We start from the raw sequence: 115343 nt of genomic DNA, 5'->3' as shown, positions 1-115343 counted from the left end.
TGCAGTCGAACGTCCAGTCCCGCGGGTTGGTGTCGCGTTCCTTGGCCGCGTTTTCCGCCGGAAGACCGAACGCGTCCCACCCCATCGGATGCAGAACCTCGTCGCCCTGCATACGACGGAACCGGGCGTAGGCGTCCGTGATCGTATAGTTACGGACGTGACCCATGTGGAGTTTGCCCGACGGATACGGATACATCCCGAGGACGTACGTCGGATCCTCGACGTCGTCGGACGTTCGATAGGCGTCTGCCTCGTCCCACGACTCCTGCCAGCGCCGTTCGACTTCGGCGTGATCGTAACCGGCGTCGCTCATTAGTATAACGTCACAGTGGCGGTTTCCTATACCTTCGCATTCGTCGCTCGCGCCGCGTCGATTCGTTCAGACCGTTTGACTCGGCGATGCTACTGACGGCTCGAGTCGTCTCATACGGCCTCCTGTCGTCACGTCCCGCCGATCGCCGACCCCGTCCTGGCGATCCGGCGGGACATCGTTACAGCAGTCCGTCTCACTCGAGGTGAAGCGCCGGCCGGAACGGCTGGGCCTGGTTGGCCTTGTCGTCGGGATCGACAGGATCGCCGTCTTCGGCGTAGACCTCGACTGTCGCGTCGAACTCGCGGGCGAGGAAGTCGGCAGCTTCCTCGTAAACCGCTTGCTCGTCGATCTCTTCGAGAGTCGCGAGCGTCTCGCCGTCGCGTTCGCGGACGAACTCGATGAGGTCGCCGACCAGTTGATTGACGGCGTCACCTCTTTCGCGCAGTTGCTCGTCTTGCATCACTTCGCCCATCACCTGTCCCTGGTTCGGGCCTCCGTGCTCGCGGCCGTCGCCGTCGTCTTGCGGCTTCGCCGCGTGACTGTCCGCGGAACTTCGTTCCGCGCTACTCGCGTCTTCGGCGGTGCGTTGCACCGCGCTCTCGACGACCGTCTCGAACACCCGCCGCTTCCAGTCAGCCGCGACGTACAGTCGGATCGTCTCCGGATCGGTGTCGGTTACCTCGACGATGTCGCGAACGTCCTCGAGGACGTCTTCGACAAGCCCCTCCCGTTCGAGGACGGTTTCATCCTCGAACTCGGGGACGGGTTCGGGCCAGGGCACGTCCTCAGCCGGCTCACCGGTGAGTCGTTCGTGGAGTTCGTTCGCCATAAACGGGATAAAGGGCGCGAGCAGGCGCAGCCGCGTCTCGAGTACCGTCCGGAGCGTCCAGCGTGCACCGGGTCGCTCGAGGTCGGCACGGCGTCGATACCACTTGAGGTGTTCCTCGAAGCGGTAGAACGCGGTCTGGCTGGCGGTCCGGGTCTCGAAGCGCTCCATCGCGTCGGTCACCGCCCGGACCGTCTCCTGAAGGTGTGCGAGCAGCCAGCGATCGACACGTTGCAGGTCTCGCTCCCCGTTGGGAGCGTCGATAACCTCGGTGGCGCGGTTCCAGAACCGCTCGAGTTGGTCACGGGTCGAGCCGACCTCCTCGGCGCGCCAGTCGTAGTCCTGCCAGGGCTCGGAGCTGTTGAGCAGGAAAAAGCGGACGGTGTCGGCACCGTATTCGGAGATCGCCTCGTCGGGAAGAACGACGTGGCCCTTCGAGGAACTCATCTTCTCGCCCTCGAGTAAGCCCATTCCCATGATAGTGATCCCCTGGGGCCAATCGGGTTCCGCGAACAGCTCGGCGTGGTGATACAGATAGAACGTGAGGTGATTCGTGATCAGGTCGTTACCAGAGCAGCGGTAGTCGACGGGGTACCAGTAGTCCCACTCCTCGCGCAGTTCCAGCGCGCGCTCGTTGGGATCATCGACGGCATCGGGCCCGGAAAACAGCGTCTCGAAGAACTCGGGAGTGAGCGCCGAGGTGGGGACGTCCTCGAGCCGGTGGGCGATCGTGTAGTAGGCCATGTAGAGCGTCGAGTCCGACAGCGGCTCGATGATGAACTCGTCGTCCCACGGCAGGGGCGTTCCCAGCCCGTAGTTTCGAATGCAGGGCCACTCCTCGAGCCAGTCGATGGTGTGAAGATACTCCTCGCGGGTATTCTCTGGGATCGCGTCGAGGTCCTCGACGACCCGGCGGGTCGTCTCGGTCCAGTCCTCGTCGTTGTATCGCAGGAACCACGTCTCCTGTTCGGCGACGACGACTTTCCCGCCCGCCCGCGAGATCACGGGCTCGGGGAAGTCATACATCGCGTCGAACTCGCCCTGGTCCTGGAAGTGGGCTTTTAGCTCCTCGCGGACGTCCTCGACGACCTCGCCGGCGAACTCGCCGTAGGCCTCGTTCAGGACGCCCTGGTGGAACTCGCGGTTGTACACCTCCTTGGTAACCGCTTCCAGGTCGGGGTCGGCCGAGGACTCGATGCCCGCGGATTCGACAGCGTCTCTGGCCGGAATCTCGCCGTAGTCTTCGATCGAGAGGATCGGGACCGGCTCGATCGCCTCGACCTCGGTCGGATCGATCCCGTACTCGCGCAGGCGCTCGGCGTCGGCTTTGGCCTCCTGCAAGGCGAGGTAGTCGTCGGGACTGTGTGCCGGCACCGACATCACGACGCCGGAGCCGCTGTCCGGATCGACGAAGCCGGCCGGCAGGATCGGTACCTCGTCACCGGTGACCGGGTTCGTAACGCGCTCGCCGACGTACGCCTCGCCGGTCGTCTCGCGTTCGACCGTGATCTCGTGGGCCTGTAACTCGAGTTTCTCGACGGCCTCGGCGGAGACGACCCACCGTTCGCCATCGACGTCGGCCTCGACGTACTCGCCGTCGGGGTCGATGTAGGCGTTCGTGACGCCACGGACCGTCTCCGGCCGAAGCGTCGCCATCGGGAAGACGGTGTTTCCGGACTCGAATTTCACCAGCGTGTACTCCTGGTACTCGACGTCTTCGCCCTCGAGCAGGTCGTGGGTGGTGACTGGATTCTCCTGTTCGGTACAGTATTTGACCGGATGCAGGCCCTTCTCGAGCAGCCCCCGTTCCTTCAGCGTCTCGTACTGCCAGGTGATGAACTTCGAGTAGCGCTCGTCGTTCGTCGTAAACTCCCGTCGCCAGTCGATCGAGAGCCCCAGCTGTTTCATCCCCGACTTGTAGTGGTCCTCGATGAAATGCCGAGCGTAGCCCATCGGCGTCTCGAGTTCCTCGAGCGTGTCCTCGGAAACGTTGTAGGTATCCCGCAGGACCGACAGCTGATCTTCCTCCCCTTTCTTGAGCCGCTCGACTGCGCCGATGATCGGCGTTCCGGTGACGTGCCAGCCGATCGGGAAAAGGACGTTGTCACCCTGCTGGCGGCGATACCGTGCATAGACGTCCGGGACGGTGTACGTTCGAGCGTGCCCGATATGCATCCCGCCGCTCGGGTAAGGGTAGGGAACTGTCACGAACGTCACGTCCTCGTCGTCTCGACCGTCGGGGTCGGCCTCGTACCGTCCCGACTCGGCCCAGCGGCTTCGCCACTCGGACTCGAGTTCCTGGGGCTCGTAGCTCATGCGCCCTCATTGGGCGTCCTGTAGTAAAAGAACCATCACATTATTATCCAAAACAGTCGACGAGGAACGGATCAGCTATCGGTGATTCCCGCGGGTACCGAAGACTGGCTGTGCCGCTCCGTTCAGCCGGCTCTTCACTCGATGTCGATCTGTTTCGACTCGTCGGCGCCGGCCACCTTCGGGAGCCGGACGGTCAACACGCCGTCCTCGTAGCCCGCGGCGACCTCCGCTTCATCGACCGGTTCGGGCAGCCGGATCCGGCGGTTGGCCGACGTTCGAGTCCGTTCACGCCGGAGATACCGACCCTCGGCGTACTCCGTCTCGTCCTCGCGACTGGCCTCGAGGCGCAGCGTCCCCTCCGAGAGCGTCAGGTCGATGTCGTCGGTCTCGTAGCCGGGCAGGTCGGCCGTGACGAGATACTCCTCGCCGGTGTCGACGACGTCGACCGGGACGGAGCCGGGCACCTGGAGGCCGCCACTCGTCATCCCTTCCTCGACCTGTCGGCTGAGACGGTCGAGCATCTCCTCGATGTCGTCGAACGGATTTCGTCGCATACGTCCCGCTACGACGTCGAATGAAATAAATTCTGCCCGCATTCCCAGATCATACGGCAGTCACTATCGCGTCGACCTCGAATTCGCAGCCGACGGCATTGGAGACGACCGTCCGATAGGAGCAAAAGGTCGACGCGGGCCGTCGTCGGTTTACTCCGGGAGCGTCACCAGCCCGTCCTCGAGTGCATCGAGCAGGACGTCGCGGGCGTGGCCGTCCGGATCGACGTTCTCGTAGACCGCCTGCACCTCGCCGTCGGCGAGGACGAACGTCGTCCGCGTGGTTACGCCGCTGTCCCGCAGTTCGACGCCGAAGGCGTCCGCGATCTCGGTATCGGGATCGGCGAGCAGGTCGAACTCGAGGCCTTCCTGGTCGCAGAACTCCCGGTGTGAGTCGACGTCGTCGATCGAGACGCCGTAGACCGCCATGCCGGCGTCGTCGTAGCTCTCGCGTTCGCGCTGGAACTGGTTTGCCTCGACCGTACAACCCGGCGTGTCGTCACGGGGGTAGAAGTAGAGGACGGTCGGTTGTTCGAACTCGAGGACGACTTCCTCGCCGTCCTGGTTCGGTGCGGTCACTGTCGGGGCCTCATCGCCTTCTTCCAGTGGCATGGGCGGACCTACCGCGGGGAGGGGGCAAACCGTTTGTGGAACGTGGCTGGCGCACGGACGATGCGGAAACCGTCGCGACGAGGTACACGAACGTGGTTCGCTGTCGGCGACTCCTGTCGATGTTCGTTCGAAACAGAACATGAGAACAGTGTTACAAGAGAGTACCACTAATACCGGCAGCGTCCAACGGATCGCACAATGGCAACCGAAGCGACGGTTACGGTTCCGTCGGATCAGTTCCCCTTAGGAACCGTATTCGAACAGCTGCCGGACGTGACGGTCACACTGGAGCGGATCATTCCGGCCCAGGACGTGGTCGTGCCCTACGTCTGGGTTCGTGGGGCCGCCGTAGACGACATCGAGGGAGCGTTTTCCGACCACCCCGGGGTCAAAGACGTCAGCCTCGTCGACTCCGTCGAAGACGAGTATCTGTTGCGAATCACGTGGGCGATCGAGTACGCCGGCGTACTGAGCACGCTTTCCGAATCGGAGCTTGCGCTCGTCGAAGCCGTCGGCACGAAAAAACAGTGGACGTTCGACGTTCGGGGCGACGAACGAAGCGACATCGCGGCCTTTCAACGGCGCTGTCGGGAGCTAGAGATTCCGATCACGGTGACGAAACTGCACGCGCTGACGCCACTCGAGACGGAGACCGAGGCAGCGTTGACCGAGGCCCAACAGGAGGCGCTGGTGCTTGCCTACGATCGCGGCTACTTCGAGACCCCACGCGAAGTGACGATGGCCGAGCTCGGCGACGAACTCGGCATCTCCCAGCAGGCCGTCGCATCCCGACTCCGCCGCGGGATCAGGGACGTCCTCGGCCGAACGCTCCCCGAAACCGAAGGGGCGAACCGATAGACTGCATAAAAGGGTTTTGTACAATAAAAAGGTAGAGTAAGGACGACTGCCGTCGAGAGGGTGAGACGATGCCTGGAGGAGAGAGCGAACGAACGGTAGTCGAGTGTCTCGAGTGTGGCTCGGCGTACGCAGCCAGGCGGTGGGGCGACGGGACGATACAGCCGATTGGGCGGAAAAACGGCTGTCAGTGTGGAGCAACAGCGTTTCGAACCATCGGTGGGGCGTCCGAGACCGCGCGCTGATACGACCCCCTGACCGATTTCCCGGCCGACCGGGGACGGGTCGCGGTCGTGCCGAAACTGACGGACAAGGGCCCGTATTCGGACGATCGCTATCCGACGACGTGTTCCGTATCGTACGATCCGAGCCGCCGGACCCAGCCGTTCTCGGCCAGCTCCTCTAGGTCCTCGATCGCCTCCTTCGTGCGAGCCTCGTAGAGCCCTGCCTCGACGTCGATGTGGAAGACGTAGTCACCCAGCCGCTGCCCGCTCGGACGGGACTCGACGCGGGTGAGGTTGATGTCCCGATCGGCGAACGGCTCGAGCAGCTCCAACAGGAGCCCGGGGTAGTTCGCGTTGGGGTAGACGACGAATGTGGTCTTGCCGCCGCCGGTCGAGCGCTCCTCGGCGGGCGCCAGCGCGAAAAAGCGCGTCGCGTTCGAATCCTGATCCTGGATGTCCTCGGCGAGTACCTCGAGGGTCGGTTCGTTCTCTGCGTTGGCTGGATGTCCGATCCCCGCGATCGAGGGATCGTCACGGGCGAACTCGACGCCCTGGGCCGTGCTCGCGACCGCCTCGAGGGTCGCGTCGGGGTACTCGCGCTCGAGATACGAGCGACACTGGGCCAGCGCCTGGGAGTGGCTGGCGATCGTGTCGAACTCCGGCCCCTGGGCGAGCAGGGCGTGACGGATCGGTGTAACGATCTCGCGGACGACGGCGACGTCGTACTCCGCGAGGGCGTCTAAACTCTCCGTCACTGAACCTTCGATACTGTTCTCGATCGGAATGACGCCGCGTTCGTACTCGCCGGCCGCGACGGCGTCGACGATCGCGGTGACCGACTGCCGGAAGTCGATCTCGTCCTCGTCTGCGACCGCCGTCGTCGCCCGGTGTGAGTACGTGCCTTCGGGGCCCAACGTAACTGCAGCCATCGATTGGTGATAGCCGCGACTGGGTCAAAAGGTCTCGGGTCTGATGCGAACACACACCGCAGTGGTGATGGCGCGATCAGGCCGGCACCGTGACGATGTCGTCCTCGTAGGAGCCGACCGCCTCGAGGACGGCCTCGCGGTCGTCTTCGGGGACGTCGAACTCCTCGAGGGTCGCCTCGAGATGGCCGACGATGACGTCGAAGTCGGCTGTGGTGATGCCGAGATCGTCGTGTGCAGCCTCCATATCCTCGCCCGAGTAGTCGACGGGGCCGCCCGCGACGGCGCTGATGAACTGCGTCTGATGGGCGCGTTGTTGCTGCATGTCGACGTCGTCGAAGTAGTGGGCGACCTGGTCGTCGTCGACGACGCGTTCGTAGAACCGATCGACGACGGCACTGATCGCGTCTCGACCACCGAGTCGGTCGTAAAGTGTGTCACTCATCCGGCCATTCCTACGAAAGAGGAATATATAATCCTCGGCCCGAACATGTTTTCCTGGGAGCGCTCGAGGGCGATGGTCCGCAAAACAGCGCTGACGTTCAGTGGCTACGATAGCTACAGCAGTCCGTATGAAACACCGTGTTCGATACTGGCGGGCGAAAACCTGCCAGGATTTTCGTCCGACAGTATAAGCCGTGCAACCAGTCTGCGCCCGACAAGCGTGCGCTTTTCATACCCCAGGCGACGACTCATGCCTATGCGAACACACGGGACGCTACGACTGGCGACACGGGGGTCGACACTCGCCCGGCGACAGGCCGGCCTGGTCAAGGAGGCCCTCGAGGACCGACGGCACGAGGTCGAACTCGTCACCGTCGAGACGACGGGCGACCAGATCCGAGACGAACTGATCCATCGACTGGGGAAGACGGGCGCGTTCGTCCGCGAACTCGACGAGCGCGTCCTCGAGGGCGACCTCGACGGGGCGATCCACTCGATGAAGGACATGCCGACCGAACAGCCCGAGGAGCTAGTGACCGCCGCGGTCCCCGAACGGGGGCCACCGGGTGACCTGCTCATCACGCCGGACGGATCGACGCTCGAGGAGTTGCCGACCGGCGCGACCGTCGGCACCTCGAGTCTCCGTCGTCGCGCACAGCTGCTTTCGGAGCGGCCGGACCTCGAGGTCGCACCGCTTCGCGGGAACGTCGATACCCGCCTCGAGAAGCTGCTCGCGCCGGCGCTGCAGGCACAACACCAGGAGCGGTCGGAGGCCGACAAGGAACGGAAAGCGAATACCGGCGACGAGGACTTCGAGCCCGAGTACGACCGCACCGTCGACGAGTGGTTCGACGACCTCTCGGAGCTCGAGCGGCAGGCGCTGGGCCGCGAGGTCGAGACCGACTACGACGCCATCGTGCTCGCACAGTCGGGTCTCGAGCGCAGCGGTCTCGCACACTACGTCGACTACCAGGAGCTGCCGACGTCGACGTTCGTCCCCGCGCCGGGCCAGGGCGCGCTGGCGGTGACGGCAAAAGACGGTGAGACGGCCCGCGAGATCCAGTCGGCGATCGATCACCCGCGCAGTCGCGTCGAGACGACCGTGGAGCGAACGATCCTCGCCGAACTCGGCGGCGGCTGTATCGCTCCGGTCGGGATCTACGCGATCGTCCAGGGCGAGTACGTCAACGCCACCGTCAGCGTCTTCGACCGCGACGGCGAGGAGTCCGTGGTCGGAAGCCGCGACCTGCCGATCGAGACCCACGCCGAGGCCGCCCGCGAGTTCGCACGGGACCTCGCGGAGCGTGGTGCCGCGGCGCTGATCGAACAGGCTCGCAAGGACGCCGACGCAACAGATGACGTCTCCGAGGAAGATAAACCGGCGGGGAAATGAGTTGACCTACGGAAATGTCAGAAGGTCCCATCGAGGCCGAGCCAGGAACCGTCTATCTCGTCGGTAGCGGTCCCGGCGACCCGGATCTCTTGACGGTCAAGGCAAAGCGGCTGCTCGAGGCGGCCGACGTCGTGCTCCACGACAAGCTTCCCGGGCCGGAGATCATCGAGTCGCTCCCCGAGGGCCGACGCGAGGACGTCGGCAAGCGCGCCGGCGGCGAACGAACGCCACAGGTAGAGATCAACGAGCGGCTGGTCGAACTCGCCCAGGAGAACAAATCGGTCGTCCGGCTCAAAGGCGGCGACTCGTTTATCTTCGGGCGCGGTGGCGAGGAAGCCGAGTATCTCGCGGCCCACGGCGTCCCCTTCGAGGTCGTTCCCGCCGTCACGTCGGCCGTCGCCGCACCCGCAGTCGCCGGCATCCCCGTTACACACCGCGACCACGCCTCGGCCGTCTCGTTTGTCACGGGCCACGAGGATCCGACCAAGGCGGAGTCGGCAGTCGACTGGGAGGCACTCGCCGCCGGCGGTGGCACCATCGTCGTTCTGATGGGCGTCAAGCGACTCCCCGACTACACGGCCGCGCTGTGTGAAGCCGGCATGGATCCCGAGACCCCGGTCGCGCTCGTCGAGCGAGCTACCTGGCCCGGCCAGCAAGTAGCCGTGGGTACGCTCGAGACCATCGTCGACGTATCGAACGAGGTTGGAATCTCACCGCCCGCGGTGACCGTGATCGGTGACGTCGCGAGCACCCGCGAGTCGGTCGCCGACTTCCTACGAAACGACTACGGCAAGCGAGTCGAGACCTACTGACCAAGAATGACCGAAACACCCGACACGCCGACGGTCGCGGTCTTCCGTCCCGACGACGAACGTCTCACCGAGGCTCTCGACCTGCTCGAGGAACTCGGAGCCGATCCCGTCCCGGACCCGATGCTGGCCGTCGAGCCGACCGACTCGACGCCACGGACCGACGCCGACTACGCCGTTCTGACGAGCAAGACCGGCGTGGAACTGGCCACCGAGGCTGGCTGGGAGCCGACCGACGAAACCGTCTGTGCGATCGGCCCTGCGACGGCCGACGTGCTCCGCGACCACGGCTACACGGTCGATATCGTCCCCGAGGAGTTCACCTCGAGTGGTCTCGTCGAGACGCTCGCCGACGAGGTCGACGGCGCACGCGTCGAGGTAGCCCGCAGCGACCACGGCAGTCCGGTGTTACTCGAGGGGCTCTCGGAGGCGGGGGCGTACGTCCACGAGACGATCCTCTACCGGCTGGTTCGACCCGAAGGAAGCGGCGAGTCGGTCGACCGGGCCGCCGCCGGAGAGCTCGACGCCGCCTGCTTTACCTCGTCGTTGACCGTCGAGCACTTCCTCGAGGCCGCCGCCGAGCGAGGCGTTCGTGGGGACACACTCGAGGGTTTGGCCGACGCGACCGTCGGCGTCATCGGCGATCCGACGGCCGACACCGCCGCGTCGCTGGGACTCGACGTCGACGTGGTCCCGTCGGAAGCGACGTTCGACGCGCTGGCACGGGAGACACTCGAGGCCGCTCGAGGCGGGAGCGAACGCTAAGAATCACGAACGCAAAACGCCCCTGCGACGCGTGTGAGAGCCTCACAACGCGCGTTCGCAGGGATAATCTCTACTCGCGCTGGGCCCCTCCTCACGGCTACTGTGGCAGTACGAACGTCACTCGGACGGAAGCTCGATCCACCGGACGCCATCGGTCTCCGCGTCGCCTTTTTCGTGTTCTGGGCGATCGACGCGATCGCGGCGACCCTGTTCTTTCTCGTCCCCTACGCGACCGAGCTCAACCCGGTCACCGTTCTCTTCTATCAGGTGCTCGGACTTCCCGGCGTCGTACTCGCGGCCGTCTGTTATGCCGGAATCATCGTCGTGATCGGACACGTTCTCTCGGATCCGATGGACGTTCGGTTCGCAGCGCTGATGGTGCTCTTGTACGCCGTCTTCGCGCTGAACAACGTCCTCTTACTCGTGTTTCGCGAACCGCTGCTGGGTCTCCTCGGGCTGTGATACGGTCTCCGGTAGTCAATTACCGCCGATCGCCAGGACCGGGTCGGCGATCCGCGGGACATCGTTACAGCAGTCCGTATGACGCGTTGCGGACGGTGACGCCTCGCTCCACGACCGGGGGTTTATACCGGATGCCGACCCACCATCGACCGATGCACCGATGACCGGGCCGGTTCCCGAACTCGCGGATCGAGCGACTGCGTGTGCAAACCGCCTCCTGGAAGCCGATCGTGTCCTGCTGGCGTCGCATATCGACGCCGACGGGCTGACCAGCGCCGCGATCGCCACACAGGCCCTAGAGCGGGCACAGATCCCTTTCGAGACGGTTTTCGAGAAACAGCTCGACGAAGACGCGATCGCCGACATCGCGGCGACCGACTACGACACCGTGTTGTTTACGGACTTCGGGAGCGGCCAACTCGACAGCATCGGTGAACACGAGGACGCGGGCGCGTTCACGCCCGTCATCGCCGACCACCACCAGCCCGCCGACCGCGAGACGAGGTACCACCTCAATCCGCTTCTGTTCGGGATCGACGGCGCCTCGGAGCTCTCGGGGGCGGGCGCAAGCTACGTACTTGCACGGGCGCTCGCCGACGTTTCCGGACAGGATAACGAAGAGGCGATCGCGGCGGACGGTGGTGTCGTCGCCGACGACGCGACGACGCACCGAGCCGACAATCGCGATCTGGCCGCGCTGGCCGTCGTCGGCGCCGTTGGCGACATGCAGGCCTCCGGCGGTGAACTCCACGGCGCCAACGAGGAGATCGTCGCGGAGGGCGTCGAGGCCGGCGTCGTCGAGACCGGGAAAGACCTCGCGCTCTACGGCAAACAGACCCGCCCGCTGCCGAAACTCCTCGAGTACGCCACCGACGTCCACATTCCCGGCATTTCGAACGACCAACAGGGGGCGCTTCGGTTCCTCGACGGGCTCGACCTCGAGTTGAAACGCGACGGGGAGTGGCGACGCTGGTCGGACCTCTCCAGCGAGGAAAAGCAAACTGTCGCCAGCGCGCTCGTCAAGCGAGCCGTCTCGAGTGGCGTCCCGGCGGCGAAGATCGACGGGCTCGTCGGCACCGCCTACGTCCTTCCCGAAGAGCCCGTGGGTACTGAACTCCGGGATGCAAGCGAGTTCTCGACGCTGCTAAACGCGACCGCCCGCTACGAACGGGCCGACGTCGGCCTCGGGGTCTGTCTCGGCGACCGGGAAGGCGCACTCGAGCGCGCGCGGGCGCTCCTCCGGAACCACCGTCGAAACCTCTCGGAGGGGATCGACCTCGTCACCCGGGAAGGGGTCACCCACGAGGACCACGTCCAGTGGTTCGACGCGGGCGATCGGATTCGAGAGACGATCGTCGGCATCGTCGCGGGGATGGCGATGGGCAACGAGGGGATCAGCCGATCGAAACCGATCGTCGCCTTCGCGGAGAAAAACGAGGACGAACTGAAAGTATCGGCGCGTGGAACCCACACGCTCGTTCGGAACGGGCTCGATCTCTCGGCCGTCATGGGCGAGGCCTCGAGGGCGGTCGGCGGCGACGGTGGCGGTCACGACGTCGCCGCCGGCGCGACGGTACCGCGGGAGGAAAAGACGGCGTTCGTCGAACGCGCCGACGAGATCGTCGGCAAACAACTCTCCTGATACCGGCCGTCGTTCTGTCGATCGGCGGGACAGCAGTCCGTATGAGATCGGCTGGAACGTGTTGTCAGGGTCATACTGTCGGACAACATCAGAGAACCACACGACGGACTTCGGTCGGCTCACCTGGAACGGTCCATGGAGGCCGGCACCGTCGGAACCAGTGGGGCCCGCTTCGTCAACATGTACGTCGACTTGCGGACGGCACCTTTCGCGTACTGGATCGTGCTCTTGTGGATCGGCGTTCGTTTCCCGCGGATCTGGGTCCGGCCCTCGAGGATGGCCTCGACGAGGTCGTCGCCGTCGATGTCGGCCTTCGTTGGGTTTGCAGCGTCGGGGGAGACGAGGATCTCCGTGTAGGCCTTCCCGACGTTAGGAAGGTAGTGGGCGTCGCTGGCACCGATCTCCGGATAGCCGCGCCGACGGGCGAAGGTGCGCGCACGGCGGTTTCGGTACCCGGTAAAGACCATCGAGTTGTAGGTCTCGATCGCGTCGGCGTCTTTGATATGGCGTTTCCGGACGCCGTGGCGGCTGCGCTGGAAGGGGTGGGGTACGATCGCGATGCCGCCGAGTTCGCGGACGGTTTCGACGGTCTCCATGAACGGCTGGCCGGGATCGGGTCGCTGTTCGACACCGATCGCCAGTAGGTGGCCGTGTCTGGTCGAAACCTCGACGCCTGGAATCCCGAGCAGTCCGTACTCCGGCGCGAGTTCGGCAGCGCGCAGTGACTCGCCGATCTCGTCGTGGTCGGTAATCACGATTCCATCGAGACCGATATCGGCTGCGTGCTCCAGAATGAGCTCGATCGGTTCGTGTCCGTCGTACGAATCGTCCGAATGAACGTGGAAATCGATAGCGAAGGGAATCAGAGATGTCATATGACCAGCGGGTGGCGTTCGTACTAGCTATGCTCCGATGTGAGCATAAGTGCTCCGTCACGGTTCGAATTCAGAGGCGTCCACGTATCACGCTCCGAGACACCACGATGGCGTCTCACGTCCCACGAGAGAGCAGCCGCGTTCGAACGTACTGCCCGAAAACGAGCAGCGCGGCCACGGCGCTTACGACGCCGTAGATCGGCTCGGTACCCGACAGGATCGCCGCCGCGACGACCAACGCACCCGCGATCACGGCGTAGCCGACACCCGGATCCCCACCGCTTGGCGACTCGAGTGGATCGGTTCTGACGACGAGTTCACCGCGCTCGAGCTGTCCGAAGACGGTGTCGAACCGCGCCGGTGCCCGCGCCAGGACGGGCGCCGACTCGCGGAGATCGTCGCGAACGTCCGTAAACAGCGCCTCGAGTTCGCCCTCGATAAAGCCGTAATCGACGAGAAACGACCGGGTAACGGCGATGAAATCGAACTCCGGATCGAGGCTCCGACAGACGCCCTCGCCGACGGTCCCGACCCGCATGAGCAACATCACGTTGGGCGGAATGCGAAACGGGAAATCCTCGAGCATCGAGAGCAACTCGGTGATAATCGCCCGCCAGGTGATCTCCGGGCGGCCCTCGAGGTTCTCGATCACCATCTCGAGCACCCGCCTGACGGCGACCCTGTCGACTGCGGGGTCGAGTACCTCGAGGGCGATGAGCGTGTTCAACAGGTCGTCGACGTCGCGGCGGACGAGCGATCGGTAGAGGCTCGTGATGTCGTCCTGTTCCTGTTCGGTGAGCCGCTGGCTCATCCCGTAGTCGTAGATGATTAGCTGACCCGCGTCGTTCACGGCGAGATTCCCAGGGTGGGGATCTGCGTGGAAAACACCGTCGACGAGCCCCATCTTCAGGTACGTGCGGGCGATCAGCGTCGCCATCTCGTTGCGGGTGGTCCCGGCCGTCTCGAGTGCACCGTCGTCCGTAATCTTCTCGCCCTCGACGTACTCCATGGCGACGATTTGCTCCGAGCACAGTTCGGGATAGGTCTCGGGGATGACGATCCGTTCGTCGTCCTCGAAGTTATCCCCGATCTCGGCCATGATCGTCGCCTCGCGCTGGAAGTCCAGTTCCTCGAGGATGATCTCCTCGAAGTCGTCGGCGACGTTCTCGAGGGAGTATCGCTGGCGCTCGTTGGCGACCATCGTCAAAAGCGGTACGAGGCCCCTGATCACCCGCAGGTCGCGTTCGATCAGCTCAACGAGGCCCGGCCGTCGAACCTTCAGCGCGATCCGTTCACCCTCGTACTCGGCGGTGTAGACGAACGCGAGCGACCCGCCGGCGACCGGCTCGAGCGTCTCGAGATCGAGGTCGTCGCCGAGTTCCGCCTCGACGACCGACAGCGGATCGCCGCCGACGTCCTCGGGGACTTCGTCCTGGAGCGTCGAGAGCGCCTCGACGTACGTCGGCGGGACGAGGTCGGGACGCGTCGAGAGGACCTGCCCGACCTTGATAAACGCCGGTCCGAGCTCGAGCATCGTTTCGGTGAGACGCTGAGCGCGTTCCTGGTGGGTCTCCGTCGAGACCTGCCGGGGAGGACCGAACAACAGGAACCGACGCTGATCCCGGAGCAATGCGATCGCGACTGGGAGAAACCGGACGAGGACCTGTACGTACCGACGGTAGTACCCCTTCATCGATCGGCGACCATCCGACACTCGGTTGCGAACACGTCCATATTCCGTGTTCGAACAGCCATCACAAATACCTCAGTGGTTCGATGCACCCGCTGTAGGGACCGATTTACGGACTCAGGCTCGATCGAACAAGGTTCTGTATCGCTATATATGATTTATTGGGCGCAACTGTCGCGAGCGGAGACGACACTGGGGAGACGCTCTCCTGTCGTTACGTCCCGCCGATCGCCGCTCTCGTACTGGCGATCGGTGTGTACATGCCAACGACGCCGTCGGAGCTACCTCGGCGCCGGGCTATCGGGAACGGAATCCGAGAATCGGACCCGCTCGAGGGCGGTTCGAACCTCGATCGGATCTGGCAGTTCGTCGGTCGTTTCGTGAATCGAGTGCATACACTCGAGTAAACCCTCGACGGCAGCCTGTCGGGTCGAGACGCGGCCGATCGATTCGGAGACCGTCCGGTCGCCAAGCGAGAACCGGTATCGAAGTTCCCAGTAGCGACAGAGCCCGAGTCCCGGATGTGAGCAATCGGCGCTCGTCCGATCAGCGATGAGTTCGATCGGTGGCTGCCCGTGACGGTACTCGATACAGCCGTCACAGCAGTCGATTGGGCCCCATCCCGGTGGTAACGCTTCGCGTGGGATGGGCGGTTGATCGGGAGGCATGTGGCTGCCTGAGGAGGGTCGTGGGGGTGTTGGTTCCGCTTGCGTACGCATCGTCCGTATATCGGATACCGATACCGAGTCAATCGGTTGTCATCGATAGTAATACGACATTACCGGCGGTGAAAACCAGTACGCGGCCGATCGTCCGACTTTTGTCCCCGCTGGCCCTGGACTCGAGTATGGCCGACTTCGATCCCGAGAAATTCGAAGACAAGTACGCCAACTACTTCCCGGAACTCCAGCAGGCGTACAAGAACGCGTTCAACCGAATGAACGAACAGTACGACTCGGAACTCGTCCACGCGATCGACCAGCAGATCCTAAACGAGAGCGAACCGTTCTACGAAGGCGACGGCGAGTTCCGCGTCGAACTCCCCGACGATCCCTACGACCGACTTACCGGCGTCCTCGTCGACGAGGAGCGATTCGAGACGGTCCTCGAGCGCCACATCGACGAGATCGAGACCGAACTACAGCGGGTGTTTGGCTTCGCCTGATTGGATCCCATACCGTCGGACAGCAGTCAGTGAGCCGTCGGTCGCGAACGCGCGGCCGTCACCGTCGGGACGGCCGCAGTCGCGCGACCGATCGTCGACTCGTGCTGTCCAACAGTATATCGCCCGGCACAACCACAGACGGCAGTCGTGCCAGCTGGAGCTACAGCAGGCGGACGAGCTTCGATACCACAGTGATAGCGGCGACCGATCGTGGAGGACGGAAGGTTTAGGGGGGCTCATACCCAAGGGTGGTCTATGAGCACCGAGACCCAGAACGACGGGGACGACCTCGAGGACCGCGTCGCAAACTTCCTGCGGCGCAACTTCCCGCAGATTCAGATGCACGGCGGCAGCGCTGCGATTCAGGATCTCGACCGTGAGAACGGTGAAGTCACCATCGCACTCGGCGGTGCCTGCAGCGGCTGTGGGATCTCGCCGATGACGATCCAGGCGATCAAAAGCCGGATGGTCAAAGAGATCCCCGAGATCGAGAAAGTCAACGCCCACACCGGAATGGAAGGCGAACCCGACATGGGCGGCGGTGGCGGCGGCATGAGTCCGTCGTTCCCCGGCGAGACCGTCGACGACGACGGCGAAGCGGACGAAGGACCGGAAGCCCCGTTCTAACGTTCGAGCGATCGTTTTCGTTTCATTTTCTCACTCGACTAACAGCGACGGGACCGACGAGCTCGATAACGAGGAGGCGTCTCAGCGAAGTTCCCGTCCGCGTTCCCACGTCCGTACCAACGACGTGAGCAGCCGGTTCGTCGCCACCTCGGACTCGAGGCCGCACTTGCTCGCTCGCTCGACCACGTAGCCGTTGATGGCGTCGATCTCGGTCCGTCGCTCGGCCAGTACATCCTGGTGCATCGAGGACGTGTTCGTGGCCGTATCGCTCGCGACGGCCTCGAGTGCAGCCAGCGCCTCCCGGTCCGTCAGGGAAACATTACAGGAGCGGGCGACCCGCGCCGTCTCGCGGGCTGCCCCCCGGGCAAGATCGTTTCCGTCGGCCTCGAGGACGGCACCGTTTTCGGTCCTGGACAGGGCCGTCACGGGGTTGATTCCGGCGTTGACGGCCAGTTTCTCCCACAGTCGGCGGGGCATGTCGTCGGCGACAGTCGTCTCGAGACCGGCCGCGGCAAAGCGATCGCCGACTCGGTCGGCGTACGCCGAACGGCCGCCCTCGCGAGGGCCAAGGACGATCTCGCCGATACCGGTACACTCGACGCGGCCCGGCTCCTGCAGGACCGCGCCGTAGGAAGCGGTTCCCGCGAGGACCGGGATGTCGAGGCGCGAAGCGAGCGTCTCCTCGTTTCCCATGCCGTTTTGAAGCGAGAGCACGGTCCCGTAGCTCCCCGTCGCGAGCGTTTCAGCGGCCGCGGCCGTATCGAACGACTTCACCGCAACGATCGCGAGGTCGGCCTCGAGACCGTGACCGTCGGTCGTTGCCACCGGTGTACTCGTTACTTCGAGTCGTCCGGTCAGTTCGAGACCGGACTTCCGTACGGCGCTTACGTGTGGATCGCGACCGACGAGGGTGACCTCGTGAGACGGATCACGTGCGAGGACACCACCGACGAGGCTGCCGAGGCTGCCAGCCCCGAAAACGACGATCTGCATGCCACAGCGTTGTGTGAGCGCGAGTAAAACGATTGTCGTCGGCAACGAGGGCAGCACGGACTGACGGGGCAGCACTCAGAATCGGGATATCACACGATATAAATGGATAACCGCGATATAGAATACTGCTGGTCGGCAAACTAGCGGTCCGTTCGTCCTGAAAACACGACATCTTATCATACGGTAATAGAAAACAATATACACACCAGGTTCGGACACCCGGGGGATGATAGGTAGCCGTCCTACCGAGGCGATTGACGGAGCGGCACCGACCGAATCAACGGGATCCGGACCGGTGAAACGAATGCTCGAGCCGTCGATCGACGGGACGACGGTCGGCGAACGGCCAACGCGACCGGAAACAGTGGTTCATACTGCCGAACAGAACTATCGTGCGAATTCACCGAACTGGAACAGCGAATTCCCTTCAGTGAGTTCTGTCCAGCAGTATCAGTCAGTGAGCCTACCCGTCAGCTGCTTGCCCGTTTTTGATTTGTCACCATCCCCCAATACGGGTGTGATCCCCGTATGACGGGAACCGGCGTGACGACCGTTGGTGACTGTCGGATCGGTTACCGACGGGCGGGGTCGAGCGGACCGCCCGTCGTCTTGCTTCACGGTGCCGGCATCGACGATGCAACCGTCTCGTGGCGACACGCGATCGATGTGCTGGCCGAGGACTACCGCGTCTACAGCCTCGACTGGCCCGAGTACGGGCGCAGCACGGGTGACGTCACCCACACCATCGATACCTACGTCGACGTCCTCGACGGCTTCCTCGAGACGCTCCCCTTCGAACGCGTCTCGCTGGCCGGCATCTCGATGGGCGGGGGCGCAGCACTGGGCTACGCCCTCGAGCACCCCGACCGACTCGACCAGCTGGCGCTCGTCGACAGTTACGGACTCGGCGGGAGACTGCCGAACGCGCTTCCATGGAAACTGTGGGCACAGGTCCCCGGAATGACCGAATTCGGGAAGATCGCTGCCGGCGCCACGAACAACACCGTCCGACGAGTTCTCGATTCGCTGGTCGCCGACGCGGACGAGTTACCCGACCAGTTCGTCGAAGACGTCCGCGAGAAGCTTATGGAACCGGGCTCGATCCAGGCGTTCAAACAGTTCCAACAGAACGAACTCTCCTTTAACGGCCGCGTCGCGACGAACTTCGTCGACGACCTCGAGTCGCTGTCGGTCCCGACACTGCTCGTCCACGGCGAGGACGATCCGCTCGTCCCCGTCGAGTGGTCGATCCGGGCCGCAGGTCGGATTCCGGGTTCCGAACTCGAACGGATCGAAAACTGCGGCCACTGGGCGACGCGAGAGCGACCCGAACGGTTCAACGAGATCCTCCTCGAGTGGCTCCCGGACGATCGACGCGTTCCGACGTCACAGTATCCGAAAGCCGAGATCCCAGGGCTGACTCGAGCGAGTTACTGATCGGACGCCGTCAAATATCGCGAATCCGGCCGAGAGAGGTGTGGTCTGCCGGACAGCACGATTCATCGGGTGGTCGCACGACTGCGGCCGTCTCCGGGGTGATTAGCGGAGTAGCTGAACCCCTCGAGAAAGACCGTTACCCACCCAAACGACGAGCGTCCGAGTTGGTTCTGGTACCGTACAGAACGTATGCAGACCACTCACGTCGCACCCACGGAGCAAACGGGCCTACATGAAATCCTCGATCCCACTCTGTTTGTTTTTGTCGTTCTCGAAAATACTCTCGAGTGACTTCTCGAGTACCTCTAACCGCTGTTTCGTGTAGTCCCGACAGTCGTACTCCTCGGCGACCTGGATCGCGGTCTGCATGTACTTGTTGACCGAGCCCTTGTGGACGGTGAGATTGACCCGGCCGCCACACTCCCGACAGTCTCCGGTCAGTGGCATCCGGCGGAACTTCTCGCCGCAGTCGAGACACCGCGTCTCCTGTCGAGAAAAGGCCCGCAGGTTACCGATCAGGTCCGGCAGGAAGTGATACTCGATGACCCGCTCGGCGACGTCGGTCTCGTCGACGGCCTCGAGTTTCCGCGAGAGTTCCAGTTGGGCGTCCATCTTGTCCATCATCGAGCCAAGCGTCTTGTACGCCGAGAGGTCGGGCCCCATCGCGATGTCGGTGGTGTCGTGGGTGTGCTCGAACCCGGTGTACTCGCCGTCGGTGCCGAGCGTATCCTCGCCGATCTGGATGTCGACCTCCTCGGGGTCTGCCTGCTCGAGAGTCGCGAGGTAGAAGTCCCGAGGGTACTGCTGGACGATGTCCATGTTGTGGGCCTCGTCGTCGATCTCGGAGGGGTCGATTCTCGAGGACATGACCAGGGGTGCGTCCATCGAGTTGTGCGCGTAAAGCCAGTTCGCCGTGAAGATCGGATCACCGCCGACTTGCAGGTCATAGAGGTAGCCGTCGTACTCGACCCGCTCAATGTCTGTGATCCGAAGATACGAGAGGTCGCCGTCGACCAGTGGCCGGATCGCTTCGAGTTTCGGCTCGGCTTCGTCCGGCAGGTCGCGCTCCTCGAGTTCGTCGACGATCTCTTCGAGTTTCTCGAGCGAGATGTTGTCGCGGCGCTTCAGATACTTCGGGATTAGCTGCGTGATTCCCTCGATCGCCATCTCACGGATTTCCATCAGTTCGTCGGGAATGGAGACGACGAGACTCTTCGGCAGGTACGGTTCGTCCCCGTCGAGAATTTGCTTGAGCGGATTGCGGGACGCACCGCCGGAGACGGAGACCGTATAGATCGGTTGCCGCGACGGATCTCGCTCACGACGCGAGACGTTCGCGACGAGTCCGAGTCGGTGACAGCAGAACACGATCCCGTCTTTGACGTCTTCGCTCGTCGTGTGGAATCCGATCGACGTGTAATTGTCGTCGCTGGATTCGGAGCCGTCGCCGGCGATGAACCCGCGAAGGAACGCGAGGACGACGTCACGCTCGGATCGGAGGATACAGTCGGGAACGATCTTTTCGCTCGAGTCGTACGAGTCGCAGTCCTCGAAACCGAGTTCGTGCAACACGTCGAAGAAGACGGCCGGGAACGCGACCTCGTAGGCCTTGTTGGACCAGCGAACGCTCGGCTCACAGCCGAGTACGGACTCGGTTGTCTCGACGACGCGATCGACGAGGTCCTCGTCGGCATTGTGAATTGCCGGTCGGGTTCCCGAAAGTGTCCCTTCAGCGACGAACATCCCGATCAGCCACGCGAAGTCCTCGTCGACGTCGATGTGTCGATCGATACAGTCCGAGGACCCTTTCCAGCCGATCGAACAGTCGTCAGGGAGATCAACGTCACCCTGTTCGGTTTCGATTTCGTCGAGTGTTTCTCGACGGACCTTCTTCTTCGAGAGTCGATACGAGAGGCCACCGTCGAAAGCAACGCGCGTATCACCGCCGCGTTCTGCCTCGTTCCAGACTTCGGTTAGCCACTCCTCGTGCTCGTCGTCGAGCAACACGTACGGCTCTTCGACGCACTCGAGCGCGTCGATCGTCGTCTCGACCGGTTCAACGTCGAGGTTTTGCGGTGCAACGACGAGGTCACCTTCCTCGAGGTCAGACCCAGCAACCTCCTCGATCCCGTCGTCGTATCGGAAGAGGCTGTGATCGGTCGTGATCTCGAGTTCGCGACCGAACTGCGTGGAGATTCGCAGTAGCTCTTCGCCGTCGTCGGCCTCGTACCGGATCGCCTTCTCGATCGGCTTCGGTGACGCCTCGTGGTCGTCGTCGAACGCATACGTCGTCCATCCCTCGAGCGCGGCGGTCTTCTTCTGGAACTTGCCGTCGATCTCGATTGGGACCTCGAGTTCGTCCCAGAACTCGTCGAAGGTCACGAACCGAAGGTTCCCGTCGGGATCGAACGCGATCAGCCGGGAATCTTCGGCGACGCTGCCACCGCGCTTGTCGGGGAGGTACGACCGCGAGAAGTTCAAGAGGCCGTCCATGAGCAACATCACGCAATCCTCGTCCCCGTCACATTGCGCCGTATGTAGTCCGTTTGCGACGAGCGTGTTCGTGTCCGAAACCGTGAGACAGTACGTGTATTCGACATCGGATGGGACGATTTCGGCTCGTTCTACTATATCAACCTCCGGACGGCCACCGTCTGTGATACCCGCTGCTCGTGCATTCGAGTTCGCTCCGTTCGTCGAGTCAGCATCCGCTGGGGTCGGAATCCCGTCGCCGGCCTCGAGTTCGCTTGCGGCGACCCGCTCGAGACCGTCGTTCCAGACGACCATCGTGTGGTCAGGTGTGACTGTCAGCGACCGACCGCCACGGGTTTCGACGCGGATCAGATGGTCGGGTGCGGGATGTTTCGAAACGGCCTCGACCGATCGGGTTACGTGGCGTCCGTCGTCGTCGATCGACGGAACGGCGACGGATCCGTCGAGGTCCTGAATCAACGTCCCGAAGTCGTCTTCACGCGGATCCGCCAGTCGTGACTCGACGAACGTCTCGATGGACGCTTCGCGTTCAGTTCCAGACTCGTCTACGTACCGAATCGTGGTTTCCGGGTGAAAGCAGTTCCGCCGCTTTGCCGCGTGAAAGTACGGGTGCGCGTATCCGACAGCCGCGCTCGTAAAACCAATCACTCTTCCGACAGTTGCGGCAGACGTGTGCGGCGCCATCCCGAACACCAGTTCACCGACCAGATCCTGGCGATCCTCGAGTTCGTAAAACGGCTCGAGGCCGTAATATTGCTCGAGGAGGTCGTCGATGAAGGCGGCCGTCTGCATCATGTGCTCGGCCGCACCGTCGGAGAGGACGATGTCCTGCACGTTCAGTTCCACGAGCTGGTCCTCGTGGGTCAGGGGCTCGCCGTGGATGTCAGTCTCGTAGCCAAGCGCCTGTAGTTGGCCGACGTCGACGTCGAGTTCGCTGGCCCGGACCGACGTGACGGGGAGGTCGGTCATGTCGTAGCGGACGGTCCCGTCTTTGAACGCCGAGACGTCGTGTTTGGCCCGCAGAATGCCTTTCTCGATCGGTTCGGGGATCTTGTTCGTCGAGGACAGCCCCTTGACGCCTTTCAGGATGTCGAAGGCGTTTTCGCGTTCGCCGACCGAGTCGAGCGCCGATCGGTACTCCTCGTTGATGTCGATCTCGCGGTGTTCGACACAGCTTCCTTCGACCTCACAGCGGTCACATTCGACGCGACCGGCCTCGTCGGGCTCGAGCGCCTGGTCACAGTCGGGACACCGGTAGTCGGGTTCGGTGCGTGTGTTGCAGTCGGGACAGCGGTTCTTGAACGTCTCCGTGTCACAGCTTGGACACCGCTGGCGGCCGACCTCGAGTTCGACGATACCGGGGGTATCCCGCATCGTCTCGGCGTGTTTGGCCGCGTCGGCGACGTTTCGCTGGGCGCCGCCGGCCTCGCCGATCGGGAACAGCGTGTGGACGGGCGGGCTCAGATCACGCCGCTCCGACTTTTCGGGCCGACCCATCCGGTTGCCGATTCGCGTCGGAGCGCGTTCGCGGACCTCGAAGGGGGCGACCTCGTTGACCGCCTCGATCGCGTTGTCGCCGTCGTCTTCGTGGCCCCAGTTGCGGGCGCGTTCCGAGAGGTCGTCGTCGGTCCAGGTGCGCTCGAGTTCGATCGCCGGCTCCTGGTCCTGGTCTCGTGCTCGATCGTCGGGTTCGAGTGTGGCGCCGTCGGCGACGGCCTGTCGTGGCTCACAGCCGACCGTCCGGGCGAACGGCCGCCAGTCGTCGAGTTCGATCCGGTTCTCGTCGGGCCGCTGTCGGTGTTCGATGACGATCGTCTCGAGGGCTTCGCCGACGGAGTCGGCGTACTCGAGGACGAGTGTGTCGTCAGCGTCGTCGGCGCTGTCGTCGGCGCCTTCGATCCGGCCGTCGGCGACCGCATCGGCCAGCTCACAGAAGGCCTCAACCGACAGGTCGTGCCAGAGGTAGGTGTACTCGGGGTGAAGCGGCGCGTCGTATTCGGTCGCCCACTCGAGGGCCGTCTCGGGATCGGGGAACTCGAGGTCGATCCGGGGATCGTCTTCGAGTGCCTGGACGTCTACACCGGCGGCCTCGAGGTCCTGGATCCACCACTCGTAGGTGTAGGAGGCAGGAGCAAGCGGGTGGTTGTTCTCGACGAACTCGCCGTAGTTGACCAGGTACTCGCCGAGATCGAGGATCTTCTCGACGCCGTTTCTGATCTCTTTGGCCTCCTCGGGGTCGTCGATCCGACGGACGTCGCCGTTTGCCAGTTTGACGGTCGGGCCCTCGATGGAGTCGACGGGGACGACGCCGGCGGCCTTGCCGGGGCGTTCGGTCTTGATCTGGGTTCCCGTCGCGAGGAAGTCGTCGACCAGGTGCATCGCAGCGGGATGGACGCCGGCAGTCGCAAAGCCGTGGTTGCGAGCGCGGCCATACCGGAGTCGAAACCCGCCTCTCGCACAGGGATGGGAAAAGACCGGTCGGCCGGCGATCAGGTCCCGGAGGAACTTCGTCGATTCGTCGACCCGTGGCGGGCCGACCGATTCGTCTTCGTCGTCGGCATCATCGGGGTCAGCTTCGGATTCGGCCTCGTCTTCGTCGGCGTCGGTGTCAGCTTCGGCTTCCGTCTCGTCGCCCGCGTCGTCACCGTCGCCGTAGTTGCCGTCGATGAGATCCTGCAGCCACGGCCAGTCGATCTCGTCTAAGTTTCGGGTGTAGCGCTGGATCTTCGGAGCCTTGAGCGCGATCCCCTCTGCGAGGACGAGACACATCCCACCACGGGCGCTGTTGGTGTCGACGCGCTCTAGGTCACGAAAGCCCGAGACCTCCTCGTCGCCGGTGGCCTCGCCGTCTAACATGATCGGCATGTGCTCGGCGATGAACTTCGTCTCCTTCCCCTTGGGCGTATACTGGAGACCGGTCTCCTTGTCGTAGAGGTCGATCTCCTCGGCGTAGCGTTCGATCTCATCGTCGCGGGCCCTGTACTGATCGAGGCCCACCAGTGCGCGTGTGTAGTCGGCGACGAGCACCGACAGCGCCTGTGCGGTCCCACCGGCAGAGCGGATCGGCCCCGCGTAGTAGACGTTGACGAACTCGGAGCCGTCGTCGTTCTCGAGAATTTCGACCTTGTCGATCCCTTCGATCGGTGCGGCGACGACCCCCTCGGTCAGGAGGGCGACCGCAGTGCGGACCGCGCCCTCGACCTTGCCGGCTTTCGTCTCGTAGTCGCCGACCCGTCCCTCCGCGAAATCCTCCGCGAGTTCCAGTGCGGCCTCTTCGCGGCTCATCTCGCCCTCGAGTTCGCGAACGCGCTCGGCGACGCCGTCGATCCCGAGGATGTTCTCGACGCGGTCGGCCATGTCGCGTGCGGTCGGGATCTCGACTTCGGGTTCGGGGTCACCACCGCGCTCTTTGGCCCGTTCGGCGACGTCGAAGGCCTCGTCTAACTGGGACTCGAGGCGCTGGAAATAGTGTTCGTCTTCCTCGCGCATGTCAGAGCCAGAGGTCGAGTTCGGTGGTGTCGTCGTACTCGCGCTCCAGCCCGTCTTCGAAGACGCGCATGTAGAGTTCGCCCGCCCACACCGTCGCCTCGTTCAAGTGGCCGGCGTAGGTCGTTCCCTCGTCGTCGGAGAGGACTGCGTGAGTGTGTGCAAACCGTTCGTACTCAGTCTCACTGTTCTCGGTATCTGACTCGGAGACGTCGAGCCACGAGACGTTGCCAACGCAACTGGCGACCTCGAGTGGCTCGTCGAACTCGATCGGATAGTACTCACACTCCGTCTGATCGTAAAACCAGAGTTCGGCGTCCTGGACCGCGCCGAGGGCGGTAAACCAGGCCGCGTCCGCCTCGACCTCGCTTGCAAGCGACTCGATCTCGGCCCGCCAGTCGGCGCCGGTCTCGAGGCGGGCGACGTACTCCGATTCGGTCTCGACCGCCCGATAGTTCATACGCACCACCACTGTCGCCACACCAAAAATGCCACCGGTCTCCTGCCGTCTCGGCGATCGGCGCCGTCGCACGATCGAGCGTGCAGTGGTTCCCGTCGCCGAGCTCGATCGTGCGACCGCACTCATTCTTTATTTCATATATTATAAGTGGAAACGAGAGAGTGAACGGAACGACCGTCCAGTTATGGTCACGGTAAGCCACTCTTGGCATATTGTACCGTGATAACACTAATATAGCACGACAGTCATTGTATAGTAGAATGGTACATGATCAGCTCACCGCCACGCGGCGGCAGCTTCTCGCGTCAGGTGCAGCGGTAAGTACAGCGGTGGTGGCCGGCTGTATCGGTGGGGAAGAAGGGACGGGTGAGGGACTCCTGTATACCCAGGAGGTAAATCCCGAAGGGGACTTCGACCCCGTCATCTCCAACGACGCCTACAGCGCACAGGTCATCCACCAGGTGTTCGACGGCCTCTACGAGTACGACTACGACCTCGAGGTACAACCCAAGCTCGCGGCCGGCGAACCGGAGGAGGAACGCGACGGGGAACGGTACATCATCGAACTCGTCGAGGACGCGGAGTTTCACAACGGCGATCCCGTCACCGCCGAGGACGTCGTTCACTCGTTTACCGCGCCCATCGAAGAGGACACCGACAACCGCCCGGAGTACGACTTCATCGACGTCGACGGCACCGAGCCCGTCGACGAACACACGGTTCAGATCGACCTCGAACATCCCTACGGCGCGTTCCCGACGCTGACGGTGGCGACGTACGTCGTCAACGCGGACGTCCGAACCGACGATCCGGACGCATACAATACGGATCCCGTCGGCTCCGGCCCCTTCACGTTCGAGGACTGGGCCTCCGACGAGTTCGTCGAACTCGAGGCCTGGGACGACTACTGGGACAATCCCCAGCCCGAACTCGAGTCGATCCGGTTCGAGGCCGCCGAGGACGACGCGGGCCGGGTCTCTCAGATCCTCGCGGGCGACACCGACGCGATCGCGACGGTTCCGCCGGAGGACTGGGACCAACTCGAAGGCGAGGAGGGGATCGACGTCCACCGGACCGAGAGTCCTTCCTACCAGTACGTCGCGTTCAACTGCAACGAAGGCGAGACGACAGATCCCGACGTCCGTCGAGGGATCGCACACGCGTTCTCGATGTCCGAGTTCGTCGATGCGAACCTCGGCGAGAGTGCGACGCCGATGGAGACGCCGATCCCGCCGATCGTCGACGATCTCGGCTGGGACTTCTCGATCGAGGAGGAGCCACCGGGCTACGACCCCGACGAGGCCCAGTCGCTGCTCGAGTCCGGATTGGACGATCCGGACGACTGGAACCCCACGATCATCGTTCCGCCGGACGACGTCCGTATCGCGCTGGGCGAGCTGATCGTCTCGCGGCTGGACGAACTCGGCTACGACGCCGAGGTCCAGAGTCTCGACTTCGCAACGCTGACCGACACCTACATCTCGGGAGATGCGGACGACTACGAGATGTACATCCTCGGCTGGACCGGCGGTCCCGACCCCGACGTGTACTTCTACAACCTCTTCCACGAGGAAAACGCCGGAGTCACGCAGGGTCACTTCTACGAGGGGAGCGACGACTTCCACGACAACATCCTCGAAGCACGGGAGACGGCCGATCAGGACGATCGGCGCGAACGTTACACCGAAGTCATCAACGAGATCATCGAGGAGATGCCGGTGATGCCGGCCTACTCCGAGCACAACACGATCGCGACCCAGGAGTACGTCCAGGACGTCCAGCCCCACCCGAACGTGTCGTACAACCCCGAACTCGTCTCCGAGGCGAACAACGTCAGTCTCGAGGAGTGACGGTAACGGCACGCCTCGAGCGACGCCGTCGCACCTCGAGCGACGGCGAGGCGGGACGAACCGATCGCAGAGGGTGCGCGAGTCGACGCAACGACCACGACCGAAGTGAACGACATGGGACTGCTCAAGTACACGATCTACCGGCTGTTGCAAGCGATCCCCGTCCTGATCGGGATCTCTATCATCACGTTCGTGCTGGCGAACCTGGCACCGGGCGATCCGGTTCGGCTGATGTTACAGGGCCAGCAGGTCGACGAGGAACTCGTCAGGGCGATCGAACAACGCTACGGGCTCGACCAGCCGTTGCACGTCAGATACTGGAACTACATGACCGGGCTCGTCCAGGGCGACCTCGGCTACAGTATCCACCGCGATCGACCGGTCTCGGATCTCATGGTGGAGCGAGCCGGGCCGACGCTGTTGCTCGTCGTGTCGGCGTACGTCTTCGCGATCGTGACCGCGATCCCGCTCGGGATTATCGCGGCGAAGCGACGGAACAAGCCGACCGACCACGTCTCGCGGATCGTCGCGCTGGTCGGCGTCAGCACGCCGTCGTTCTGGATCGGGATCATGCTCATCATCATCTTCGCGGTCCAGTTAGGGTGGCTTCCCTCGGCAGGACTCGTCTACCCCTGGCAACCCCCAGAAGCCGCGGGTTACGACAACCACCTCCAGCTGTGGGCAGCGACGATCGAACACCTGCTGTTGCCGATGATCGCGCTGGGAACGCTCCAGATGGCGACGTTGATGCGGGTCGAACGGACCCAGATGATCGACTCGCTCCAGCAAGAGTACGTCAAACTCGCCCGCGCGTACGGCGTTCCCGAGCGGACGATCCTTCGAAAACACGCGTTCCGCTCGGCACAGCTGCCGATCATCACGATCATCGGACTCAACCTGTCGACGGCGCTTGGCGGTGCCGTCCTGATCGAGACTGTCTTCGCCATCAACGGGATGGGACGGCTGTTCATCGAGGCGATCCAGCAACTCGACTACCAACTGATCATGGGGATTACGATGGTGCTCGGCGCCATCTTCGTGATCGGCGTCGTCATCACCGACATCTCCTACGCGTACATCGATCCACGAGTGACCTACGGGGAGCGTGAGTGACGATGCTCGGAGGTGAACCCTGAATGGCGACGACCGAATCACAACTCGAGGAACAGGAACCGGGCGCGCCGGAGGCAACGACGGACGACGAGGACGTCGAGGCCCGCGTCGGGTGGCGGTACACGTTAGCAAAGGTCAAGCGGGATGCGACAGCCAGAATCGGCTTCTACATCGTCGCGATCGTCCTCGTTATCGCGGCGTTCGCGGCAGTCGACAGCAACCTCTCACGGCTCACGTTCGGCGCGCTGTCGGATTATCGGGCCGCACAGGCGCTGCCGTTTTTCGAGCATCCGACGGCCCTCCCCGAGTCGGGTGAGGCCCAGCGAAACGTCCCACCCGCGTTCGTCGACGGCGGAACGCTTTCCCATCCACTCGGGACCGATCCACAGGGACGTGACTACTTCACCCGGATCGTCTACGGCTCGCAGGTGTCGGTTAGCGTCGGCCTCGTCGCGACGGCGATCGGGCTGATCGGCGGGACGATCGTCGGCGCCATCTCCGGCTACTACGGCGGCTGGGTCGACGACGTCCTGATGCGGGCCGTCGAGACCCTGTACGCGATCCCCCCGCTCGTGCTCATCATCGTCTTCATCGTCTTCGTCAGCGATGGGAGCCCGGACATCCGATACGCCGTCATCGGCGTCGGGATCACGTTCATCCCCGTCTTCGCCCGCATCATCCGCAGCCGGGTGTTGTCGGTCCGGGAGATGGACTACATCGAGGCCGCCCGCGCCGCCGGCGTGAAAGACCGCAACATCATCCGCAGACACGTCATCCCGAACAGTTTCGCACCCGTGCTGGTGTACGCAACGCTACAGATCGGCGTGACGATCCTGATCGTCGCCGGCCTCTCCTTTCTCGGCTACGGCGCCCAGCCGCCGACGCCGGACTGGGGCGAGATGCTCCGGATCGCCCACGGACGGTACATGCACTCGAACATCTGGCTGTCTATCTGGCCTGGCCTGGCGATCCTCGTGACCATTATGGGCTTTAACCTGTTCGGCGACGGGCTCCAGGACGCGCTCGATCCACGCATCAAAAACTGACACATGAGCTCCGAACCACTCCTCCGCGTCGAGAACCTGAAGACACAGTTTTTCACCGAAAGCGGCACCGTCCGCGCCGTCGACGGGATCTCCTTCGACGTCCACGAGGGCGAGATCGTCGGCCTCGTCGGTGAATCCGGCGCCGGCAAATCGGTCGCCTCGATGAGCCTGTTGCGACTCGTCGACGACCCCGGCGAGATCGTCGGCGGCGAGATCAGCTACAGGGGTGAGACGATCTTCGGCCTCGAGGAAGGTCCCGACGGCGAGTTACGAGAACGCGAAGAGATGCTCTCGGAATCGGAGATGCGCGAGCGGATCCGCGGCCGGGAGATCGCCGTGATCTTCCAGGATCCGATGGAGACGCTCAACCCCGTGTTCACCGTCGGCGGCCAGCTCCGGGAGTTCATCGAACTCAACCGTGACCTCCCGAGCGACGAGGCGAAAGCACAAGCGATCGACATGCTCCGGGAGGTCGGCATTCCGGACCCTAAAGAGCGCTACGAGGAGTACCCCCACCAGTTCTCCGGCGGGATGCGCCAGCGGGTGCTCATCGCGATGGCGCTGGCCTGCGAGCCGAACCTGATCATCGCCGACGAGCCGACGACGGCCTTAGACGTCACCGTCGAGGGCCAGATCTTGGATCTCGTCGACGACCTCCAGGACCGGTACGACACGAGTTTCATCTGGGTCACCCACGACATGGGCGTCGTCGCCGAGATCTGTGACCGCGTGAACGTGATGTATCTCGGCGAGATCGTCGAACAGGCACCGGTCGATGAACTGTTCTACGAGACGAACCATCCGTACACGAACGCCCTACTCGACTCGATGCCCCGCCCCGACCGGACCGTCGAGGAACTCGATCCCATCGAGGGGGTGATGCCGGAAGCGATCAATCCACCCTCCGGCTGCCGGTTCCACCCGCGGTGTCCGGACGCACGCGAAGTCTGTACTCGCGTCCATCCGGAACCCCTCGAGGTCGACCGCGCAGACGGCTACCCTCACCGGGCGGCCTGCGTGAAACACGACGTCTTCGACGTCGGCTACGACGAGAGCGTTCCGCTCGAGGCAGGCGACGAGGCCGAGACGGGCGTCGGTGAGACGGGTACCGAAGCGAACGTCGATTCCGACTCGCCCCTCGAGGAGGATCAGGCGTCGACCGACGGAGGTGAGTCGGAGCGATGAGCACGCCGGACGACCCCATCGGCTTCGGAGAAAGCGACAGTTCCCACGGTGAGACCCTCCTCGAGATCGAGGGACTGACGAAGTACTTCGCGGCCGACTCGGGACTGTTCGCGGGCCTCAACTTCGAGCCCGATCAGTTCCCGCCGGTGAGCGTCGGCATCGATCAGGTCGAGGCCGTCGACGACGTCTCCTTCGAGATCAAAAAAGGCGAGACACTGGGACTGGTCGGCGAGTCGGGCTGTGGCAAGAGCACGCTCGGACGGACGATCCTCCGGTTGCTCGATCCGACCGACGGCACGATCCGGTTCAAAGGCGAGGATCTGGCCGAACTGAGCGGCGAACAACTCCGCCAGAAGCGCTCGGAGATCCAGATGATCTTCCAGGACCCCCAGTCGTCGCTTGACCCCCGGATGAAGGTCGGCCGAATCATCGAGGAACCGATGCAAGCACACGACATGTTCGACGACGAGGGCCGGGAGGCGCGAGCCAAGGAGTTACTCGAGAAGGTCGGACTCGATCCGCGTCACTACAACCGCTATCCGCATGCCTTCTCCGGTGGTCAGCGCCAGCGGATCAACCTCGCACGGGCGCTGTCGGTCGACCCCGACTTCGTGGTCTGTGACGAACCTGTCTCCGCACTTGACGTCTCCATTCAGGCCCAGGTGATGAACACGATGGAGGAACTCCAGGACGAGTTCGGCCTCACCTACCTCTTTATCGCCCACGACCTCTCCGTGATCCGCCACATTTCGGATCGGGTCGCGGTCATGTATCTCGGCCATATCGTCGAACTCGCAGCGAAAGAGGAACTGTTCGAGAACCCCCAACATCCCTACACGAAGGCGCTGCTCGAGTCGATCCCTGTCCCCGATCCGCGGGAGTCGGGTGCCCGCGGCGTCCTCGAGGGTGAAGTGCCGAGTCCGCAGGATCCACCCTCTGGCTGTCGATTCCGGACACGCTGTCCGCGGCTGATCGCTCCCGAGGAGTACGACGTCTCCGACGAGGAGTGGGCCCACACCCGTGCGTTCATGCGAGCGGTCAAACGGCGAACGTTCGAGGCGACGTCGGCCGCCGAACTCCGACGGAAGTTCTTCGACGGCGAGTTACCGCGGGGAGAGGCGGGTGAGATCGTCGACGAGGCGATCGATCTCCTCGCGACCGATCGTGATCGGGACGGCGAGGGCGATGGGACGGTCACCGAAGACGACTGGAACGACGCGGCCGAACTGCTACTCGAGTCCTTCGCCGAACGGAGCATCTGTGCCCGAAAACGACCGGCCTACGACCTCGAATCGGAGTACGGCTCGGAGACACACTTCGCGGCGTGTCACCTCCACCGTTGAGGGTCTCCTCACCAGACAAGGCGATACTTCCCGAGACGAGTGCAACAACTCGTGGCGGCGGCTCCGGATGCAACCAGCCACCAAATATACGATTTCAGATATTTGTGAGTCGGCCTCGAGACCCGTAGAACTGTATCGAATAATCAGCCGTTTTCTGACGTTATATGGTTTGAAGCACGCATTCGTCAGCTGCCGCGGTCTGCATCCGTCATCGGCTGAACGACACAATCTTTCATCTCGAAAATACTTATGTACACTCGGATATTGCTTACTCATGTATGAGTAAAATCCTCGCTACCGTCACGGCAGGAACGAAGCGACTCGCGAAAGCCCGACGAACGATCCGACACTCCCCCGAGTTCGGTGTCGATCAGTCGACCGACGAAGACGACGGTCCCGCGACGCGTATTCCACCCGGTGGCTTCCTCACCGGATAACAGTGACCGATGAGAACGACGGTGAACAGCGACGTCTTCTCCGTTCAGCTATTCTGTCACCCAAACTCCGTGTAGTAGCGATAGCAGGCCCGCCCGGTTATTAATACTGCGCCTTACCATAATACTCTTAAACAATAAGTCGGAGTGTAGTAGTCGTATGACAGATACGCGACTCTCCCGACGGAAAGCGCTCAAGGCGAGTGCTACCGCCATTGCAATGGCTACTATCGCTGGCTGTACCGGAGACGATGACGCTCCGGCGGAGGAGACAGACGAAACCGATACCTCGGAGTCGAGCGACGACGACGACGGAAACGGCTCGGAATCGGACACGGCGACCCTCGAGTTACTCGCCGAGGAGGAGATCGACCACGAACACGCCTGCGGCCACGCGAAATTCGACGACCGGGAGCCACTGACCGCCGGTGAGACGAGCGACGAGGCGCCGACGGTCGAGGAGACCCACGTCATCTGGGAGGTGACGTACGAAGGGGACCACGGCTACGTGCGCTTCGACGCCGACGAACACTGGTACGATGGCCCGTTCGTGTTCTATACGGCAGATGGCACGGCAGTCGTCAGCGATGGCTCCGAACTCGAGCGAGACGACGTCGGTGACGACTGTGAACCGCTCGATGAGTACGTCGAGGTCGAACCCGAGGATGGACTGATTACACTCGAGGTCGGCGAATCGTAGCTTCGGCGACGAACAGCATCTGTCGCCAGGAGATTGCCGCACAGAACCGAAGTGAGAATCGAAGCGGTATCGGTCAGCAGCGCGGACGCAAGCAGCGATGACCGAACTCGACAGTTTCCACACCGTACGACGGTTCGCTACTCGATGTGGATAGTGTGCGAGTGCTGCCGTCGGAGATACGTCACCCCGACGATGACGCCGACAGCACCGAGTGTCGCTACGACACCGAACCCAGGGATGGAATCGTCCGAGTCTGCTCCCGCGTCGGCTTCGTCATCGCTTCGCTCCGTTTCGTCTCCCGCGTCGGCTTCGTCGACCGTGATCGTCACTGACTCACTGTCGTCAGGTGTGGAAACCGTGTGCTGGTACTCGCCTTCATCGTCGGGCACGGACGTATCGAACTCGATCGTCCGAGATGTACCGGCATCGAGATCGATCGTCTCCTCCTCGACCTCACCGGCAAACTCGTACGTGACCGTCGTCGTTCCGTCATCCGTCCCGGTGTTCGTGATCGTTGCCGCCACGTCGAGAGACGACGCCGGGGACGCTTCCGACGGCACGTCGAGGTCGGTCACCTCGAACGTCGCGTCGGAGGGTTCGACGACGGTGATCGACTCGCGTGTCGTCTCCGTCTCTCCAACCTCGTTCTCGACGGTTAGCTCGACATCGATCTCCCCGGAGTCGTCGACGACGACGTCGACTCGTTCGCCGGTCAGTTCGCCGCCGTCGACGACCCACTCGTAATCGAATTTTTTCTACTCCAGATCTGCCGAACGCCAGCCATGGCGGGCGATAATCGCTACAAGGAGCGCACCAACTGCAGTCATCATACCAAATCCTGATATCGAGTCATCCGATTCATCGACAGATTCAACGTCTTCTTCCTCTTCGGGTTCAGGCTCAGACTCGGGTTGGGAGTCCCGTTCAGAATCTGGGTCCGATTCAGTGTCTGGGTCCGATTCTGTGTCTGCTCGATGTTCGTCCTCGATCTCGGCGACGGCAAACAGTGAGAAGCCACTGGTTTTGCCGCTGAAAATAACCTCCTCGTCAGTTTCTTCTTCAACCTCAGTTGAAAGCTCTTCCCAACCGTCATCAGCTTGGTGGAAGATGCTCGTTTGCTCGGACTCGTTAATATCGTCAGCAGCGACACTCATGGTGACGGCTGCAGGTGTGTCTTCCCCATCATCGTCCCCGATGGTGATTCGGGCAACGGTGCTGACAGTTACCTCAGGCGTGTCGGTGTCTGTGGTACCATTATCAACGACATCCTCTTCGAGATCGTCGATGATGTCCTGTTTGATTGACTCCGCTGTGGTTTCGATGACCTCGTCATTCTCGGTGAACTCCTCGATGCTCACTGACTCTACGTCACCTTCGAGTACAATCTCTTCGACACCCTCGGTTTCATTACCGCTATCGACAGTGATATTTTCGGCAGCCTCGGCAGCATCTTCATCGATCTCGATTTCCGTCTCACCATCTGGTTCAGCCTCGTCGACCGTCGAAGCGACATCTTCAATGGTGGTTACCTCGTCATCCGTTTCGTTTTCTTCCTCTTCTTGTTCGTCCTCTTGGTAGTCTTCTCGGTCGTTGGCCGGTCCTGTGATATCACCGTCTTCGGTAACTTCTATATCGAAGACCCCGTCGGATGGCGTCTCGACTTCTATGTACCCATCAAGCGACGGACACTCATCCACGTCACCGCTTTCGAGAATGGTTCCGTCGGCGGGCGACAAGTCGGCACCGGCCTGGTAGAAAACCCACGAGTCGAGGCCAGGGTAACTAGAGTGCTCATTGTTATCGAACCGGATGTATCCCTCGTCACCCTCGTAGGTAACCTCCCAGATGACGTGATCTTTTACAACCACAGGTGCATCGTCAGGTGAATTGCCCGCTTCGAGCGGTGTGCGCTCGTCGTGTTCCCCATGAGTGCATGCATGATCGTTATCGATGTCTGTTTCAATGAGGAACTCGACGGTCCCAGAGCCTACATCTGCGTCATCACCGTTGTCACTATCGCCTCCATCATGGCCGTTGTCCGGGTCGTCCGGGCTGTCGCCGAACGTCTCGGCTGGGAACGTGAGGTCTTGTTCACTCAGTCCGGGGTCTAGATCGACCGGACTCTCGAGAGCTTCCGGACCGGATGCATCTTCGACGTGGAACGATACCTCGTCACCTGCAGCACTGTCAAGACTGAGTTTTTCGTCGAAGGTATCAGGGCCACCGTACTCACCTGCGGTTTCGACAGCAATCTGTCCCTCAACCTCTCCCTCAACGACAGCGACGATTGTCGTATCACTGTCTGCAGCATTCCCATCTTCATCGACGGCTTCACCGTAGAAACTTGCCGGTGGGCCCGGTGGATCGTCCTGTGCGACTGCAACAGTCATACCACCAGCTGTGGCTACGGATACGACCACGATTGCAATGATGAGTATTCTGAAGTACTTCATGAAAATGTGAGTGAGAACTTTGGTTAGCTTATTCGTCTGTTCCGTCGAGAATAGCCGAGCGCTCGACTGGATCGTAGTTCGGTCCGACTATCCCACGGTCGGTTCGCTCGGGATCGTCGACGTACACCCAGTACGTGTCAAACCCAGCGATCGATGCCGATGGGTCTAGCTGCGTCCGCTGCTGGTCGTCGAAGACCGTGACACCGGCGGCAGCCGGATCGATGTTTACCAAGTCCTCGTCAAGGGTTCGAGTTCCATCGTCCTCACCGACTGCGAAGTTGGAACTTGCGAGGTGCCATCCGTTGGAGAGTTGGGCGTCACTCGGAGCTGGTCTGCTATCAGTCTCAAATTCGTACCCGAGTCTCGCATCATCTGCTGCCCCGATGTACAATCCGCGGTGCAGGTCATCCGGGTTAGCGATAATATCACCGTCGCCGTACTGTGCTCCGAGACTGACGTAACTCTGGTTGGCGGTGTCCCACCGGTCGATCGTGTCTATCGATTCAGTGTGTAGGGCCGCCGGCTGTGGGAGCGATTTAGTGGTGAATTCGTTTTCGAGGGTGTGCACTTCGTGGACGAGTTCGACCTGAGCCTCAGTCTCGGTCTCGACTCCCGCAATCTCGACCGTCGCCGGTCCGGATTCGACGTCGTCGGCGATCGCTTCGGTGTCGATCGTCGCGTCGGAAATTTCGCCGTCTTCGATGGTGACTCCAGTAGTCGATGCGAGGACGGATCCGTTACGGGTAAGCTGGATCGTTGCACTCCCGTCGGTGATTTCGTTGCCGTCGGCGTCAGTCAGCCCATCGGCAGTCACCGGAAGCGGCTCGTCATCCGAAACGATGCCGGCGAAGTCGTGTCCTGCAGTCGTCTCGTTTGCAGTTGTGTCCGCACTGATCTGGAAGTCGATCGTTCCGTCGTCGGGCGTCTCGACCACCATATACTCGTCGAGCGTAGCACAGTTGTCGACCGTACCGCGCTCGAGGACGTCGGCTTCGACGGGGTCGGCAGATCCGTCGGCCGTATAGAAGACGAACGGACCGTCGTACCAGTGTCCATCAGCGTCGAAGGACACGTATCCGGCGCTGTCTGCATACGTCACGTTCCAGATGACGTGTGTATCGTCTACGACGGGCGCGTCAGCAGGGGCCTCGGCCGAATCGAGGGGCGTCCGTTCGTCGAAGTCCCCGTGGAAGCAAGCGTGGTCGTGATCGACGTCTGCCTCTCCAAGGAATTTCACACCCGCAGGAACGTCTACCTGGGCAGTGATCGCCGGCGTCTCGTACTCGAGGTGGTCGTCGTGGTGGAGTTGGAAGACGAGGTCAGCGTGACCGTCGCCTGCGCCGCTCAGAAGAACGCTGTCGCCGCGTTCGTTGATGCTCACGAGTTCCTCGTCGGACTCATCTGCCAGTGCGACGTCGAGCTCGTACTCGTCGCCGATATCGATTTCGTTGCCGTCGGCGTCCTCGGCGGACACGTCGAGTTCGACGGGCTCGCCGCCGTACAGTTCGGGAAGCTCACCGTGCCAGTGGTCGTCGTGAACGTCGGCGACAACATCGTCGGTGTCCGCATCGATAAGTTCGAACGTACCGATGCCGGTGCCAGCGTGGTCGTCCTCGCTAACGGCCACTTCGATAGCGGGCGTTTCGTAGTCGACGTGGTCGTCGTGGACGAGCTGGAAGACGACGTCAGTGTGGCCTTCCGATTCGCCCTCAATGTGTACGTGGTCCCCATGCTCGTCAACGGAGAGGACTCCGTCTTCGGCACCGTCGGCGAGCTCGACACCGAGCGAGTATTCCTCGCCGCTCAGGTCGATTTCCTCACCGTCGGCGGTCTCGATGTTCGCACCGAGCGAGATGTGCTCTCCTTCGTCGACATGTGGGAGTTCGCCGTGCCAGTGATCGCCGTGGACGTAGGCAGCTACCTCATCCGTGCTGCGGTCAACGATTTCGAACTCTTCGATCTCACCATCGTCGTGGTCGTGATGTTCGACTTCTACGTCCATCGCGGGCGTTTCGTAGTCGACGTGGTCGTCGTGGACGAGTTGGAAGACGACATCGGTGTGACCTTCTTCCTCACCCGCTATGTGCACGTGGTCACCGTGCTCGTCGAATGAGACGACTCCGTCTTCGGCACCGTCGGCGAGTTCGACACCGAGCGAGTATTCATCGCCGCTCAGGTCGATTTCCTCGCCGTCGGCGGTCTCGATGTTCGCACCGAGCGAGATGTGCTCTCCTTCGTCGACATGCGGGAGTTCGCCGTGCCAGTGATCGCCGTGGACGTAGGCAGCTACCTCGTCCGTGCTGCGGTCAACGATCTCGAACTCCTCGATTTCATCACCGACGGCCTCGTCGACGGTCGTGCTGTCGGTGTCGAGTTCGTTCTCCAGAGTATCGCTTTCGTACAGCGTTACGGTAACGTCCTCTCCGGCGTTGAGGTCGAGCCCAGCGTCGCCAATGTCGACGGTGAGGGTCTCGCCTTCGCCGACTGAGTCGTAGGTTTCCTCGTTACCCTGGTCGTCCTCGACGAGCACGACCCCGTCAGTGAGCTCCGTGTAGTCCGACGTCGTCACGTCGACACTCTCGTCGTCAGCGTTGATGTCGTCCTGGACGCTGATTTCGCCGGCAGCGTCGTCGCCGTCATCGTGTTCGTCGCTCGTGAGCTGGAGGTTGAACACGCCATCTTCGGGCGTCTCTACCTCGGCGTAGCTGTCGAGGTCGCACTCAGGCACGTCTCCAGTCTCCAGAACCTCGCCGTCGGTGGGCTCTAGGTCAGCGTCAGCGTAGTAGAAGACCCACGAGTCGAGGCCAGGGTAAATATCGTGCTCAGTGTTATCGAACTGCACGTATCCCTCGCCACCGTCGGTGGTGACGTTCCAGATGACGTGATCGTCCGTTACAACAGGGGCGTCTTCGGGCGAGTCACCCGCATCGAGCGCTGTCCTGTTGTCGGCTTCGTCATGTGTGCACGCATGGTCGTTATCGATATTTGTTTCGATGAGCAGTTCAGGGCCGTCGGCCTCTTCGGGCGGAACATCTCCAACAGCGCCGACTCCGGCGACGAAAGCTGTGCTCGCAAATAACAGTATAGCTACTAGAATAACACCGAATTTGAGTGCCTGTTCAGCCGTCGGATGTGTCTTGCGAGGCATGCTGTTATCAGTAGATGTTCTTCTATTCAAGAATGTTATGATCGAGACCTATTTTAATATAGGTATTTTTATTATTGTCTGAAGAGAGTATATAATGTCCTGAAATCACAGTCAAAACCGGCTCTAACGGCTAATATCCGAAGGTATCGATAAAACTGTTGGAATAGAGGGCCTGTAGACCCTTCTAATAACAGCGCGAGAAGACGAGGGAATCGACGTCGAAACGCATCGGTCGATGTTGAGACGTCACCGAGAACAAGTTCGAACAGGATCGTCGTCGTACGGAAAATTCGAGGCGAAAGCCTCGCCCGTTAGGGCGAAATGAAGCTGATATGATATACCACTTTCCACGTGACTGAGGTACTCTGTAATCCCAAAGTTTATGATATTTGACTGTATATACGTGAGTGTGAGCGACCGGCCACAACGAACGAATACGTATACTGCCGAAGCAACCAGCGACAGGTATCGGCAGTGTCTGTTCGATTGGCTGGCCGCCCAACCGTCACTCTGGAATCAAATCAACTACCGACGCCGACAAGCGTATTTCAGTGATGATGGTGACGTATGGGACGCCGAGTACACCGACCTCTACGACGAGTACGCACCTATCGTCGGGAAAGCGACGTGCCAGCAGATTGCTCGCAAGAATAGCGAAGCGTGGCGCAGTTACTTTCAGTTGCTCGATCAGTACCACGATGAGTCTTCCCCAGCAGTGACCGAGAACCCCTCACCACCGGGCTACTGGGGCAACCGTAGCGATGGCTACGAGTTGCACGGCCTCGTCCGTAACGACCTCTACACGTTTGACTGGGACGAAGACAAAAGTACGCTTGAATTTGGCGTCGGTAACGTGCTTGAAGACCGCTACAATTTCGAGTATCAAGAGCGCATCACGCTCGAAGTACGCGGCAACCCACAGTGGAACGGTGACGACAGCCGATTGGAACTCATCTACGACGAACACGCTGACCAGCTTCGTGTCCAGCACCCTGTCCGCATTCAGCCAGACAAACGCAGAAAACAGCGGCAGGATGTCTTCACTCACACACTCGACACCGAGAACACGACGCAATCAGCAGCAATCGACGTAGGTGCAAACAACACGTTGGCTATCGTCACAGAGTCCGGTGACACTGCTGTGTACCACGCCCGCCCTGAGTTCGACCGGTTCCAGAGCTATTCGGAGCGAATCGCTACACTCCAATCGGAGCTTCCAAACGATGCGTACACCAGCCATCGAATCAAGCGGCTGTACGACGCGCGGTCACGGAGTCGTGACCACAGCCGTGATGCGGCGGTGAAACACGCTGCTGAATGGCTGCTTAAACGCAACGTTGACACAGTGTACGTTGGCGACTTGGTCGATGTGTTGGACACGCATTGGAGTGCTAACGTGAACGAGAAGACGCACAATTTCTGGTCACACCGGCAACTCCTCACCAGGATACGACTCACCGTAGGTGATGTTGGAATCGCTGTTGTGGAAGTGAGCGAAGCCGACTCAAGCAGTGAGTGTCCCGAGTGTGGGGGCTGCGATGTGACTCGGAGAGGCGATTTGTTCCGGTGTCACGACTGTGCATTAGACGGCCACAGTGACGTGGCAGGCGCGTGGAATATCTTGCAGCAAGAAGTGGGGTCGATGGCTCGGCCCGCTGCCCTGTCTGCTGAACGCGGCAGGGGCGCACCTCGTGAGGGGGCGTACTGGCAGTGGAATGAACACGACTGGATACCTGCCGATTTTGGGGAACAGTCGCGTTCGCTTGACCAACCCAGCGTCAGTAAACCCGCAAGTTCACAGCCGGGGTAATCAACTGGCTGGATTACCCACGGAGGAATCCTCGCGCTTCAGCGCGGGGAGGAGGTCAATCGAGTATCGACGACGGATGTTTGAGGTAGACGTCCTGGTCGGTCACCCGTTGGTAGAGTTCGTACAGCGTCTCGACGGCCGCTTCGTCGGGAGCGAATCGAATATGCGGTGCACTGTGATAGCCACGACAGCTGACCAGGAAGAAGTACAACGTGCGGTGATGGTCGGGCGTCGCGTCGACGACGCCCATCCGTTCCCCACCCAAATCGTCCGAGAAGTCGTTCAATAACGCCGCGATGTCGTCCTGGAGCTGTTCGTCAGGACGGTATCGAGGAATGCCAAACGACTGTTGCATGTACGTCGTCGCCGCCTCGAGAAACGGGTTCGCGTCCAGTCCGGTCGGGTCGACGGCCTGGAACGTCTCGTAGAGTTCGAGGACGGTCGTCAGTTCCTCGCGAGTGACGGCGATCGGGACGACGGGGTCGCCTTTGGGGAGCGAGTAGTCCGGAAACGTGTGTGTCTGGGGATCCGGTAACTGGGCGAACAACTGCTCGAGGGACATGCATGATACCACGGCACACGAACCTAAACGGTTACTGCCGTCACTCGACTATCGAGGCGTGGAGACGCGACGCTACTCGAGGCGAATCGTCGTCGAATCGCTCGGTCGGTACCGATTCTCGTGGGTCGCGATGAACACCCGAAGCTCGTACTCGCCGGGGTCGGGAACGACGGACTCGTGGCGATCACCCGCCGTCCGTTCGAAGCGACCGTTCCAGGTAAACTGGTGTTGTTTTCGCTCGCCGCCGCGGAACCGAAACGCCGAGGGACGCTCCCGGACGTACCGACGCTCGTCGCTGGCCTCGAGTTCGCCATCGATCGTCCACCCCCAACGGCGCTGGCGAGGCGTCGGCACCGAAACGGGAATCGGGAGGCGGTTTTTGAAGTCGACGGTGACGTCGACCGGATCGTCCCGTGCGTAGACGTCGCGGTCGGTCTCGACGGAGACGGCGATCGCCCGCCGAGCCAGTGCCGTGGGAACGAGCGACGAGAGAAACGTAACGAGGGAGTACCGCGAGTCGTCGGTCTCAAAGCCGAACTCGTCGCTCGCATCGGTAGCGGTGTCGTCGCCGGGCTGTGGGCCGACCATCGGGCGGAGTTGCAACGGTCAGGTACAAAACGGTCGTGTTCGGTCGAGACCGTGCGATCGCAGTACGGACGGCTGGACTTCGATCCCCATCCCCCTATCGCCACGCCGGAAGCGTCGGCGCGTCCTCGGCCTGCATCGAGAGCCAGGCCCCATCGGCCGAGATATCGGCGATAACGTAGTCCGTACTCGAGTCCGTCGAGTCGATCGAACCGACGACGGTGTCGTCGGTCGTCGTGGCGTGGGGGCGCGTCTCCATGTATGTGAGTATCATACACATACATATAAATTAATCGGAACTGACTGTCAGTTTCTGCGATCGATCACCTGGCGATGATCGTCCATTTCCGGTTTCATCGCGGGCACACGAAACACTGGGTTTATACTCATTTTCGCCGTACCGGTGGGATATGAACGTAGCCGACGCCATGACGCCCCGCGAAGACGTGGTAACGGTCGAACTGCCGGGCACGCGCTCGGACGTCCTCGAGTACCTCCAGGAGCAGTCGTTCTCGTCGGTTCCCGTCGTCAAACCCGGCGACGACGGCCTCGAGTACCGCGGACTGGTCTCTCGAGACGCACTGATCGAACAGCCCGACGAGGACCAGCTCGTCATGCTGATGGACGACGTGCCGACGACGACGGCCGATACCGCGCTCGAAGACGTCGCGCGGACGATGGTCGAGAAAGGCGCTCGCCGCGTGCCAGTCGTCGACGGCGAGTTCGAGGGGATCGTCACGGTGACGGACGTGATTCACGCGGTCGCGACGGGCGACCAGGAGACCGACGGCACCGTCGAGGAACACGCAAGCGAGAACGTAAACACGACCTACGAGGGCGCGCCGCTGCCAGTCGCCGAGCGCGAACTGTACTACGCGAACGTCCCCTACACGATCGCACTGGACGACGACGGAGAGATGAGCGGCGTCCTCACGGAGGTCGACATCATCGACGTCGCACGGATCGTCGAGGGCGAGGAGTCGACGGGCGACAACTTCCCCGACCAGGACTCGGAGTGGTCCTGGGAAGGGATCAAGGCCGTCGGGAGTCGATACCTCCCGACGCGGGACATCGAGATCCCGGCCGAGCCCGTCCGGGAGTTCATGAGCGACGACGTCGTGACGGTCTCGGGCAGCGCGTCGATCCAGGACACCGCACAGCGGATGATCAGCAACGACGTCGAACAGATCCCGATGGTGACCGGCGAGCAACTCGCGGGCATCGTCCGCGACGTCGATCTACTGGAGGCTCTCTATGAGTGAACAACAGCACGCAACGACGGACGACACGGACGTAACGAGCGAGAAACTGGTCGAACTGGCAAAGCGCCGGGGCTACTTCTTCCAGTCCTCGGGGGCCTACGGTGGCGTCGGCGGCTTCTATACGTTCGGTCCTCAGGGCGCGGCGCTGAAAGGCAACGTCGAGGACGCCTGGCGGGATCGCTTTGCCGTCGCCGAGGGGAACATGGAGATCGACGCACCGACGATCATGCCCGAACCCGTCTTCGAGGCCTCGGGCCATCTCGAGGGGTTCGACGACATGCTCGTCGAGTGTTCGGAGTGTGGCGCGAGCCACCGCGCAGACCACATCGTCGAGGACAACACCGAGTACGAGGACGCCGAGAGCCTCCCCATTCCGGAGGTCGAGGAGATCGTCGCCGAGTACGAACTCGTCTGTCCCGCCTGCGGTGCGGGACTTGCGGGCCAGGCAGTCGAGACCTTCAACCTCATGTTCGGTACGAACATCGGCCCCGGTGACTCCGACCCCGGCTACCTGCGTCCCGAAACGGCACAGGGCATCTTCGTCGAGTTCCCGCGCCTGAAGGAGTACGCTCGTAACCAGCTCCCCTTCGGCGTCACCCAGATCGGCCGGGCCTATCGCAACGAGATCAGCCCCCGACGCTCCATTATTCGGACCCGGGAGTTCACCCAGGCCGAACTCGAGTACTTCGTCGATCCCGAAGACGACGAACCGGACCTCGAGGCGGTCGCAGACGTCGCGGTGACGCTGTACCCGGCCAGCGAACAAAACGCCGAGGACGGCAGCGAGATCGAGACGACGATCGGCGAGGCCGTCGAGGAAGGGATCATCGGCGACGAGTGGGTCGCCTACTTCCTCGGCGTCGCCAAACCGTGGTACGAGTCGGTCGGCGTCGACATGGACCGGTTCCGCTTTCGCCAACATCTCTCCGGCGAGCGTGCCCACTACGCAGCGGACTGCTGGGACGCAGAGAGCGAGGTCGACGGCAACTGGATCGAGATGGCCGGCTTCGCCTACAGAGGCGACTACGACCTCTCGAAACACGAGGAGTACTCCGACGACCGCTTTACGATCTTCAAACAGTACGACGAGCCAAAGACCGTCGAACGCGCGACGGTCGACCCCGACATGAGCTATCTGGGGCCGGAGTTCGGCGGTGCCGCCCAGGACGTCGTCGACGAACTCGAGGCCCTCGCCGCTCGTGACCGCGAGGCGTTCGAGGGCGACACCGTCGAGATCGACCTCGAGGGCGAGACCCACGAGATTCCCGTCGAGAAGACTGGCTTCTCGGTCGACGAGGAGACCATCGCCGGCGAACACATCACGCCCCACGTCGTCGAACCCTCCTTCGGCGTCGATCGACTCGTCTACACCGTCCTCCACCACGCCTACCGCGAGGACGAAGTCGACGGGGAGGAACGGACGTATCTCGAGCTCGAGCCCGAGGTCGCCCCGACTTTCGTCGGCGTCTTCCCGTTACAGAACGACGACGACCTCGAGGCCGTCGCCGACGAGATCGTCGCCGACCTGCGGGCGGCCGGTCTCTCCGTGACCTACGACGACTCGGGCAACATCGGTCGACGCTACCGCCGCCAGGACGAGGTTGGCACGCCCTTCTGTGTCACCGTCGACTACGAGACGGTCGAAGACGAAGAGACGACCGTCACGGTTCGCGAACGGGACACGACCGACCAGAAGCGAATCGCGGTCGACGAACTGGCCGAGACGCTGTCGGCGATCCGAGACGGCGACCTCGCGTTCGAAGAGCTGTAGGACCACGTTTTCGCTCGCTCGGATCATCCACTCGAGATCCTTGTTCGCACTGTCGACAGGTGATCGGGAATGCCTGTACGGGTATTCGTTACTCATACTGTTGGACAGCACGATTCGACGATCGGTCGCGCGACTGCGGCCGTCCCGCGGGTGACGGCCGCGCGTTCGCGACCGACGGCTCACTGACGTCTGTCCGACAGTATCAATGCCGGATCTTCGACCCACGACCGTTTGGACCGTACAAAACAGCCAGATTCCGAATATAAATAAATTAGGTAGATGAGATATATTGTATAGCTATGACCTGCTGTTAGAAAACAATTATATATATTCTTGAAATATTAGATTCTGTAGTAGTATGAAACAGAGGAAATTCTAAAAAGTGCCGGTACAGCTAGTGTAGCTACGTTACTAGGTACGCCAACAGTAACCGCAAACTCACCCAAACAGAGCGAAATTCGCTCGTTGTTGGAAGACAATCTCTAGTATAATCGGGGCTGTCGAACAGCCATCGACTAACATCCATCCGTCAATCCAGTCAACGAAGAAGCAAGAGATGTCGTCACATAGGACAGTAGCATTGTAACATGGGTACGACCGATCGCGTCGAGTGGACGTTAAACCATCAGACATCGAAGACGATCCGCGTCTCGATGTACATCTACTACCTGTTATTCTGGGGTACGGGAATATTCTTTTTCGGAGGGAGTGTAGGGTTTTTATTCGCCAGGACCGTCGAGAACGGCTCGACGCTGTTTCTCGTTCTCTTCCTCACGATCACGATGGCGGCAGTCGCGTTTACAGTGGTACTTCGAATCCTCTCGCGGTCGGACGTCCTCTCTACAGTGGCTCAGGTGCGGTTCCCGGACCCAGCCAATCGATCGAGATCGATTCTCGAGTCGTTCGCGTGGTGGAAATTCGGGTTCACCGCGTGGGTCGGTTCCTTCGTGGTACTGGGGTTTGGAATCGGTGCCGTCTGGCAGGGACTGGTCGTCCTGCTCGTACCAGGCAGTGTCTTCGTTCTGTGTTACTGGATGTGGTGGTGGCTTCCGCATCGGGGTGTCTTTCAGTCGGACGAGAACACCGTTCTGATCCGCGATCGAGAACTGTTGACGGACGGCAGTATCCGCGGTGGGACCGCTGACCGTGAAATCAGACTCGAAACTATCGTCGAATACACTACCTATCGGATCGGCGACCTCGTGCTCGTATTCTGCTGGCACGAGCACGGCTCAGTTCCGACGCTGATAGCACTCCCACACCGCGTTTCGACGGCGGTTTGTCGGCGCATCGACGACGCGATTCGAACCACCGGGTGAGGACCGATCGCCGATAGCGCGTGAGGGATGAGCGAGGGATCGAAGTGACCGAGCGAATCGGCTGGGGAGGACGTGGCACTCCTAGCCGCCAGTGAGAGCTGTCACGCTCCTGCTCACGGTCTGTCGGGTCTCGTGCGAAAGGAAGTCGAATCGCTGCTCGGCAATCCAACGGACAGTACAACCCGGCGAGTCGCCGTGACAACTGGACGCCATCGCGACTCGAGCAGTGATCGAACGTAACTCCCCTCGAGTCCCGACACATGGGACTGGCACTCGCGTCCGCATCGGAAACAGATCGCGTGCCCGGGCCACCGCGCCCGTGGTAGTTCATACTGTCGGACAGCAGTCAATGAGCCGTCGGTCGCGAACGCGCGGCCGTCACCGTCGGGACGGCCGCAGTCGCGCGACCGATCGTCGAATCGTGCTGTCCAACAGTATCACTGTCTTTCGTCCCGGCTTCCAACCGACGGACTGAAGGGAGTCTCCTTCGAGGGGTGACCTGATGGCTGACGAACTGAAGCGACGGCTCGTCCACTCGAGCGGGGCGGGACTGGTTGCGCTCTATCTCCTCGCGGACTACGTCGACCTCGGGCTGACGTGGGATCGGTTTCGAATCCTGATGGTCGTCCTCGCCGTCGGCACGATCGGCCTCGAGTTTCTCCGACTCCGTGTCGGATTGGACTGGTGGATCTACGACAAACTGACTCGAGAGTACGAACAGGATCAGTTCGCCGGCTACGGCTATTACATGGTCAGTATGACGGTCGCAGTGTTGCTGTTCGATCCACAGATCGCGCTGCCGGCGATGTTGATGCTCGCGATCGGCGATCCGATCAGCGGTGCGGTCTCCGACGATAGCCTCAAGTTCCTCAAGGGACCGAAGGTGCTGGTCACGATGTTCGTCGTCTCGGCGCTTCTCGCCGCGCCGTTCCTTCACGACAGTCCGCTTGCCGTGTTCGCGGCGGCGCTGGGTGCGACGATCGCCGACGGCGTCAAACTCCGACTCGGCGACTTCATCGTCGACGACAACCTGACGATCCCCATCTACGCCGGCGTGTTGGCGTGGGTCGTCCTCGAGTTCAGCCCGTTCTGAGATGTCGGACGGCGGGCAGTGGCCGGCCGATCGCGTCGGACGACTCGTATCGACCGATGGTGGATGTCTGGTAATAGGAGTCGGAGACGTGGTCGCACTCGACTCGAGTGGGCCTGTTGGTTGCTTTTACTCGTGTACTGGTAACTGATCACACTCGACTCGAGTGAGCGTTTGGTTGCTTTTACTCGAGTACTGGTAACTGATCACACTCGAGTAGCTGGTCTCACTCGAGCGCCTCGCTCGAGCGTCTCGCTCACGCTGGCGGCAGGGATTTCCACGTCCTCCCCAACCGATTCGCTCGCTCCCGTCAGTCGCTCACTCATCCCTCGCACGGCTTCGTCGATCGACCTCGCTTGCGCTCGGACGATCGACAGCGCGCGCCACGGCGTGAGTTCGGTCCGATAACAACGATAACGCCCAGCCCACAGTTACGCAACCCTGCTGGATCGCGTCGGAACTCGATTAGGCTACCAACGACGCATCACATCGGAGAACCAACAGCGACGAAAACCAGCGGCGGTCGTCGTCAGAGATCCGTCGTCCGGAACCGCCAGTAGCCGATCCCGACCGCGCCAACGATCCAGCCGATGAGGACGACGAGGGCAAACGACGGCGTCTCGTAGAACGCGGGGTCGGTCGGCGGCTGGATGAGGGTGCCGTTGTTGAGGTCGGGATAGCGGCCGGCAAGTAGGTGGGCGTAGGCGGCAACGGGGTTCACCGCCGCGACGGCATCGACCCACTCGGGGGTCGTCTCGGGGTAGGAAAAGCCATGCCGAACGTACAACACAGCCAGCGGGAGCGATCCCCAAAGCTGGAAGAAAAAGACCACGAAGACACCGAAGGCGGCGACGGTCGCCCGCGTCGTCGTACGGACGATCGCGGAGATAGCGATGGCGAGTGCGGTAAACGTCACGCCGAGGAGGACGAGCAGTAACGCGACGGTGACGTATCTGACGGGATCGATCGTCACGCCGAGGACCGCAGCAAGCGGTACGGCAGCGAGCAGCGAGAGGAACACCGCCGTACAGAGGACCATGCTCCGGCCGATGAACGTCCCGAGGACGGCCGCTCGACGAGAGACGGGCAGACCGAAGACGTACTTGAGCGCACCGCTCGCCCGCTTCTCGACGAGCACAGAGGCAAAGAAGCCGAGCGCGAGCAGCGGCGTCAACATCGCAAACAGGCTGATCAGCGGCGACGTCAACTCGGGGGCGCTGCCGTCTGCCGGCGACGCCTGACCGGCAGTGTAGGTCACGAGGAGCGTAAACAGGACATAAATCCCGACGAGCAGGTGAAACTGCCGCTCCCGAAACGTATCGCGAACGTCTTCGCGGACGAACAACGCGAGGTCGTCGACGGCGCTCACTGGGCGACACCTCGCGTGTAGCTCTCGAACAGTTCCTCGAGTGACGTCTCGCTCGTCTCGACGTCGCTGACCGTCGCCGGCGACTCGTGGAAGGCGGCGATGGCGGGGGCTTTCGCAGCGTCGTCACAGGCGACGGTAACGGACGTGCCGTCGGTTTTGACCCCGGAAACGCCCTCGAGGCCGCGGACGTATCGAACCGTCTCATCGGGAACCGACTCCAGCTCGAGTGTCACGGTCGCAGTCCCACCGGCGGACGCTCGCAGCGCGTCGATGGTGTCGACGGTGACGAGTTCGCCGCCGTCTAAGATCGCGACGCGGTCACAGACGGCTTCGACCTGCTCCATGATGTGACTCGAGAAAAAGACGGTCGCACCGCGGGCGTTCTCCTCGCGGACGATCCGACGCATGGTCCGGGCGCCGTTGGGATCGAGACCCGTCGAGGGCTCGTCCAAGACGAGCAGGTCAGGCTCGCCAGCGAGTGCCACCGCGAGCATGAGTCGCTGGGCCATCCCCTTCGAGTACTGTGCGACTGGGTAGGCGTCGGGCCCGCGCATCCCGACGCGTTCGATGAGCTCGTCGGGGTCGTCGTCGGCGCCTTTCGCCTCGATGGCGAACTCGACGTGTTCGCGACCGGTCCGTTCGCCGAGGGGACCGTACCCGTCCGGGAGGACGCCGATTCGCTCGCGGGCGGTCGTGTTCTCGGCGGTTACGTCCTCGCCGAGCACGGTGACGGTCCCTGCGGTCGGCGTGGCGTAACCGAGCAACAGATCGATCGTCGTCGACTTTCCGGCGCCGTTCGGGCCGAGAAAGCCGAAGATCTCGCCGTCGCGAACGGTGAGATCGAGATCGTGGAGGGCAGTGACCGAACGGCCTCGAAGGAGGCCGCCACGCTCGTAGCGTTTGGTCACGCCGCGGAGTTCGATCGCGGCCATACGACGATCGTCTCCTGGATCTCTTATTATCTTTCTGATCAGTCCGTCCAGCTTCCGATATCGGCAACACCGTACCGGAAAGACGGGCTCAACACCCCCAGGAACGAACGGTCGAACCCGTGGCTGGAGTTTTCGGTTCCGAACGGCTATCGCAGGTTAGATCGGTGCTCGGCGACGGTCGCGGCGCGATCCTCGTCGCCGTCGCGACCGGGTGGTGTTTCTCGATCGGCGTCCGGATGGCGTATCCAGTACTGCTTCCTTACCTGCGAGAGGCTTACGGACTCGGCCTGACGACGGCGGGGTTTCTGTTGACGGTGCTCTGGCTCGCCTACGCCGTTGGCCAGCTCCCGGGTGGGATCCTCGCCGATCGTCTCGGCGAAGGAACCATCCTCGTCGTGAGCAGTCTCATCTCGGCGGTGACACTCGCCGTCGTCGCCGTCGCGAGTTCGGCACCCGTCGTCTACCTCGCGACAGCGTGTTTCGGCTTCGGAACGGCGCTGTACGGCGTCGCTCGGTTTACGATCCTCTCGGACGTCTTCCCGAACAACGACGGCACCGCAGTCGGCGTCACGATGGCCGCCGGCGAAGTGGGAAACGCCATCCTTCCGCTTGCCGCCGGCGCCATCGCAGCCGCCATCGCCTGGCAGTTCGGGTTCGGGCTCGCCGTCCCCGTCTTCGCGCTCGTCGCGTGTCTCCTCTGGGTCGTCGTCCCCGCGCGGACGTCCGGTTCGACGAGTGCCGTCGACAGTCTCTCCCTCGAGACGGGCCGATACGTCGTCACACAGCTTCGACGCCCCTCGATCGTCGTCGTGACGGCGATCCAGATCCTCACCTACTGTATCTGGCAGGCCTTTACCGGGTTCTATCCGACCTACCTGATCGAGATCAAGGGGTTCTCCGAGGGAGTGGCGACGGCGCTTTTCAGCACGTTCTTCGCACTGGGGATCGTCATCCAGCCCTTGACCGGCCGGCTCTACGACCAGTGGGGGATCCGCCGATCGCTGCCGGCCGTCCTGGCTGTCATCGCCGTCGCACTCGTCGTGCTCCCCTTCCTCGAGGGGTTCTGGCCGATCGTCGCCGGGACGGTGTTGCTCTCGAGTATCCTGGGGTACGGAACGATTACGCTGCCGTACATGACCGCCGCGTTTCCGGCGGACATGAAGGGGACGGGACTGGGATTCCTGCGGACGTCGTACATGACCGTCGGCGCGGCGAGCCCGGTGTTGTTCGGTGCCCTGGCCGAGCGCGGATTCTTCGACGAGGGATACATCATTCTGGCTGCGTTCGCGATCGGTGCGATGGTGCTCGTCCGCTGGCTACCCGAACTCTCGGGGACGAGATCGAGTTGACGGCGTCGACGCCGGTCGCTACTGGTGTCCGTCCGGAGGTTCGGGAACGGCACCCTCCAGGGTCAGTGTCCGGCCGTCCGTCTCGAGGTCGTGGGTCTCCGCGGCGACCGACTCGATCTCCGATCGGACGTCGTCGGTGATATCGTCGGGGCGATCGAAGACGAACGTCCAGGTCGCTGTCTCGGCCTCGCGGTCGGCCATCGACAGCCCCCAGCAGTAGATCTCGGCGACGTCGACGGCCTCGCCGACTGGCGTCAGGAACTCACCGGTGACGAGAGAATCCGCGGGCAACGTCTCGAGGACGTGTGTCATCCAGGGATCGACGTCCTCGAGGCGGTCTCGATCGCCGTGTCTCGCGTCGATCGGCCGTTCGTACTCCGTGCCGATGACGACCGCGTCCTCGCCGACAGCGATCGGTTCGCCGCCCTCGTCCTCGGCAACGACGTATCCCCCGTACTCGTCGCGGACGTCGTAGACGTCCCCGTCCTCGAGTCTCGCCTCGATCTCGTCGGCGTCGAACTGACCGAGGACCACCTGCGTCGTGCCCTGGCTGAGCAGTCCGTCGACCTGCTCTGGATAGCCGTCGAGGACCTCGAGAACGGGTGAATCGTCGTCGTCGATGGGCGGGAGGTCCTCGGTGTAGTCGAAGCGACCGTTGCTCCGGTTGCCGTCGTCGAACAGCCACGCACGGAACTCACGCGCCTCCGACCAGTCGACCGTGACCGCCGGATCCGGCATCCGTTCGCGTCGCGCCTCGAGATCGGTCGCGTCGATCCCGTCGACCAGTTCGGTCGAATCGTCCGTCTCCTCGCTCGAGCCATCGTCGGTCCCGTCGTCGTCGCTACCGCTGAGACAACCGGCGAGACCGACGCCGGCGCCGACGGCGGCGATTACGCCGCGTCGCGTTGCGGTCGAATCGTTCATAGACGCGTGAACATCAGATGTTTTTAAAAGTACGGCGCGGTTCGTCAGTTTCTGATACTGTCGGCCGGCGGGACGTGGACGTTCGCTATGCGTTCAATCGCCAGATTTCGAAGTTGAGGATCGCGGCGAACGTCACCCACGCGAGATACGGGACGAGCAGCGCCGCGGCGCGACGATCGACCCGGCGGAAGGCGACGATCGTGGCGACGAGGAGAGCCCAGAGGACGAGAATGACGCCCAGCCCGTACAGCGGCTCCTCGAGCGAGAAAAACGCCGGCGTCCAGGCAACGTTGAACACCATTTGGACGACGAACAGCCCCAGTGCGAGCCGTCGTCCCGACGTGTCGCTGCGCCAGACCAGCCAGAGCGCGATCCCCAGCAGCGTAAAGATGGCCGTCCAGACCACCGGGAACGCGATCTCGGGCGGATAGAACCACGGTTTCTCGAGGCCCTGGAACCACGCGCTGTCGGGCGAAGAGAGAACGCCAGGGATGCTCCCGATCAGGTTGACGGCCAACACGAATCCGACGGCTCGGAGCAGCGGGCCGCGGTCGGGGAGTCGACGCGTGACGCGGGCGAAGGCGGCGGCCATAGGTAGGGTAGCCGACGACTCGTGTACGGAAAGTCCTAGTGCCAGCGAACAACGCCTCGAGACGGTCCCCTGTGCCGATGTTCCGGCCCAGCCGGGTTGTGGTGTGTCATGACTGACGGCCAGCAGTCCGCCTGCGAGGAGGTGTCTCGATAGTAACACCTATGGCGTTTCCATCTGATCACGTTGACAGATGGGTCCTGCGACAGTACCGTCTCTCTCCGAGTCTAGTCGACGGCTCCGTGCTCGTCTGCGACGCGGCGTTCGGATCGACACGCGGACGCTGGCCGTCTTCCGGGTGTTCGCTGGCCTCCTCGTCGTCGCCGACCTCTTCCTTCGGTCGCGGAACTTCGGGTTTTTCTACACCAGTGACGGCGTCGTTCCCCAGTCGCTCGTCCTCGAGACGGTTTCGCCGGCTCCGTTCTCGGTCTATCATCTGACGACGGATCCGACGCTGATCGCGGCGCTGCTGGGTCTACAGGGGTTGATCGCGATCCAGTTGATCGTCGGCTATAAGACGCGGCTCGCGACAGTGCTTACCTTCCTGTTTGTCGTATCGCTCGATCACCACAACCCGTTCGTGTTGAGCTACGCCGACACGCTCTTTCGGTTGCTGTTATTCTGGGCGATCTTCCTCCCGCTTGGCGAGCGCTGGTCGATCGACGCCGTCCACGCCGACCGCGAACCGCGCGCGAGCGTCGCCGGCGTCGCCTCGGCGCTAATCCTCACACAGATGGTCTTTATGTACTTCACGAACGGGCTGATCAAATCCCAGTCCGACGTCTGGACCGGCGGCGACGCGGCGCCGCTGGTGATGGGCATCGACGAGATGACGTTCCTGCTCGGCGATACAATCGGGCAGTTCCCGACGCTGCTCGAGTACGGCGGCTTGCTCTGGTTCTGGATGCTGCTTTCCTCGCCGCTGTTGATCCTCCTCCGCGGGCGCCCGCGCATGCTGCTGGTCGGGCTGTTCGTCGGAGGCCACCTCTCCTTTGCGGTGACGGTCCGCATCGGCGCGTTCCCCTACGTCGCACTCGCGGGCGTCCTCCTCTTCCTGCAGGCGCGATTCTGGGACGATCTGGCCGCCGTCGGGAGGCGACTGGGAATCGATCCCTCACGACTGGCCGCTCGAGCGAGCCGTCTCGAGACACTCGCAGGACGCGTGCCAGACGTTCGGGTGACCGACGACCGCTTCGCGACCGCTCGGGAACGTGTGTACACCCTTGCGCTCGGTGTCGTCGTCGTCACGATCCTGTTCGTCACGGTCGTCGTCGCCTTCAACGTCGGTGTGGCCGCAGTCGACGGGGAAAGCGACGAACCGCTCGAGCAACGGGTCGACGGCGCAATCGACGAGACGCTCTCGGAGACGACCGGCGTCGCCCACGTCGAGACGACCGCCTCGAGGCTGGGGATCGACCAGCCGATCGGCTGGGGAGTCTTCGCCGGACCGGACCCACGGACGACGGACCGCTACTACGTCTTCCCCGCCGAGACCGAGAGCGGCGACCTGGTCGACGCATACAACGAACGGCCCCTTACCTTCGATCGACCGCACGACGAGTTACAGAAGCAACACGACACCTATCGGGAGCGGTTCTACATGAACAGCGTGCGCCGCGGCGGCTACAGCAACGACATCCCCGACATGATGGCTGAACACGTCTGTGAGCGGTGGCCCGAGGAACACGACGAGGAACTCGTCAGCCTCGAGATGTACGTCGTCGAGGAGGAGATCACTCACGACACAGTCGACGACCCCGAACACCGAGACCGGGAGTTCGACCGGTTCTACCGCCACGGTTGTGGCGACAACGAGCCGGGATCGTTCCCGTCACCGGAGTGACCGAGCCGGGGAGCACGGTCCCAGTTTCCCGATCGAGTGTGGAACGAGTAAAATTTAAGATCTATATGTTAGTCTACTGTATTGATATCGAGATGAATGGAGTACTCGAGGTGGTTCAATGAGCGCGCTCACTGTCGCGAAAAACGACTACCGTAACGCGATCCGATCGCGGGAGCTGTGGGTGCTGATGGCGTTGTTCGTCCTGTTTCTCCCCGTCGTTGCACTCTACGACGTCACCGCCGGCACCAGCGTCGACGACGGTTTCCCCATCGGAACGTTGGTCTCGATGGTGTTCGTGATGACTGTCCTCGCGCCCGTGACCGCGTTGCTCGTGAGTATCAAATCGATCGTCCGCGAGCGCCGCCTCGAGACGATCACGTTCCTGCTGTCCCTGCCTCACACGCGTCGCGACGTCTACGTCGGGAAGTTCCTCGGCCGACTGGCGGTCTTTACGACCGCGGTCCTCGTCGGCTACGTGCCGGCGTTTCTGATCCTCTTTTTCGGTATCAGCGACTTCGCAGTCGTCCCGTTCGTCGGAATGTTGGTCGTCGTCCTTTTTTTCGGGCTCATCTTCGTCGTCGTCGGCTACGCCGCGTCGGCGATGACGACCTCGGAGACGGTCGCGAGCGTCGCCGGATTCGCCATCTTCGTGCTCGTTTACAGCTGGGATACGATCTTCGCTCTCATCAACGGGTGGCTGGGACTCGTCGACGGCCGTGCGGAGACGTTCGTCTACCGGTTCGAACTCACTACCGTCTCCGAAGACATCGTCAACGCGGTCGCCTCGATCCGAGACAGCGAGATCAGTAGCGCGTCGGTGGCGGTTAGCAACGGCGGCGACGTACCGTTTTACCTCCAACACTGGTTCGCGTTCGTCGTCCTCGGCATCTGGATCGGACTGCCGCTGGCGCTTGGCTACTGGCGGTTCGAGCGCGCTGACCTGTAATACTGCCGGACAGAACGACTCACCGTCGGTCGCCCGACTGCGGCCGCGAACTCGCGACCGACGGCTCACTGACTGCTGTCCGGCAGTATAAGCGGTGGCTCGAGTGCCGTGCCGTTCCGGGTTTTCGATCCGTCACTCGAGGCAGTTCACTTTCACCCCGCTTTCTCAACGCTTAACCGCGGCCGTCTCGAACCGCCGGCAATGGCAGCCCAGGACGAGGAACCGCCCTCGATCGAGCATCCGTTGCTCGAGCCCGATTTCCTCGAGCGCCGACTCTATCAGTTGAAACTCGCCGGCACGGCAGCGAACGATCACACGCTCGTCTGTCTCCCCACCGGATTGGGGAAGACGACGGTGAGCCTGCTCGTGACCGCTCGCAGGCTCGAGGAGGTCGGCGGGAAATCGGTGATGCTCGCGCCGACGAAACCCCTCGTCCAGCAACACGCCGAGTTCTACCGCGACGCCCTCCAAATTCCGGACGAGGAGGTCGTCGTCTTCACCGGCGACGTCAGCCCCGAAGACCGCGCCGCGACGTGGACCGAGGCGACGGTCGTGATGGCGACGCCGCAGGTGATCGAGAACGACCTCGTCGGCTCACGGATCTCGCTTGCCGACGTCACCCACATCACCTTCGACGAGTGTCACCGCGCGACCGGCGACTACGCCTACAACTACATCGCCGAGCGCTACCACGCCGACGCGCGTACCCCCCTCGTTACCGGAATGAGTGCCTCCCCTGGCGGCGACGAGGAAGCCATCCTCGAGGTCTGTGAGAACTTGGGCATTCAGGAGGTCGAGGTGATGACCGAAGAGGACGCCGACGTCTCGGAGTTTACCCACGACACCGACGTCGAGTGGGAGCGAATCGAACTCCCCGAGGAGGTCTTAGAGATCCGTGACGCCTTGAACGAGGTGATCACGGACCGCCTCGAGACGCTCAAAGAGCTGGGGATCGCCGACTCCACCCAGCCCGATCAGTCCCAGAAGGATCTCAACCGGATGCGGGCGAAGCTTCAGGAGCTGATCAACAACGACCAGTCGGAAGGATACGAGGGGATGTCGATCCACGCCGAAGTGATGAAGCTCCGGCAGGCGGTCACGCTCGTCGAGACCCAGAGCGTCGAGGCCGTCCGTCGGTACTTCGACCGGCAGCGCAACCAGGCCCGCTCCTCGGGTGCGTCGAAAGCCAGCCAGCGGCTGGTCTCCGATCCTCGCGTCCGGGAGGCCATGCGCAAGGCCGAAGACTTCGACCAGTTGCATCCGAAGTATCGGAAGACCCGCATGCTGCTCGCCGAGACGTTAGGCCTCGAGGACGGCGAGCGGGTGATCGTCTTCACGGAATCGCGCGACACGGCGGAAGCGCTGACCGACTTTTTGAGCGACAGTTTCGACGCCAAGCGGTTCGTCGGGCAAGGGGACCGGGAAGGATCCGACGGCATGACCCAAACGCAACAACAGGAAGTCTTGGACGACTTCCGGGCCGGCGAGTTCGAGGTGCTGGTCTCGACGTCGGTCGCCGAGGAGGGGTTAGACGTCCCGGAGGTCGACCTCGTCCTCTTCTACGAGCCCGTCCCGACGGCGATCCGCTCGATCCAGCGCAAGGGCCGAACCGGCCGCCAGTCGGAGGGACGCGTCGTCGTTCTCATGGCAGAAGACACCCGTGACGAGGCCTACTTCTGGATCTCACGGCGACGGGAAAAAGAGATGGAGTCGGAACTGCGGGACCTGAAAGGCGTCGCCGACGACATCGAGGAGGAACTCGACGACTCTCAGCAGGCCCTGACGGATTTCGACGACACGGAGAGCGGGGCGAACGTAAACGACGACGGAGACGATCCCGGCGCAGTCGGCGATTCTTCCACCGGAACCGAAGGGGTCGAGTCACAGCCGGGACTACAGGAGTTTTCGGACGGAGAGTCGGACTCGAGTGACGACGGCGCGGACACAACCGCCGTCGAGACCCACGAACCCCACGCTGACGGTGAGACGATCGAGATCGTCGCCGACCAGCGCGAGATGGACGCCAACATCGCGCGGGACCTCTCGAAACGGGACGACTGTGCGGTCCGTCTCGAGACGCTCGAGGTCGGTGACTACATCTGTTCGGACCGGGTCGTCGTCGAACGCAAGTCGGTCGCGGACTTCGTCGACTCGCTGGTCGACGGCGACCGGTCGGTCTTCGAGCAGGTCGGCGCGATGGCCCGCCACTACTCCCGGCCGATCGTCGTCGTCGAGGGCGACGGCCTCTACGAGCAGCGGGACGTCCACCCGAACGCGGTCCGTGGCGCGCTCTCGAGTCTGGCCGTCGACTTCGGGGCGAGCGTCCTCCGGACGACGGACGAGGACGAAACGACCGAACTACTGGCGGTGATCGCAGGCCGAGAACAGGAGACGAGCGACCGGACGGTGTCGGTCCACGGCGAGAAAGGCGCCAAGACGCTGGCCGAACAACAGGAGTACGTCGTTTCGTCGATCGCCGAGATCGGTCCCGTCACGGCGCGGTCGCTGCTCGAGGAGTTCGGCACCGTCGAGGCGGTGATGATCGCCAGCGAGGAAGAACTCCAGGCCGCCGACGGCGTCGGGAACGTGACTGCCGAACGGATCCGGGAGGTAATCGGTAGCGAGTACACCGGCTGAGACGGATCGCTGTCCCGGTTTCCCGGCGAAATCCTAGCCGGACCGTCGGTGTGTCGAAGCTGACGGACGGTCCGCCGTATGAGACGCTGCTATCGGTCAGTGAACCGGTTCTGCGGAAACGTTTCGACCAGAAAACATATATCGGATGCTTCTCGAGTAGCAGAGAGATCACTGACGAATGTCGAGCCAGAGAGCGATAGAAATCGAGCCGAGTGCGGCAATGACGGCGATATCGGCAGGGGGGAGGTGAGTCCGTGCGAGCCCAACTCGATCGACTTGCGACGCGCTTTCGAACGAATCTCGCGGAGTGTGTCCGGATCGATACGCGGACGCTGGCCGTCTTCCGGGTGTTCGTCGGGCTGCTCATCGTCGCGGACGTCCTCCTTCGGTCGCGGAACTTCTCGTACTTCTACACCGACGACGGCGTCGTTCCGCAGTCGCTGGCGAGGGAACTGAGCGCCGACGGCGCCGTCTCGATCTATCACTTGACGACGGATCCGACGCTGATCGCGGCGCTGATGGGGCTGCAGGTACTGATCGCGATCCAGTTGATCGTCGGCTACCGGACGCGACTTGCGACGGTCCTTTCCTTTCTGTTCGTCGTGTCGCTCGACCACCACAATCCGTTCGTGTTGAGCTACGCCGATACGCTCTTTCGGCTGCTGTTGTTCTGGGCGATCTTCCTCCCGCTTGGCGAGCGCTGGTCGATCGACGCCGTCCACGCCGACCGCGAGCCACGTACGAGTGTGGCCGGCGTCGCCTCGGCGCTGATCCTCGGCCAGATGGTCTTCATGTACTTCCTCAACTGGTATCACAAGTCCCAGGACGAGCTGTGGACGGGCGGCGAGGCGACGCCGCTGATCATGGGCCTGGACGACATGAGCTACCTGTTCGTCGGCGTCGCCCGTCAGTTCCCCACGTTGCTGGAACTGGGCACGCATCTCTGGTACTACATGCTCATGTTCTCGTGGCTGCTGATTCTCCTCGTCGGCCGCAAACGGATGGCCCTCGTCGGGCTGTTTATGGGTGGCCACGCCTCGTTCATCCTGACGGTCCGCATCGGCGCATTCCCCTACGTCGCGATCGCGGGCCTGTTGTTGTTCCTGCAGGCACAGTTCTGGGACGACCTCAAGGCCGTCGCGGATCGCCTGGGTGTCGATACCACGTGGTCCGCCGACGTTCGGACACGGCTCGCAGCCAGTGGCGCCACCGTCCCCTACCCCCGACTGGGGAGTTCGTCGCTCGAGCGGGCGAAATCGGGGCTGTACAGCGTGTCACTTGCCGTCGTCGTCGTCTCGCTCGTGTTGTTCTCGGCGGTATCGTACGTTCCGATCGGCGGCGTCGCCGACGGGGGCGGGGGACCACCCGAACCGGTCGACGACGTCGCCTCGAGTTTCGGCGTCGACCAACCCGAGTGGAGCGTCTTCGCGCCGACACCCCGGACGACGGATCGCTACTACGTGTTCCCGGCCGAAACCGCGGACGGCGAACGGATCGACGTCTACAACGAACGGCCGTTGACCTTCGACCGGCCGTCAGACGAGCTCCACACGCAGTACGACACCTACCGGGAGCGGTTCTACATGAACAGCGTGCGCCGCGGCGGCTTCGACGACACCGACGTCCCCAGCGTCCTCGCCGAACACATCTGTACCACGTGGGCCGACGAGAACGACGTCGAACTGACCCACCTCACCATGTACGTCGTCTACGAGGACGTCACCCTCGAGACGATCGACGACCACGAGAATCGGGAGAAGCGGTCGGCACAGTTTTACTCACACGGCTGTGGCGACGCTGAACCGAAGCCGATCGCAGAACCCGAGTTCTGAGACGCTCAGCCGACAGTATGAACCCGAAAATCGACTGGAGACCGTCTTAGCGAAGCGTCTCGAGCGTCTCGCCGGCTTCGCGAGCGGCCTCGAGACACTCCCGCGCGTAGCGTGGATCGTCCGTCGCGGCGGCTTTCCCGGCGAACTTCTCGAGGGCCGCGACGAGCGAGGCGTGGGCAGTCTCGAGGTCGCCGTCCGCGGGACGGGACGCCTCCGTCGCCGGCGTACGGCCCGACGAACGCCGGTCGCCGTCGGTCGACCGATCGACGGATTCGCGGTCGGCGTCGGAGGCGTGCGAGCGAGCCGCCGACGGCTGCCGATCGCTCGCAGCGGATGTCGGGGACGCGTCCGGAGCGGGGGCATCGGCCGTTGTCCTCGAGTCGGGGTCCGAACCCGTGTCGGTCGACTGGTCTTGCTGGCGGTCCGTCCGTGCTGGTCGGTCGTCGGTCGCAGGTTCCGGTTCGGTGTCGGCCGTGGACTCCGAAGTCGCCGCTGGCTCGCGATCGGACGTCGGCTCCTCGGTCGTCTCGTCGGCTGGTTGGGCCTCGAGGTCCGTTCCCTCGACGGCGTCGGGGTTGCCGTGACAGCTCGGACAGAACGTGGTGCCGTCCATCTGGAACAGCGGATCCCCACAGGTGCCACAGTGGGCGTTGGTCATCGTCGCACCCTTGAGCAGCAGATCGCTCATGCGCTGGGTGGCCTGGCGCTCCTGTTTGTCACGCTCGTACTTCTCCCGAAGCTTCTCGCGCTCGGCCTCCTTGTCGAAGTCGCTCATACTCGTCTCAAGACTGCGGACCGTCGAAAAAGCTGCGAAGGACGGAGTCGTCACGGCTCGCGCTCGAGGGCGGCTTCCACGGTGTCGACGGCCGCTTCGGGGGAGGAGACGGTCTCGAGGTCGATGTCGATATCGGAGACGTCGTGGGTCTCGAGGCCGACGACGGGCCGGTCGTAGATACCGGCGAAGCCGATTTCGGTGAGCGTTCCGACGCCGCCGGCGAGCTCTCGACCGACGGCCTCGGCACGGGCCGCCTGTTCGTCGGTGACCGTCCCGCCACCGATAACGCTGACACGCATAGGCGAGCAACGGTGGGCACGGACTATGGGTCGTTCGATTGTGGGCTCGACACCCGGAGAAGCGCAAGGAGCGTGACGTTTCCAGTTCCAGGGGCCGATTCCCCCTCTCCTTCTCTTCGACAACTGTCGATTTTCTATTTCGTCAAAACGTGCAAGAAATCCAGTTTCGACGGATTTAACGCATAGGGTGGTGGAGTTTGACACGGTATGACGAAAGTTAGCGTGGTCGGCGCGGCCGGAACGGTCGGGGCCGCCGCTGCCTACAACATCGCGCTTCGGGACATCGCAGACGAACTCGTGCTCGTCGACATTCCGGACAAGGAAGACGACACGATCGGGCAGGCTGCCGACGTCAACCACGGGGCGGCCTACGACGCGAACACGACGATCCGACAGGGCGGCTACGAGGACACCGCCGGCTCGGACGTCGTCGTTATCACGGCCGGAATCCCGCGCCAGCCGGGTCAGACTCGCATCGACCTGGCGGGTGACAACGCCCCGATCATGGAGGACATCGGCTCCTCGATCGCCGAGCACAACGACGACTTCGTCACGGTAACGACGTCGAACCCGGTCGACCTGCTCAACCGGCACCTCTACGAATCGGGCGACCGCGCCCGCGAGAAGGTGATCGGCTTCGGCGGCCGACTCGACTCCGCACGATTCCGCTATGTCATCGCCGAGCGTTTCGATGCGCCCGTCCAGAACGTCGAGGCGACGATCCTTGGCGAACACGGCGACGCCCAGGTCCCCGTATTCTCCAAAGTTCGGGTCAACGGCCAGGACCTCGAGTTCGACGACGACGAGAAAGAGGAGCTACTCGAGGAACTCCAGACCTCCGCGATGAACGTCATCGAGAAGAAAGGCGCCACACAGTGGGGACCGGCGACGGGCGTCGGCCATACTGTCGAGGCCATCCTGCGGGACACCGGCGAGGTGCTGCCATGCAGCGTCACGCTCGAGGGCGAGTACGGCCACGAGGACACCGCCTTCGGCGTCCCCTGTAAGCTCGGCTCCGACGGCGTCGAGGAGATCGTCGAGTGGGACCTCACCGAGTTCGAGCGCAACCAACTCGGCGAGGCCGCAGAGAAGCTTTCGGACCAGTACGACAAGATCTCGTAAGCGGCGTTCCATCGCCGCCCCGCTTTCGCTTTTATCGATCTCGCTCCGGAGCCACAGCGCTATCGCCTACGAACCCGCATCTTCACCGGGCCGGGATCGAGCGACACCTTCAGCGTGGGATCGATCGACTCCGTCACTCGCTCGAGGTCGACGCGTCGAACCAGCGTCGCCAACGAGAGTTTGAGTTCGGTCATCGCGAACCGCATCCCGATGCAGTGACGCGGACCGCCACCGAAGGGAAAGTAGGCGTACTCGGGCCGGTCGTCGGGGTCGGCGACGACGGATCGGTCCGTTCCGTCCCCGCTCTCGTCCACACCGTCGCCCTCTGCGAGCCACCGACCCGGTCGGAACGTGTCGGGCTCGGACCACCAGCGCTCGTCGCGGTGGATGGCGTACATGTTCAGCTGCACCGTCGTTCCCGGCCCGATCCGGTAGCCGGCGAGGGCGGTCTCCGCGTGGGGCTCGCGCTGCAAGAACGGCAGCGGCGGGAAGAGACGCATCGCTTCTCGGCCGACGGCCTCGGTGACCGCCAGGTCGGGCAGGTCCGCGAACGTCGGGTCCCGATCGCCACAGACTGCGTCGACCTCCCGCTCGAGTCGGTCCCGAACGTCCTCGGCGTCGTCGGCGGCGAGTAGCCAGCAGGCGTAGGTCAGCGCGGTCGCCGTCGTCTCGTGGCCGGCAAGCAAGAACAGCTGTAGCTGGTCGGTGATCTCTTCGGCCGTCGGTCTCGAGCCGTCGGGGTACTCGCCGGTCGCGAGCAAGGAAAGCAAGTCGTCGCCAACCGCGTCGGAGTGGCGACGTTCCGCTACTAGCTCCTCGACGAGAGCCTCGACATCGGCCGTTGCACGCCGGTACTCGCGTTCGGCCCGGCTCGGAAGCCACGACGGGAGTACGGCCCGGATACCGAAAAACTCCGAGTCACTGTACGCGCCCATGGCGTGGACCCAGCGTCGCACGCGGTCGGCTCGCCCGTTCTCGAACTCGAGAGCGAACAGGGTACGGGTCAGCGCCCGGAGCGTCAGCGTCGACATCGCCTCCCGGAGGTCGACGACCTCGCCATCCGACCAACTCTCGACTAGCCGCACGGTTTCGTCGACCATGTCGTCGGCGTAGCTCCGAATTCGCGCCGGCGTGAAGGCGTTCTGGAGAAGCATGCGCTGTTTTTGCCACTGCTCTCCTTCCGCGAAGAACAGTCCCTCGACGTCGAGGACCTCGCTGAACTCGTGTTCGAACTCGCCGCGCCAGAACTCGTCGTCACGGGTGACGAGCACTTCCTCGACGAGTCCCGGCTCCGAAACGACCACGAACTCGTGACCGAACGCCTCGTACCGGGCGACGTCCCCGTACTCACGTATCGAGGAGAGAAACTCGAGCGGGTCGCGAGCGAACGCAAGGGTGCTGTCGACCAGCGGGAGTCCGCGCGGGCCGGGCGGCGGCGTTCCGACCGCCGCTCGCGTCGGTCCGGTGTCGCCCTCCTCGTCGGTCGTCGGTTCTCGGTCGTCCGCCGTCGTACGTGTCTCGGTCATACTCGTTCGTTCGGGGCGAACGACTGTCGGTACTCTCCCGAAGCACTGAACCTCTTTACGTGCTTCCGTCGAACGACCGGTATGCAGTCGGCAGACCTCACCCTCCGGCTTCCGCCCTCGATGCAACTGCCGGCGCCCGAGAATCCGCTCGAGTCGTTCCAGCGCGAGGAGGTGCTCTCCTGGGAAGTCGACCGGGAATCCGAAACCGTCCGCTTTCTCTCGCTGGTCGTCGGCGACCCCGGCGCTCTCGGGAATCTAGCCGAGAACCTCGAGTCCGTTCACCGATACGACGTCACGCCGGTCGACGAGGACACGTTCTACGGCTACGTCGAGATGGATCTACGGGCCGCCGACGCCACCCTGCTGGGAACGTTCGACGGTCCCGGGCTGGTGGTCGTCCCACCGATGGTCTACACCGGTCGGGAGAACGTCCACGTCACCGTCCTCGGACAGCCCGAAGCCATGTCGGGGCTGCTCGAGCGCGCCCCCAACGGAGTAGACGTCGAGGTCGAGCGCGTGAGCGAACACCAGCGACGCTCGGAGACGCTTGCCGGCCGGCTCACGGCCAGACAGTTCGAGGCGCTCGAGGTCGCCCGCGACGTTGGTTACTATGAGGTGCCACGGAGCGGTGATCTGGCGACGGTAGCCGAAAAACTCGAGTGTTCCGAGAGTGCGGCGTCGACGCTGCTGCGATCGGCCGAAAAGGAGTTGGTCGGCGCGGCGTTACGCCGGTAAATAGTCATACGGTCTCCTGTCGTCACTGCCCGCCGATCGCCAGGACGGGGTCGGCGATCAGCGGGACATAGCTACAGCAATCCGTATCAGGGGATCAGCTGCTCGCCGTCGTCGTCGTAAATCGTGATCGCGTCGACGGGACAGGTACGGGCGGCGAACTTCGCGTCGAGTTCCGCGTCCTCGGGGACCTCACGGACGAAGACGCCGTCTTCGACCTCCTCGCTGTCCTCGAGAACCGCTTTTCCTTTCGATTCGTCCTTCGTGAATTCATCCCACTCGGCAACACACTGGAACATCCCGATACAGGTGTCTTCGTCGTACTCGATCTTCATATTCTGTCGTTTAGCGGTCATCGATAAAGCCCTGACGGGACGGCAAGCGACGAAGCCGCTCCGTCGACACAAATAGATCACAGATGTATTGATTAGATTTAAGTGTATAGATAAGATTATTCTCCCGGAGATGGGGAATAACCAAGGCGAGCACACGAAGTCATCAGGCCCTATAAGTCGCCGTCGGACGCTCGGGGTAGGGGCGAGTGTAGCGGGACTGAGTCTAGCAGCGGCTGGACTCCAACGCAGCGTGATCGCTGGAAGCGACACTGAAACGAACGACGAAGACACCACCTGGCAGCGGATGGACGACGACGGTAGTTGTGAAATGATGACGAGATGGAAGACCTCGATCGAGGAAACGGCCGCCGATTGGAATACACGGACGGAATCGAAAAAGTACTGCTCAGTCCCCTGTGAAACGGCCGATGAGACGGAACTGGAACTCGGCCAGCAAGTTCGAATCGGCACCGACGAGAACGGAACCGACGGGTTCCCCGACGCGATCTACACGATCGCGTCGACACACCAGGGAGAAGCCGTCCGATTGAGCCAGGGCGGACTCGAGCGAATCGGTGCAAGCAAGTCGTCGACGGCCATCGTCAGTGGACAGGCGGTCCACCCGAGCTACGATACGCGTCAAGCCGGCGAGTTCAACGACGAATACGTCGAGTATATCGTCGGTGAGGAAGATCGAGAGAACGACGTCTTCGTGATCGCACCCCACGGTGGGTTCATCGAGTACGGCACGGATTTTCAGGCCGAGCACATCGCCGAACAGCACGGCGGCCTGGGGTGGATCTGTTCCGGGTTCAACGACGGCGGCGGGGCGTTCGATCGCTGGCACGTTCCTTCGACCGAGATCGATCGCGGTTCGTTTCCGGCGCTCGATGGGCTTTCCGAGGAACCCGCCGACTGGGGAGTCGCGTTTCATGGATACGCAGACGAGAATATCTTCATCGGTGGCACCGCCAGCGAATCGGACAGACAGCTCGTCGCCGACGAGATCAACGACCGCGTCGAAGGGGCAGAGGCCGTCCTTGCAAGCAGTGATGCGACCGACTACGGTGGCGCTGCACCGACGAACATCCTCAATCAGGTCGCTCCGACCGGCCAAACGATTCAACTCGAGCAGCCAACTCATGTTCGACAGACACAGTGGCTCGCTGTCGCCAACGGTGTCGCCGCCGGCCTCGACGCGATCCTCGAGTAGGGCGTGACGGATAGATCACGGTCGTCGACGGCCGCCGCGAGGACGACGGGTGTGGCTACTACGGTGGCGTACTCGAGAACGGGACGAGAGGCGAAGGAACGCTTTTCCGATCGCTCGTCCAAGTACGATGAACGGAATGGTCGCCCTGTCGTTTGCCGTCCTCGTCGGAACCGCGATCCTCACCTGTCTGTTCATGGCGTGGGTACTCGGCGCCAACAGCAACTCACCGCCGTTTGCCCCTGCGATCGGTGCGAACGCAATCTCGACGATGCAAGCCGCGTTCGTCATCGGACTCCTCGCAGCCGCCGGCGCACTCACACAAGGGGGAAGCATCTCCGAGACGATCGGTGCAGACCTCATCGATGGCGTCGCGATCACGCCGCTTGCGGCCACTGCGGGGCTGTTGACGGCGGCGACGTACATGGCGATCGGCATCTATACGCGGTACCCGATCCCCGCGGCCTTTGCGACGACGGGTGCGATGGTCGGCGTCGGGCTCTCGCTGGGCGGCGATCCCGCGATGGCGACGTACCAACGGCTCGGGACGTTCTGGCTGCTCGTCCCGTTCATGTCCGGCGGACTGGCCTACGCGACTGCGACGATCCTGCGACGCGACGACGTCCCCGAGTCGGTGGGCGTCCCGCTGCTCGCCGGCGTCGTCGGTGCGATCGTCGCGAACATCAGACTCGGCGTCATCCCGGATCCAGTGGCTGACCAGGGGACCCTCGCCCGATTCGTCTCCAGACAGTTCGGCGGCGGCCCGACGCTCGTCGCAGACGCCGACCTCGGCACCGTCCTCGTCACCATCGCTGTCGGCGCGCTCGCGTTCTACTGGGTCCGACAGCGCGTTCTCGAGTCAGTCGAGGGGGGCATCCGCTCGTTCCTGCTCGTCCTCGGTGGGATCGTCGCCTTCTCTTCCGGCGGTTCGCAGGTCGGACTCGCGACGGGGCCACTCGAGAACCTCTTCCGGGTGGAACTCGGCCTGCCGGGGATCACGCTGCTCGCGCTGGGTGCGACCGGCCTCCTCGCCGGCGCCTGGATGGCAGCGCCGCGGCTGTTGCAGGCGACCTCGAGGGAGTACGCCCAGCTCGGCGTGCGACGGTCGATCGCGGCGCTGGTCCCCGGGTTCGTCATCGCACAGCTGGCGATCGCACTCGGGATCCCGATCTCGGTCAACAACATCATCCTCTCGGGGGTGATCGGTGGCGGGCTGGCGGCGGGCTCGGCCGGCGTCTCGAAGGAGAAAATCGGCTTCACGATCACGTTCTGGCTGTTGACGTTGGGCAGTTCGATCGCCGTCGGCTACGGTGTCTACCAGCTGCTGGCGGCGGTCATCGGTGGCTAGCTCCCTCGAATCGGTCGACTCGAGAACAGTCTCACTCCGCCGGAGAGAGCACGTAACTCCCGCCGACGGCGACGATCCCGACGAAGACCCCGAGCAGTCCGACGGGCGGGGAGACAAGCGCCAGTGCGCCGCCGAAGATGAGCGCGCCGGCACCGAATCGCCAGGCGACCGATCCCGGATTGTAGCCACAGTGGGGACACGCCTCTGTGGTCCGTGAGATCTCTTCCCCGCAGCGACGACAGAAGTACACCGGCTTCATTGGAATCGATGGTCGGTGGCGACTCGAGGCCCACCCTACTAAGGGTGACTATCGCGGCCAGTAAGGCAACTCGTGTAGCTTCGACGGTGTCACTCGAGAACCGTCACCGGCTCGTCGGTACGCTCGGTGACGGTCGTAGCGACGTTGCGGCCGAGAAACCGACGGACGAAGCCGATCGAGCCCGCGTCGTGGCCGTGTATGACCACGTGGTCGATATCTTCCTCGCTAGCATACCGGGGAACGACGGTTCCCGGTCGGCCCTCGACAGTCTCGAGGCGGACCCGTTCGGTCGCGGACGGCACGTCGTCGGCGACCGACTCGAGCAGGTCCCTCGAGGCCTGGCGTGCCGCCGCCGTTCGTTCGTCGTCTCGCTCGAGTACGCCGCCCTCGCTGAGCGGGTCGTCGAGCGGCGTCACGACTGCCAGCAGAACGATCTCGGCGTCTGGAAACGTCTCGAGAGCATAGGCGAGGGCCTCGTCCTCTCGCGGACGACCGAGCGACGGGACGAGGACGCGATCGGGGTCCGAATCGACCATAGAACCGCGTTCGATCGCTACCCCTATCGGTCTATCGGGGCGGCGTCCAATCACTCGGAGAGGACCGACGGCGCACTGACTGCTGTCCGGCAGTATCAGGACACACCCTCGCGTCTCGAGTGCGCTCGGTGTGTGCATCGTGTTGTCTAGTAGTATGGATAGACAATCACTCACGACAGGTCTACAGCTCGATGCGATTGAACTGCCAGTAGCCGATGGCGAGTGGGACTCCGATCCAGACGAGAAGCGGGACAACGGCGAACCAGTGTTGGAGGTAGAACGGAACGTCACCGCCGTTACTGACGGCCGCGGAGGCCATATCCGATTCACGTCCACGCAACCACAGAAGCATGGTGGTGATATCGTTGCCGATGATCGTAAGTTCGAACCGGGAGACGAACGTCTCCGCGTATCCATCAACGAGCCCCAACCAGTTGTTTAGCAGGGAAAAGATCGTACTCCAGAAATAGATGAGGAAGTAGATGGCAAACCCAGCGGCTGTCGCAACCGATTCAGAGCGTGTCAGGGTCGACGCACAGAGGCCGATGAGAAGGAAGAAAAAACCGAAATAAAGGACCGCAACCACCGTCACGACGAACTCGAAGGTCGCAAACTCGGAGTGACCGAGCGACAGGATAACGAGTGCCGGTACGTATCCGACGAGCACTGCAGCCGTAAAGACAGCCAATCGGCCCAGTAATTTGCCGAAGAACACCTCCCCGCGCGTGTGTGGCAACGACAGGAGGGTCGTGATCGTGCCGAGCGTCCGTTCGCGAACGATCGACTTGATACTCACGAGCAACGCTGTGACGGGGGCAAGGACGACCATCACGAGTCCCGTGGAGAATACGAGTGCGGTAGGGATACCGTCGTCGACACTCGAGCCAGAAACCACCGTATAGAGTGCCACGACTGGGACAAACAGAACGAACAGCACGGTCAACAGCCACAACGACTTCGACCGAACGGCATCACGGAAATCCTTCTTCGCGACGGTAAGTGTACTCATGCAACCACCTCCGTCTCGGTCGTGTACGCGTGGAAGACGTCTTCCAGCGAGGCTCGTTCAGTATCGAAGTCGTGGACACTCAACCCCGTGTCTTCGATCGTCGAGAGAACGGCCGTTTTCGAACCGTCAGTTTCGACGGTAATCGTCGGCACGCCCTCTCTCATTCGAGCCTCAACCGCGACCACGTCCGGGACGGATTCGAGGGCGTCCACTACGGTTTCGTCCAGTCGGTCGACCGTGACATGAAGAAGGGCGGTCCCGACCTTCTTCCGGAGACCGGCGACCGTGTCGATAGCAACCATCTCTCCGTCGCGGAGGATACCGACGCGGTCACACACCGCTTCGACCTGTTCCATAATATGGCTCGAGAAGAACACCGTTGCACCACGGGCGTGTTCCGCTGTGACGATCTGCCGCATCTCTCGAGCGCCGTTCGGATCCAGTCCGGACGTCGGTTCGTCCAAAATCAACAGCTCCGGCTCACCGACGAGTGCCATTCCAAGGCCGAGTCGCTTGGCCATCCCCTTCGAGTAGCCCTCGGCCTTTCGATCGGCTGCGTCGGCGATTCCGACACGCTCGAGGATCACGTCGGGATCACCGTCGATATCCTTCGATTCCATGGCGAACTCGATGTGTTGTCGACCGGTGAGGCGGGGGTACGGTTCGTATCCCTCCGGAAGGACACCGGTGCGCTGTCGAATCGCTTTGCTATCCGCTCGAGCGTCCAGTCCGAGAACGGATAAGTCGCCGCTCGTCGGACGGGAAAAATCCAGCAGACAGTTTATCGTCGTCGATTTTCCCGCTCCGTTTGGGCCAAGAAATCCGAACACCTCGCCTTCTTCGACGGTAAACGAGAGGCCATCCGTGACGGTGACGTCACCGTATCGTTTTGTGAAATTAGCCACGTCTATTGCTACCATTGTTGTTTCTCTATTCACATTACTTATTAAAGCATCTAATATAACATAATAATGCTATTGGGAAGGCGATCAATGATAATGAAAATTAACACACCGTATGATACGGACTGCTGTCCCGAGTGCCCGCCGACCGCCGACCCCGTGCTGATACTACCGGACAAAAGTCAGTAAACACCCGATCGCGTCTCGACGTCTGTCGCGTTTCGCGACAGCGTCTCGAGTGCGATCGGTGTGTGCATCGTTTTGTCCGGAAGTATGACGATCGGTGCCAGTAACGACAGTAGACCGGATGAAACGACCCTCGGAGGAATGTCGGTGCGATCATAAAAACAACAGTACAGATCGAGTCCCACAAAAAGAAAAGAAGTAGCCGGAAATCACCGAGTGACCGCCTCGAACCCGGCCGCCAGGACCTGACCGACGAATCCGCCGAGAGCACCGAGAATGAATCCGAAGACGACAGCCGACGGATATACCAGTGCTACGACGCCAACCCAAAATATGCCAGGTTCGGTGAGAGTCCCTACCGATCTCTCGAGTACGTAATCGAATATGGCCAGCGGCGTCAGGACGGCCAGCAGAACGCCGCCGGTACAACCGCCAGCCATCAATCCTTTCCGACGCGCACCGTCGGCGAGGAATCCAGCAATCACACCACCAAGGAGGAGACCCGCGCCGACCGAGTGCTCGGTTCCGGACGCGCCAGTGAGATTGTACTCGACGATAGTTGCGAGACCGCCGACGATTACACCTGGCAGAACCGCTGTGGAGAGTAATCTATCGCCACCGTCGAGAACTTCGGTAGCCCGTTCCATATACGATTTATTTCCTAACTTGTATTAAATTTAAATATTCTATATTATAGATTGATATATTCGGGGATAGAGATACAACGGTTACACTCGAAGATGGGTCGAACCTCGAGACGACAGTTTAAACCACGGGACGCGCCAAACGCAGGTAATGAATCTCGAGGAGCTGTCGGGGCTCCCGCCCGGTGCCGTCGACCACTTCCAGCGCGAGGGCATCGAAGAGCTCTACCCGCCACAGGCCGAGGCGGTCGAGGCCGGCGCGACCGAGGGCGAGAACCTCGTCGCCGCGGTCCCGACCGCCAGTGGGAAGACGATGATCGCCGCCCTCTCGATGCTGTCGGCGATCGAACGCGGCGGGAAGGCACTCTATATCGTCCCCCTGCGGGCCCTGGCCAGCGAAAAGAAAGCCGAGTTCGAAGCCTACGAGGAGTTCGGCGTCACGGTCGGCGTAACGACCGGCAACTACGAGAGTACCGACGACTGGCTGGCGACGAAAGACATCGTCGTCGCCACGAGCGAGAAGGTCGACTCGCTGGTTCGCAACGGCGCCGACTGGCTCTCCGATCTCACCTGTGTCGTCAGCGACGAGGTCCACCTCATCGACGACCGCAACCGAGGGCCGACCCTCGAGGTCACCCTCGCGAAACTCCGACGACTCAACCCAGGGATGCAGGTCGTCGCACTTTCGGCGACGGTCGGCAACGCCGACGAGATCGCCGACTGGCTCGACGCGGCACTGGTCGATACCGACTGGCGTCCGATCGATCTGCGGATGGGCGTCCACTACGGAAACGCCCTGAACTTCGACGACGGCTCGACGCGGGAGGTCCCCGTCGAGGGCAGCGAGAAACAGGAGGCCGCGCTGGTGCGTGACATCCTCCAGGAGGGGGGCTCCTCGCTCGTGTTCGTCAACTCCCGCCGAAACGCGGAGGCCGCCGCGAGTCGCCTGGGAGGAGTCGTGAGCCGTGAACTCGACGGCGAAGAACGGGCCGAACTCGCCGATCTCGCCGAGGCGATCCGCGAGGACAGCGACACCGAGACGAGCACGGACTTAGCCGACTGCGTCGAACGAGGCGCGGCGTTTCACCACGCGGGCCTCTCGAGCACCCAGCGATCGCTCGTCGAGGACGCCTTCCGCGATCGGCTGTTGAAGGTCATCTCGGCGACGCCGACGCTCGCGGCCGGTGTCAACACGCCCGCACGACGGGTCATCGTCCGCGACTGGCGTCGGTTCGATCCAAGCGCAGGCGGGATGGCGCCGCTGGACGTCCTCGAAGTCCACCAGATGATGGGCCGTGCAGGCCGACCGGGACTGGATCCCTACGGCGAGGCCGTGTTACTCGCCACAAGCCACGACGAGAGCCAGGAGCTGTTCGAGCGCTACGTCTGGGCCGATCCCGAGCCGGTCCGGTCGAAGCTGGCGGCCGAACCCGCCCTCCGGACCCACGTCCTCGCGACGATCGCCTCCGGGTTCGCCCGCACGCGCGATGGACTGCTCGAGTTCCTCGAGGCCACCCTCTATGCGAGCCAGTCGACCGAGGCGGGTCGACTCGAGGCCGTGACCGACGACGTGTTGGACTATCTCGAACGGAACGACTTCATCGAACGGGGAGGCGATACGGAAGACGCCACCGAAGACGACGTCGGCGCGTTCACCGCCGCATCTGACCTCCCAGCCCAGCAAGACCGGGCGGAACGGCTCGAGGCAACCAGCCTCGGTCACACCGTCTCCCGGCTCTACCTCGATCCGATGAGCGCTGCCGAGATCGTCCACGGCCTCGAGGACGCCGACGACCGTCCGACCGCACTCGGGCTCTACCAGCTGATCTCACGGACACCCGACATGTACGAGCTCTACCTACGCTCTGGCGAGGACGAGCAGTTCGGCGAACTCTTCTACGAACGCGAGGCCGAGCTGCTCGGCAACGCACCAAGCGAGTTCGAGGAAGATCGCTTCGAGGACTGGCTGGCTGCGCTGAAGACGGGTAAGCTCCTCGAGGACTGGGCCGACGAAACGGACGAAGAGCAGCTGACCGACCGGTACAAGATCGGTCCCGGCGACCTCCGCGGGAAAGTCGACACCGCCGAGTGGCTGCTCGGTGCGGCCGAGTCACTTGCCGCGGAGATCGACAGCGAGTGGACCGTTGCCGTCCGCGAAGCCCGCGCACGCGTCGAACACGGCGTCGGCGAGGAGCTACTCGAGTTGGTCTCGGTCGGCGGCGTCGGCCGCAAGCGCGCCCGGCGGCTCTACGACCGCGGCATCGAGGAGCCGGCTGATCTCCGCAGCGCCGACAAAGGCGTCGTTTTGAGCGCGCTCAAAGGGGAGAAGACCGCGGAGAACATCCTCGAGAACGCCGGCCGTGAGGACCCCTCGATGGACGGCGTCGAACCGGCCGACGGGGCGGCCGGAGTGAAAACGGACGAGACGAACGAAACGGCACGTGCCGACGCGGCCGAATCGGACGACAGCCAGTCCAGTCTGGGTGATTTCTGATGGAGCTACTCGAGTGTACCCTCACAGTCGACGATCTCGATGCGTTCGTCGCCGACATCGGTGAGATCGGCGACCGTCACGACGTGACGATCCAGGCGTTCGACGCCGACTACGTCGCCGACCGGGCCCACCTCGAGCGGGCCGTCGAACTGGCCGACCGCGCCATCGCTCGCGGCGAGAACGTCGCCCGTGATCGGGCCGTCGAGATCCTACTGTACGCCGCCGGCCGCCGCCAGATCGACCGCGCTCTCGAGATGGGCGTCGACGACGGGGAAACCCATGCGGTGATCCTCGTCGACGACGGTTCCACCGGAAACGAAGGGGTTCGAGACGGCAGCGACGGCGGTTCCGGTACCGAGCAGGAGGTGGCTGCACGCAAGTCACTCGAGGACCTGGATGCCGTAACCGCAACCGAGTCGACGCTCGAGGGGTTCGACGAGGAGACGCTGTGTGCGTTCTTCGATATCACCGACGCCGAACGGGAGGTGACCGACGCGGATCTCGGCGATCTGGTCCGTGAACGAGTCGCCTTGCTCGAGGTCGAGAAGTAACGTCGTCGCAATTGGAACCGGTGGCCGCCGGTCTCATACGGACGACTAGAAATCAGTCCCGGCGAACCCCGACTCGGGTCACGGTTGCGCCGGTACATCGGGACAGGTATCCGTCTCAATCGTCGGCAGACTCCTCGAGACGGCCTGCCCTCGCTTCTCGCAGCCCGTCGCAGATGCCACCCTGGCTCGACATGTTGACCCCTGCGAGTCGGCCCCGTTGATGGACGAGTTCGAACGAGTCGGGATCGATCGGGTCGCCCTCCGGCGTCCGAAACAGGACGTCGTCGGCCGCCGAAACGAGGTCGGTCTCGCGGGCCTTCTCGAGGTATCGTTCGATCGGCGCTGCCGGCACGGTCACGGCAAAGGACCGATCGCTGGCGTAGACGGCGATCGTCTCGGTCGTCTCCGTGTCGTCGGTCTCGTCCTCGAACGGCTCGAGATCGTCCAGTCGGAGGTCGACGATCACGTCCGCGTCGAGACCTGCCTCGAGAAGCGCCTCGACGGCGTCGTACTGGCGGGCGACCCGTGCCTTCTCGTCGAGTTCAGCACGAACGGCTGCGACGTCGCCGTCGGCGTCGGGAAACGCCTCGGCAAAGGAGAGACGGTCGTTGACGCCGCGGTTGATCTCCGTCTCGTGCATGTGTTCGTTGAGGGTGATTCGGACCTCCTCGACGGTCGGCAACGCTTCGATCTCGTCGCGTGCATCGACTGCCATCATCCAGGCGAAAGCGGGCGAACACCACGCGGTCGGAAGGGTGAACTCGACGGCGACGCGTCCCTCGTCGATCTCGATCGTGTCGATGTACTCGAGAGCGACGATCGAGCGGTCGAGTTCCGGGTCGGTGACGCGGTCCAGTCGGTCGCGGACGGCCGCTCGAGTGGGGCTGGTGGCGTCGGATTCGGGCTCGGAGACGGTCATCAGTCGTCTGCCGCTGCCGGCTCTTCGCTTGCGTAGTGGTCCCCGAGGCCGAACTGCTGGCTGATCTCGTCGTCTTGGAACGTCCGGCGTTTCTCCTCGATGTCGATGTCGTAGAGTTCGGCCGCGTTCTCGCCCATGACCTTCTTTTTGGTCTCGAGGTCCCACTCGACACCGTACTCCATGCGGTCGTCCTGGGTGAGTTCGGCCTCGAGAACTTCCTCGACGAGCCAGTCGGGGTTCCACAGCGCGTAGTCGGAGCCAAAGAGAAGACGATCCTCGCCGAGCCACCACAGCAGTTCGGACATGATCTCCGAGAACTTGCCCGGCCGGTTCTGGGCGAACGGTGCGGCGACGGCCAGGCCGCCGTAGACGTTGTTCTCCTGGGCGGCGATCCAACAGAAGTCGTCGAGGCGGGGCAGGCCGACGTGTTCGACGATGAAGTTCAGTTCCGGGAACGAAGAAGCCGCGTCGTCGACGTCCGCGACGTCGAACGCATCGCGGTTGAGCGGCCGGATCGTCGGTCCCTTGTGTGCGTGGATGTTCTCGATACCCAGTTCCTGGCACTTCTCTAAGAATCGGAACGCCTCCTCGTCGTCGAGGCGCCACCCCTTCGACTCACCGCGCCACTCGGCGGTGTAGAGTTTGACGCCCGGAATATCGTAGGTTTCGTGGAGTTCCTCGAGGTACTCGATACCGTCGTCACCGTCTCGCGGGTCGAAGCTTCCGTTGAGAACGAACCGCTCGGGATACTCGGTTGCGAGTTCGGCGTTCTGGCCGGTCGTATTGAACCCCTCGGCGTAGAAGTCGGTGAGATACGTCGGCTGGAAGATCGCCATGTCCGTCGCGGCGTTGCTGAACAGGTCCTCGACCATCCGTTCGGGCCCGTACTTCCGATACTCCTCTATGTCCCACTGCAACTCTTCTGGGGTGAACGTCGTGTGGTAGTCGTAGAAACACTGGATGAACTCCTCACCCCCCTCGTGTGTGATGTTCTCCTCCGTCGCGTCCCACAGGTGGACGTGGCCGTCGATGACGAAGATTTCCTCCCCGTTGTGCTGATACATCGCACATTGGAAATAGGTAGCAAACCACATCACTCTTTTTCAGCGATGTCGGAATTACATATGTTGGGAGCAACGCGATTTCGGAATGAACATCACACAGTCAAAGTACCGATAACGGAACAGTAACGGAATCTAATATTCAGAGTGAAGGTTATCACCTATCATGATGCAGTATAACACAGCCTCATGCAAGCAGCCAGACTCCACGAGTACACCGACGACATGAGCGAGGCGCTCTCGATTGACGAGGTCGACCGCCCCGAACTCGAGCGCTCCGACGGTGTCGTAATCGAGGTCGAGGGCGCCGGCTGGTGTCAGACGGACAATCACATTATCGAGGGCATGTGGACCGACTACGCGCCACAGGACTTGCCGATGACGCTCGGCCACGAGAACGCCGGCGTCGTCGCCGAGACGGGCGACGAGGTAACACTGGTCGAGGAGGGCGACCCGGTCATCTGTCACCCCGTCCAGACCTGTGGCATCTGTCGGCCCTGTCGGCTTGGCGAGGATATGTACTGTGAGAACATGGCGTTCAACGGACTCACGACCGACGGCGGGTTCGCCGAGTATCTCCAGACGAACGAGCGTGCGGTGATCCCGCTCCCCGACGGCGTCGATCCGGTCGAGATCGCACCGCACGCCGACGCGGGGATCACGGCCTACCACGCCGCAAAAAAGGCCGTCGACGAACTAAACCCGGGCGATACCTGTGTCGTCATCGGCGTCGGCGGCCTCGGACATATCGGCATCCAGTGTCTCGACGCGATGAGTGCCGCGGACGTGATCGCCGCCGACATCAAAGACGAGGCCCTCGAGTTGGCCGACGACCTCGGCGCTCGCCACACCGTCAACTCCGCCGAGGAAGACCTCGCCGACGTCGTCGACGACCTGACCGACGGGGACGGCGCCCAGCAGGTCGTCGACTTCGTCGGAACCGACGAGACCACCGCGACCGCACCCGACGTCGTCGCTCCGGGCGGCGACCACCACATCGTCGGCTACGGCGGCCACATTCACGAGCCAAGTCAGGCGCTGGTCGACGGCGAGTTCTCGTTCCGAGGGACGCTCGTCGGCAAGTACGCCGAACTCCAGGAACTCGTCGCGCTCGTCGAGCGTGGCGACGTCGAACTCCACACCGAGCGCCACGATCTCGAGGCTATCAACACGGTCGCGGAACGACTCGAGCACGGCGAGATCGAGGGCCGTGCGGTCGTGATGCCGCCCTGAGACGGACTGCTGTCCCGATCTCCTGCCGATCGCCAGGACGGGGTCGGCGATCGGCGGTACATCGTTACAGCAGTCCGTATGAGCGGCAGGCTCACGCCGAGCCCGGCAAGACGACGTTGATCGCAGCGACGACGATCCCCGCAAGGCCCATCCGAACCGCCGCAACGTACCACCGCTGTTTCGAGATCGAAGCCAGATAGATTCCAAACGTCGCAAGGATCGCGATGCCGACACAGATCGAGGCGACGACGGCCTGAAACATCGTGAAGACGACGCCCTCGAGAGCAAGCGGCGAGAGCGTCAACAGGATCGCGAGGATCGGTCCGGTCGCGCTCGCGACGGCGTGGACGATCTGTGCGGCCCGGTGTTCGCGCTGGACGCGGGTGTCCTCGAGTTCCGTGAGCATCGCTTTCTCGAGGCGCTCTTGCTCGGCCAGTGCCTCCGCGCGTTCGATCTCCCAGACGCTCCAGACGCCGGAGGTCCCGAGACCGACGGCCGCACCGAGCCCGATGGTGATCGTCGTGAGTCCGTCGCCGACTCCCGAGAGGTACGCACCGACGACGACTCCGATGCTCGTAAGCGTGCCGTCGAACCCGTTGGCGATGAAGTACCGCCGGGAGATAGAACGGACGTCTTCCTTGCCGAGAACGCGTCGCAATCGCTCGAGCCGACCGGACATCGTCAGCTATCGACCCATGGATCGTCGACCGCTCGCGAGCCGCAGGCGACCTGATCGACCGAGTGAATCGAGGCGCTTAGATCCTCGATTTCGGCGCGGACCGCCTCGAGGTCGAGGTCGTCTCCCTCGATGGTCACGCGCAGTGTCTTGACGTTCTCGTCGACCTCGACGACCGTCGCGGTAGCCGCGTCGATCCCCTCGAGGTCGCCGAGTTGGGTCGTGAAGGTGACGACGCTCGGGTCGTGGGGTTTCAGTACGTCGAGTACGAGCCGCCGTATCGGAGCCATAGCCGTTCGAACGACGGGAACGGGGAAATGCCTGCGGGCACCGGAACGTCCCGTCGCAACGTGTCTCGGCGGCGACCGACGGCACGCTCTTGTACGATCCCGTGATAGCCCCGCTATGGCTACCCTCGAGGATCCGATCGAGATCGGCGGCTGTACGGTCCCAAACCGACTCTATCGCGCGCCGCTGCTCGAGTGTGCGGGCAACGGCCCCGACGCCGTCGACACGTTGATCGACGACCTCGAACCGGCTGCCCGATCCGGCGTCGGCCTCATCTGCCAGGGCGCGACGATCGTCCGCGGCGACGGCGGCTGTGCCGCACCGGGGATGACCCGCGTTCACGATCCCGACTTCGTCTCGCGGCTCTCCCGGCTCACGGATCGGATCCACGACCACGGGAGTCGGATCTTCGTCCAGCTCGAGCACGGCGGACTGCGAAGCATGGAGACGTGGCACGCCGAGTACCGACGCGAACATCCCGATCTCGAGCAGTTGGCGGTTTCGCGTCCGCCCTGGCAGCTACGGCTCCTCGATCGGCTCGGCTTCCTTTCTTACGATCCTCACGTCCTCTCGACCGACGAGGTGTACGCACTCGCGGCCGATTTCGGCCGATCGGCCGCCTACGCCGTCGACGCGGGCTACGATGGGATCCACCTCGCCGGCGCCAACATGGGTATCGTCCAGCAGTTCCTCTCGCCGTTCTACAATCGCCGTGACGACGAGTTCGGCGGTTCCCCGGAGGCACGACTCGAGTTCCTCGCACTCGTCCACGACGAGATCCGCGACCGGGTCGGCGACGTCCCGCTGCTGACGAAGGTGCCCGCCGAGACGCCCGCACCGTCGCCGGTGGTCCGGCGAACGCTATCGCTCGAGGACGGGGTCGAGGTCGCCCGTCGGCTCGAGCGCATCGGCTACGACGCGGTCGTCCCGGTCGAGACGTCGGTCGCCTGGGACATGAGCATCGTCCGTGGGGAGTATCCCGCGCGAGCGTGGGCAAACGAGGAGCTACAGAAGGGCTACGAGACGGCGTTCGGTAGCGCAACGCGGCGGCGACTCGTCGCACTGGGCAACTGGCTCGAGTCGCTGCAGTACGACTTCGAGCCCGCCTGGAACGAGACGTTCTGTCGACGCATCCGCGAGCACGTCTCGATTCCAGTGCTCGCGGAGGGCGGGATTCGAAAACGCGGCCAGATGGATCGACTGCTGGGCGACGACGGCGAAGCGCCGGCCTGTGACATGGTCGGACTGGCCCGTCCGTTCTACGCCGAACCGCGTCTCGGTGCGCGCCTGCTCGAGGATCCCCCCGACGAAACTCGCGTACTCTGTGAGAGCTGTAACAACTGCACCGTCCCGCAGGTGACCGGTGCGCCAGGACTGTGTCGGACACCATCTATACTACAGAAGCGAGGTGAACTCGAGCGCGAGGGTGCCTACGACGAACGATAGCGTAAGGCCTGGCACTGTTGGATACCGATCGCTCGAGTCGCAATTCGTTCGGTCGGACGACCCCCTTCGTTTCCACTGGAAACTCGCCGGTGGCGAACGGATTGTTCTCGAGTCGAAACGTCGGAAGAAGTAGTCCATCCTGGATTCGAACCAGGGTCGAAGCCCCCAGAAGGCTTCAGGATTGGCCACTACCCCAATGGACTATGCGTTCTCGTCGACTTCGCGTGCGACGATCTATCCATCAGTAGGTGGCGTCCATATTAGAGTGTTACGAACTCGACTGTGGTTGTCAACGAGTGGCGGTCAGCCCCCCGGCACCTGTACCGACCTTCCGGCGCCCGTCCGACCGTCCTGTGAGGTCGCCGCGACCTGTCTCGTCCTGTGGGATCGCGACAGTTCCGAGGGGGTCCGTATCGGGTGGCCAGTTGTCGTATCCGCGAGACCAACCTCCTCACACCCACTCACGGAGTAGTCGACGATCGTGCACAAACCGACACACATTTTTCCCGTGGCTGTGCATCCACGTGTATGTACGTCGGACGATTCGTCGTCGTCGGCCCCGAAGTCGGCGCCTACCGCGTCTCTTCACGATCGTTCCCGAACCGCAAGATCATCGCTCGAGACGAAGCACTCACCGTCGGTCCCACCGCAGACGCGCCGGAGACGGACAACCCCTACGTCTCCTACAACTGTCTGCGTGTCGTCGACACCCCGACGGGCGAGACGGCTGCTTTCGGCAACGGCTCACACGTCGATCCGATCGCGGAGAAACTCGAACTCGGCTATCCGGCCCGGGACGCACTCGCCGAGAGCCTGCTCGCACTCGATTACGAAAAGGACGACTACGATACGCCCCGGATCGCGGCGACGATCGGCGACGACGGCGCCTTGATCGGCACCGTCCGCAAGGACGCCTTACTCGTCGAGACCGTCGAGGAACCGACGCTGGTCGCGACCTACGAGAAGAATTCGCCCGAATCGTTCGCGTTCGAGGCCGAAACGGCTGCGGAAGCGACACAGGAAGCCTACGATCTCGAGTTCGAACACGCGGTCTGTGCGGCCGGCGTCGCACGAACCGACGACGGGTTCGAGACCGCGATCGAGAACGGCGAGTAGTCGGCCGTCGCGTCGAAAACGGACTACCGTCGACGCTTATTACCGATTTTCGACGTCCAGCGGCCTGCTTCTCAGCTCGGGTGAACTACAACTGTCTCGCGCCTGTACGTCACGAGTACAGTATGCAGGTCGGACTCGTCTCGGATATCCACGGCAACCGGGTCGCCCTCGAGGCCGTCCTCGAAGACATGCCCGCCGTCGACGAACTGCTGTGTGCGGGCGACGTCGTCGGCTACAACCCCTGGCCCGCCGAGTGTGTCGCCGAGCTCCGCGAGCGGGGCGTGCCGACGGTGATGGGCAACCACGACGCTGCGGTCGTCGAGGGGACTGCCTTCCAGTTCAACAGCATGGCTCGAGCGGGTGTCGAGCACGCCCGCGCGGAACTCGCCGACGACCAACTCGAGTGGCTCGAGTCGCTGCCGACCGAACGACTCGAGTGCGACGGCCGCGTGAAACTCGTCCACGGCCATCCCGACGACCCGAAACGATACTCGCGGTACACGTATCCGCGGGAGTTCTCGCCGGGGATGCTCGACGACGAGGACGTGCTCGTACTCGGACACACCCACGTCCAGGGCGTCGAGCAGTCCACGGAGGGTATCGTCGTCAACCCCGGCAGCGTCGGGCAACCACGGGATGGCGATCCGCGAGCAGCCTACGCTGTGGTCGACCTCGAGGCGCTGACCGTCGAGACCCACCGCGTCGAGTACGATATCGAGGCCGTCCAGGACGCGGTCAGGGAAGCCGGCCTCCCCGAGCGGATCGGGCAGCGACTCGCTCGCGGGAAGTAATACGATCTCCTGTCCCGAGAGGCCCACAGCGGTCCGTACGAGACCGTCACCGACGATCGGCGGGCGGTCGTCAGTCGAGTCGACCGGAAGAGGACTCGAGGGCCGGAAACGAACACTTTTAGGCGATCTCGGCGGAAACGTTTGGGTATGGTATCCACCGGCCACCCTACGCGTACCGATAGCAATCGTCCGCGTTACGTCGTCGGCCGGTGTTGTCGCCGGCGATCACGGCAAACTGTCACTCGCCGCCGGCGTCGTTGCGTAACCGTTCCGCCGACTGGTCTCGAGGTGACCGATGTTCGACCGGCTGCGTGAGGACACGCGGGCGATGTGCGATCGCGATCCCGCGGCGAAGGGGTGTCTCGAGGTTGCACTCGCCTACCCGGGCGTCCACGCCGTCTGGGGCCATCGGATCGCCCATCGGCTCTGGAACGGTGAGTTCCAGCTGCTTGCCCGGCTGTTTTCGCACCTCGTGCGCCTGCTAACCGGCGTTGAGATCCACCCCGGCGCGACGATCGGACGGCGGGTGACGATCGACCACGGGATGGGCGTCGTGATCGGCGAGACCGCCGAGATCGGCGACGACGTCCACATGTACCACGGCGTGACGCTGGGCGGTGATACGAACGAACCGGTCAAACGCCATCCAACGATCGAGGACGGCGTCAAGATCGGGGCGAACGCGACGCTGCTTGGCGACATTACGATCGGTGAAGACGCGGCCGTCGGCGCCGGCTCGGTCGTCACTGATGACGTCGAGCCGGGTGCGACAGTCGTCGGCGTGCCGGCGAAACGAGTCGACTGATACGGACTGCTATCCGACAGTATTACTGCTGTTCGTCGCTGACCGTCCCATCCGTGCCCGGCGGCGACCCCTCGGCGGCGACACCCTCCTCCGTCGAGACGTCGCTTGCGGACTCGCCGGGGGCGTCCTCGGACATCGTCTCCCCGGGAGCGGACTGATAGCCGAGCTCGAGGTGGAGTTTCGCCGTACAGTCAAACGCTTCCTCGTCGAGTTCCGTGTCGGCCTCCCGCTGGTCCATGTAGCCGTTACACCGGCCGTGTTTGACGACGTTCATCAGCGACGCCGCCGAACCACACTCCGGACAGTCGATGTAGTAGTTCCCCTCGTCGTTCTGGTGCCACGAGTCGGGTGTGAGTTCCGTGTACGCAGCGTCCTCGTGGTCTCGTTGACTCATACGTGTATGTGACGGCCCGACAGTGGTAAGGAGGAGCCCGGAGCACGCAACCCGCTGTCGTGCGGACCGCTATCCGTATTAGACCAGCGGTTCGACCAGTACCTCGCCGGCCTCGAGCAACGTCGCGACCCGCGTTTCGTCTTCGGCTTCGGCGTAGATCCGCAAGACGGGTTCGGTCCCGCTGGGACGGACGAGAAGCCACGAACCGTCCGCGAGCTGGAGTTTGAAGCCGTCGGCGGTGTTCACGCTCTCGACGGCCGTGTCCGCGACCGTTTCGGGGATCTCGTCCTCGAGATCGGAGAGTACCCGCGCCTTCTCGTGGTCGGGACAGGCGACGCTTATCTTGTCCTGAACGACGGTCCCGTGGTTCTCGAGGAGCCGGTCGACGCGGTCGTCGAGTGGTTCGTCGGCGTGCATCGCCGCGGCGAGGACGGCCATCAAAACGCCGTCTTTCTCGCGGACGTGGCCGCGGACGGTGAACCCGCCCGATTCCTCGCCGCCGACGAGGGCGTCGTGGTCGGCCATCGCGTCGGCGACCCACTTGAAGCCAACCGGGACTTCGTGGACGGTCTCCCCGTGAGCCTCGGCGACCCGATCGATCAGGAACGTCGTCGAGACGGTCCGGACGACCGAGCCCGACTCGTTCTCGAGCAGGTAGTCGTACAGCGCGGCGAAAAAGAGGTTCTCGTCGAGATATCCCCGCTCGGGAGTGACGATAGCGATTCGGTCGGCGTCGCCGTCGTTTGCGATCCCGAGGTCGGGAGCGGCCCCGTCGTCGGTCACCAGGTCGATCACGGTCTCTAAGTTCTCCGGTGCGGGTTCAGGCGCGCCGCCGCCGAACTCCGGATCGCGCTCACAGCGCAGCAGTTCGAGGGAGGCGCCGACCCGCTCGAGGGCGGCGTCGGTCGTCCCACGACCACTGCCGTGCATGGCGTCGTAGGCGACGGTCAGCCCCGAGAGGTCGGCATTACCCGTGATCGACTCGACCAACTCGAGGGCGGCGTCGGCATGCGGTGTGGTGAAGTCGACCGCCTCGACGGTACCGTGATCCTCGGCAGGGAGGGGATCGGGTTCGGCGAGTCGGTCCGCGATGGCGTCGGTTACGTCCGGAAGCGCCGGCGCGCCGTCTTTGGGGATGAACTTCACGCCGTTGTACTCCGGCGGATTGTGCGAAGCCGTGATAGCGAGAGCACCGACCAGTCCGTGGTCGACGATCGCGTGGGCGACCAGCGGCGTCGGCCGATCTCGCTCCGGCATGACGACGTCGAACCCGTTTGCACACAACACTCGTGCCAGTTCTTCGGCGAAACCGCGAGACGTCTCCCGCGCGTCGTATCCGATCGCAATCGTCCCCTCGAGTCCCTCGTCGCGAAGATACGTCGCGACTGCCTGTCCGACCATTCGAACCCGGGGCGACGTGAACTCCTCTAAGGTCGCCCGCCAGCCGTCAGTGCCGAAGCTGATCGTCTCCATACCCGTTCGTCGATGCCACCGGCGAAAAAGGCGACGCTATTGTGTGACAGTCGACAGTATCTCAGATGGTTTCCTGTCGTCGCGTGCCGCCGATCGCCGACCTCGTGCTGGCGATTGGCGATATATAGTTACCAGTAGTTGGTAACACGATTTCGTTATTCAGAGTGGATCGTGAAACCCGCGTTCAGTGGAGGATGTCCACTAAACAGTTCCACAGGTACAAGAGTCAGTTCGTGTAGCGGCACTGGCTGCTCCAACGTCGAACGGCATGCGCCAGAGTTCGATGGACGCCCGGAGTAAGTGTCCCCACGCAGTTACTGTGTGTTCCGCTGGGCGTCTGCGAAGGGCGGCGGTATGTTTCCCACGCGAACGCTCGAGGAGAACTGTATCACAGTGTGGACACACGTACTGGACGTAGTTTCCTCGAGTGTGGCGTACCCAATCATCCGCAATAGGGCTCGCATGGTCGCACTCCCAACAGAACAGCATCGATTTCCGACGCGTCGGCTCATCACCGCTGTCGTAGTACAAAAGGGGAGGTGCCATCTCTTGCAGAGAGGGGAAGAAGAAGGATAGTTCTATCTACCCACCTCATTGGGCTATTAAAGGTCTTAAACCACATACGCAGTGAGGTAGCGATATATTCGTACGTGTAGTGATCGAAAAATCGTGCTACTATCTACTGTTACAGCAGTCCGTATCAGACGTCGACCGCATCGAGTCGCTGTTCGAACAGTCGCTCGCCGGTTTCCTCGCAGGTCACGGCGAAGACGTCGTGGGACGTACAACAGGACTCGACGACCTCCTCGGACATGCTGACCGCGCCGCCGGTCGGACACCGCTCGAGGAACATTCGGAGTCCGCTAAGTACCTGCCCTCTGGTCTCAGGATCGTAGGCATCCCAGTCGGCCATCCAGGACTCGAGAGCACGGGCGGCAGCGACGTCGGCAAGCAGCGCCGCTCGAGATGGCCAGCGGCCGGCGATTCCGCCGTCGGTCACCAGTTGATAGACCTCGTCGGGAGACTCGAGGTCGAACTCCTCCGGATCGGCGTCGAAGCCGACGGCGTCGACGACGGTCGCGACGTCGATGCCTGCCTCGTCGACGGCCTCGATCTCCTCGAACCAGACGGTCTCGAACTCGTCGGTAAGACAGAGGTCGTCGCGGTCCTCACAGGGCTCGAGTACGTCCGACTCGAGGAAGTAGGTCTCGAGATCGAGCGCCGGCTGACCGGCGTTTACGTCGGAATCGGTCACGTCGGCGTCGTCGGGGTCGCTATCGGACGTCGTCTCGCCGTTGTCGGACCCGGCCGACGTCGATCCGGCAGCGGTGGACTCGGGAGGCGAGGAGGCGTCGTCGGCGACCGCCGTCGAGTCGATCCCACCGAACCCGCCACCAGGTTCAGGATCGGGCTCCTTGCCGAACCAGCGAAGCACCTCGGGTGGGAGATACCGCTTCGTCAGCGTCGGGGTTCCCGGAACGAGATAGCCACGGAGATAAATAAGGCCGATCGAGACACCGATTGCGAGCAGGCCACCGAGTTTCGTCTTGCGTGCGACAACCGAACCGACGACAGCCGCGATTGCCAGATTTAGCACTGTACACGGTTCACACCGGTTCTCACCGGTGTACTCCGGTTGCTTGAGGTCGTCTACGATCTCGAGGTTCATCTCTCCCTATCAGAGAGGTCACAGCCATATTTATTTTTTGATACTGGTGACAGAATTCTACTCCATTCGGTGCCATCTCAATCGAGACCGACGAGACGCTCTTTCTCCCGCCGCGAGAGCTGTTTGATCTCGTACTCCCGGGACATTGCGGCCGATTTCGACTCGTAACGTTCGTGATATTGCAGTTTGACGGGCGTACGACCGCGGGTGTACTTCGCTCCGTCGCCGGCATCGTGTTCGGCGACCCGTCGCTCGAGGTCGGTCGTGTAGCCGGTATACAGCGAGCCATCGGCACACTCGAGGACGTAGACGACGTGATCGGTCATGCGCTAACGCTTGAATCGGATCCTAAAAGGCGTCACGTTACCGGAGGGGTGGTCAGTAGCGATGCTTCGGACGGACGGGTGGCCGTCGGTTCCGGCGGGGCTGCAAGCGGGGTCGCAGTCCCATCAAGGCGGATCGCAGTTCGACGGTCCACCGACCGTACCGTACGGACCGCTGTCCGTCAGTTCCGGCACGGCCGTGACCCGAAGGGTGCGCCGGAACATCGGGGAGGGACCCGTATCAGGCGGGATCGGCGCCGCGGCTGCGTTCCCTGGCGGCTTGCTCGATCCCGGCGTTGGCCGAGCAGCTGACGCACGCCCGAATAACGCCGTTCTCGTCGGCGAAGACGCGCGCGAAGCGCTCGGAGACGTGCGCGTCGCAGTGGTCACAGGTGGGCATTGGATGCTGGTCACACCGGCCGAAGCCGGTACCTCGATCTATCCAGCGAACAAATAAATAACCTTCCCCAAACGCAGTTTGGCTTTTTGACTTACACAGATATTTTTCTGTATCCGTTAATCAGTCTCGGCCCGGGCGTCGTCGATCACACGTGCGATCAGCGTCGCCTGGGCGCCAGCGACGTATCCCGCGTCGATGTTGACGACCGAGAGGACGGTACACGACTGGAGCATCCCAGCGAGGGCTGCCTCGCCGTCGCCGCCGTGACCGTAGCCACTGGCGACGGGGACGGCGATCACCGGCGTGTCGACGAGTCCGGCGATCACGGTCGGTAACGCCCCTTCGCGGCCCGCCGCGACGATCAACACGTCCATCTCGCGGAATCGTTCGACCTGATCGAGGGTTCTGTCGAGTGCTGCGACGCCGACGTCGTCGATCCGATCGACTGTCACACCGGCGTCCACACAGACAACCTCCGCTTCGTCGGCGACCGGTCCGTCGACGGTTCCTGCCGTAACGATCCCCACCGTCGCCTCGAGCGAGGGCTGTTCGTAGTCGGCCGTCAGGACACGAACCGTCGATCCGCGTCGCTCGAGAGTGGCGTCGGGAAACGTCTCCGCGAGGCTCGTCTCGAGAGCTTCGAACCGTCCGTCGGAGAGTCGGGTCACGAGCGCCCGATCGGTCGTCTCGAGGGCGGTTTCCGTGAGGGCGACGACCGAGGCTGTCGACTTCCCCTCGGCGAGGATCGCTTCCGGAATGCCGCGTCGCTGTTGGCGGGCGGCGTCGAATCGGCCGGCTTCACCGGTGACGTACCCCTTGACCTGTGCTTCGGCCTCCGCCGGCGACAACGAGCCGTCGGCGACGGCCTCGAGGAGTTCGCGCATACGCGTTTTCGGATCCGGACTCACTCGAATTCGTCGGCCCGGACGAAGACGACCGCCGATCGCTCGAACGGCGAAAGCGCGCGAGCGGACCCACACCGCGCGCGAGCGGGATTTCCGCGATCAGCGACGATCGACGTCGGCTCGGCGCTTCATCAAACATATACTTTCCGGTGGTGTGCGGCATCGAAACAGGCGGGTCAACCGCTGCAGACCCCATATTCTGGGATATAACCACAACACTTATATTGGGTAGAACGGAACCCGTACACCGTATGGCAGACCTTATCGTCAAAGCCGCCGTGAAGGAAGCGCTCGATGACAAGAACGTCGCCTCGGACTTCTACGAAGCACTCGACGAGGAAGTCGACGAACTCCTCGAGGACGCTGCGCGACGAGCAGAAGCGAACGACCGGAAGACGGTCCAGCCCCGCGACCTGTAAGGGACGCCACTCGAGTTATTTTTTTGCGTCGCCACGTCGCGTAGCGACGCGTCTCGTCGCCGAATCGAAACGATTGTCGATCAGTTGGATCGCTGGTCGAGGTACTCCTTGGTTCGACCGAGCATCACGTATTCGGCCTCGCGAAGTTCGGCTACCGACGCCGAGCCGGTAACGAACATCGCCGTCCGCAACTCGAGGGACAGCGTCTCGATCAGGTCGACGACGGCCTCGGTGCCTTGCCCCGCCGGGCCGAGAAACGGTTTCGCGAGGCCGCCAGCGCGGGCACCGAGCGCGATCGCTTTCGCGATGTCGAGTCCAGAGCGGACGCCACCGCTTGCGATCACACAGTCGTGGACGGACGCGGCTTCGTGGGTGCTGATCGCCGTGGGAACGCCCCACGCACGGAACAGTTTCCCGATGTGTTCCTGTCGCGACGCGCCGACGGCGGCCGCCCGGTAGGATTCGATTCCCGACCAGGTCGTTCCGCCCTGTCCGGCGACGTCGATTGCGTCGACGCCGGCATCGGTGAGACGCCGTGCCGTCTCCTGTGAGATTCCGTTGCCCGTCTCCTTGACGACGACCGGGACCGACAGCTCGTCGGCGACCCGTTCGATCGCCTCGAGACAGCCTCGCGCGTCGACGTCACCCTCGGGCTGGACGGCCTCCTGGAGGAAGTTCAGGTGGACCGCCATGGCGTCCGCGTCGATCATCTCGACGGCTCGCTCGACGTCGGCGACGTCGTACTCGAGGAGCTGTGCCGCGCCGACGTTGCCATAGAGGAGGGCGTCGGGAGCAACGTCTCTGACGACGGTGTAGGACTCGAGCAACTCCTCGTCGTCGAGTTCGAGACCGGCGCGCTGGCTGCCAACACCCATCGCGACGTTGGTCTCCTGGGCGGCCTCGGCGAGCGCTCGGTTGATCTTCGTCGTGTTCGGGTGGCCGCCGGTCATGCTCTCGATGACGATCGGCGCGTCGAGTTCGTGACCGAACAGCGTCGTCGACGTGTCGATCTCGTCGCGGTGGATCTCGGGCAGGGCCTCGTGAACGAGTTCAACGTCGGCGAAGCCGGCGCCGGACGTCTCGACGTCCTCGTCCTCGATGATACGAATGTGGTCGTCTTTCCGATCGGATGTCTCGGGCATCGAATCGTCTCCAGTGGAACATACCGCGACGGTTTTGAAAAGATATCCATCGACGACGACGGTCGCGAGGATCCCCCGCGATCGGACTCGAGATTTTTGCCGCTGGCCGAGGTACGCCGAATCGGCGATGCTTCGGAAACTGCTGGTCGCCTTCGGCTGCTACGAGATCGTCAAACCGAAGCCGGTCATCGACGCCTGCGAACGGATCGGCCTCGAAAATCCCGCAAAAGCCAAGCGACGGCCACACGCACTGTGGGGCGCACGCCTCGAGGGATTCGTCTTCGTCTGGTTGCTGGTTCGAGGCCGGACGGGTGGCGGATCGCGAGTCGTCGGCGCCGCGCTCGCGCTGGCTGGCCTCGCCCTCGTGGCGGTGCCGCGACCGATCATCGAACTCAGCCAGCGGCTGGTCTACGAGAACACCGACGAACTCGAGTTGAAGCCGTGGGTCGAGCCTGCCGCGCGAGCGCTGGGTGCACTCTACCTGCTCGTCGTCGCCCTCTCGGTCCGACACGACGAAGCGACGGCCGAGACAGCGTCGACGAGGACCGCTTAGGCCGATCGACGGGACTCATACGGTCTCCTGTAGTCAATTACCGCCGATCGCCGACCCCGTCCTGGCGATCGGCGGTAAATAGTTACAGCAGTCCGTATCAGTACTCGCGCGTTTCGACGCCGTCGTCGGTGCCGACGTACGTCACGTCCGCGAGGTCGACGAACAGGCCGTGTTCGACGACACCCGGGAGCCGTGCGAGCCGCGTCGCCAGGGAGTCGGGATCGTCGATCGGGCCGAACGCACAGTCGAGGACGAGGTTGCCGTTGTCGGTGACGACGGGTCCGTCCTTCCCCTCGGCTTCGCGAAGCGTCGGCTCACCACCCAGTTCACGGAGCCGGTCGGCGACGACAGTGTGGGCGTCCGGAATCACTTCGATCGGTACCGACCGCTCGAGTGTCCCCGCGAGTTTCGAAGGATCGGCGACGACGACGAACCGGTCGGCCGCGGCGTCGACGAGTTTCTCGCGCGTGTGTGCGGCGCCGCCACCCTTGATCAACGCGCCATAGCCCGTTGTGTCGGGGTCGTCGGCCACCTGATCGGCGCCGTCGATCGCGAGGTCGACGCCGTCGACGGCGTCGAGCGTCGTCAGTTCGATCCCGACCTCGAGTGCCAACTGTCGGGACTGAAACGACGTCGGAATCCCACGGATCTCGAGGCCGTCGTCGACGGCCCGGCCCAGCGCCTCGATCGCGTACGCGGTCGTCGAACCGGTGCCGAGCCCGACGACGGCGCCGTCCGTGACGTCCTGGGCCGCGCGTTCGCCGGCTCGTCGTTTCGCTGCGTCGGAACCACCTGCCGTCTTCATGGCTACTACGGCGGGCGGGGGCGGCAAAAACGTTGTACTCTCGGGACGTCGGCACTCGATATAGTCCCCTCCCAACCGTCGACTGCTGGGTCGAACCCTGTCGTGCGGACCGGTTCGACCCAGCAGCTCAGGCTTGGAACGCCACTAGAGGTCGGAACGACCGAACAGCCAGAGTCCGAGACCGAGCGGGACGAGTGCCCACAGCGCGAGAAGGACGAAGCCAAACCACGGCTCCGCGAGCGTCGACAGCATCCCGCCGTCGTGTTCGTAGACGTCTGCCATCGCGAGTCCAGAGTCACTGAATACGGCACCGATAGCGGAGCCGTAAGCGGTGTCGGGCGGGATCGAGAGAAGGCCGACGTACCAGCCCGGGAACTCCTCGGCGAAGAACTCACCCTCGAGGAAGTAGTGCAGCACCTGTACGGCGGTGCTCCAGAGGAACCAGAAGACGACGATCAACCCGAACACACCGATCCCAGCCCTGGTCGTCGAACGGGTCATGGCAGAGATCCCGACGCCGATAGAGACGTAGACGACGCCGAACAGAATCGTCATCAGTGTAAACTGGAGGTAGTCGACGATCGAGACCGAGCCGACGAATGCGAACAGGCCGACGATCCCGACGCTGAACCCGATCAGGATCGAGACGGCGACGACCGCCGAGCGGCCGAGGACCTTCCCGAAAACGACGTCGCGTCGCGTGTGTGGCAGGCCGAGCAGGAACTTCAGGCTCCCACTCTCGCGTTCGCCGGCGATGGCCTTGTAGCCGACGACAGCCCCGATAACTGGGACGAGAAAGCCAGCGGGTGTCTGCAACGCGAAGACGAGATCGAGCGTCGACTCCGCCTCATCGCCCATTCTCGAGGCGAGAAACGCACCGCCAAGCGTGAACAGGACGAACACCACCGTTAGCGCCATTAGCTTCCATGAGCGGATGGCGTCGGCGAAGTCCTTCTTCGCGACCGCAATCGCGCTCATGGTGACACCTCGACGGTGTCACCCTCGGTATAGGCGACGAACAGGTCCTCGAGCGAGGATTCGTCGGTCTTGAAGTCCTCGACGGTTACACCGTGTTCCTCGATCGTCTGGAGAACGCTCGTTTTCGACTCGTTGTCACAGGCGACGACGAGCGTCGTCCCGTCGGCCGAAACCTCCGAGACGCCGTCGACCGACTCGATAGCTTCGAGGGCCGTCGTGGTGTCATCGGGGATCCGGTCGAGTTGGACGCGGAGCTGTGTTTGATCTGGAACCGCCTCTCGGAGACTCTCGACGGTATCTTCCGCGACCAGGTGGCCGTCCCGAAGGATCCCGACGCGGTCACAGACCGCCTCAACCTGCTCCATGATGTGACTCGAGAAGAAGACGGTCGCACCCCGTCGGTTCTCCTCGCGGATGATTTCGCGCATCTGACGGGCACCGTTGGGGTCGAGTCCCGTCGACGGCTCGTCTAAGATCAGCAGGTCGGGCTCGCCGGCGAGCGCCGTCGCGAACATGAGCCGCTGGGTCATTCCCTTCGAGTATCCACCGGCTTTCTTGTCGGCTGCGTCGGCGATCCCGACACGCTCGAGTAACTCGTCTGGGTCGTCGTCGGCGCCTTTCGATTCGATCGCGAACTCGACGTGTTTGCGGCCGGTCAAACGATCGTACGTCGCAGTCCCCTCCGGAAGGATACCGGTTCGTTCGCGGACCTCGAGGGTCTCCTCGGCCACGTCGTGGCCGAATACGCGAACCTCGCCGGCGGTCGGCCGGACGAAGTCGAGGATGACGTTGATCGTCGTCGACTTGCCGGCGCCGTTGGGACCGAGAAACCCATAGATTTCGCCGCGCTCGACGGTGAGATCGAGATCTTCGAGAGCGGTTTCGGATCCGTACCGTTTCGTCACACCGGTAATATCGATTGCTGTCACAGTTATATTCAGCCCCATATAGTTACTCTACAGACATATAGTCTTGCATCCAAATCATCGTCGCTGAACAGTACTGGTTCGGAGCACTCCCGGGTCCGTATACAAAAGAAATATGCACGCTATCAGCCACGTTCGAAACGTGAAAACGGCGCGTAACAGGTCCAGACGGCGCCAGGAGTATCGGAGCGATCACGAACGGGGCCGGGTCGACGGACGGACTGCTGTCCCGCTGTCTCGTCGATCGCGGGATGCGAGTCGGCGATCTGCGGGCAGTGATTCCGGGAGACCGCACACACGTTCGCTCGGCACTCGAGTCGTCGTCCGTGATCGGGAGGTGATGACGTGCTACAGCTAGCGCCGTTGCCCCTCCAGTTCGCCGAGGAAGAGATGCCACCGACGGAGGTCCTCCTCGTCAGCCTGCTCATCGCAGCGGTGCTCGCGGTCGTCGTCGGCTACTGGGTCTACAGGGACGCGTCCAAACGCGAGAACAACGAACTCCTGTGGGCGCTCGGTGTCGGGTTCTTGATGCTCATGGGGCTGTTGTTCGGTGCTATCGCCGTCGTCGCGTACCTGCTGTTCCGAAGCGACGTGACCGAGCCGGAGCTAACACAGGGCGAGCCAGCCGATGACGACTGGGGGGCGACCCCGGACGAACGGATGGACGACGAGTGGGACAGGACGGACGACGAGACGACGACTGGCTGGGAGTCACCGGAAGAGGACGCCGACGACGAGTGGAGCGTAACCGACGACTGGGACTCACCACGAGACGACCGGGACTCGTCACGAGACGAAAACGACGATCGAAGCTGGTAGCTGCCGATCGACGGACATAGGGGTCGTACTTTTTTCGCACGGGGGGTAGACGACCCCCTATGGCGACATCGGAACCGAAGGGTGCCGAATCCGGCTCGGCGGTCACCCTCGAGAACGTCAGCAAGATCTACGAGTTAGGGGAACCCGTCCACGCACTCGATGGCGTGTCCCTCGAAATTCCGCGAGGATCGTACACGGCGATCATGGGGCCAAGCGGATCCGGGAAGTCGACGCTGATGAATCTCGTGGGCTGTCTCGACACGCCGACGGAGGGGACCGTCGTCGTCGACGGACAGGACGTGTCCGCGCTGAACGACCGCGAGCGAACGACGCTGCGCGGGACGACGGTCGGGTTCGTCTTCCAGACGTTCAACCTCATGCCCCGGCTGACCGCCCTCGAGAACGTCGCGCTTCCACAGTTGTTTCAGAACGTCGACCGCGACGTCCGACACGAACGAGCCAGGGAGTTACTCGAGCGTGTCGGCCTCGCCGACCGCGAGGATCACCTCCCGAACGAGCTCTCGGGCGGCCAGCGCCAGCGGGTCGCGCTTGCACGGGCGCTGGTCAACGACCCCGCGATCGTACTGGCCGACGAGCCAACTGGTAACCTCGATACCGACACCGAAGACGACGTCCTCGACCTCTTCGCCGACTTTCATGGCGCCGGCACCACGATGGTCGTCGTCACCCACGAACGCCACGTCGCCGAACGTGCCGACCGAATCGTCCACCTGCTCGACGGAAAACTCGAGCGCATCGAATCGCTCGACGACGATCGACGATCCTCCGGCGAGGCGAGTCACTGATGCGCCCGCTCGAGAGCCTGCGCCTCTCGTGGCGCTCGATTCGTGGACACAAACTCCGGTCGTCGCTGACGACCCTGGGGATCGTGATCGGCATCGCGGCGGTGATCGCGTTCGTGACGCTGGGCGCGAGCCTCCAGGCGGGCGTCATCGGCGACATCAGTCCCGACGACCAGCGCAACGTCTACGGCTGGGCCGCCGAACCCGACACCGAGGGTGGACCACTTGCCGGTGCCCAGCCCGTATTCAGTGAGGACGATCTCGACGAACTCGACGATCACGACGACATCGACGCGGCCTACGGCTACATGCCCATCTCGACGCAGGCGCTCGTCTACGGCGGAGAGATCTCACCACAGAGCGACGCGCTCGTCGCGGCCGGACCATCCTATATCAGAGAGGAAACCCTCGACGAGGGGCGCCAGTTCGAGCAGGGCGAACGCGAGGCCGTCGTCAACCCGGCCGTCGCGGGCCAGTTCGAGGAAGATATCGAGGTGGGTGACGAGTTACTGATCGCCTTACAAGGTGGCGAGCAGACGTCGGTCACCGTCGTCGGGATCACCGACACCTCCGAGGGACTGAGCCCCTTCGAAGGGTTCGAACCCTCGCCGCGGGTGTACGTCCCGACCGATCCCTACTACACTGAAGACGCGGCTGGAGCGATTCCCGGCGGCGCCGACGATCAGGATGGCGACGATGGGGGCGCCGCCGGGCCCGACCTCGACGCCGACGGCGCGTTGTACCTCGCGATCGTCGTCGAAGCCGAGTCGGCCGACGACGAGGCGATCGAGGACGCCCGCGAGAGCGCACTGGCCTACCTCGAGAGCGAGGAGTCCGACGCCGGCGAGTTGCTCGGTGACGACCTCGAGGTGACGCTGCAGACGAGCGCGGAACTGCTCCAGCAACTCGAGGACGTACTCGACCTGTTGCAGAACTTCATCGTCGGCATTGCGGCGATCTCGCTGCTCGTTGGCTCGATCGGCATCGCGAACATCATGCTCGTCTCGGTGACCGAGCGAACCCGCGAGATCGGGATCATGAAGGCCGTCGGCGCCCAGAACCGGGATATTCTGGGGCTGTTCCTCGCGGAGGCGGTGATCCTCGGCGTCGTCGGTGCGATCCTCGGGACGGCACTCGGCCTCGCCGCGGGGTATCTGGGTGCGTGGTACATCGATCTCCCACTGGTCTACCCCTACGAGTACGTCGTGCTGGCGATCGTCGTCGGCGTCGTCGTGGGTATCGCGTCCGGACTGTATCCGGCCTGGCGGGCAGCACGGACGGATCCGATCGATGCATTACGATACGAGTGAGCAGGCGACGACCCCCTCGATCGGCGCTGTGGCGACGCCATCCCGAAGCCGAGCACGCCGAGTACGAGCACCGTCAGACCGGCAAACGGGAGAAACGTGAGCAAATCGTTACGGCAATCCGTCTCAGTCGTCGGCTATCGGCGATCCCGATTCGTCTGGCGAGGCCGGTTCCGCCTCGAGGTTCTCCGGTGGCTCCTCGAGGTCGTCCGCGGCGAGGTCGGTGAACGTCACGTCGCCGTTGACCTCCTCGGCGAGCAGGTCGACGGCCTCGACGAAGACGGCGACGATCAACGGCCCGACGACGATCCCGATCGCGCCAAGCGTGAACAGCCCGCCGGTAAAGCCGACGAAGTAGAGGCTGCCGGGCAGTCCCGCGGAGCGACGGGCCAGCCGCGGGCGAACGCCGACGTCGGGGAACCAGGCGACGAGACCGACTCCGAGGATGCCAACGAGGACGGCCGCGAGGAGTTCGCCCGCCGCGACGTGATACAGTGCGATCGGAACGATCAGCAGGCTCGGACCGATGATCGGAACGAACTGGAGGATCGCGGCGACAACAGCGAGCGTGAACGCGGCGTCGTAGCCCAACAGCCAGAACAGCGGGTAGCCGACGAGGAACGTGGCGGCCGACGTCGCGAGTTGTAAGACGTAGATCGCGTACAGCGTCTCGCGGGCGCGTTTCGCCAAGGTGAGGACGATATCCCGGTACTCGTGTGGGACCGGTGCGATGGCGGCCCGGCCGGCGGCATCGCCCTCGAGCAAGAGCGCGAACAACAGGATGACGAACAACGCGAACTTGATCGCCAGCACCGGCAGCGCCGAAGCGAACGAGACGGCTGCGCTGCCGAGAAACTCCAGTGCGAGCGACTGGACTTCGGCGACCTCGACCGTGTAGGTGACGTCGAAAACGGCGATCGGGATCTCCGAGGGGAGCGACTCGACGACGGCCATTACCTCCTCGACCCGGATGTACAACGTCACGACGATCGGCGAGAAGACGGCGAGGGCGCTCAGAAAGCCGACCGCGGTTGCTGCGGCGGCCGCCGTCCACTCCGAGAGCCCGCGTCGGCCGAGCCAGCGCTGGACGGGCACCAGGACGTAGGCGACGGTCAGGGCGAACAGGATCGTTCCCAGAACCTCGAGTAAGATCGCGCCGGTGACGAGACCGAGCGTCGCGACGATTCCTGCGAGAACGTACCGACGGTTTCGATTCCCGGACGCGTTCGGAGCCACACACGTCAGTCTCACCGCGACACCAAAACCGTTCGGATCGATTGAACGTTGGGAACGAGACTTACGTCCCGCACGCGTAGAGCCGTCGAATGCAACGCCGGACGGTCGTTCGGACGCTCGGTGGCGTCGCCACGACGGGGGTCGCTGGACTCGCCGGCTGTCTGCTCCCCGACGACGACACGAACGGTCCCGACGACGATCCCGAACCGGACGAGCCAAACCACGACGAAACGCTGCGGATCGTCACCTACCGATCGATGGTCGGCGGACCGAACCCAGCCGGCCCCTGGCTCGCCGAGGCGTTCGAAGAACGCTACCCCGACGCGGAACTCGAGTGGGTCGTCCCCGAGGCGGGGTCCGAACACTACGTGCAACGTGGCGAACACGGCGGCGAGATCGACGCCGACGTCTGGCTCGGCGTTACCGTCGGCGATCTCGCGCGAATCGACGACAGGGTCGGTGAGGGGGCGCTCCTCCGAGAACTCAACCTCGATCGCATCGACGGCGCCGACCGTGTCAGGGACGAACTCGCGTTCGAAGACCCACACGGCCGCGCGCTCGCCTACGATGCGGGCTACGTGAGTCTCGTCTACGACGAAACGGAACTCGAGGCCCCGGGGTCGTTCGACGAGTTACGCGACGAGTACGCGGATGCGTTGCTGGCCCAGCATCCCATCTACTCCATGCCGGGACAGGCAATGCTGCTGTGGACGATCGAGACCGGGGGTCCGGACGACGCCATGGGCTACTGGGAGGAGCTCGTGGCCAACGGCGTGGAGCTACACGACTCCTGGACCGGCGCCTACGACGCCTATCTGGACGGGGAGCGACCGCTGGTGGTCTCTTACTCGACTGATCCCGTCTTCGCGGCGGCCGCGGAGTACGACCCACAGCGCCACCGGGTCGCGTTCCTCGACGACGAGGGGTACGTGCTTCCGGAGGGAATCGGAATCTTCCAGGCGGCGACGGCCGTCGACCTCGCCTACGAATTCCTCGAGTTCCTCCTCTCGAGTGCGGTCCAGGCCGAACTCGCCCGACGAAACGTCCAGTTTCCGGCCGTCGCCGGCGTCGATCTCGATCCGGCGTTCGACATCGCACGCGAGCCACAGACGCCGGTCGCGATGAGCTATACCGAACTCCGGAACAACGCCACCGAGTGGCTCACGGAGTGGGCCGATCGGTTCGACGAAGGGCCCGGCGAGACAGTCTAGCGGTCACAGCCGTGACTTCGACGCTATTTCGTCCCGTGCAGTAATACGCGTGCGAACATGTTCGGCTCGTTCTTCGTCGATGGGAACCGACAGCGCCACTCAAGTATGGCAACGGAAGAGTAGGCGATACCGAATCGACCTCGAGGCCGCCGACCGACGGTGCTCGACTCGGGGCTCACATCCTCGCATTCACGATAGCTATGGACGAATATGCGCTCCTCATTGCAGTGACCAACACCGCGACGCTGTTTACCGGCGGTGCTGTCGCGTTGCTCTCCTACCGTGCGTTCAAGCGGACGAAATCGCAAGCGTTGCAGGCGGTCGCCGTCGGCTTCGGGTTCATCGTCGTCGGCTCAGTCAGCGGCGCGATCGCACACCTCTACGGCGGCAGCGTCGGGCTGGGCGTCGCGATCCAGAGTGCCTTCACCGCCGGCGGCTTTACTATCCTGTTGTACTCGCTGTACGCGGAGACTACGACGACCACGACGGTCACGATACGACGGTCAGATTGAGACGGCCCGTCGAGAACTGCCGCCGTTCGCTCCTGGCAGCCTCGAGTCGGATCGAGTCCCGAATATCTACGTCGACTCGAGTTGATCCCGGAACCGATCGAGGCCCAGTTCGAGCATGTCCGGGCTGACGGGCTGGAACTCGCCGTCGTCGGGCAGATACGGTCGAACGGAGTCCCAGCTGTCTCGAGCGTAGCGTTCGTCTAAGAGGACGCGGACGCCGACGTCGTCGGGACTGCGGATGACGCGACCGATCGCCTGCCGAGCCTTTCGAACTGCTGGGATGGTCAGCGCGTACGTGAAGCCCACGCCGGACGCTGACGCGCCCGGCTTGCTCCCCGACCGTCCGTCGGGGACGCCACCGAACGCGTCGTCGTAGGCCCGCCGAACCGCCTTCGTGCGCGGGCTCGAGGTGTTGACGATGGGGACGCCGCAGACGACCGCTGCTGCGAGTCGGTCGCCGCTGTAGTCGACGCCCTCGGTCAGGGTTCCGCGGAGGCTCGTCACCAACACCTTGCCGTCGCCGTCGAAAAACTCCCGTTTGAGCGACTGGGTCGTCTCGTCGTCGCTTGCAGCGTCGAGCAAGACGGGTTTTTCGAGACGACGCTCGAGGCAGTCGGCGATCCAGTCGGCCTCGGCGTAGCTGGGCATGCCGACGAGGACGTTGCCGGGCAGCCCGCCGACTTTCGTGATGGCGTCGACGTACTGCGTTCGCGTGGCGTTGTCGTCGCCGGGTCGACCGCGGTTGTCGTAGGTGAACTTCGGCGCCGCGACCGCGAAGCTCTCGCGGTTCTCCTCGGGGAAATGCAGGCCGTATCGCCGCTCGACGACGGGGCGGTCTGCTTCCCGCTCTATGTACTCGAGGCCGGTGACCTCGGTGAAGGCCTCGAGCGGTTCGAGGGTCGCACTCATGAGGATGCCGCCGCCGAAGGCAGCGAGACGCTCGCCGATGGCGTCGCTGGGAACGCAGTTGTGCACGGCCAGTCGTGCGTTGTAGGCCCGCCGCCAGGAGTCGGCGGGCTCGGTGTCGTCCCAGGTGCGCTCGAGTTCGATCTCCCGGAAGTAGTCGGTGTGGTCGCGTCGATACCACTCGCCGAGGACGCGGCCGACAGCGGGTGCGGCACGGGTACGATCCTCGTCTTCGGCCTCGTTTAGCACTCGTTCGACGACGGCACCGACGGCCTCGGCACGGACCCAGTCGGCGTCGCCATAGCCCGCCTCGCGGGCCCACTCGGTGAGTTCGTCCTCCGCGGGCTGGGAGGGCTCCCGAAGCGGGATCTCCTCGTCTCGAAGGTCGGTGAGATCCGACTCCCAGGCTCCGTACTGTCGGTCGAGGTGGGCCGTCACCCGTCGGTCGAGTTCGGTACGGAGATCCCGAACGAACTCGAGTGTCCGGTTGAGTTCCTCGAAGGAGACGTCGCTGTCGTTCAGTTCCGCACGAACGAGGTCGGCGTCGGCCGTCTTCGAGCCACCCTGGGCGGATCGGCCCTCGCGTTCGAACTTGAGCGGTTGGATAACGCGTGAAAGTTCGGTCTCGGCGTCACGCAGGGTCGCGTCGGCGACCCCGTCGCTGACCAGATCCCGCACGCGGGGCTCGAGCATGTGAGCTTCGTCGCAGACGACGAACGTCGAGTCGTCGAGCAACGCGCCCGTAAACGAGCCCGTGGTTCGGGGGTCAAAGGCGTGGTAGTAGTTACCGAGGACGATCTCGACGTGGCCCAACACGGCGCCCATCACCGAGTGCGGGCAGGTACCGTGGGCGGCCGAGCGAGCGACGAGGTCCTCGGGGGTGATCATCCCAGCCTCGGTGAAGTCGTAGGGGACGGCCTCCGCGGCGTCGCCGTCGCTGCCTTCCTCCGGGAGGTCCTCGAGATACTGCGCGTAGAACGGGCAGTACTCCGTCGCGGCGTCGACCGGACCGCCGTCGCTGTACTCGGGGAGTTGGGGTGGATACGAGGTCGGCTCGCCGGCGGTTTCGAGAAAGCGTGCGCCGCCGCCCCGACCGCCGCTGTCGGCCAGCCCGATCTGCTGGCTGCGGGCACGGTCGACGAGGCTCCCCGCAGTCGTTTCGCCACCTTCGCCAGTCAGGTCGCGGGTGCGGTCCCGTAAGGTCTCACAGCGATCGTAGACGTTGCCGTCGTCGATACCAGCCACGCCCTCGCGGTTGTACGGACAGACGTCGGCCTTCCCGACGAGCGTGAGTCCGGAGACGGGTTTGGCCTCGTCGGGCAGGTTCTCGTTGATCGTCTCGAGGTCCGCTTCGAACTGGCGCAGTTGCTGTTTGACGCTCGTGAGGACGAACACGCGCTCGTAGTCGGTGTCCGGATCGCGCACGAGATCGATCCCCGCGGTGAGCGCGATCATCGTCTTGCCGGTGCCACAGGCGCCCTCGATGACGGTGTAGCCACCGTCTCGAGCGGTGTCGATGGCGGTTTCGATACCGTCGACTTGCTCGTCGTAGGGCTCGTCGTGGCCGAAGATCGAGCGCCAGTCCGTCATTCTTCGCGTACTCGGCGGCGGTCGTCCATATCCTTGACGGACTGTGTTGGCCGCACCTTCGGTGATAAACCTCGGGACGACTCCGGTTGACCCCCCGCTTCTACTGTCGGATAGCACGAGTCACCGATCGGTCGCGCGACTGGAGCCTCACCCGCAGGGACGGCTGCGATGTCGCGACCGACGGTGTGCTGACTGCTGTCCGGCAGTGTTACTCGTCAGTCGTCGATGAAGAGCGCGACGCTGGATCCCCGCCGATGTCACGATCGCCGGCGTCGTCGCCACCCTCGCCGGCGATGGCCCAGTCGGCCGTAAGCGTCGGCGGTCCGCGGATCGCGATGGCGACGGTAGCGAGCCCGAAGACGAGGATGCCCATCGCGCCGACCGGGTTGACGACGAGCTCCGAGCCGCCCTGGGCGAACACGATCATCGTGGCCGCGAAGGCGTTGAACGTGCCGTGGAGGATCGACGGCGCCAGCACCGACCGGGCGGCGACGGTGACGTACGTGTAGACCGGCGCCATCGCGAGACAGGCGACGGTCATGACGCCGACACCGACGACCGGATAGTTCGGGTAGTTGTATCCCTCGAGAATGACCGGGGCGTGCCACAGCCCCCAGACGAGGCCGATGACGGCCGACGCGCCCCAGAAGCCAAGCGGTGTCAGTATCGTCAGGAAGACGCCACGCCAGCCGAACTCCTCACCGAAGGCAAAGACCGCGTTGAGCGTCACGCCGAGGACGAGCGCCGCGACGATTGCGACGAGCAGATTCAGCGGCCAGTCGGGAAGGGAGGGGCCGGCCGGTTCGCCCTCCTCGACTTGCGCGAAGTCCGTCCCTTCACCGGTAAGCGGGTTCGCGTCAGGGACGAACTCGACGCCGGGAAGGGCCACCGAGAGGGCGGTTCCGAGGAGAATGAGTGCGATCGGAACGATCGCAGCGATACCGAGCCAGGAGAGCCGGTTCCAACCGACGCGAAGCCCTGCTCGTTCGAACGACGGCGAAGCCACGATACACGTCACGATGCCCGCGAGCATCGGCGTGAACATATACAGTGGGGCAAGCACGAGCATCCCCACTCCGGTCAGCCACGAGACGGCGACGACGCCGCCGGACAGCACCAGCAGTGATCCGAGAAAGACGACGAGTGACCGTCGGTTCGTCATCGCTGTACCTCCACTCGAGTGTGGGGGACTGGACCCGAGTACTGTAACATACGTGATGTGTTTTCGTAGACGTCGATAAGCGTTACGTCGACGAACCAGGACCGGAGGCTGCCAGCGTGCCCCTTTAATTGACTGAGGCCCTACCAGGGGTATGAAAGTCCCCAGCTCCCTCGAGAACGTCGACCAAGACGACGTCGTCGTCCGCACCGTCGAGTACGACGACGACAGCCTCATCGCGGTCGATTTCGGCAACTCCGCGGCGGACATCTCGGTAGACGTCCTCGGCTCGACGGCGATCATTATCGCTAACGGCGAGCAGTTCGAGTTCGAACTGCCACCCGAGGCCAGCGAGGTCACCGCCCGCAACGGCGTCCTGACGATCGAAGAGTAGCGACGATCGGCAGTAATCGACTCCAGTAGGCCGTATGAGCCGACACGAAACCACGGGCGAAACACAACCCATTCCCGTCCACACACCGCTAGTACTTCTATGAGCGATTCCGACGACAGCCAGGACGTCGATGTCGAGCGCTGGCGCGACGAACTCGAGTCGAAACGCGCCGAGAAAGACGAGTTCTTCGCCGACCATCCCCAGTCACCGATCCCGCCGGAGGAACGCGACGAGTTCGCTGGGCTGGACTACTTCGAGCCCGATTTCGATTACCGCGTGACCGCGACTGCGTCGGTCCACGACGATCCCGAGGTCGTCCTGATGGACACGACCGCCGGCCGGGAGATGCGCTATCTACGCGTCGCAACCCTCGAGTTCGACCTGGAACGCGAGGACGAAGCCCTCGAGGACGGCACCGTCGAACTCGCGGCCTACCAGCTCGAGAGCCCCAACGAGGAGCCGCTGTTCGTCCCCTTCCGGGACAAGACGACCGGCCAGCAAAGCTACGAGGGCGGTCGCTACATGGAACTGGCTCCCGAAGGCGAGTTCGAGGACGGCGACGAGATCGTCCTCGATTTCAACCTCGCATATTCGCCGTTCTGTGCCTACAGCGAGACGTTCGACTGTCCGCTCCCACCCGAGGAGAACTGGCTCGAGGTGGCGATCCCGGCTGGCGAACGGTTCGAGTAGCTCACAGCGAGACGACGACGGAACGGAGTTTTGGAGATTTCCCTCGACGGACGTTTCGAGTCGAATTATCGGTCAAAAATCGATGGACAGCGACGCCTCTCGAGTCGAAGTGAAGGGGTTAGTAAGCGGCTGATAACTCGAGTCGAAGCGGGGGCTGGAGACGATCCATACGGACTGTTGTAACCGATTGCTCGTCGCGTGGGTGGGCCCAATAGTTATCGTACTGGTTTGTGTACTATTACCATGGTTCCTAGTAACACGAACTACCGTAGTTCGAAGTCACCGATCGATGACATCGCGTATCTTGCGCGGTCCGAACATCGCGTCCCGACGCTCGTTGCGCTGACAGAGCAGCCCCGGAGTCGCTCCGAGCTCTGCGAGTTGACCGGAGTTTCCTCGTCGACGATTCGACGGACACTGGGTGAATTCGAAGACCGTGCCTGGATTCGAAAGGAGGGATACCAGTACGTGGCAACGAGTCTGGGGAGGGCGATCGCAACCGGAATGGAGGAGTTGATCGCTCAGGTCGAAACCGAGCAGAAGTTACGCGACGTCTGCCGCTATCTTCCGGACGATGTAATCGAATTCACGCTCGAGATGAGTTCGGAAACGACGGTCACTGTCGCTGACCACGACGCGCCGTACCGTCCAGTGAGCCGATTTAGGTCGTTGCTCCTGGAGACCGAGCGATTTCAGTTCCTCGGGGTCGATATCGCCTTGCTCGAACCCTGTCGGGAGGAGTTCCGTCAGCGGATTCTCGACGGAATGCAGGCTGAAATTATCAACCCCCCAAACGCTGCGAGATACATTCTCGCGACGTATCCCGAACTCTGTTCTGAGATCCTCGAAAGCGGCAATCTGAAGCCCCTCGTCCACGACGATGTGCCAGCCTATGGGCTCAGTTTCTTTGACGCTCGAATCGCGGTCAACGACTACGATCCCGACGGAGCAGGTGTGGAGGTGTTAATCGACACCGACACACCGGCGGCACGCAAGTGGGCAGAAGCAGTCTATGCGACATACAAAGCCGAGGCTCGACCACTCGAGTATCAACAGCTCATTGAATGACGATTTATTTAAGCTATCTGTTCCCCATCATACTCGTTTCCAAATGGCAGCTATTGACGTTTCTTCAACAGCTGCAAAACATGGCTGTACCTGCCGAAATAGCACGAAGTAGCTACAACAGCCTCCGCTTCGTACTATCTCTGGCAGGGGTGTCGTGAAACACCATGACAACTGAACAAGTCATCCACGGGATAGACCTCGAAACACTCGGCGGGTTCGTCGACCACGCGGCAGACCATCCCGACGAAGTCCAACTCGGCCTCGCGGCCGCCGCGACCTACGAGGGGACGGCCGCACACAGCCTGGCGAAAGTCGATAGCTACGAGCTCGGGGGTGAGACGATCGCTCGTGAAACGCGTGAATACACGCTTCCCTACGGTGCCTGGAAGGAGGTATTGGATGCTGGTGGGTGGGTCGGCGGGACCGACCGACTCGAACCGGTAGAAGCGGCGCTGTCGGCACTGGCCGCCTGTATCAACGTCGGTATCACCATCAACGCCGTCGCCAACGGTATCGACATCGACCACCTCGAGACACGCGTCCGGACCGATTTCGACCCAGCAGTTCTCTTCAGCCTCGAGGAACTCAAAGAGGCCGACTCGGTGTTCGAGAACCTCACCGCCGAGGTCGAGATCGACGGCGAAAATCTCGATCGGGACCTGATCGACGAATGGGCCCGACGGGCACCCGTCTACACGCTCGTCTCGCTCACTCAGGACGTCGATATGACCATCAATACACCTGCCGAGGTGGCGGGCGACGACTAACCGGTGACCAGCGATGAATGAATCACTCGATACTGACAAACTCGAGCGCGAGGTGAAGTCGATGTACCGGACCGTCGCGAAGTCGGCCGACGCGGAGTTTCACTTCGAGACGGGCCGTGACCTCGCTGAACGCCTCGGATACGATCCGGGTATCCTCACCGACGTTCCCGACGAGGCGATCGACTCGTTTGCAGGTGTCGGACACTGCTTCGAGTTCGCGGATCTCGAACCACGCGAGGGCGTGCTCGATCTCGGCAGCGGCTCCGGGATGGACGCCTTCTATGCCGCGATGGCCGTCACCGAAACCGGGTCGGTCACGGGTATCGACATGACGCTCGAGCAGGTCGAGAAGGCCAACGCTCTCGCCACAGCAAACGGCTTCCACAACGTCGACTTCCGCCGGGGATATATCGAGGACGTGCCCTTCGAGGACGGTTCGTTCGACGCCGTGATCTCGAACGGCGTGATCAATCTCTCGGCGGAGAAAGACCGGGTGTTCGAAGAAGCTCACCGGGTGTTGCGGCCAGGCGGACGGCTCGCATTGTCGGACATCATCAGCGAACGACAACTGCCCGAGAGCATCAAAGCCGATGCGGATCTCTGGGCTGCCTGTATTGGTGGGGCCGAACACGTCGATAGCTACACGTCACTCATCGAAAGCGCCGGCTTCGACCTCGTGGAGGTTCGGGAGAACACCGAGTACGAGTTCATCTCCGGCCGGGCTGCGAACGCGTGTCAGACGTACGGCGTAAAGAGCATCTCCCTGGGTGCTCGCAAACACTAATACTGCCGAACAACACCACACTCCGATCGTACTCGAGGTGCGATCGGGTGTGTCCTATAGTAACAACTGCAACGGTTTACACACTGATCACCGATCCGTCTGGCGATCAGGTGTGCAATGACTTGCAGTGGCTACTATACTGGCGTCCGGAAGTATACCCATGACCGACGAAACCGGTCTGCTCGAGCGAAAGCGTTCGTATCAGGGAGCCACACCGACGGTCAACAGCGTGCCGAGCTCACGGTAGCGTTCGACCATCTCCTCGCGGCTGTCCCACTCCTCGGTCGGGAACTGGGCTTCGCTTGGAATCGTGATCTCGCGATCGGGGACGTTGTCCTGTTCGGCGACGTAGAGCCCCGCCTCGCGGAAAGCCTCGCGGTACTGATCGCGGTCCCAGCGAGTCATCTCGATCGAGATGTTCTCTTGCCACTCGTGGGAGTAGACGTTCTCCTCGTAGTAGTTGACAGCACAGTAGAACGTGCCGCCGGGTCGGAGAATCCGTTCGATCTCCTCGAGCGTGTGGACTGGATCGACGGCGTAGTAGAACGCCTCCATCGAGAAGACGTGGTCGATCGAGTCGTCGGCGAAGGGTAACTCGTCGAAGTCACCGACGACGTAGCCGACGGCCGGATCGTCGGTGTAACTCGCGGCGTTGCGTGCCATCTCGGGCGAGCCGTCGAGCCCGTAGACGCGACCGGCGTCTTTGTTGTCCCGAAGCGCGCGCCCGGCGTAGCCGCTCCCACAGCCGAGATCGAGGATCGTCTCGCCTGATTCGACCGGCATCCGCGCCAGTACGTGTTTGGCGGTGTGCCAGTGCCGTTCCTCCATCCCTCTGTCTCGACCGCTCGCGGCCCACTCATCGAACTCCTCGCGTACGCTCATATTCGAGTCCTCGCCCTCGGGGGGCAAAACGAGTTCGACTCGAGACACGTGACACCGGGCTCGTCAGTACCACCGACAGACTCTTTAGGATGGCCTAAAAAGATGTATCTGGAGAGGTTTAGGTTGGCCGAAATCCCGTGGGCATCGGGCAGAGGCCGAACGAACAGCTCCTGTTGTCCATTTTTCATACGCAGAACCAAAAATAATCGCAAGGTATATGTGTTTTAGGTCAGCCTAAAACTAGATATGCAACAGCGCGACAGCGATTCGACGCAGCGATCGACGATCGGCCGCCGACCGTTTCTCGCCGCCACGGGCGTCTCCGTGGCCGGGCTCACCGGACTCGCTGGCTGTCTGGGTGATGACGGCGATCTCACGATCTACTCAGGTCGATCTGAGGAGCAGATCTCACCGATTTTCCGCAAGATCGAAGAAGAGATGGGAATTACCATCGCCGACCGATACGGGGACTCCGCCGGAATGGTCGGACAGATCGTCGAAGAAAGCGAGGATCAGCGCCCCGATCTGTTTTACACGCAGGATTCGGGAACTCTCGGCCAGCTCAAAGCCGAGGGACTGACGGCCGAACTGACCGACGACGTCGTCGAGACCGTTCCCGAGGAGTACCGCGACCCTGACGAAACCTGGACCGGCGTCTCCGGACGAACGCGGTCGATCGCCTACAATACGGACGAGTGGGACGCCGACGACATTCCCGACGACATCCTTGCGTTCGACGACGACGAGCGATTCGAGGACGAACTGGGCTGGCGGATCGACTCCGGTTCGTTTCTCTCGTTCATTCGAGCGATGATGATCGAGTACGGCGAGGACGACACGGAAGCGTGGATCGAGGGATTACAGGACCTCGGAATCACCGGCTACGAAGGCGGGATGGCGACACCACAGGCTATCGCCGACGGCGAGATCAGCGTCGGATTCGTCAACCACTACTACGTCGGTCGCCACCTCGAGGACGACGAGGACGCCCCGATCAACGTGACCTACACCGACGGCGACGTCGGCTCCCTGTTCAACGTTTCCGGTGTTGCCATCGTCGACGGGACCGACGAGATGGACCTCGCACAGGAGTTCGTCGAGACAGTCATCTCGCCGGAAATACAGGAGGAGTTCGTCGATCTCAACGCCGAATATCCCGTCATCGACGACGTCGAGTACGTCGGCGACATGCCCCAACTGGACGAACTTAACCCGCCGTCGTTCGACTTGAACGAGCTTGCAGACGTCGAGCCCGCACAGGACCTGCTTCGGGACGTCGGCGTTCTCTAATGACTGCTACCAGTCAAATCGGTACGGCCAGCCATACCGGCGAGTTAGGAAGCCATAAATCAGTCCACTGGTAACGATCCTCCGTGAGCGACTCCGTCTCAACGTCCGAGAACTCTTCGTCGATTTTCGATCGAAGAGACCACGCGCTCGGACTCACACTCCTCAGCGGCGCCGTCGCCGCGTTGATGGTCTTTCCGCTCTCCTGGATCTTTTTGCGAGCGTTCGGTGTCGACTTCGGCCGTGCGACTGACATCCTTCTTCGGCCCCGTTCGCTCGAGATCGTCCTCAATAGCGTTCTGCTAATGGTCGGCGTGACGGTGTTTTCGGTTCTCATCGGCGTCCCACTGGCCTGGCTCACCGTTCGCACCGATCTGCCGTTTAGACGGTTCTGGACCGTCGTTATCGCGCTCCCACTGGCGATACCCAGCTATCTCGGCGCGCTCGCGTACATCTCCGCGTTCGGTCCCCGCGGAGAGTTACAGTCGTTACTCGAGCCCTTCGGCGTCGAACAACTCCCCGAAATCTACGGGATTCACGGTGCAATCCTCGCGATTACGCTCTATACCTATCCGTACGTCTATCTGACGACGCGAGCTGCGTTGAAAACATTCGATACGAGACTGGTCGACGCAGCACGGACGCTCGAACACGATTATCGAGAGACGTTCCGCCGCGTGACGCTCCCCCAAATCTGGCCGGCGATCACCGCCGGTGCGTTGCTCGTTGCGCTGTATGCCGTCTCGGACTTCGGGACACCTGCCTTCATGCAACTCGACGTGTTCACCCGGCAGATCTACGTCGAAGAGCGCGGCGGCAACTACGATTACGCCGCTATGCTCTCGATCCAGTTGATCGTCCTCACCGTCTTCATTCTCGCGCTCGAGTCGAAAGTTCGCGGCCAGGAGAAGGTCTACACTGACTCGAGTGGCAGCCAAGGGTTTACGGTCGAACTGGGAGTCTGGCGCTGGCCGGCGTTGGCCGCGTGTGTCCTCGTGTTCGCTGCGACGATCGTCCTTCCCGTAGTTGTCTTCACGTCGTGGTTTTTCGGTGGGGCGACAAGCGGCGTCCAGGCCCTCCAGTTCCAGTGGAAGTACGCGTTCAACTCGGCAGCCGTCTCCACCGCAGCGGCTATCGTCGCCGCACTGGCTGCCCTGCCGGTGGCGTACCTCGCCGCCCGCTACAAGACGCGTCTCAGCGAAGTGTTCGAACGGGCGACCTACGTCGGCTACGCCGTTCCCGGTATCGTCATCGGTCTCGCGCTCGTATTCTTCGGCGCCAACTACGCTGGATTTCTCTACCAGACACTTCCGCTGTTGATCTTCGCCTACGTCGTTCGATTCATGCCACAGGCAGTCGGCTCGACCAGAACCGCAATTTTACAGGTCAACCCGAAACTCACGGAGGCCTCCCGAACCCTCGGTAAGAGTAATGTCGAAACGTTCCGAAAGGTAACACTACCGCTGATCGCGCCGGGAATCGTCGCTGGAGCAGCACTGGTTTTCCTGACGACGATGAAGGAACTACCAGCGACACTGTTGCTCCGGCCGACCGGGTTCGATACGCTCGTTACACACATCTGGCGCGCCGAAGAGGCGGCCTACATGAGTCACGCCGCCGTTCCTGCGTTCGTTATCCTGCTCGTCTCGGGGCTCTCGATGATGATTATACTGCGACAGGAAAACGCCTGATCGCAGCCCTTGCTATTGGTTTCGTCCGTGATAACCGCAGACGGGACTATTAAGTCGGTGCCGAAAGTTGTTCAGGTCAGTATGGAGTATTCGCTCGAAATCGACGGGACACCGGAGACGGTACCGGGCGGGACTGGCGTGTTGCTGTTGCACCCGAGCACGGGAGAAACCGATCGCATCGACACCGACTTTCTCAAAGCCGACACCGACAACTTCCTCGTCGTCTCCACTCGAACGACGGCCCGCGAAGTCAGACAGAAACTCGAGCACTACGACGTCGACGAGGACTGTGCCGAAATCCTTGATACGTTGAGCATCGAACGGGGCTACTCCCGCCGTCAGAGCGACACCGTCCACTACGTCGCCGCGCCCGACGACGTCGACGGCATCGTCGAGCACATCGACGGCTTTCTCGACAGTCACGACGGCAAGCTCCGACTGAGTTTCGACTCCGTTACCGAGCTCGCTTACTACGCCGGTGACGAGGAGGCCATCGAGGCGGTCGAACGCATCCTCGAGTTGCTCGAGGAGTACGACGCCGTCGGCCTCTTCCACGTCTCCGAAGAGCCCCACAGCGAGGACGTCGTCGACCGGTTCCGCGAACTGTTCAACGGGATCGTCGACCTCGACGAGGACGGGAGCATCGACACCGAGTTCTAGCTGGTTCGATTTTTTCGCGCCGATCGAGAACGGTTCTACTCGTCGGTCTCCTATCCCGACCGTCCGACACACCCATAGTCAGATCGCGGGTGTGTCGGTACTGACGCCAGTCCGTATCAGTCCGTAAGCGATTCGAACGTCTTCTCCGCCCAGCGAACTGCGTAGTCGGGGCCGTGGTCCCGGTAGGCCTCGGTATCGAGTGCCGCAAACGGTGCCGGGAGTTCGATCGCGTGTTTGATCGCCGCACACGCCAGTTCCGTCGCGTCGGCAAAGTCCGTCTCACCACGGGCGACCGCTCGAGGCAGTCCCGAGACCCGGTCTTCGAGTCGAGTACCCGCGTCCTGCCAGGCGTCGGCGAGTTCGGGGTGGTCGCCGTGCCAGTCGGCGAAGACCTCGCGCGTCTGTAGTCCGACCCAGCCGTCGTACAGCGCCGCGGCGACCTGGTAGGTGCCGTTGGAATCGAGCGCAACGGCCCGATCGAGGTCGAGGTAGCTGTCTTCGAAGAATCCGAGGAAGTGTTCGGGCACCTCGAGACCCACTTCGACGAGTGCCTCGGCGAGCAGGAAGTCGACGAAAGGTTCGGGCGAGCCCTCGACGCGCGGTTTCACGAGGACGACCGGCGGTTCGGTCTGGCGCGTCCAGGCGACGCTGCCGTCGCCGGGCATCCCGATCGTCAGATCCGAACTCGCGTACCGAGCCAACAGCTGTGGCGCGTCCGCTGGCAGCCAGTCGGCAGGGTAGCTCGCGGGCTCGAGAGCGTCGACGACGAGTCCGAGGTCCTCCGCCTGTGCCGGCGGTAGCGTCTCGAAATCACGATCACAGTCGTACACCTGCGCGTCGGGTGCGTGTTCCTCCTGGATCGCTGTGACCGGACCCGAGAGCTCGCGCGCCTCGAACATCAGACGAGGACGTTCTGTGCGACGGCCAGCAGCGACAGCAGCACTGATACGACGATCGTGACGAGAACGACCTTGGTTGGGGTGCTCATACGTGTGGACAATCAGGCATATCGCTTAAATCCATCTTTCTCTCCCGAAACGAGGACTGAGTACGACACTCGAGCACGCGAGAGAGCCGCCGAGTACACCTCGAGTATCGTCTCCACCTCAACGGGATTCCATCCGTAGCGGCTCGAGCGATACTCGATCGGTTACGAGAGATTGCCATAGGACTGTTTCACATGGAAACGAATGGCTACCGGTTCGACCCGTAAGATAGGTTCGGTGGCGATTTGCAGTCGAAATGAGGGGGTGGGAGAGTCAGGCGGTGTCCGACGGCCGGTCACTCCTCGTCGTCTTCCGCATGCCACGAATCCGGGACGTCGATCACGTACCGACCGTCTTCCTGGAGCGAGATGATGTACTCCTCGCGGTTGTACAGCTCCATCAGGTTGAGTTCGTACTGGCCGGGGCTGACGATCTTGATGCTCTCGAACTGCTCGTTGAGTTCTGCACGCAGTTCCTCGATCGAGGGCTGTTCTCCCGACGGTTCGCTGACGACGCGGCCGCGTTCCGACGGCGGGACGTCGGTCTCGTCCGTACTCGTTGCGGTTCGATCGTGTGCGTCCGTCTCGTCGGGTAGATCGTCCGTCTGAACGATCGCACTCCGGGCGTCAGCCTGGGCCGCGTCTTCGCTGTCGGCCATGATCGATCCGTCACCGCCCTCACTCGAGTCGGTGCCGTCGGACTGAGACGGTGTCGGGGAGTCAGAGCGAGATCGTGGGCGGGACGCCGACTGTGCCGGCGCGGCGCCACCATCGCTGTCGCCTTCGGTTCGAGTGGAACCAGCCCCCGGCGTCGGACCGTCCGTCGGCGTCGGATCGTTCGCCGCCGCGTCCGACCGATCCTCGGGTCGACGAGCGGTTTCGGGCCACTCGTCGAACGCCGCCGTTTCGGCGGTCGATTCCGGCTCAGCAGACTCGTCGCTCGAGGGCCAGGACCGATCATCGTCCGGACGGTCGCTTTCGCGTGGAGTCTCCTCGCGTCCGGCAGGTGCAATCTCGCTGCTCTCCGAGCGACCGTTGGCGGCTGGCGGCGTCGTATCGACGGCTGACTGCGGATCGTCGGTCGTCTGTGAATCCGAAGCTTGCCCGGAGTTCGACGAAACCCACCCGCGAACAGTCTTCGCAGCACGTTCGACGGTGCCAGCGGTGTCAGTCGACCCGGATCTGCTGGTCGAATCCGCCGACTCGGCGACGTCGGCCGACTCGGCGGTCTCAGCCGTATCCGCTGACACCTGGCCGGCGGGTGCAAACTGGAACTTGTTCCCGCCACAGTCCGGACAGCCCGACAGCATCTCCTTGGAGCCGTCGGGAAACGTCCGGCCGCAGGTCGTACATTCGTGTGGCATTAGTCTCGGGACACGAGTGCACTGATGAGCGTTTCGTCCTTGTGTAGCGTTTCGATCTGGTTTGCCGGCCCGATGACCGTCAGCTTCGCCGTCGAGTCGTCCCCACCCATGATCCGACCGAGCAGCGAGGAGTCGTTCGCTTTGGACTTGGGATAGGTCTCGATCTCGATCCCGTTGAACTCGTCGGGGCTGATCTCGGACATCGTCACCTCGATGAGTCGACTCTCCTCGTCGGGCGTCAGCCCTTCCTCGAGGATGACGATGTTGCCGTCGTGGACGCCGTCCAGAATCATCCGGATCTTCTCCATCGTGGCCATGTTTTCCATCCGCTCGCCACTGATGAGGTCGATCTGGACGCCATCGGAGCCGTCGGAATCGTCGGCGTTAGTTGCTTTTGGCATCGATGATCACCCGAAGTACTCCGCGATGTTGTCGTACACTTCGTCCATGTTGTCGCCTTCCTTCGCGGAGAGGGGGATGGTCTTGTGCTGTGGGAACGCGTCCTCGATCCGTTTGACACTCGCATCGTCGAGGTCGATCTTGTTCGCGAAGATGAGAACGGGAAGATCGCGGGATTCGATGATCCCGATCAGCATGGTGTTGACCTGTGTGATCGGATCCTCGGCGCTATCGAGGACGTAGATGACACCGTCGACGTCTTCGCGCAGCCAGTGCATCGCCTCGGCGACGCCTTCGGTCGCCTCGCGGGAGCGACGGATCGCGTCGTCTTTCTCCATCTCGTCGGTGAACTCCTCGTAGTCGACTTTCGTCGTCACACCGGGCGTGTCGACGATATCGATCGTCACCGAGTTGCCGTTGCGCTCGATCTCGACGTTCTCTTTCCTGCGTGCACGTCTCGTTTCGTGTGGAATGTGACTCTCCGCACCGACTGCGTCACCGGTCCAATCACGCGCGATTCGGTTTGCAAGCGTCGTTTTTCCAGCGTTCGGTGGACCGTAGATACCGATTCGTTTGGGTTCCTGTTCGGAAAACAGGCGGTCCGTAACCCGAGAGATACTATCTTTGAGTTGTGAATACAGTCCCATCGTTGGGGCCCTCCAGCACCGCGGGGTGCATCTGCGCGTACTACAAACTGAATCCACTTAAGCCTACGTCAGACGTGTTGAAAATACAATAGTAGAGAAATATATTGTTCAGAGAGTATCGATTGAAAAGAGTAGCTACAGACGATGTTGAAGCGGTATTATCACGTCCCGCGCGGATAGCCGCCAACCAGGAACCACACCGGTTTTGGATTCCGACTGGGAGAAATCCTCTATCAAGTGTAGGGGGAGACCTAAGCGAGTGGCTTGTCATCATGAACCAAGGTATATAATTACGTTATTACCGATGATAGGTAGCGGAGAAAGCAGTTCTCCACCACCCCCACCCCTTCGTTTCAAGTGGAACATGACGGGAAAGGGGGTGGGTAAATCGGCCGAGAGTGGATTGGCGATTGTAGTAGCGGACGGTGATTCGGATCTATACTCGCTGTAGAGGTCCTAAGGAGGATATCTACACTAATACAACTATGAAAACTATACTAGTAACTCGATCCGCTCAAAAGGCTGTTTTCTAGTAATAACTAGTAATTAGAAGAATATCCTAGCAAGAACTGAGATTTGCTAGTGCTACGGACCGTGTTTCTGTCCTATCAACATAAAGATTTCTGATCTAGAGACCCCCCCTCCCCCACCCCCTCTCTGACAGTCTCCAGTTGAAACGAAGGGGTGGGGGGGGAATACTCCCCGACGATTCTGTATACGTACCCATGATGATCGTGTTCATTGTCCACGATGGCCTTGGGCATTGAGAGCACTATACATATTCGGAATACACTTCCCCCTCTCTACGTTCTCCTCTCGATCGGAATATCTCTCATATACTGTCGGACAGAACTATTATGAGAATTTGCCGCTTCCGTCCGACAGTATACCTCTCGAGGCGAGGACGAGCCTCGAGGTCACGACGAACAGCGGATCGCGATCGGGAGCCGGACTGTGTAGTAGCTAACTACCTGATCACAGATGACTATTACCTGACACTCCCACACCGATCGTCAGTCCGACTGCGAACCCGAGCCGTCAGGCCACTCCAACCGCAAAACGTCTTGGTCACCGATGGACCCGAAACGAACGTCTCCCTACCATTCAAAAGATCGATACTATCCGCGATCTTCTACTCGTCCTGTTTAGGTCGTCAGACGGTCGATATCACCCGATCGTATCGACTATCATAGATTGAAGGAAAGAATTTAATATCGTGCTTTTCCTCTGTTTCGTTTGCATCAACTGGACCCGGGCCAGGGGTCGGAAAGAGGATATTATGCGATACAGGGCGATTCGCCACCATATTCCTGGTTTCTGGCCCGCGACTCCACCCGAAACGAGGGGGTATGTGTACGACGGATGTCAGACGACGATTCAGAGATCACGAACGCAGGGGAACCCGATATCGACACGGACGGGTTCTCGAACTTCGATAGCTCCGACCTCGCCGACGAGGAGTCGAGTCAAGGGTTGTTCGACGACTTGCTCAGTGGTGAACCGATCTTCGAGAACAAGGAGGTCCTGCGGCCGTCCTATACGCCACACGAACTCCCACACCGAAGCGACCAGATCAACAAGATGGCGACCATTCTCGTCGCGGCACTTCGGGGCGAGACGCCGTCGAACATCTTGATCTACGGGAAGACCGGTACGGGAAAGACCGCCAGTGCGAAGTTCGTCAGCAAGGAACTCGAGAGTACCTCGAAGAAGTACAGCGTCCCGTGTGACGTCGAATACATCAACTGCGAGGTCACGGACACCCAGTATCGCGTCCTCGCACAGCTGGCAAACAAGTTCATCGAGAAGAACAAGGCCCGCATCGACGAGCGAGTCGAGGATCTCGAAGGGCTGCTTTCGGCCCTCGAAGAGTACGAGTCGAGGATCGACAGCGAGTCACCGACCGACGGCGACCAGTCCGACCTCTTCGATGGGATCGACACGACCGACGCGTCGGAAGCGACTGAGGACGTTTCGTCTGGAACGAACCGTCGCGGGTCTGGAACCGGGTCTCCAGTTGAAACGGGGGGGTCGTCGGGAGACGATCCCGATTTCGAAGCTGCCGACACCGAGCCTGCTGATATCGCTGCCGCCGAATCCACGGATACGGGCGACGATCGCTCGCCAGCCCATCCCCTCGAGTCGACGCCGTTTGACTCTCGTGAGGAGATCCGGGCCCGCATCGAGGACCTCGAGGACGATCGGGAGTCCTTCGAGGAAGTCCCGATGACCGGGTGGCCAACCGACCGGGTCTACAGCGTCTTCTTCGACGCCGTCGATTACGACGAGCGGGTCGTCGTCATCATGCTAGACGAGATCGACAAACTCGTCGAGAAAAGCGGCGACGACACGCTCTATAATCTCTCGCGGATGAACTCCGAACTCGAGAACTCGCGGGTCTCGATCATCGGCATCTCGAACGACCTGAAGTTCACCGATTTCCTTGATCCCCGGGTGAAATCCTCGCTGGGCGAAG

Annotated in this window: 106 protein-coding genes and 1 tRNA gene (2 of these 107 running past the window's edge); 54 read left to right on the top strand and 53 right to left on the bottom strand. The window is 62.7% G+C overall.

The features are described 5' to 3' along the window. The 4 genes from leuS (RBH26_RS07745) to RBH26_RS07730 all read right to left on the bottom strand — a co-directional run. Positions 1–313 carry the 5' portion of a leucine--tRNA ligase gene (leuS, locus tag RBH26_RS07745; RefSeq protein ID WP_306757625.1) on the bottom strand. 2339 nt of this gene lie to the left of the window's left edge, so 313 of the gene's 2652 nt are visible here — the first part of the coding sequence; the start codon lies at positions 311–313; its stop codon lies off the left edge, out of view. Positions 314–506: 193 nt separating this feature from the next. Further along, positions 507–3455: a leucine--tRNA ligase gene (gene leuS, locus RBH26_RS07740; protein WP_306757624.1), complete on the bottom strand. Its 2949-nt coding sequence runs from the start codon at positions 3453–3455 to the stop codon at positions 507–509. 134 nt (positions 3456–3589) lie between these two features. Then, positions 3590–4009: an Hsp20/alpha crystallin family protein gene (locus tag RBH26_RS07735; protein ID WP_306757623.1), complete on the bottom strand. Its 420-nt coding sequence runs from the start codon at positions 4007–4009 to the stop codon at positions 3590–3592. 150 nt (positions 4010–4159) lie between these two features. Then, on the bottom strand, positions 4160–4618 hold the full coding sequence (locus RBH26_RS07730; RefSeq protein WP_306757622.1) for a peroxiredoxin: 459 nt from the start codon (positions 4616–4618) through the stop codon (positions 4160–4162). Positions 4619–4816: 198 nt separating this feature from the next. Here RBH26_RS07730 and RBH26_RS07725 point away from each other — a divergent pair, with 198 nt between their 5' ends. Next, complete coding sequence (locus RBH26_RS07725; RefSeq protein ID WP_306757621.1) at positions 4817–5476, top strand: helix-turn-helix domain-containing protein; 660 nt, start codon at positions 4817–4819, stop codon at positions 5474–5476. Positions 5477–5807: 331 nt separating this feature from the next. Here RBH26_RS07725 and pheA read toward each other — a convergent pair whose 3' ends face one another. Together pheA and RBH26_RS07715 are read right to left on the bottom strand one after the other, a co-directional pair. Further along, complete coding sequence (gene pheA / locus RBH26_RS07720; protein ID WP_306757620.1) at positions 5808–6626, bottom strand: prephenate dehydratase; 819 nt, start codon at positions 6624–6626, stop codon at positions 5808–5810. A gap of 76 nt (positions 6627–6702) precedes the next feature. Continuing rightward, positions 6703–7068 (bottom strand): group 1 truncated hemoglobin, encoded by a 366-nt coding sequence (locus RBH26_RS07715; protein WP_306757619.1) that lies wholly within the window; start codon positions 7066–7068, stop codon positions 6703–6705. Positions 7069–7323: 255 nt separating this feature from the next. On the opposite strand from RBH26_RS07715, the gene hemC reads away from it, so the two are divergent. The 5 genes from hemC to RBH26_RS07690 all read left to right on the top strand — a co-directional run bounded on the left by hemC (position 7324) and on the right by RBH26_RS07690 (position 12138). Beyond that, a complete protein-coding gene (gene hemC, locus RBH26_RS07710) occupies positions 7324–8460 on the top strand; it encodes a hydroxymethylbilane synthase (protein ID WP_306757618.1) in 1137 nt (378 codons plus the stop codon). Positions 8461–8474: 14 nt separating this feature from the next. Continuing rightward, positions 8475–9272: a uroporphyrinogen-III C-methyltransferase gene (cobA, locus tag RBH26_RS07705; protein ID WP_306757617.1), complete on the top strand. Its 798-nt coding sequence runs from the start codon at positions 8475–8477 to the stop codon at positions 9270–9272. Positions 9273–9278: 6 nt separating this feature from the next. After that, on the top strand, positions 9279–10034 hold the full coding sequence (locus tag RBH26_RS07700; RefSeq protein WP_306757616.1) for a uroporphyrinogen-III synthase: 756 nt from the start codon (positions 9279–9281) through the stop codon (positions 10032–10034). A 102-nt stretch (positions 10035–10136) separates the two neighbouring features. Continuing rightward, a complete protein-coding gene (locus RBH26_RS07695; RefSeq protein ID WP_306757615.1) occupies positions 10137–10496 on the top strand; it encodes a hypothetical protein in 360 nt (119 codons plus the stop codon). A 160-nt stretch (positions 10497–10656) separates the two neighbouring features. Next, positions 10657–12138: a DHH family phosphoesterase gene (locus RBH26_RS07690; RefSeq protein WP_306757614.1), complete on the top strand. Its 1482-nt coding sequence runs from the start codon at positions 10657–10659 to the stop codon at positions 12136–12138. Between the two features lie 119 nt (positions 12139–12257). Here the strand turns inward: RBH26_RS07690 and RBH26_RS07685 are convergent, their stop codons facing one another. The 3 genes from RBH26_RS07685 to RBH26_RS07675 form a co-directional block, all read right to left on the bottom strand. Further along, entirely contained in the window at positions 12258–13013 is a 756-nt protein-coding gene (locus RBH26_RS07685; RefSeq protein ID WP_306757613.1) for a PHP domain-containing protein, read from the bottom strand. Between the two features lie 115 nt (positions 13014–13128). Continuing rightward, complete coding sequence (locus tag RBH26_RS07680; RefSeq protein ID WP_306757612.1) at positions 13129–14706, bottom strand: AarF/UbiB family protein; 1578 nt, start codon at positions 14704–14706, stop codon at positions 13129–13131. Between the two features lie 278 nt (positions 14707–14984). After that, positions 14985–15371 carry a hypothetical protein gene (locus RBH26_RS07675; RefSeq protein ID WP_306757611.1) on the bottom strand — a complete coding sequence of 129 codons (387 nt, stop codon included), beginning with the start codon at positions 15369–15371 and terminating at the stop codon, positions 14985–14987. A 179-nt stretch (positions 15372–15550) separates the two neighbouring features. On the opposite strand from RBH26_RS07675, the gene RBH26_RS07670 reads away from it, so the two are divergent. Both RBH26_RS07670 and RBH26_RS07665 read left to right on the top strand, forming a co-directional pair. After that, complete coding sequence (locus RBH26_RS07670; protein WP_306757610.1) at positions 15551–15868, top strand: DUF5783 family protein; 318 nt, start codon at positions 15551–15553, stop codon at positions 15866–15868. Positions 15869–16123: 255 nt separating this feature from the next. After that, complete coding sequence (locus RBH26_RS07665; RefSeq protein ID WP_306757609.1) at positions 16124–16495, top strand: NifU family protein; 372 nt, start codon at positions 16124–16126, stop codon at positions 16493–16495. 81 nt (positions 16496–16576) lie between these two features. Here RBH26_RS07665 and RBH26_RS07660 read toward each other — a convergent pair whose 3' ends face one another. Further along, positions 16577–17488 (bottom strand): ketopantoate reductase family protein, encoded by a 912-nt coding sequence (locus RBH26_RS07660; RefSeq protein ID WP_306757608.1) that lies wholly within the window; start codon positions 17486–17488, stop codon positions 16577–16579. Positions 17489–18016: 528 nt separating this feature from the next. Between RBH26_RS07660 and RBH26_RS07655 the strand changes: the two genes are divergently transcribed. Beyond that, a complete protein-coding gene (locus RBH26_RS07655; RefSeq protein WP_306757607.1) occupies positions 18017–18925 on the top strand; it encodes an alpha/beta hydrolase in 909 nt (302 codons plus the stop codon). Positions 18926–19153: 228 nt separating this feature from the next. Here RBH26_RS07655 and RBH26_RS07650 read toward each other — a convergent pair whose 3' ends face one another. Together RBH26_RS07650 and RBH26_RS07645 are read right to left on the bottom strand one after the other, a co-directional pair. After that, positions 19154–24907, bottom strand: coding sequence for a DNA-directed DNA polymerase II large subunit (locus RBH26_RS07650; RefSeq protein WP_306757606.1), 5754 nt, complete (start codon positions 24905–24907; stop codon positions 19154–19156). Between the two features lies 1 nt (position 24908). Then, complete coding sequence (locus RBH26_RS07645; RefSeq protein ID WP_306757605.1) at positions 24909–25364, bottom strand: PPC domain-containing DNA-binding protein; 456 nt, start codon at positions 25362–25364, stop codon at positions 24909–24911. Between the two features lie 260 nt (positions 25365–25624). On the opposite strand from RBH26_RS07645, the gene RBH26_RS07640 reads away from it, so the two are divergent. The 7 genes from RBH26_RS07640 (at position 25625) to RBH26_RS07610 (ending at position 33035) form a co-directional block, all read left to right on the top strand. Continuing rightward, positions 25625–27214, top strand: a complete 1590-nt coding sequence (locus tag RBH26_RS07640) for an ABC transporter substrate-binding protein (protein ID WP_306757604.1) — start codon at positions 25625–25627, stop codon at positions 27212–27214. 114 nt (positions 27215–27328) lie between these two features. Continuing rightward, positions 27329–28327 carry an ABC transporter permease gene (locus RBH26_RS07635; RefSeq protein ID WP_306757603.1) on the top strand — a complete coding sequence of 333 codons (999 nt, stop codon included), beginning with the start codon at positions 27329–27331 and terminating at the stop codon, positions 28325–28327. Positions 28328–28350: 23 nt separating this feature from the next. Beyond that, entirely contained in the window at positions 28351–29373 is a 1023-nt protein-coding gene (locus RBH26_RS07630; RefSeq protein ID WP_306757602.1) for an ABC transporter permease, read from the top strand. A gap of 3 nt (positions 29374–29376) precedes the next feature. Then, positions 29377–30558, top strand: coding sequence for an ABC transporter ATP-binding protein (locus RBH26_RS07625; RefSeq protein ID WP_306757601.1), 1182 nt, complete (start codon positions 29377–29379; stop codon positions 30556–30558). Next, complete coding sequence (locus RBH26_RS07620) at positions 30555–31901, top strand: oligopeptide/dipeptide ABC transporter ATP-binding protein (RefSeq protein ID WP_306757600.1); 1347 nt, start codon at positions 30555–30557, stop codon at positions 31899–31901. Before RBH26_RS07625 ends, RBH26_RS07620 begins: the two co-directional genes overlap by 4 nt. A 278-nt stretch (positions 31902–32179) precedes the next feature. Further along, positions 32180–32338: a hypothetical protein gene (locus tag RBH26_RS07615; protein WP_306757599.1), complete on the top strand. Its 159-nt coding sequence runs from the start codon at positions 32180–32182 to the stop codon at positions 32336–32338. A 157-nt stretch (positions 32339–32495) separates the two neighbouring features. Then, positions 32496–33035: a hypothetical protein gene (locus tag RBH26_RS07610; RefSeq protein ID WP_306757598.1), complete on the top strand. Its 540-nt coding sequence runs from the start codon at positions 32496–32498 to the stop codon at positions 33033–33035. Positions 33036–33172: 137 nt separating this feature from the next. Here RBH26_RS07610 and RBH26_RS07605 read toward each other — a convergent pair whose 3' ends face one another. The 3 genes from RBH26_RS07605 to RBH26_RS07595 form a co-directional block, all read right to left on the bottom strand. Continuing rightward, positions 33173–33610 carry a CARDB domain-containing protein gene (locus RBH26_RS07605; protein ID WP_306757597.1) on the bottom strand — a complete coding sequence of 146 codons (438 nt, stop codon included), beginning with the start codon at positions 33608–33610 and terminating at the stop codon, positions 33173–33175. Positions 33611–33790: 180 nt separating this feature from the next. After that, positions 33791–35488 carry a PGF-pre-PGF domain-containing protein gene (locus RBH26_RS07600; RefSeq protein WP_306757596.1) on the bottom strand — a complete coding sequence of 566 codons (1698 nt, stop codon included), beginning with the start codon at positions 35486–35488 and terminating at the stop codon, positions 33791–33793. 28 nt (positions 35489–35516) lie between these two features. Next, positions 35517–38636 carry a hypothetical protein gene (locus RBH26_RS07595; protein ID WP_306757595.1) on the bottom strand — a complete coding sequence of 1040 codons (3120 nt, stop codon included), beginning with the start codon at positions 38634–38636 and terminating at the stop codon, positions 35517–35519. Positions 38637–39045: 409 nt separating this feature from the next. Here RBH26_RS07595 and RBH26_RS07590 point away from each other — a divergent pair, with 409 nt between their 5' ends. Continuing rightward, positions 39046–40446, top strand: coding sequence for an RNA-guided endonuclease TnpB family protein (locus RBH26_RS07590; protein ID WP_306757594.1), 1401 nt, complete (start codon positions 39046–39048; stop codon positions 40444–40446). Between the two features lie 55 nt (positions 40447–40501). On the opposite strand, the gene RBH26_RS07585 is transcribed toward RBH26_RS07590, so the two are convergent. The 3 genes from RBH26_RS07585 to RBH26_RS07575 form a co-directional block, all read right to left on the bottom strand. Next, positions 40502–41008 (bottom strand): hypothetical protein, encoded by a 507-nt coding sequence (locus RBH26_RS07585; RefSeq protein ID WP_306757593.1) that lies wholly within the window; start codon positions 41006–41008, stop codon positions 40502–40504. A gap of 72 nt (positions 41009–41080) precedes the next feature. Next, entirely contained in the window at positions 41081–41596 is a 516-nt protein-coding gene (locus tag RBH26_RS07580) for a hypothetical protein (RefSeq protein ID WP_306757592.1), read from the bottom strand. Between the two features lie 94 nt (positions 41597–41690). Next, positions 41691–41852: a hypothetical protein gene (locus RBH26_RS07575; protein WP_306757591.1), complete on the bottom strand. Its 162-nt coding sequence runs from the start codon at positions 41850–41852 to the stop codon at positions 41691–41693. A gap of 151 nt (positions 41853–42003) precedes the next feature. Here RBH26_RS07575 and RBH26_RS07570 point away from each other — a divergent pair, with 151 nt between their 5' ends. From RBH26_RS07570 to RBH26_RS07555, 4 genes are all read left to right on the top strand, one after another. Continuing rightward, entirely contained in the window at positions 42004–42855 is an 852-nt protein-coding gene (locus RBH26_RS07570; protein WP_306757590.1) for a CBS domain-containing protein, read from the top strand. Further along, positions 42848–44626: a glycine--tRNA ligase gene (gene glyS / locus RBH26_RS07565; RefSeq protein ID WP_306757589.1), complete on the top strand. Its 1779-nt coding sequence runs from the start codon at positions 42848–42850 to the stop codon at positions 44624–44626. The genes RBH26_RS07570 and glyS overlap by 8 nt, the downstream gene beginning before the upstream one ends. Positions 44627–45213: 587 nt before the next feature. Continuing rightward, positions 45214–45945 (top strand): hypothetical protein, encoded by a 732-nt coding sequence (locus tag RBH26_RS07560; protein WP_306757588.1) that lies wholly within the window; start codon positions 45214–45216, stop codon positions 45943–45945. A 502-nt stretch (positions 45946–46447) separates the two neighbouring features. After that, a complete protein-coding gene (locus tag RBH26_RS07555) occupies positions 46448–47038 on the top strand; it encodes a dolichol kinase (RefSeq protein ID WP_306757587.1) in 591 nt (196 codons plus the stop codon). Between the two features lie 526 nt (positions 47039–47564). On the opposite strand, the gene RBH26_RS07550 is transcribed toward RBH26_RS07555, so the two are convergent. Beyond that, the gene (locus RBH26_RS07550; protein ID WP_306757586.1) at positions 47565–48404 is read right to left on the bottom strand and encodes an ABC transporter permease subunit; all 840 of its coding nucleotides are present in this window, start codon (positions 48402–48404) and stop codon (positions 47565–47567) included. Then, the gene (locus RBH26_RS07545) at positions 48401–49336 is read right to left on the bottom strand and encodes an ABC transporter ATP-binding protein (RefSeq protein ID WP_306757585.1); all 936 of its coding nucleotides are present in this window, start codon (positions 49334–49336) and stop codon (positions 48401–48403) included. The genes RBH26_RS07550 and RBH26_RS07545 overlap by 4 nt, the downstream gene beginning before the upstream one ends. 119 nt (positions 49337–49455) lie before the next feature. Between RBH26_RS07545 and RBH26_RS07540 the strand changes: the two genes are divergently transcribed. Continuing rightward, the gene (locus tag RBH26_RS07540) at positions 49456–50685 is read left to right on the top strand and encodes an MFS transporter (RefSeq protein ID WP_306757584.1); all 1230 of its coding nucleotides are present in this window, start codon (positions 49456–49458) and stop codon (positions 50683–50685) included. 18 nt (positions 50686–50703) lie between these two features. Here RBH26_RS07540 and RBH26_RS07535 read toward each other — a convergent pair whose 3' ends face one another. Then, positions 50704–51609, bottom strand: a complete 906-nt coding sequence (locus tag RBH26_RS07535) for a hypothetical protein (RefSeq protein ID WP_306757583.1) — start codon at positions 51607–51609, stop codon at positions 50704–50706. Positions 51610–51694: 85 nt separating this feature from the next. Next, a complete protein-coding gene (locus RBH26_RS07530; protein WP_306757582.1) occupies positions 51695–52201 on the bottom strand; it encodes a TspO/MBR family protein in 507 nt (168 codons plus the stop codon). Between the two features lie 190 nt (positions 52202–52391). Here RBH26_RS07530 and RBH26_RS07525 point away from each other — a divergent pair, with 190 nt between their 5' ends. The 4 genes from RBH26_RS07525 (at position 52392) to RBH26_RS07510 (ending at position 59456) form a co-directional block, all read left to right on the top strand. Beyond that, a complete protein-coding gene (locus tag RBH26_RS07525; protein WP_306757581.1) occupies positions 52392–54041 on the top strand; it encodes an HTTM domain-containing protein in 1650 nt (549 codons plus the stop codon). Positions 54042–54159: 118 nt separating this feature from the next. Beyond that, positions 54160–54987 (top strand): ABC transporter permease subunit, encoded by an 828-nt coding sequence (locus RBH26_RS07520; RefSeq protein WP_306757580.1) that lies wholly within the window; start codon positions 54160–54162, stop codon positions 54985–54987. 201 nt (positions 54988–55188) lie between these two features. Then, positions 55189–57624, top strand: coding sequence for a DEAD/DEAH box helicase (locus tag RBH26_RS07515; protein WP_306757579.1), 2436 nt, complete (start codon positions 55189–55191; stop codon positions 57622–57624). 254 nt (positions 57625–57878) lie between these two features. Continuing rightward, positions 57879–59456 carry an HTTM domain-containing protein gene (locus tag RBH26_RS07510; RefSeq protein ID WP_306757578.1) on the top strand — a complete coding sequence of 526 codons (1578 nt, stop codon included), beginning with the start codon at positions 57879–57881 and terminating at the stop codon, positions 59454–59456. Positions 59457–59502: 46 nt separating this feature from the next. On the opposite strand, the gene RBH26_RS07505 is transcribed toward RBH26_RS07510, so the two are convergent. Together RBH26_RS07505 and RBH26_RS07500 are read right to left on the bottom strand one after the other, a co-directional pair. Beyond that, the gene (locus RBH26_RS07505; RefSeq protein ID WP_306757577.1) at positions 59503–60231 is read right to left on the bottom strand and encodes an Sjogren's syndrome/scleroderma autoantigen 1 family protein; all 729 of its coding nucleotides are present in this window, start codon (positions 60229–60231) and stop codon (positions 59503–59505) included. Positions 60232–60281: 50 nt separating this feature from the next. Then, positions 60282–60530 carry a hypothetical protein gene (locus RBH26_RS07500; protein WP_306757576.1) on the bottom strand — a complete coding sequence of 83 codons (249 nt, stop codon included), beginning with the start codon at positions 60528–60530 and terminating at the stop codon, positions 60282–60284. Between the two features lie 207 nt (positions 60531–60737). Between RBH26_RS07500 and mdh the strand changes: the two genes are divergently transcribed. Further along, a complete protein-coding gene (gene mdh / locus RBH26_RS07495; protein ID WP_306757575.1) occupies positions 60738–61652 on the top strand; it encodes a malate dehydrogenase in 915 nt (304 codons plus the stop codon). A gap of 59 nt (positions 61653–61711) precedes the next feature. On the opposite strand, the gene RBH26_RS07490 is transcribed toward mdh, so the two are convergent. After that, complete coding sequence (locus RBH26_RS07490) at positions 61712–63178, bottom strand: cytochrome P450 (RefSeq protein WP_306757574.1); 1467 nt, start codon at positions 63176–63178, stop codon at positions 61712–61714. An 81-nt stretch (positions 63179–63259) separates the two neighbouring features. Between RBH26_RS07490 and RBH26_RS07485 the strand changes: the two genes are divergently transcribed. Further along, on the top strand, positions 63260–63913 hold the full coding sequence (locus RBH26_RS07485) for a helix-turn-helix domain-containing protein (protein ID WP_306757573.1): 654 nt from the start codon (positions 63260–63262) through the stop codon (positions 63911–63913). Positions 63914–63999: 86 nt separating this feature from the next. Here RBH26_RS07485 and RBH26_RS07480 read toward each other — a convergent pair whose 3' ends face one another. Then, on the bottom strand, positions 64000–64245 hold the full coding sequence (locus RBH26_RS07480; protein ID WP_306757572.1) for a ferredoxin: 246 nt from the start codon (positions 64243–64245) through the stop codon (positions 64000–64002). A gap of 250 nt (positions 64246–64495) precedes the next feature. On the opposite strand from RBH26_RS07480, the gene RBH26_RS07475 reads away from it, so the two are divergent. Together RBH26_RS07475 and RBH26_RS07470 are read left to right on the top strand one after the other, a co-directional pair. Next, positions 64496–65458, top strand: coding sequence for a poly-gamma-glutamate hydrolase family protein (locus tag RBH26_RS07475; protein ID WP_306757571.1), 963 nt, complete (start codon positions 64496–64498; stop codon positions 65456–65458). Between the two features lie 136 nt (positions 65459–65594). Beyond that, on the top strand, positions 65595–66803 hold the full coding sequence (locus RBH26_RS07470) for an inorganic phosphate transporter (protein WP_306757692.1): 1209 nt from the start codon (positions 65595–65597) through the stop codon (positions 66801–66803). Positions 66804–66834: 31 nt separating this feature from the next. Here RBH26_RS07470 and RBH26_RS07465 read toward each other — a convergent pair whose 3' ends face one another. From RBH26_RS07465 to RBH26_RS07445, 5 genes are all read right to left on the bottom strand, one after another. Beyond that, the gene (locus tag RBH26_RS07465) at positions 66835–67062 is read right to left on the bottom strand and encodes a hypothetical protein (protein WP_306757570.1); all 228 of its coding nucleotides are present in this window, start codon (positions 67060–67062) and stop codon (positions 66835–66837) included. Positions 67063–67151: 89 nt separating this feature from the next. Beyond that, entirely contained in the window at positions 67152–67598 is a 447-nt protein-coding gene (locus RBH26_RS07460; protein WP_306757569.1) for a universal stress protein, read from the bottom strand. Positions 67599–67779: 181 nt separating this feature from the next. Beyond that, positions 67780–68607, bottom strand: coding sequence for an ABC transporter permease subunit (locus RBH26_RS07455; protein ID WP_306757568.1), 828 nt, complete (start codon positions 68605–68607; stop codon positions 67780–67782). Further along, positions 68604–69527 carry an ABC transporter ATP-binding protein gene (locus RBH26_RS07450; protein ID WP_306757567.1) on the bottom strand — a complete coding sequence of 308 codons (924 nt, stop codon included), beginning with the start codon at positions 69525–69527 and terminating at the stop codon, positions 68604–68606. The genes RBH26_RS07455 and RBH26_RS07450 overlap by 4 nt, the downstream gene beginning before the upstream one ends. A 377-nt stretch (positions 69528–69904) precedes the next feature. Beyond that, a complete protein-coding gene (locus tag RBH26_RS07445) occupies positions 69905–70342 on the bottom strand; it encodes a DUF5518 domain-containing protein (protein WP_306757566.1) in 438 nt (145 codons plus the stop codon). Between the two features lie 148 nt (positions 70343–70490). On the opposite strand from RBH26_RS07445, the gene RBH26_RS07440 reads away from it, so the two are divergent. Further along, positions 70491–72833: an ATP-dependent DNA helicase gene (locus tag RBH26_RS07440; protein WP_306757565.1), complete on the top strand. Its 2343-nt coding sequence runs from the start codon at positions 70491–70493 to the stop codon at positions 72831–72833. Beyond that, positions 72833–73384 (top strand): KEOPS complex subunit Cgi121, encoded by a 552-nt coding sequence (cgi121, locus tag RBH26_RS07435; protein ID WP_306757564.1) that lies wholly within the window; start codon positions 72833–72835, stop codon positions 73382–73384. Before RBH26_RS07440 ends, cgi121 begins: the two co-directional genes overlap by 1 nt. Positions 73385–73499: 115 nt before the next feature. Here the strand turns inward: cgi121 and RBH26_RS07430 are convergent, their stop codons facing one another. Together RBH26_RS07430 and RBH26_RS07425 are read right to left on the bottom strand one after the other, a co-directional pair. Continuing rightward, positions 73500–74303: an iron-sulfur cluster assembly protein gene (locus RBH26_RS07430; RefSeq protein WP_306757563.1), complete on the bottom strand. Its 804-nt coding sequence runs from the start codon at positions 74301–74303 to the stop codon at positions 73500–73502. Next, entirely contained in the window at positions 74303–75367 is a 1065-nt protein-coding gene (locus RBH26_RS07425) for an amidohydrolase family protein (protein ID WP_306757562.1), read from the bottom strand. The genes RBH26_RS07430 and RBH26_RS07425 overlap by 1 nt, the downstream gene beginning before the upstream one ends. A gap of 186 nt (positions 75368–75553) precedes the next feature. Here RBH26_RS07425 and RBH26_RS07420 point away from each other — a divergent pair, with 186 nt between their 5' ends. Then, a complete protein-coding gene (locus RBH26_RS07420) occupies positions 75554–76597 on the top strand; it encodes an NAD(P)-dependent alcohol dehydrogenase (protein WP_306757561.1) in 1044 nt (347 codons plus the stop codon). 91 nt (positions 76598–76688) lie between these two features. On the opposite strand, the gene RBH26_RS07415 is transcribed toward RBH26_RS07420, so the two are convergent. Both RBH26_RS07415 and RBH26_RS07410 read right to left on the bottom strand, forming a co-directional pair. After that, complete coding sequence (locus tag RBH26_RS07415) at positions 76689–77276, bottom strand: VIT1/CCC1 transporter family protein (RefSeq protein ID WP_306757560.1); 588 nt, start codon at positions 77274–77276, stop codon at positions 76689–76691. Between the two features lie 2 nt (positions 77277–77278). Next, complete coding sequence (locus RBH26_RS07410) at positions 77279–77563, bottom strand: DUF211 domain-containing protein (protein ID WP_306757559.1); 285 nt, start codon at positions 77561–77563, stop codon at positions 77279–77281. 115 nt (positions 77564–77678) lie between these two features. Here RBH26_RS07410 and RBH26_RS07405 point away from each other — a divergent pair, with 115 nt between their 5' ends. Further along, a complete protein-coding gene (locus RBH26_RS07405) occupies positions 77679–79007 on the top strand; it encodes an NADH:flavin oxidoreductase (protein ID WP_306757558.1) in 1329 nt (442 codons plus the stop codon). A gap of 130 nt (positions 79008–79137) precedes the next feature. Here the strand turns inward: RBH26_RS07405 and RBH26_RS07400 are convergent. Then, positions 79138–79210: transfer RNA gene (locus RBH26_RS07400), tRNA-Gln, on the bottom strand. A gap of 325 nt (positions 79211–79535) precedes the next feature. On the opposite strand from RBH26_RS07400, the gene RBH26_RS07395 reads away from it, so the two are divergent. The 3 genes from RBH26_RS07395 (at position 79536) to cysE (ending at position 81719) form a co-directional block, all read left to right on the top strand. Then, positions 79536–80123 carry an IMP cyclohydrolase gene (locus RBH26_RS07395; protein ID WP_306757557.1) on the top strand — a complete coding sequence of 196 codons (588 nt, stop codon included), beginning with the start codon at positions 79536–79538 and terminating at the stop codon, positions 80121–80123. Between the two features lie 122 nt (positions 80124–80245). Beyond that, a complete protein-coding gene (locus RBH26_RS07390) occupies positions 80246–80914 on the top strand; it encodes a metallophosphoesterase family protein (RefSeq protein ID WP_306757556.1) in 669 nt (222 codons plus the stop codon). A gap of 295 nt (positions 80915–81209) precedes the next feature. Beyond that, positions 81210–81719 carry a serine O-acetyltransferase gene (gene cysE, locus RBH26_RS07385; RefSeq protein ID WP_306757555.1) on the top strand — a complete coding sequence of 170 codons (510 nt, stop codon included), beginning with the start codon at positions 81210–81212 and terminating at the stop codon, positions 81717–81719. Positions 81720–81741: 22 nt separating this feature from the next. On the opposite strand, the gene RBH26_RS07380 is transcribed toward cysE, so the two are convergent. The 4 genes from RBH26_RS07380 to RBH26_RS07365 all read right to left on the bottom strand — a co-directional run bounded on the left by RBH26_RS07380 (position 81742) and on the right by RBH26_RS07365 (position 85581). Then, on the bottom strand, positions 81742–82113 hold the full coding sequence (locus tag RBH26_RS07380; RefSeq protein WP_306757554.1) for a hypothetical protein: 372 nt from the start codon (positions 82111–82113) through the stop codon (positions 81742–81744). 78 nt (positions 82114–82191) lie between these two features. Continuing rightward, positions 82192–83586 (bottom strand): phosphoglucomutase/phosphomannomutase family protein, encoded by a 1395-nt coding sequence (locus tag RBH26_RS07375; RefSeq protein ID WP_306757553.1) that lies wholly within the window; start codon positions 83584–83586, stop codon positions 82192–82194. A 700-nt stretch (positions 83587–84286) separates the two neighbouring features. Beyond that, complete coding sequence (locus RBH26_RS07370) at positions 84287–85255, bottom strand: hypothetical protein (RefSeq protein ID WP_306757552.1); 969 nt, start codon at positions 85253–85255, stop codon at positions 84287–84289. A gap of 77 nt (positions 85256–85332) precedes the next feature. Continuing rightward, complete coding sequence (locus RBH26_RS07365) at positions 85333–85581, bottom strand: GIY-YIG nuclease family protein (protein ID WP_306757551.1); 249 nt, start codon at positions 85579–85581, stop codon at positions 85333–85335. A gap of 61 nt (positions 85582–85642) precedes the next feature. Here RBH26_RS07365 and RBH26_RS07360 point away from each other — a divergent pair, with 61 nt between their 5' ends. After that, complete coding sequence (locus RBH26_RS07360) at positions 85643–86035, top strand: hypothetical protein (RefSeq protein WP_306757699.1); 393 nt, start codon at positions 85643–85645, stop codon at positions 86033–86035. A gap of 59 nt (positions 86036–86094) precedes the next feature. On the opposite strand, the gene larB is transcribed toward RBH26_RS07360, so the two are convergent. Beyond that, positions 86095–86862, bottom strand: coding sequence for a nickel pincer cofactor biosynthesis protein LarB (gene larB, locus RBH26_RS07355; RefSeq protein ID WP_306757550.1), 768 nt, complete (start codon positions 86860–86862; stop codon positions 86095–86097). A gap of 272 nt (positions 86863–87134) precedes the next feature. On the opposite strand from larB, the gene RBH26_RS07350 reads away from it, so the two are divergent. Next, a complete protein-coding gene (locus RBH26_RS07350; protein ID WP_005578700.1) occupies positions 87135–87302 on the top strand; it encodes a DUF1931 family protein in 168 nt (55 codons plus the stop codon). Between the two features lie 80 nt (positions 87303–87382). On the opposite strand, the gene fni is transcribed toward RBH26_RS07350, so the two are convergent. Further along, entirely contained in the window at positions 87383–88444 is a 1062-nt protein-coding gene (gene fni, locus RBH26_RS07345; protein ID WP_306757549.1) for a type 2 isopentenyl-diphosphate Delta-isomerase, read from the bottom strand. A 127-nt stretch (positions 88445–88571) separates the two neighbouring features. Between fni and RBH26_RS07340 the strand changes: the two genes are divergently transcribed. Further along, on the top strand, positions 88572–88997 hold the full coding sequence (locus RBH26_RS07340) for a hypothetical protein (protein ID WP_306757548.1): 426 nt from the start codon (positions 88572–88574) through the stop codon (positions 88995–88997). 97 nt (positions 88998–89094) lie between these two features. Here RBH26_RS07340 and rpiA read toward each other — a convergent pair whose 3' ends face one another. The 3 genes from rpiA to RBH26_RS07325 form a co-directional block, all read right to left on the bottom strand. Further along, the gene (gene rpiA / locus RBH26_RS07335; protein ID WP_306757547.1) at positions 89095–89802 is read right to left on the bottom strand and encodes a ribose-5-phosphate isomerase RpiA; all 708 of its coding nucleotides are present in this window, start codon (positions 89800–89802) and stop codon (positions 89095–89097) included. 144 nt (positions 89803–89946) lie between these two features. Then, entirely contained in the window at positions 89947–90780 is an 834-nt protein-coding gene (locus RBH26_RS07330) for an ABC transporter permease (protein ID WP_306757546.1), read from the bottom strand. After that, complete coding sequence (locus tag RBH26_RS07325) at positions 90777–91709, bottom strand: ABC transporter ATP-binding protein (RefSeq protein ID WP_306757545.1); 933 nt, start codon at positions 91707–91709, stop codon at positions 90777–90779. The genes RBH26_RS07330 and RBH26_RS07325 overlap by 4 nt, the downstream gene beginning before the upstream one ends. Before the next feature lie 342 nt (positions 91710–92051). Between RBH26_RS07325 and RBH26_RS07320 the strand changes: the two genes are divergently transcribed. Genes RBH26_RS07320 through RBH26_RS07310 form a run of 3 tightly spaced genes read left to right on the top strand, consistent with a single transcriptional unit; the run spans position 92052 to position 94638 of the window. Next, positions 92052–92525 carry a hypothetical protein gene (locus tag RBH26_RS07320; protein WP_306757544.1) on the top strand — a complete coding sequence of 158 codons (474 nt, stop codon included), beginning with the start codon at positions 92052–92054 and terminating at the stop codon, positions 92523–92525. Between the two features lie 59 nt (positions 92526–92584). Beyond that, positions 92585–93331, top strand: a complete 747-nt coding sequence (locus RBH26_RS07315; protein ID WP_306757543.1) for an ABC transporter ATP-binding protein — start codon at positions 92585–92587, stop codon at positions 93329–93331. Then, the gene (locus tag RBH26_RS07310) at positions 93331–94638 is read left to right on the top strand and encodes an ABC transporter permease (protein ID WP_306757542.1); all 1308 of its coding nucleotides are present in this window, start codon (positions 93331–93333) and stop codon (positions 94636–94638) included. The genes RBH26_RS07315 and RBH26_RS07310 overlap by 1 nt, the downstream gene beginning before the upstream one ends. A gap of 123 nt (positions 94639–94761) precedes the next feature. On the opposite strand, the gene RBH26_RS07305 is transcribed toward RBH26_RS07310, so the two are convergent. Then, entirely contained in the window at positions 94762–95871 is a 1110-nt protein-coding gene (locus tag RBH26_RS07305) for an AI-2E family transporter (protein WP_306757541.1), read from the bottom strand. A gap of 89 nt (positions 95872–95960) precedes the next feature. Here RBH26_RS07305 and RBH26_RS07300 point away from each other — a divergent pair, with 89 nt between their 5' ends. Both RBH26_RS07300 and RBH26_RS07295 read left to right on the top strand, forming a co-directional pair. Further along, on the top strand, positions 95961–97082 hold the full coding sequence (locus RBH26_RS07300) for a thiamine ABC transporter substrate-binding protein (RefSeq protein ID WP_306757539.1): 1122 nt from the start codon (positions 95961–95963) through the stop codon (positions 97080–97082). Between the two features lie 200 nt (positions 97083–97282). Then, positions 97283–97594, top strand: coding sequence for a hypothetical protein (locus tag RBH26_RS07295; protein WP_306757538.1), 312 nt, complete (start codon positions 97283–97285; stop codon positions 97592–97594). A 66-nt stretch (positions 97595–97660) separates the two neighbouring features. Here the strand turns inward: RBH26_RS07295 and RBH26_RS07290 are convergent, their stop codons facing one another. Then, on the bottom strand, positions 97661–100090 hold the full coding sequence (locus tag RBH26_RS07290) for an ATP-dependent DNA helicase (protein WP_306757536.1): 2430 nt from the start codon (positions 100088–100090) through the stop codon (positions 97661–97663). Between the two features lie 208 nt (positions 100091–100298). Next, positions 100299–101252, bottom strand: a complete 954-nt coding sequence (locus RBH26_RS07285) for a CPBP family intramembrane glutamic endopeptidase (RefSeq protein WP_306757534.1) — start codon at positions 101250–101252, stop codon at positions 100299–100301. Positions 101253–101403: 151 nt separating this feature from the next. On the opposite strand from RBH26_RS07285, the gene RBH26_RS07280 reads away from it, so the two are divergent. The 5 genes from RBH26_RS07280 (at position 101404) to RBH26_RS07260 (ending at position 104952) form a co-directional block, all read left to right on the top strand. Then, complete coding sequence (locus RBH26_RS07280) at positions 101404–101643, top strand: hypothetical protein (protein ID WP_306757533.1); 240 nt, start codon at positions 101404–101406, stop codon at positions 101641–101643. A gap of 99 nt (positions 101644–101742) precedes the next feature. Next, positions 101743–102333 carry a DUF1684 domain-containing protein gene (locus RBH26_RS07275; RefSeq protein WP_306757531.1) on the top strand — a complete coding sequence of 197 codons (591 nt, stop codon included), beginning with the start codon at positions 101743–101745 and terminating at the stop codon, positions 102331–102333. A gap of 243 nt (positions 102334–102576) precedes the next feature. After that, on the top strand, positions 102577–103401 hold the full coding sequence (locus RBH26_RS07270) for a MarR family transcriptional regulator (RefSeq protein WP_306757530.1): 825 nt from the start codon (positions 102577–102579) through the stop codon (positions 103399–103401). Positions 103402–103565: 164 nt separating this feature from the next. Further along, positions 103566–104168, top strand: coding sequence for an OsmC family protein (locus tag RBH26_RS07265; protein WP_306757528.1), 603 nt, complete (start codon positions 103566–103568; stop codon positions 104166–104168). A gap of 13 nt (positions 104169–104181) precedes the next feature. Then, positions 104182–104952: a methyltransferase domain-containing protein gene (locus RBH26_RS07260; protein WP_306757527.1), complete on the top strand. Its 771-nt coding sequence runs from the start codon at positions 104182–104184 to the stop codon at positions 104950–104952. Positions 104953–105153: 201 nt separating this feature from the next. Here RBH26_RS07260 and RBH26_RS07255 read toward each other — a convergent pair whose 3' ends face one another. Beyond that, the gene (locus tag RBH26_RS07255; RefSeq protein WP_306757526.1) at positions 105154–105834 is read right to left on the bottom strand and encodes a class I SAM-dependent methyltransferase; all 681 of its coding nucleotides are present in this window, start codon (positions 105832–105834) and stop codon (positions 105154–105156) included. A 246-nt stretch (positions 105835–106080) separates the two neighbouring features. Between RBH26_RS07255 and RBH26_RS07250 the strand changes: the two genes are divergently transcribed. The 3 genes from RBH26_RS07250 to RBH26_RS07240 all read left to right on the top strand — a co-directional run bounded on the left by RBH26_RS07250 (position 106081) and on the right by RBH26_RS07240 (position 109472). Beyond that, positions 106081–107124, top strand: coding sequence for an extracellular solute-binding protein (locus RBH26_RS07250; protein ID WP_306757525.1), 1044 nt, complete (start codon positions 106081–106083; stop codon positions 107122–107124). Between the two features lie 185 nt (positions 107125–107309). After that, a complete protein-coding gene (locus tag RBH26_RS07245; protein ID WP_306757691.1) occupies positions 107310–108812 on the top strand; it encodes an iron ABC transporter permease in 1503 nt (500 codons plus the stop codon). A gap of 81 nt (positions 108813–108893) precedes the next feature. Beyond that, positions 108894–109472 carry a hypothetical protein gene (locus RBH26_RS07240; RefSeq protein WP_306757524.1) on the top strand — a complete coding sequence of 193 codons (579 nt, stop codon included), beginning with the start codon at positions 108894–108896 and terminating at the stop codon, positions 109470–109472. Between the two features lie 116 nt (positions 109473–109588). Here RBH26_RS07240 and RBH26_RS07235 read toward each other — a convergent pair whose 3' ends face one another. From RBH26_RS07235 to RBH26_RS07220, 4 genes are all read right to left on the bottom strand, one after another. After that, positions 109589–110371 carry a hypothetical protein gene (locus tag RBH26_RS07235; RefSeq protein WP_306757522.1) on the bottom strand — a complete coding sequence of 261 codons (783 nt, stop codon included), beginning with the start codon at positions 110369–110371 and terminating at the stop codon, positions 109589–109591. A gap of 382 nt (positions 110372–110753) precedes the next feature. Beyond that, positions 110754–111821 carry a Zn-ribbon containing protein gene (locus tag RBH26_RS07230; protein WP_306757520.1) on the bottom strand — a complete coding sequence of 356 codons (1068 nt, stop codon included), beginning with the start codon at positions 111819–111821 and terminating at the stop codon, positions 110754–110756. Next, the gene (locus RBH26_RS07225) at positions 111821–112222 is read right to left on the bottom strand and encodes a DUF2073 domain-containing protein (RefSeq protein WP_306757518.1); all 402 of its coding nucleotides are present in this window, start codon (positions 112220–112222) and stop codon (positions 111821–111823) included. Before RBH26_RS07225 ends, RBH26_RS07230 begins: the two co-directional genes overlap by 1 nt. Positions 112223–112228: 6 nt before the next feature. Further along, complete coding sequence (locus tag RBH26_RS07220) at positions 112229–112867, bottom strand: Era-like GTP-binding protein (RefSeq protein WP_306757516.1); 639 nt, start codon at positions 112865–112867, stop codon at positions 112229–112231. 1362 nt (positions 112868–114229) lie between these two features. Between RBH26_RS07220 and RBH26_RS07215 the strand changes: the two genes are divergently transcribed. Continuing rightward, on the top strand, positions 114230–115343 hold the 5' portion of the coding sequence (locus RBH26_RS07215) for an ORC1-type DNA replication protein (RefSeq protein WP_306757514.1). The gene runs 623 nt beyond the window's last position; the window shows 1114 of its 1737 coding nt (coding positions 1–1114); the start codon lies at positions 114230–114232; its stop codon lies beyond the right edge, outside the window.

The organism is Natronolimnohabitans sp. A-GB9, assembly GCF_030848565.1.
GTDB lineage: Archaea > Halobacteriota > Halobacteria > Halobacteriales > Natrialbaceae > Natronolimnohabitans.
Note: the sequence above shows the minus strand (reverse complement) of the source record. Positions and strands in the feature narration are given on the sequence as shown.

Coding starts and splice junctions, on each gene's coding strand:
- RBH26_RS07725 (WP_306757621.1), top strand. CDS start 4,817: ATGGCAACCGAAGCGACGGTTACGGTTCCGTCGGATCAGTTCCCCTTA.
- RBH26_RS07460 (WP_306757569.1), bottom strand. CDS start 67,598: ATGGTCGATTCGGACCCCGATCGCGTCCTCGTCCCGTCGCTCGGTCGT.
- cgi121 (WP_306757564.1), top strand. CDS start 72,833: ATGGAGCTACTCGAGTGTACCCTCACAGTCGACGATCTCGATGCGTTC.
- RBH26_RS07485 (WP_306757573.1), top strand. CDS start 63,260: ATGCAGTCGGCAGACCTCACCCTCCGGCTTCCGCCCTCGATGCAACTG.
- RBH26_RS07330 (WP_306757546.1), bottom strand. CDS start 90,780: ATGAGCGCGATTGCGGTCGCGAAGAAGGACTTCGCCGACGCCATCCGC.
- RBH26_RS07515 (WP_306757579.1), top strand. CDS start 55,189: ATGGCAGCCCAGGACGAGGAACCGCCCTCGATCGAGCATCCGTTGCTC.
- RBH26_RS07250 (WP_306757525.1), top strand. CDS start 106,081: ATGCAACAGCGCGACAGCGATTCGACGCAGCGATCGACGATCGGCCGC.
- RBH26_RS07650 (WP_306757606.1), bottom strand. CDS start 24,907: ATGCGCGAGGAAGACGAACACTATTTCCAGCGCCTCGAGTCCCAGTTA.
- RBH26_RS07235 (WP_306757522.1), bottom strand. CDS start 110,371: ATGTTCGAGGCGCGCGAGCTCTCGGGTCCGGTCACAGCGATCCAGGAG.
- RBH26_RS07665 (WP_306757609.1), top strand. CDS start 16,124: ATGAGCACCGAGACCCAGAACGACGGGGACGACCTCGAGGACCGCGTC.
- RBH26_RS07265 (WP_306757528.1), top strand. CDS start 103,566: ATGACAACTGAACAAGTCATCCACGGGATAGACCTCGAAACACTCGGC.
- RBH26_RS07450 (WP_306757567.1), bottom strand. CDS start 69,527: ATGGTAGCAATAGACGTGGCTAATTTCACAAAACGATACGGTGACGTC.
- RBH26_RS07315 (WP_306757543.1), top strand. CDS start 92,585: ATGGCGACATCGGAACCGAAGGGTGCCGAATCCGGCTCGGCGGTCACC.
- hemC (WP_306757618.1), top strand. CDS start 7,324: ATGCGAACACACGGGACGCTACGACTGGCGACACGGGGGTCGACACTC.
- RBH26_RS07425 (WP_306757562.1), bottom strand. CDS start 75,367: ATGTATCAGCACAACGGGGAGGAAATCTTCGTCATCGACGGCCACGTC.
- RBH26_RS07480 (WP_306757572.1), bottom strand. CDS start 64,245: ATGAAGATCGAGTACGACGAAGACACCTGTATCGGGATGTTCCAGTGT.
- RBH26_RS07585 (WP_306757593.1), bottom strand. CDS start 41,008: ATGTCCCTCGAGCAGTTGTTCGCCCAGTTACCGGATCCCCAGACACAC.
- RBH26_RS07660 (WP_306757608.1), bottom strand. CDS start 17,488: ATGCAGATCGTCGTTTTCGGGGCTGGCAGCCTCGGCAGCCTCGTCGGT.
- RBH26_RS07700 (WP_306757616.1), top strand. CDS start 9,279: ATGACCGAAACACCCGACACGCCGACGGTCGCGGTCTTCCGTCCCGAC.
- RBH26_RS07230 (WP_306757520.1), bottom strand. CDS start 111,821: ATGCCACACGAATGTACGACCTGCGGCCGGACGTTTCCCGACGGCTCC.
- RBH26_RS07610 (WP_306757598.1), top strand. CDS start 32,496: ATGACAGATACGCGACTCTCCCGACGGAAAGCGCTCAAGGCGAGTGCT.
- RBH26_RS07455 (WP_306757568.1), bottom strand. CDS start 68,607: ATGAGTACACTTACCGTCGCGAAGAAGGATTTCCGTGATGCCGTTCGG.
- RBH26_RS07470 (WP_306757692.1), top strand. CDS start 65,595: ATGGTCGCCCTGTCGTTTGCCGTCCTCGTCGGAACCGCGATCCTCACC.
- RBH26_RS07440 (WP_306757565.1), top strand. CDS start 70,491: ATGAATCTCGAGGAGCTGTCGGGGCTCCCGCCCGGTGCCGTCGACCAC.
- RBH26_RS07360 (WP_306757699.1), top strand. CDS start 85,643: ATGCTTCGGACGGACGGGTGGCCGTCGGTTCCGGCGGGGCTGCAAGCG.
- RBH26_RS07570 (WP_306757590.1), top strand. CDS start 42,004: ATGAACGTAGCCGACGCCATGACGCCCCGCGAAGACGTGGTAACGGTC.
- RBH26_RS07465 (WP_306757570.1), bottom strand. CDS start 67,062: ATGAAGCCGGTGTACTTCTGTCGTCGCTGCGGGGAAGAGATCTCACGG.
- RBH26_RS07680 (WP_306757612.1), bottom strand. CDS start 14,706: ATGAAGGGGTACTACCGTCGGTACGTACAGGTCCTCGTCCGGTTTCTC.
- RBH26_RS07615 (WP_306757599.1), top strand. CDS start 32,180: ATGAGTAAAATCCTCGCTACCGTCACGGCAGGAACGAAGCGACTCGCG.
- cobA (WP_306757617.1), top strand. CDS start 8,475: ATGTCAGAAGGTCCCATCGAGGCCGAGCCAGGAACCGTCTATCTCGTC.
- RBH26_RS07595 (WP_306757595.1), bottom strand. CDS start 38,636: ATGCCTCGCAAGACACATCCGACGGCTGAACAGGCACTCAAATTCGGT.
- pheA (WP_306757620.1), bottom strand. CDS start 6,626: ATGGCTGCAGTTACGTTGGGCCCCGAAGGCACGTACTCACACCGGGCG.
- RBH26_RS07340 (WP_306757548.1), top strand. CDS start 88,572: ATGCTTCGGAAACTGCTGGTCGCCTTCGGCTGCTACGAGATCGTCAAA.
- RBH26_RS07285 (WP_306757534.1), bottom strand. CDS start 101,252: ATGACGAACCGACGGTCACTCGTCGTCTTTCTCGGATCACTGCTGGTG.
- RBH26_RS07370 (WP_306757552.1), bottom strand. CDS start 85,255: ATGAACCTCGAGATCGTAGACGACCTCAAGCAACCGGAGTACACCGGT.
- cysE (WP_306757555.1), top strand. CDS start 81,210: ATGTTCGACCGGCTGCGTGAGGACACGCGGGCGATGTGCGATCGCGAT.
- RBH26_RS07220 (WP_306757516.1), bottom strand. CDS start 112,867: ATGGGACTGTATTCACAACTCAAAGATAGTATCTCTCGGGTTACGGAC.
- RBH26_RS07545 (WP_306757585.1), bottom strand. CDS start 49,336: ATGGCCGCGATCGAACTCCGCGGCGTGACCAAACGCTACGAGCGTGGC.
- RBH26_RS07640 (WP_306757604.1), top strand. CDS start 25,625: ATGGTACATGATCAGCTCACCGCCACGCGGCGGCAGCTTCTCGCGTCA.
- RBH26_RS07500 (WP_306757576.1), bottom strand. CDS start 60,530: ATGCGTGTCAGCGTTATCGGTGGCGGGACGGTCACCGACGAACAGGCG.
- RBH26_RS07295 (WP_306757538.1), top strand. CDS start 97,283: ATGGACGAATATGCGCTCCTCATTGCAGTGACCAACACCGCGACGCTG.
- RBH26_RS07390 (WP_306757556.1), top strand. CDS start 80,246: ATGCAGGTCGGACTCGTCTCGGATATCCACGGCAACCGGGTCGCCCTC.
- RBH26_RS07600 (WP_306757596.1), bottom strand. CDS start 35,488: ATGAAGTACTTCAGAATACTCATCATTGCAATCGTGGTCGTATCCGTA.
- RBH26_RS07505 (WP_306757577.1), bottom strand. CDS start 60,231: ATGAGCGACTTCGACAAGGAGGCCGAGCGCGAGAAGCTTCGGGAGAAG.
- RBH26_RS07635 (WP_306757603.1), top strand. CDS start 27,329: ATGGGACTGCTCAAGTACACGATCTACCGGCTGTTGCAAGCGATCCCC.
- RBH26_RS07730 (WP_306757622.1), bottom strand. CDS start 4,618: ATGCCACTGGAAGAAGGCGATGAGGCCCCGACAGTGACCGCACCGAAC.
- RBH26_RS07365 (WP_306757551.1), bottom strand. CDS start 85,581: ATGACCGATCACGTCGTCTACGTCCTCGAGTGTGCCGATGGCTCGCTG.
- mdh (WP_306757575.1), top strand. CDS start 60,738: ATGACGAAAGTTAGCGTGGTCGGCGCGGCCGGAACGGTCGGGGCCGCC.
- RBH26_RS07375 (WP_306757553.1), bottom strand. CDS start 83,586: ATGGAGACGATCAGCTTCGGCACTGACGGCTGGCGGGCGACCTTAGAG.
- fni (WP_306757549.1), bottom strand. CDS start 88,444: ATGCCCGAGACATCCGATCGGAAAGACGACCACATTCGTATCATCGAG.
- leuS (WP_306757624.1), bottom strand. CDS start 3,455: ATGAGCTACGAGCCCCAGGAACTCGAGTCCGAGTGGCGAAGCCGCTGG.
- RBH26_RS07430 (WP_306757563.1), bottom strand. CDS start 74,303: ATGACCGTCTCCGAGCCCGAATCCGACGCCACCAGCCCCACTCGAGCG.
- RBH26_RS07685 (WP_306757613.1), bottom strand. CDS start 13,013: ATGACATCTCTGATTCCCTTCGCTATCGATTTCCACGTTCATTCGGAC.
- RBH26_RS07520 (WP_306757580.1), top strand. CDS start 54,160: ATGAGCGCGCTCACTGTCGCGAAAAACGACTACCGTAACGCGATCCGA.
- RBH26_RS07670 (WP_306757610.1), top strand. CDS start 15,551: ATGGCCGACTTCGATCCCGAGAAATTCGAAGACAAGTACGCCAACTAC.
- RBH26_RS07655 (WP_306757607.1), top strand. CDS start 18,017: ATGACGGGAACCGGCGTGACGACCGTTGGTGACTGTCGGATCGGTTAC.
- RBH26_RS07280 (WP_306757533.1), top strand. CDS start 101,404: ATGAAAGTCCCCAGCTCCCTCGAGAACGTCGACCAAGACGACGTCGTC.
- RBH26_RS07260 (WP_306757527.1), top strand. CDS start 104,182: ATGAATGAATCACTCGATACTGACAAACTCGAGCGCGAGGTGAAGTCG.
- RBH26_RS07560 (WP_306757588.1), top strand. CDS start 45,214: ATGGGTACGACCGATCGCGTCGAGTGGACGTTAAACCATCAGACATCG.
- RBH26_RS07350 (WP_005578700.1), top strand. CDS start 87,135: ATGGCAGACCTTATCGTCAAAGCCGCCGTGAAGGAAGCGCTCGATGAC.
- rpiA (WP_306757547.1), bottom strand. CDS start 89,802: ATGAAGACGGCAGGTGGTTCCGACGCAGCGAAACGACGAGCCGGCGAA.
- RBH26_RS07255 (WP_306757526.1), bottom strand. CDS start 105,834: ATGAGCGTACGCGAGGAGTTCGATGAGTGGGCCGCGAGCGGTCGAGAC.
- RBH26_RS07555 (WP_306757587.1), top strand. CDS start 46,448: ATGGCTGACGAACTGAAGCGACGGCTCGTCCACTCGAGCGGGGCGGGA.
- RBH26_RS07690 (WP_306757614.1), top strand. CDS start 10,657: ATGACCGGGCCGGTTCCCGAACTCGCGGATCGAGCGACTGCGTGTGCA.
- RBH26_RS07395 (WP_306757557.1), top strand. CDS start 79,536: ATGTACGTCGGACGATTCGTCGTCGTCGGCCCCGAAGTCGGCGCCTAC.
- RBH26_RS07275 (WP_306757531.1), top strand. CDS start 101,743: ATGAGCGATTCCGACGACAGCCAGGACGTCGATGTCGAGCGCTGGCGC.
- RBH26_RS07420 (WP_306757561.1), top strand. CDS start 75,554: ATGCAAGCAGCCAGACTCCACGAGTACACCGACGACATGAGCGAGGCG.
- RBH26_RS07270 (WP_306757530.1), top strand. CDS start 102,577: ATGGTTCCTAGTAACACGAACTACCGTAGTTCGAAGTCACCGATCGAT.
- RBH26_RS07575 (WP_306757591.1), bottom strand. CDS start 41,852: ATGGAGACGCGCCCCCACGCCACGACGACCGACGACACCGTCGTCGGT.
- RBH26_RS07625 (WP_306757601.1), top strand. CDS start 29,377: ATGAGCTCCGAACCACTCCTCCGCGTCGAGAACCTGAAGACACAGTTT.
- RBH26_RS07240 (WP_306757524.1), top strand. CDS start 108,894: ATGGAGTATTCGCTCGAAATCGACGGGACACCGGAGACGGTACCGGGC.
- RBH26_RS07445 (WP_306757566.1), bottom strand. CDS start 70,342: ATGGAACGGGCTACCGAAGTTCTCGACGGTGGCGATAGATTACTCTCC.
- RBH26_RS07245 (WP_306757691.1), top strand. CDS start 107,310: ATGGTCTTTCCGCTCTCCTGGATCTTTTTGCGAGCGTTCGGTGTCGAC.
- RBH26_RS07630 (WP_306757602.1), top strand. CDS start 28,351: ATGGCGACGACCGAATCACAACTCGAGGAACAGGAACCGGGCGCGCCG.
- RBH26_RS07415 (WP_306757560.1), bottom strand. CDS start 77,276: ATGTCCGGTCGGCTCGAGCGATTGCGACGCGTTCTCGGCAAGGAAGAC.
- RBH26_RS07380 (WP_306757554.1), bottom strand. CDS start 82,113: ATGAGTCAACGAGACCACGAGGACGCTGCGTACACGGAACTCACACCC.
- RBH26_RS07620 (WP_306757600.1), top strand. CDS start 30,555: ATGAGCACGCCGGACGACCCCATCGGCTTCGGAGAAAGCGACAGTTCC.
- RBH26_RS07405 (WP_306757558.1), top strand. CDS start 77,679: ATGGCTACCCTCGAGGATCCGATCGAGATCGGCGGCTGTACGGTCCCA.
- RBH26_RS07715 (WP_306757619.1), bottom strand. CDS start 7,068: ATGAGTGACACACTTTACGACCGACTCGGTGGTCGAGACGCGATCAGT.
- RBH26_RS07290 (WP_306757536.1), bottom strand. CDS start 100,090: ATGACGGACTGGCGCTCGATCTTCGGCCACGACGAGCCCTACGACGAG.
- glyS (WP_306757589.1), top strand. CDS start 42,848: ATGAGTGAACAACAGCACGCAACGACGGACGACACGGACGTAACGAGC.
- RBH26_RS07525 (WP_306757581.1), top strand. CDS start 52,392: ATGGGTCCTGCGACAGTACCGTCTCTCTCCGAGTCTAGTCGACGGCTC.
- RBH26_RS07310 (WP_306757542.1), top strand. CDS start 93,331: ATGCGCCCGCTCGAGAGCCTGCGCCTCTCGTGGCGCTCGATTCGTGGA.
- RBH26_RS07675 (WP_306757611.1), bottom strand. CDS start 15,371: ATGCCTCCCGATCAACCGCCCATCCCACGCGAAGCGTTACCACCGGGA.
- RBH26_RS07645 (WP_306757605.1), bottom strand. CDS start 25,364: ATGAACTATCGGGCGGTCGAGACCGAATCGGAGTACGTCGCCCGCCTC.
- RBH26_RS07490 (WP_306757574.1), bottom strand. CDS start 63,178: ATGACCGAGACACGTACGACGGCGGACGACCGAGAACCGACGACCGAC.
- RBH26_RS07735 (WP_306757623.1), bottom strand. CDS start 4,009: ATGCGACGAAATCCGTTCGACGACATCGAGGAGATGCTCGACCGTCTC.
- RBH26_RS07580 (WP_306757592.1), bottom strand. CDS start 41,596: ATGGTCGGCCCACAGCCCGGCGACGACACCGCTACCGATGCGAGCGAC.
- RBH26_RS07530 (WP_306757582.1), bottom strand. CDS start 52,201: ATGGCCGCCGCCTTCGCCCGCGTCACGCGTCGACTCCCCGACCGCGGC.
- larB (WP_306757550.1), bottom strand. CDS start 86,862: ATGCGCGAACTCCTCGAGGCCGTCGCCGACGGCTCGTTGTCGCCGGCG.
- RBH26_RS07225 (WP_306757518.1), bottom strand. CDS start 112,222: ATGCCAAAAGCAACTAACGCCGACGATTCCGACGGCTCCGATGGCGTC.
- RBH26_RS07300 (WP_306757539.1), top strand. CDS start 95,961: ATGCAACGCCGGACGGTCGTTCGGACGCTCGGTGGCGTCGCCACGACG.
- RBH26_RS07410 (WP_306757559.1), bottom strand. CDS start 77,563: ATGGCTCCGATACGGCGGCTCGTACTCGACGTACTGAAACCCCACGAC.
- RBH26_RS07535 (WP_306757583.1), bottom strand. CDS start 51,609: ATGAACGATTCGACCGCAACGCGACGCGGCGTAATCGCCGCCGTCGGC.